Below are 113,941 nucleotides of genomic sequence, written 5' to 3' on the forward strand. Positions count from 1 at the left end.
CGACCCGCAGGCCGCCTTTAATCTGCTTTTCCGATGCCGGAAAATTACATTCCGGCGCCGCCGAGGACAGTGACGGCACGGCGGTTCTGCGACCAGCAGGAAATATCGTCGCATACGGCGACCGGCTTTTCCTTGCCGTAGGAGATCGTCCGGATCTTGCTGGCCGGAATGCCGCGCGATGCCAGATATTCGCGGGTTGCTGCCGCGCGGCGGGCGCCGAGAGCAAGGTTGTATTCCCGCGTGCCGCGTTCGTCGGCATGGCCTTCGACAGTGATGGCGTAATTCGAGTAACGCTGCAGCCACTGGGCCTGCTTGTCGAGCGTCGCCTGCGCATCGGCGCGGATCGAGGTCGAGTCCGTATCGAAGAAGATGCGGTCGCCGACATTGACGGTGAAGTCCTGCTGCGATCCGGGCGTCGCGGCGTTAAGGCCGAGTTCGCCGGCGCTGTTAGGCAGGTTTTTCTTCGATGCGCAACCGGCAACGGCAAGCGTCATGAAAAGGGCGACAATGACCGGATTACGGGCAATGGTCTGCATGCGGCCTTCGGCCTGGGCGTGAATGCGGCTCATGGGCCGGTCTCCTTGGATGTCTAAATTCGTGGTTGCCAGACTGTAACCGGAAGCAGTTAATCCACTTTCAACAGCTATGGTTAACAGACAGTCAAAATTTGCTTGAAGCCTGCTAGATCAGGGCTTTGCGGCAGGAAAGCGGCAGTCCCGCCACTTTCCTGCCGTACTGCCGCAATGCTATTCGAGCAGCGGCGACCAGGCCGGATCGGAGGCGAAGCCCTGGGTCTTCACAAGTTGCTCGTTATAACCCGTCAGGTCGATCGAATAGAGCTGCGGCCCACCGGCGCCTGCGTTCTGGCGGAAGAACATCAGCACGCGGCCGTTCGGCGCCCAGGTCGGGCCTTCATTGTGAAAGCCCGTGGTCAGGATGCGCTCGCCCGATCCGTCCGGCTTCATCACGCCGATCGAGAACTTGCCGCCTGACTGCTTGGTAAAGGCGATCAGATCGCCGCGCGGCGACCAGACCGGGGTCGAATAGGAGCCGTCCCCAAAGGAAATGCGATTCTGTCCGCCGCCGCCGGCGCTCATGACGTAAAGCTGCTGGCGTCCGCCGCGGTCGCTTTCGAAGACGATCTGGCTGCCGTCGGGCGAATAGGACGGCGAAGTGTCGATCGCAGCCGTCGATGTCAGCCGGGTCGTGGTGCGCGAGCGTAGATCCATGGTGTAGATGTTCGCATTGCCTTCCTGCTGCAGGCTCATGATCACCCGCTGGCCATCCGGCGAAAAGCGCGGCGCAAAGGTCATGCCGGGGAAATTGCCGACCACTTCGCGTTGCCCGGTCTCAAGCTGCAGAAGATAGACCCGCGGCTCGTTGCCTTCGAAGGACATATAGGTAATTTCCTGCTTGGTGGGCGAGAAACGCGGCGTCAGCACGATATCGTTGGAATTGGTGACGGCCCGGGCATTGGCGCCGTCCTGGTCCATGATCGCCAGTTGCCGCTTGCGTGCATTTTTCGGCCCGCTTTCTGCGACATAGACAATGCGGGTGTCGAAATAGCCCTTTTCGCCGGTGATCTGCTCATAGATCGCATCGGCAATGATATGCGCCACGCGACGCCAGTTTTCCGGCTGCGTGAAGAACTGCTGGCCGGTCATCTGCTGGCCGGCAAACGAGTCCCACAACCGAAACTCCGCCTTCAGGCGGCCGTCCCCTTCCTGCGTCACCCGTCCGGTCACCAGTGCCTGCGCGTTGATGACCTTCCAGTCCTCAAAGCGCGGGGCCGCGTCCGGATTGGTGATCTTTTCGATGAAGGCGCCCTTGTCGATCGGCGCAAACAGCCCCGAACGCTTCAGGTCCGCAGCCACGACATCGGAAATCTTCTGTCCCAGCTCTCCCTGAAGGAAGTCCGTGACGGCGATCGGCAGGGGCTCGACATTGCCCTTGTTGATGTTGATTTCCACCAGCGCATGCGCCGGCGAGGTCAACAGGGTGACCATCGCCGCGATCGCGACGATTAGACGGAAGGGGTTGCGTTTCAGCATGATAATAAAAGCCTCTCAGCCATTCATTCGTGTGAGTGTCAAAGCATGGCGCTCGGATCGAAATTCACGACCACTTCGCTCCAGGAATCGTATTTGTCGGCAGGCAGATTGTCGAAAGGCGCGGATTTCATGATGGCGCGCCGCACGCTGCCCTCGAAGGTGCGCCGCGCCGCGTCTGATCCGCCTGATGCCACGACCTCGGGCCGGCCAATGATCTCGCCGTTCTGGTCGAGTTGCATCGTGACCTTGATCGTCAGCCCTTCCGCCCCGGCAATACCCGCGACCACGGACCAGTTGTTTTCGATTTTGCCGCGCAGGGCATCCATTTCGCTTACCGAAAGGGTATTGCCGGTGGTTTTCTTGGTGCCAAGCGAGGCAGTTTCGGTCGAGCGTTTCTTTCCGCCGCCGGACGAATCCTGCTTGTTGAGAAGCGCCGAAACTTCGTCGGCATCGAAATCCGACTTCATCGCGGTCGATGTCTTCTTCTTTTCCTGCTTGTTCTCTTCGTTCTTGCGATCCGGCGTTTTCGCCGTCTGGGCCGGCTGCTCGACTTTCGGCTTTGCCATCGGCGTCGGGATCTTGTCCGGCAGAGCCTCTGCCTCGGGATTTTCGGCCGGCTGTTCCTCGACCGGCGTTTCCACAGGTTTCGGCTCCGGCTGAACCTCCTGCTTCGGCTCCGGTAGGGCCGCGACCTCGGTTGCAGGCTCCGCCGCAGGCTTCTCCTCGGTAACCTCAGGCGTCTCTTCCTTCACCGGTTCCGGTGTCGGAAGCGGCTTGTCTTCGGACTTGATCGCCCCGGTCGATTCCTTTTCGATAGGCTTGGACTCCGGCTTCGGCGGCGTCTTCAGATCGACGTCGTTTTCGCCGATATTTTCGCCGGCATTGTCCTCGGCCGGCTTCTTGGTCGGGACCGGCGACGGCTTCTCGGACTGGGGGGCCTTGTCGTCACCCTGCTGGGTTTGTGTGATGTCTTCCACCGAAACCATATCGACGGGGATGGCTTCCATATTGGAAACCTCGAAGGATTCCGGACTGCCGAGCGACACCAGCGCCCAGGTGAGGACCAGACCGTGCAGAACTGCGGATGTGATGAGACTGGTCTTCATCGTTCGCGCTCTACTGGTCCTTTTTCGGCTGCGTCACGAGGCCGATATTCTTGAAACCGGCCTCCTGGATTCGGGACATGACGTCGGCGATAACGCCATAGGGCGACGTCGCGTCGCCGCGCACGAAAATACGCTCGCTGTAGCCTGTGGTGGCGATGGCCTCCAGCTTGGCCGCCACTTCCTCGACGGGGATCGGCGTTTCCTGCAGGAAGACCTGGCCGTCGCTCTTGACGGAAATAGTGATCGGCTGCGTTTCCGAATTGAGCGCCTTGGCCTGCGTTTCCGGCAGGTCGATCGGAACGCCCACCGTCATCATCGGCGCGGCGACCATGAAGATGATCAGCAGCACCAGCATCACGTCCACGAAGGGCGTGACGTTGATTTCGCTCATCACGGCCTTGCCGCGACCGCCCCGGCCGCGCCTGCGACCGCCGGAAGCCTTCGATCCACCTGCTGACATACCCATGGAAACACTCCGTCTTGCGGTGCCGGTTACTGCGCGGCCTGGCGCGGCTGCAGCTTCTCGTCGATCTGGCGGGAGAGGATGGCCGAGAACTCATCGGCAAAGCCTTCCATACGGCCTGTGATCTTGGCTGCATCGGAAGAAAATTTGTTGTAGGCGATAACCGCCGGAATGGCGGCCAGAAGGCCGATCGCGGTCGCAAGCAGAGCCTCGGCAATACCGGGGGCGACGACGGCAAGATTGGTGGACTTCGAGCCTGCGATTGCCTGGAACGAGGTCATGATGCCGACAACGGTTCCGAAGAGACCGACAAAGGGGCCGGCCGAGCCGATGGTGGCGAGCGAACCGAGCCGCGCTTCCAGCGCCTCGGATTCCCGTGCGAGCGTGACATCCATTGCGCGGTCGATCCGCATCTGCAGGCCGATCGGCGACCGTGCGCCGCGCTCGAAGGATTTCTTCCATTCGCGCATGGCCGAGACGAAAATGGCGCCCATGCCGGAGGTCTGACGGTCGGAAAGCGTCCGGTAGAGTTCCTCGAGCGACTGGCCGGACCAGAACACCTGTTCGAAAGCATCGAGCTGGCGGCGGACCTTGCCATATTTCAGCGTCTTGTCGACGACGATCGCCCAGGTCCAGACCGAGGCGCCGATCAGCCCCAGCATCACCAGCTTGACGACGAACCCCGCCTCCATGAAAAGCGACCACAGCGTCACGTCCGTCGTCGCCGCAGCCAATCCAACCTGTTCCATAGCCTCAAATCCCCGAATCCGAACGCCCGGCAAGAGCAATCTCATGCTCACAGCCAGGGGGCTCAAACGTCATTGTTGCAAGATTGACCCGGCAGCCCCGCCGTACAACCGGCATCGTACCGGTCTCTAAGCGCCTGTCTGCCTTCTTGCGTTCAATCTTGGTGAAAGGATGACGTGCATCGCACAAAACCCTAATATGGCTATTAAGACATCATTATGGTTAAGAGTTCATTACTATGCTGCACTGCAGTCTCCGAGAAACTTTCTTGTCAAAGCTTCCGGAAGCCGGCGCGGCCGCCCTTGTGCGTTGATGATAGCGATGATGACCTTGGCGGCAATCAGCAGCGTGCCTTCGCGGCGGACCTCCTGGGAAAGCACCATTTTCGCGCCGCCGGCCTTTTCGGTCGTTGTGTTTACCGCCAGAATATCGTCCATTCGGGCAGGCGCCTTGAAGTCGATCTCCATGCGGTGAACCACGAAAACCAGCCCTTCCGTGTCGCCTTCGACCGCCATGGCCGCCTGCTCGACGCCGAGCAGGCGCAGATAATCCGTTCGCGCCCGCTCCATGAAATGGAGATAGCGGGCATGATAGACGACGCCGGAAAAATCCGTGTCCTCGTAATAGACCCTTTGTATCAGACGGTGCCCGGTGTCGGTAAGCTCGCCGGAAAGCGCGATCAGTGTCATTGAAACCCCCAATGTCTTCTTTGCTGTGGCGAAACAAAATCCGTTTGGCAAGCACTGTCGTTCTGTCACATTCGGCCCATATCACCGCAGGATGATTTTCCACACGAAGGAGATTGCGTGCATGAAAATTGCAGTCCTTGGCGGTGATGGCTTCGTCGGCTGGCCGACGGCCTTGCATTTGTCCGATGCCGGACATGAAATCCACATCCTCGACAATCTGTCGCGGCGCTGGATCGATACCGAACTTGGCGTTCAGTCGCTGACGCCGATGGACTCGATCCAGGAGCGAACCCGGATATGGCATGCTCAAACCGGTCGCCGCATCCATTTTCACCTGATCGACCTCTCCCGCGACTACGAGCTTCTGAAAAACTGGCTCGCCGAAAATCGCCCGGATGCTGTCGTCCATTTTGCCGAGCAACGCGCCGCGCCCTATTCCATGAAAAGCGACCGGCACAAGAACTACACGGTGAACAACAATATCAACGCCACCCACAATCTGCTGAACGCGCTGGTTGAGATCGGCCTCGACGCCCATCTCGTTCATCTTGGTACCATGGGGGTCTACGGCTATTCTACGGTGGGCGCAGCCATTCCGGAAGGATATCTGCCTGTCGGTATCGAAACCGAAGACGGTCGCACGGTAAGCCAGGAGATTCTCTACCCGGCCAATCCCGGCTCGATCTACCACATGACGAAGTGCCTCGATCAGTTGCTGTTCCAATTCTACGCCAAGAATGACGGCGTGCGGATCACCGATCTTCACCAGGGCATCGTCTGGGGCACGCATACCGAACAGACACGGCGGCATGAGCAGTTGATCAACCGCTTCGACTATGACGGCGACTATGGCACCGTGCTCAACCGCTTTCTGATACAGGCTGCAATCGGATATCCCCTGACAGTGCATGGTACCGGCGGCCAGACCCGCGCCTTCATTCACATCCAGGACTCCGTTCGCTGCATTGAGCTGGCCTTGACGAACCCGCCGCAACGGGGTGCCCGCGTCGAAATCTTCAACCAGATGACCGAGACGCACCGGATCAAGGATCTTGCCCAGATGATCGCCGGCCTCACCGGCTCCGAAATTGCCTGGCTGCCGAACCCGCGCAAGGAAGCGGCGGAAAACGACCTCGTCGTCCGCAATGAAAAATTTCAGACGCTCGGCCTCAACCCGACGAAACTGAAGGACGGATTGCTGTCGGAAATCGTTGATGTCGGCAGAAAATATGCCTATCGCGTCGATCGCAGCCGTGTGCCCGCAGTCTCGGCCTGGACGAAGGATATTGCCGGCAGGGTCAATCATGATCCGGAGGGTCTCCGGCTGAAATCCGTATCATGACGCGGTCGGTTCCCCGGGTGGAGGGATTGCAGGTATCAAGGGAGCCGGCATCACGCTGTGCGTTCGTCACCCTGGTGACCAATGCCGACTATGCCATGGGGGCGACGGCGCTTGCCCGCTCCCTTCGACTGACGGGCACCGCCGCGGATATCCTGGTTTTGCACACACGCGGCGTGGCTTTGGACCGGCTGGCGCCACTCGCAGCCCTCGACTGTCGCCTCGTACAGACCGACCTCTTACCCCTGTCGGACGCGTTCAACGACCGTCATGCACGTCGAAACGTTCATGAAGCCGCACCCTTCACCAAGGGACGAAAACCTGACTTCCATTCGCCGCTCGACAATTTCTGCAAGCTGCGACTTTGGCAGCTCATCGAGTATGAGCGCTGCATCTTCATCGATGCCGATGCGCTGGTCTTGAAAAATATCGACCGCTATTTCGACTATCCGGAATTTTCCGCGGCACCCAATGTCTACGAGAGCCTGTCAGACTTTCATCGGCTGAACTCAGGCGTTTTCGTCGCCCGCCCCTCGACCGGGACGTTCCAAGCCATGCTAAGCCGGCTGGATATGCCTGGAGCCTTCTGGCCACGCACGGACCAGACCTTTCTACAAAATTTCTTTCCGGATTGGCACGGACTGCCTGTCACGATGAACATGCTGCAATATGTTTGGTTCAACATGCCGGCGCTCTGGAACTGGCCATCGATCGGTGTATTGCATTACCAATATGAAAAGCCGTGGGAAAAGGATCACCCCAAGGCGGAAATGCTGCAGCCTCTGATCGATCTCTGGCATGCCTTCTTCACGGGAGACGGTATCCCGGACATAGGAACACTTGCCAACCCGGCTTGACATTAGGAAGCTCATGACACGCGTTCTTGTTTCCGGCGGCACTGGCTACGCGGGCCGCTTCATCGTCGAGCACCTGCTGACCAAAGGCTACAAGGTCACGGTCGGTGGACGCGCGCAGCCCGCAACGGGATACTTTTCCACGGAGGTACCGTTCATACCCTTGGTTCTCGACCCAGACCGTGACCAGATCGACGTCTTCGACAATATCTACTACTTCGTGCACGCCGCCTTCGACCATGTGCCCGGCCGGTATCGCGGCGGCGAGGGGAGCGACCCCGCAGGATTTCGGCGTGCTAATCTCGATGGAACGATGCGGCTGTTCGAAGCTGCCCGCGATGCCGGTGTGCGGCGCTGCATCTTTCTCTCGAGTCGCGCCGCCTACGGACCGCAACCGCCGGGGGTTCCGCTCGGGGAACACATGTACGGCAAGCCAAATACGCTTTATGGCGAAGTAAAATTGCAGGCGGAACGAGGTTTGCTCGCTCTTTGCGGCCACGGTTTCGTCACCGCAAGTCTGCGGCCGACCGGGATTTATGGTGAAGCCGGCCCTGGCCGGCACCACAAATGGACCTCGCTGTTCGAGACTTACCTTTCCGGAAAGGGTGTTTTGCCACGCGCGGGAACTGAGGTCCATGGCAACGATGTCGCGACCGCGGTGCGGTTTATGCTGGAAGCCGATGCTCTCAGGATCAATGGCGAAACCTTCAATGTGTCCGATGTTTTGACCGACACCCGCGAAATCCTGACAATCCTCCAGCGGGCGACCGACTGTCCCCATCCCCTCCCGGCGGAGGCGGACAAAGCCGCATATAATCCAATGTCCTGCTGCAAACTAGAGGCCTTGGGCTGGAGAGCCGGAGGCATCGGCTTGATGCACCGGACAATTGAGGCTCTTGCCGATACCACCCATTTCGAAATGCGTCCCAAATCCGAAAGCTTGGTCTAAGAGGCTTTTTTCAGCTCGGACTGGCTTTTCAGGACGTGTCCACCATCCTGCTGCTCTACGAGGTAGGCCGGTTCCTCAACCGAGGCGTTGCGCTTGATGTGCTGCCCCTTGATCGTTCGTTCGACCGTGTCGGTGAAAGTTTCGACGATTTTCCCCTCGCCTTTCCCTTTACCCCAGGACCACTCGACCCTGCTGCCCTTGCGAAACTGCGTCATGCCTTGCTCCCGTTTCAACAGAAATGCCGGACGCGCTGCGAGGTTCCCGGACAAATGACTGCGGTGGGCGTCTACCCAAGTTCGACGACGACGATTTCCGGCGGCGACCCGAAACGAACCGGCAGAACCGAGGTGCCGAGACCGCCGGAAACGATGAGATCGCGCCCTTCCTCGACGATATGACCATAGGCGTAGCGGTTGCGAAACCGGGAGGGCACGACCGGCGAATAACCGAACAGGCGAAGCTGGCCGCCATGGGTGTGCCCGGACAAGGTCACGGCAACGCGGGCAGGCACGGTCGGAAAGACATCCGGCTCATGCGCCATCAGGATCACCGGCGCATCGTCGGTGACCTGCGCCAATGTGGAAGACAGGTCGTCCAGTCCCGACCGCGGACCGATCTGGTCGGCGAGGCCCGCCAGCCAGAAGGCTTCCCCATCCTTCTCGAAGCGAATGGCCTGGTTTTCGTAAAGGGGCACATGGATCAACGACAGCGCCCCATGAACCAGCGTTGGTCCCTTCCCCGCGGCCATGGCAGCGGGATCGTCCAGCCAGTCGTGATTTCCCATCACCGCATGAATGCCGAGGGGCGCTTTGAGCCGGCCAAGTTCACGCGCCCAATCGGCCGGCGCGATATTGGCCGTCCTCAGCCGCATGCCGGATAGAAAGTCGCCCAGAAGCAGGATCATATCGCCGCCGAGGAGATTGGCCTGCTCGCAAATCGCACCGATCCGTGCCGCCGGCATCCAGGGCGTGCACGCGTGAATATCGGCGAGGATCACGAGCCTCAGTTTCAAGCCGGCGGGCCAGTTGCGCGGCACGAGGCTGTAGCGCGTCACCCGCGGCTGCCGCGCGGGCTCGATCCCGACGGCATAGGCGCCGGTCGCCACGCCGCTCAAAAGCATACTCGCAACCGTCGCAAGCAGACCGCGCCTGGTGACCACTCAATCATCCTCCTGGAACAGGCGAAACTGGCTCGCTTCCAGATCCCTCGGCATCTGCAGACCAAGATGCTTCCAGGCATTGGCCGTCAGCACCCGGCCGCGCGGCGTGCGCTGAATAAATCCCTGCTGGATCATGTAGGGCTCTATGATGTCTTCGATGGCGTCCCGTGGCTCCGAAAGGCCTGCGGCGATCGTCTCGATACCGACCGGCCCGCCGCCGAAGTTTAGTGCGATCATCGTGAGATACCGCTTGTCCAATTGGTCGAGGCCCATATTGTCGACCAGAAGCCTGGTGAGCGCCTCGTCCGCGATCGTCTTGGTCACAGCCTCGGCCTTCGCGACCTCGGCGAAATCGCGCACGCGCCGCAGAAGCCGCCCCGCGATGCGCGGCGTGCCGCGTGAACGGCGGGCGATCTCGCGCGCACCCTCATCCGTTATGCCAAGCCCCATCAGCCGCGCGCCGCGCCGAACGATCAGTTCCAGTTCTTCAACCGTATAGAAGCTGAGCCGCACCGGAATGCCGAAACGGTCGCGAAGCGGCGTCGTCAGCAGGCCGAGACGCGTGGTGGCCGCGACCAGCGTGAACTTCGACAGGTCGATTTTCACCGACCGTGCAGACGGCCCTTCCCCGATGATCAGGTCGAGCTGGAAATCCTCCATGGCCGGATAGAGGATTTCCTCGACTGCCGGGTTTAGGCGGTGGATCTCATCGATGAACAGCACATCGCGGTCTTCCAGATTGGTGAGCAGAGCCGCAAGATCGCCTGCCTTGGCGATGACCGGCCCGGAGGTGGAACGGAAATTGACGCCCAGCTCCTTTGCCATGATCTGCGCCAGCGTCGTCTTGCCCAAGCCCGGCGGCCCGACGAAAAGCACGTGATCAAGCGCCTCGCCGCGGTTCTTCGCCGCCTCGATGAACACCTTGAGGTTGGCACGCGCTTCCGCCTGGCCGGTAAACTCGTCCAGCGATTGCGGACGCAGCGTCGTATCGAGGTCCTCGCCACGCTTTTCCGGGGTGATCAGGCGCGCGGCATCGGTCATGCGAGGAGTTCCATTCCGGGGACTGCCTTGGCAGCACGGGCATCAAAGGTTGCGGTGTGGTCGCAACCGGCATTGATGTTCTTCAAAGCGAGAAAGACATCGGTGAATTCTTCGCCGCTTCTGATCATCTCATCCAGCGCAAGCTCGACCAGAGGCTCGTCTTCAAGAACGATATTGGTCGAGTCGAGGAACCCGGAAAGGACGGCAATCAATTCCTGTCGTGTCATTTTAATCCGTCGCCGTGCCGTCCAGATAAATTCAATCAGAACGATGGTATTGATATAGGCGGGCTTTTCAGCATCCACACTCTCAAAAAAACGCCGAGCGATGCGCGAATGCGCGACATCGTCGTGCAAAATAAAACGCAACAACACATTGGTATCGATACCGATCATTTTGGACCCATGGCGTGCTCGGCAATGGCGTCGCCCACGATCTCGTCCATTTCTGCCAATGTCATCGCCTGCATACCGGGCCTGTGCAAAATTCCGGCAAGATCGACGGCACGCTTGTTTTTGGCCTTGATGACGATTTCGCCGTTACGGACGACATAGCGTATTTTATCACCCGGCTTGAGTTGCAACATATCGCGGACTTCAGCAGGCACGGTCGTCTGCCCCTTCGACGTCATCGTTCCATAAAAGATGTTCATCCCGGATCTCCTTACGTTTCAACTCTAGTAAGGATCGACCTAAAAAACAAGGAATCACCGTGCGAGTTCTCTCAGGCCCAGGCGGATCAGCTTGGCGCTGTCGGCTCCTTCGCCTCCGTTCTTCAGGGCCGCTGCCACCGCATTGGCCGCCTGATCGCGCGAATAGCCGAGATTGCTAAGCGCCGACACGGCATCGGAGACCGGCGCGGCCGCGATGCCTTCGCCAAGCTCCTGCTTCAGGCCGATATTGGCGGCCATTTCCCCGGCAAAGGCGGGGGCCTTATTCTTGAGTTCCGTCATGATCCGTATCGCCACCTTTGGACCGACGCCGGGCGCACGCGACACCGCCGTCTTGTCCTGCAGGGCGATGGCATTTGCCAATTCGCCGGGCGTTAAGACGGAAAGAACGGCCAGTGCCACCTTGGAGCCGACACCCTGAACGCTCTGCAGCAACCGGAACCACTCCCGTTCGAGCGCGGTCATGAACCCGAACAGACGTAGCTGGTCTTCGCGAACATAGGTCTCAATGAACAGGATGACGGCGTCACCCGGCGTGCCGATCCTCGAAAGCGTCCGCGAGGAGCAATGGGCGACATAGCCGACCCCATGGACATCGACCACCACATGGTCGTCGCCGATCTCGTCGATCGTTCCCTTGAGCTTGCCGATCATTTCGAAAGATCTTTCATGGGTGGGTTTCCGGCGTGATCAGATCGACTAAGGGGAAATAGGCACGATAGCCCTTAGGGTCTCGCGTTAACAGCGTGTGCCCGCGAATGGCAGCGTGCGCGCCGATAAGAAAATCGGGCATAACCCGCTCGCGACCGCCGCCGGCCAGCCTATACTTGCGAAAAGCAGCACCAGCGGCAAACGCCGCAGTCCATGGCAGGTTCTCCCGACTGTATTCGGCTTCCGGCAATAGGCGATCAACATCCTCGATATGACTGTAGCGCACGGAAAATTCAGCATAAACGACAGGATTGATGACGAGCGCACCCAGTTTTGCGGCAGCAAGAAGGTGTGCCCTCGACCAATTCAACCAATTCGGATCACGAACGGCAACATCGACCAGAACATTCGTATCCACCAACGTCGCCATCGATCACCGGTCCCGCGTCATCTGCATCAGCCTGTCGGCATCGATCTCCTGATCACCTGTTCCCTCGAGCCGCTCCAGCGCCTCCAGAAACCGCTCGAGCCGGCCGCGATCTTCTTGCTCCGTCCGGCTGTCCTTGGGAACGATGGTCAGCTTGCCACCCTCCATCGAGAAAATGACCTCGCTGTTCGGCGTTATGCCTGCCAATTCCCGCAAGTCCCTTGGAATGGTAACCTGCCCCTTCGATGTCACACGCATAACTGTCTCCTTTAGGTAAGAAATATCCTTACCGTGAGAACAAGTCAAGAACAAACTCCGGAGAGTGCGGCCATGCGGAGCTGCGCGGCACCGCGGTTATGGGCGTGGCAGATCGCGATCGCCAGTGCGTCGGCAGCATCATTGCCTTTGAACTCCGCCTTTGGCATCAGGATTTTCAGCATCATGTGGATCTGCTGCTTTTCTCCGTGCCCGACGCCGATGACGGACTTCTTAACAGCGTTCGGAGCATATTCCGCTACCCTCAAACCGGCTCTCGCCGGCACCAGCATCGCGATGCCGCGGGCCTGGCCGAGCTTGAGGGTCGCAACCGCGTCCTTGTTGACGAAAGTTTGCTCTACGGCTGCCTCATCCGGCTTGTGCAGATGGATCACATCGACAAGTCCGTCATGCAACTGGCAAAGCCGCGAGGCGAGATCCATGTCGCCGTCCGAGGTCACAGTTCCAGAGGCCACGAAACGCAGCGAATTTCCAAGCGTATCGATGACGCCCCAGCCTGTTCGGCGCAGGCCCGGGTCGATCCCAATGATGCGAATCGTGTTTTGCATGGTTTGACCCTATTCGTCTTGCCGGAAAGCTGCCAGCAAAATGTGAACAAAACAAAAACATCGGCTGAAATCGGGGCAACAAGCCATGATATTGCCACGCCTCTCTTTGATTGACGAAATTCGATCTTACATGGATATCAATCAATTCTGCTGATCGGAGATTTTCATCATGGTTCCGTTTTCCATTCTCGATCTGTCACCGGTCACGCAAGGCTCGACCGTTTCGCAGGCCCTTCAGAATTCCCGGCGTCTGGCGCAGGAAGCGGAGGCCGCGGGATACAAGCGGTTCTGGCTGGCCGAACATCACGGCATGAAAGGCATAGCCAGCGCTGCGACCGCAATCGTGATCTCGCATGTCGCCGCCGGCACGAAAACGATCCGCGTTGGCTCGGGCGGCATTATGCTGCCAAACCACTCGCCGCTTGTTATAGCCGAACAGTTCGGAACGCTGGAGGCGCTGTATCCGGGCCGTATCGATCTTGGACTTGGCCGGGCGCCCGGCACGGATATGCGCACGGCAAGCGCGCTGCGCCGGAACATGGAGGCCAGCGCCAATAATTTTCCGAATGACGTGGTAGAACTGCAGGCATTGCTCGGACCGGTCAGGGATGGGCAGGATCTGATCGCCATACCCGGGGCGGACAGCAACGTACCCCTCTGGCTGCTGGGTTCCAGCCATTTCAGCGCTCATTTGGCGGGCATGCTGGGCCTTCCCTTCGCCTTCGCCTCGCATTTCGCGCCGGACATGCTGCTCTCGGCACTGGAGATCTACCGGGAACGTTTCGAGCCGTCGCAATATCTTGACAAGCCCTACGCCATGGTCGGCATCATGGGCGTCGCGGCGGAAACCGATGCGAAGGCTGATCATCTTTTCACGTCGATGCAGCAATCCTTCGTAGCGCTGCGCCGCAATGCCCGTGGACAGTTCCCACCGCCAGTCGACAGCATGGACGGGCATTGGAGCGAGACCGAAAAAATCTTTGTTGACCACGCCATGAGCTATGCCGTCGTCGGCGGACCTGAGACCATAAGCAGGAAACTCGATGGCTTCATCGCGCAGACGCAAGCCGACGAGGTGATCGTGTCCATGCCGATCTTCGATATGGAAGCGCGGCTGAGATCGGTCCGCCTGTTTGCGGAGGCCCGACAGGAACTTTCGCAAGCCGCGTGATTGAAATAATCCGGGGAAAACAAAAAACGGCCGCAGGCACACGCCAGCGGCCGTTTTCGTTTGGTCAAGGTGAGATCAGGCCGAGAGTTTCGCCATGATTTCGTCGGAGACTTCGAAATTCGTATAGACGTTCTGCACGTCGTCGTCGTCCTCCAGCGTGTCGATGAGCTTCATCAGCGACTGGGCGCGCTCTTCGTCGACCGGGACCGTGTTCTGCGGCTTCCAGATGGCCTTGACGGTCTCGGCTTCGCCAAGCGTTGCCTCAAGCGCCTTCGACACCTCGCCAATATCCTCGAAACCGCAGATGATGTAGTGGCCGTCCTCGTCCGTCGTCACATCCTCCGCACCGGCGTCGATGGCCGCCTCCATCACCTTGTCGGCGCTGCCGGCGGACAGCTTGTAGGAAATTTCCCCGACGCGGTCGAAGGAGAAGGACACAGATCCGGTTTCGCCAAGCGCGCCGCCGGCCTTGGTGAAGGTCGAGCGGACATTGGAGGCGGTGCGGTTGCGGTTGTCGGTCAGCGCTTCGACGATGACGGCGACACCACCTGGGCCATAGCCTTCATAGCGGACTTCCTCGTAGTTTTCGCCATCGGCACCCGAGCCTTTCTTGATGGCGCGCTCGATATTGTCCTTCGGCATCGACTGGGCCTTGGCGTTCTGGATCGCCAGACGCAGGCGGGCGTTCATGGTGGGATCGGGCAGACCACCCTTGACCGCAACGGTGATTTCGCGCGCAAGCTTGGAGAACATTTTCGACCGCACCGCGTCCTGCCGGCCCTTGCGGTGCATGATGTTTTTGAACTGTGAATGGCCGGCCATGGCGCCCTCTTCGCATATGTATAATGTTAGGATTGGGGCGCCTTATAGTTTCATTGGCGGCGTGCGTCCAGAAGGCGGGACGGTTTTTCAGTCGGCGCTGATCCGCTTGCGGCTGAGGAAGAAGGAGTGCCCGTCGGCACGGTTGCAGGAGAGCCCCGTTCGACCCGACAGACAGGAGAACGGTCCGGCCGTCCAGGTCTCGCCGTAGTCCAACACGGGGCCGGACGCACAGCAGCCCTGGTCGCCCACATCCTTCAGAAGCATGGCCGGCCCATGCGCGGCCAATGTCGCCCGGATATATCGCGGCTCCACCCGATCGCAGGACAATTCAGGGCCGCCATCGGCGGGCTGGTAATGCGCGACGCCACCCCGCGGCGTGTAGACACATCCGATATTGCCGGAGGGCAGAACAAACTCCCGCTGCCGACCGTAACTTTTTGTCGCGGTCTCCGGCACGGTGGTCACCTTCCCGCCGTCCGCTGTGGGTGTGCGCGGCGGAGGGGCGCCATCGGCCACAGCTGAGGATGCCGCGGAAAGGAACGCGATCAGGGCGGCCGCAAAAAACTTCATGACATCAATCCCGGGGTCAGACTCCCTGGAGAATATAAATGAGCGGCTTCTTTGGCAAGGAACGCAACGAGACCGTTACACTTGCCCCGGACGCGAAACTCCTGTCGAAGCGGTCATCGAACATTTGCAGGAAGTTCGTGACCGGCGGGCCGCGGCGATGCATGGGCAGAATCAGCGCCGACCGCAGCCGCGTCACGACGCGGCTCATGCTCTCGGCGCCCATGGTCAGGCCGCCATCGACAGGAACCATCACCACGTCAAGCCGTCCGATCTCGGCATAGTCAGTATCATCCAGTTCGTGATGCAGATGGCCGAGATGCCCGATGCACAACCCCGCCGCTTCGATGATGAAGATGGAATTGCCATCCGGCTCCATAGCCCCACCAAACGATCGGATATCGGTCGTGACATTGCGGATATAGGCATCCCCGACCGTCACATCATGGTCGGCCGGCTTGCCGTCGTCGCCCCATCCGTGCAGAACGTGCTTGATCCCCGGATCGGGCGTCAGCGTGTAGTGGCTGGAATGGGCCTTGTTCATGGTGACCACATCAGGCGTCTTCGGTGGCGCATACCATCCGCTGAAATCCGTCGCGATCGACACGCCGCCGGGTGTCTCGATCAGGAAGGTCGAATGGCCGACATAGCTGATCGTCACCTCGTCCTTTGCGCTTGCCTGCGTATTCACCGCGACATCAGGTTTGAAGCTTGCAAATGTGACATTGGGAAGCGACTGCGCGATCGCCTGGCATTGGCTGACAGCCGTTGCTTCCTGCGCGTGGGCCGGCAATGGCGCCAGAAAATACGAGAGCGCCATCAGGGCAAATGCGATCTGCAAGATCCGCGACATCATGCACCTCTGAGCCAAGGTTGGCATGGTGAGCGAGAATAGGCAGGATACCCGCAAGGTCCAGCGCAGATTGACGGGCGCCGCTCACAATCGCGTCATTGCAAAGAGGCACGCCCTCTTGCTCGCACCTATGCCCAGAAAGCCGGAATTGTTTCCGCCAGGCGTGGCCCGATCCGCAGCGGCGCAATGTTTTCGGCAAGACCCGTCCTGTCGGAAATATCGACGCCGACGCCACAGATCGTTGCCGGACCCGAGGCCGCCTCGAAGCGGCCCTTCGGCATTTTGGAAATGAACCGGTTGAGCGGCTCCTCCTTCTCCATGCCGAGCGAACTGTCATAGTCCCCGCACATTCCCGCATCCGACATATAGGCCGTGCCGCCATTGAGGATCTGGTGATCAGCCGTCGGCACATGGGTATGGGTGCCGACGACGAAACTGGCGCGGCCATCGACGAAATGCCCGAAACATTGCTTTTCGCTGGTCGCCTCCGCATGAAAATCGAACACGATCGCATCCGCCTGCTCTTTCAAGGGGCAGGCATCGAGAATGGCCTCCGCCGCCTTGAAGGGATCGTCCAGCTCCGGATGCATGAAGACGCGTCCCATGACGTTGGATACCAGAACACGCGCGCCGTTGCGGGCGAAATAGAGGTTGGATCCCCGCCCCGGCGTTCCCGCCGGGTAATTGGCCGGACGCAGGAACTGGTCATGCCGCTCGCAGAAGGTAACGGCCTCTTTCTGGTCCCAGACATGGTTGCCGGTCGTTACGACATCGGCACCGGCATTGATGGTTTCGAGAAAGATATCCTCGGTGATGCCGAAGCCGCCCGCGGCATTCTCCCCGTTGACGATCACGAAATCGAGCTTGAGGTCGCTGATCAGTCCGGGCAACCGGTTCCAGACCGCCGTTCGGCCGGTCTTGCCGACCATATCACCCAGAAACAGAAGTCTCATCTTTACCAATTCCCATTCAAGACCCGAAGCCCGCTTTCCGTCAGCACGGCGTCCAGCGCAACGTCATGCGGCTCGGCAGGCACTGATGCCACTTCCTGGCAGTCGAATGCAATGCCGATCAGTCGCGGCTGGCGGCCTTTTCGGTGCAAAAGGTCGATGGCGCGATCATAATAGCCGGCGCCGTAACCGATCCTGTGGCCGGTTCGGTCGAAGGCCGCCAGCGGCACGAGCATGATGTCGGGATCGACGACCGGAGCATCGTCCCCCGGGCCCGTCGTACCGAAGCCGGTATCGACAAGAGGAGCGCCGGGCACAAGTTCGCGAAACACGATCGTGGTTTTGTCAAGAATGGCAGGCACGCAGAGACGGGCACCACGCGCGCCAAGCTGTTCCATCAACGGACGGATATCGACCTCGGAGCGGATCGGCGAAAAACCGGAAACGATCTGCCCCGGCTCGATCTCTATCGCATTGCCGCCGAATTCTCGCATCTTCAGGCTCGCCGCAGCCCGTGCCTCGGACGCCATCGCATCACGCAGGACCAGCCGTTCTGTGCGGAGTCCCGCCTTAAGTGTTCTCGATGTCATGCGATTTCCTCTGCCTGTCATCCTCTTCCTATTCCAATAAGTCTGAAAAAGGAAAGTCGAGCACGATAAGGAAGACCCAGCCTGAGAAGCGATAGCTTGAGCAGGAAAGGAAGATTGATTTCATAACATCCAAAATCTGTCCCGATTGCGTTCGAAGCAATGGACCGGCTCAGATCGAGCATCAATCCCGATATCGTCAATAAGATGCACATTTTTGCGCAGACGCAGGTTCCTGAGATCGCGTGCAACGAGCCGCCGCAAGCGCCGCTCCTCAGCCCAAGACAGCATTCGCTTCAGATATAAAGCGGGAAACGTGGCGATCGATCTTTTGTGTTGCATGGTCGGATCCGACAGGAGGTCGCCGAGTGTCGGTCAAAGATTGACATCAATCCAACGAATTGAAACAATGGCTGTCATTCGAAAATCTGATGACAAAATGACCGCACCTCTCGATAGCGACCTTCTGCGAACGTTTATCGCCGTTGCCGACCATGGCAATTTCACCAGGGCCGGCGAAACCGTGGGGCGAACTCAATCGGCCGTCAGCATGCAGATCCGCAAACTAGAGGATCTTCTCGGCGAGCATTTGTTTGATCGGGGATCGCGCGGCGTCAGTATGACGCGCCACGGATTGCGCCTCATCGACAACGCCCGCCGGATTGTCGCCTTGCTGGACGACACGGCAGTCACTATCCGCCAGCCTGCGCTGGACGGTGCAATCAGAATCGGCATTTCGGAGGAATATATGGGTTCGGCCCTGCCAAAGGCGCTGGGAGCCTTCGTGACGGTTCATCCGGGCGTGGAAGTCAGCGTGCTGCAAGGCGTCTCCGTGTCCAATCTGGCAGCGCTGGAAGCTGGCGAGATCGACATCGCGGTTGTCTTCGAACCTGGAGGACCGACGACCAGTGAGGTGTTGACGGTGGACCCCACCGTCTGGGTCACGTCGGACCAACACCGGGTGCATGAGCGCTTCCCGGTTCCGATCGCCACCTACACCTATCTGAAGGGCGGCTGGTGCGATGCGCTGGCATTGAAGGTTCTGGAACGTCGCGGAATTCAAAGCCGGATTGCCTATAGCAGCCTGACCAGCAACGGGCTGAGCGCCGCAGTGAGTTCAGGTCTTGCGATTGCTCCGATGACGCGCAGCAACATTCCGGCGGGTTGCCGCGAACTGACGGCTGCGGATGGATATGATATTATCGATTTCTCGAATGTGGTTCTGAAAACAAGGCTGGGGCGCAGGAACGGGCGCATCGTCGAAGCAATGTCAAATGCGATCAGAGATGCATTTCGCACGCCGATCGCGCCATAGGTCCGAAGAATACGAAGGTGCGATCCACGCAACCGATGGATTTTTTACGATCCTGGGTGCCTACAAACGTAGGTGGGCGCCATATGTCCAGGCCCACGAGCCTGGCCAGGGACAGCTCCCGTTGGATCGAGTATGGCCCCAGGGATTGTGGTTCCTGTCGGGAAGCGCAGACCGCATGAACAATATAGAGTGCGTCGGCGACTTGCGCCAGTGGCTGCGTCAAACTTCTGACATTCAGTTGGCCGTAGGGGCCGGCTTGCCGCCGAGTTTGGTGGCGATGGCCTGTATCTGGTTGGTCACGTCGGAAATCACCGAGACGAGGGCTTCCTCATTTTTCTGCTGATCGGCTGCACTGGAATCCCGGCTCTGCCTGAGAGTGTCGGCTTCCGTCTGCAGGCTTGTCAGTTTGCGGTTCACCTCGCTCAGCTCGTCCATGACCATGATGCCGGCCATCACGGTGAGGCGCAGATCGCCGATTTCGCCGAACTGGGATTTCAGATGGCTGACATACTGGTCGAAGCGGCTGGCGAGATCCGTCAGATGACCCTGCTGCCCTTCCTCGCAGGCCATGCGATAGGCCTTGCCGTCGATGTTTACCGTTACCTGCGCCATAGCGTCACCTGCCCGCAAGCGAACCGTTTCAGCGGTCCAGCACTGCCCTTATCGTTTCCATCGCCGTGACCAGACGGCGCGAGACTTCCCGGTTGACCTCCTCCAGGCGGTTGGCCCGGAACTGCGACTGGTCGAGTTCCTGCGCCAGACGGGAGCGGTCGGTGTTGATCTTGCGAACCTCGCCCTCGATCTCGCTGCGGTCACGCTCCCGGTCGAACCGCCCGTCGATGGCATTATCAAGGCTGCCAACCGCGTTGCGCAGCTCTTCCAGTGCTTCCCTGACTGTCTTACCCGCCGCCATTCACGTCTTCCCGGTAGGCGCCAGGCAGGCGAATCGCAGCCCGGCCATTGCATTTCAAGCCTGTCACAGTCTTAGACCTATTCCCCACGGCTTCACAACGGCAGGCGGGGCCCCGCTTCGCAGAAGCTGTGGATCACTGGCATTTAAAACGATTCTCACAAGTTTTGGCTGAAGAACCGTCCCGCCTGAAGCGACAGGAAAAGCAACTGTCGGAAGGTCCGGAACAGCCGTTTTCATTGACTCCATGAAAGCAGGTGCTATGTGTCAGCCGCTTCCTATACGGTCTTTGGAGGATAGAGACCGTTCCCTGTCCACCGAACTCAAGCGGAACAGTCATGATCTCTCGCGAAAAACACGACCGGATGGCAAATGCAATCCGTTTCCTTTCCATGGATGCCGTCGAAAAGGCCAATTCGGGCCACCCGGGACTGCCCATGGGTGCCGCCGACGTGGCAACGGTGCTATTCTCCCGTTACCTGAAATTCAACCCGAAGGCGCCGCTCTGGGCGGACCGCGATCGTTTCGTGCTGTCGGCAGGCCATGGTTCGATGCTCATCTACTCTCTGCTCTACCTCACAGGCTACGAGGACATGAGCATCGAGGACATCAAGCAGTTCCGCCAGCTCGGTTCGAAGACCGCCGGCCATCCGGAATATGGTCACGCCACAGGCATCGAGACGACCACGGGTCCGCTCGGCCAGGGGATCGCCAATGCCGTCGGCATGGCGATTGCCGAGCGTAAGCTTGCCGAAGAGTTCGGTTCCGACTTGCAGGATCATCATACCTACGTTCTTTGCGGCGACGGCTGCCTGATGGAAGGCATCAGCCACGAAGCCATTGCGCTCGCCGGCCACCTGAAACTGAACAAGCTGGTTCTCTTCTGGGACGACAACAACATCACCATCGACGGCGCCGTCTCGCTGTCGGATTCGACCGATCAGATCGCCCGCTTCCAGGCCGTTCACTGGAATACCATCCGCGTCGATGGTCACAATCCGGATGAGATTGCCGCCGCCATCGAAGCCGCGCATAAGTCCGACCGCCCGACCTTCATCGCCTGCAAAACGACGATCGGTTTCGGCGCACCGAACAAGGCCGGCACCCACAAGGTGCACGGCTCGCCGCTGGGCGCCGAAGAAATCGCCGCGACCCGCAAGGCACTGAACTGGGAAGCCCCGGCCTTTGAAATCCCGGCCGACGTGCTCGACGCCTGGCGTGCCGCCGGCACCCGCTCGGTGGAGGAAAACAAGGCCTGGGATGCCCGACTGGCCGCCGCGGAAGCAACGAAGAAGTCCGAGTTCGTGCGTCGTTTCGCCGGCGAACTGCCGGAGGATCTCGATGGCGCCATCGACACCTACAAGAAGAAGCTGGCCGGCAGCCCGCCGGCGATCGCAACCCGCAAGGCATCGGAAGATGCGCTGGAAGTGATCAACGGCACCCTGCCCGAAACGCTGGGCGGATCGGCCGATCTGACGCCGTCCAACAACACCAAGACCAGCCAGATGAAATCGATCACCCCGACCGATTTCGCCGGCCGCTACGTGCACTGGGGCATCCGCGAACACGGCATGGCCGCTGCCATGAACGGGATCTCGCTGCACGGCGGCCTGATCCCCTATTCCGGCGGCTTCATGATCTTCTCGGACTATTGCCGTCCGTCGATCCGTCTTGCCGCCCTGATGGGCATCCGCGTCATCCATGTTCTGACCCATGATTCGATCGGCGTCGGCGAAGACGGCCCGACGCACGAACCGGTCGAGCACATGGCGGCGCTCCGCGCCATCCCGAACCTCTTGATGTTCCGCCCGGCCGATGCGGTCGAAACGGCGGAATGCTGGCAGCTGGCGCTGCACGAACAGCATCGCCCGTCCGGCCTGGCGCTGACCCGCCAGAACCTTGCGCCGTCGCGTCTCGACTATGCAGCCGAAAATCTCTGCGCCAAAGGTGCCTACGAATTGCGCTCCGCCGACAATGCCAAGGTCTCGCTCTTCGCCTCAGGTTCGGAAGTTGAACTTGCGGTCAAGGCAGCCGAAGAGCTGAACGGCAAGGGCATCGCAACCCGTGTCGTTTCGGTTCCTTGCTTCGAGCTTTTTGCCGAACAGCCGGACGATTATCGCAAGTCGGTCATCGGCGACGCCCCCGTCAAGATCGCCGCAGAAGCGGCCGTCCGCCAGGGCTGGGATTACTTCATCGGCAACGAAGGCGACTTTGTCGGCATGAGCTCCTTCGGCGCCTCGGGCCCGGCCAAGGATCTCTACAAGCATTTCGGCATCACCGTGGAGGCAATCGTTGCGGCTGCCGAAAAAAAGCTTGCCTGACTTATAAACGGGCGCGGCTTGACTGACGCGCCCCATTCACCATCAAGACCTTTTTGACAGGGAGAGACCTGAAATGACAGTGAAAGTCGCCATTAACGGCTTTGGCCGCATCGGCCGCAACGTCCTGCGCGCCATCGTTGAATCCGGCCGCACGGACATCGAGGTCGTCGCCATCAACGACCTCGGCCCGGTCGAGACCAATGCGCATCTGCTGCGCTACGATTCGATCCATGGCAAGTTCCCGGCCACGGTCCAGGTCGAAGGCGACACCATCATCGTTGCCGGCGGCAAGCCGATCAAGGTAACGGCCATCAAGGACCCGGCAACCCTGCCGCATGGCGAAATGGGCGTCGATATCGCGCTTGAATGCACCGGCATCTTCACCTCGCGCGACAAGGCTGCCCTGCACCTTCAGGCGGGCGCCAAGCGCGTCATCGTTTCGGCACCCGCCGATGGCGCTGACCTCACCGTCGTCTTCGGTGTCAACCACACCGAACTGACCAAGGAACACCTGGTCATCTCCAACGCATCCTGCACGACCAATTGCCTGGTGCCGGTCGTCAAGACCCTGGATGACGTCGTCGGCATCGATCATGGCTTCATGACGACGATCCATTCCTACACCGGCGACCAGCCGACGCTCGACACCATGCACAAGGACCTCTACCGCGCCCGCGCAGCCGCCCTGTCGATGATCCCGACCTCGACCGGCGCCGCCAAGGCCGTCGGCCTCGTGCTGCCGCACCTCAAGGGCAAGCTTGACGGCACCTCGATCCGCGTTCCCACCCCGAACGTTTCGGTCGTCGACTTCAAGTTCGTTGCCAAGCGCGACACGACAGTTGCCGAAATCAACGGCGCCATCAAGGCGGCCGCTGACGGCGCGCTCAAGGGCATCCTCGGCTACACCGACGAGCCGCTGGTTTCGCGCGACTTCAACCATGACAGTCATTCCTCGATCTTCGCCAACGACCAGACCAAGGTTCTCGAAGGCAATTTCGTGCGTATTCTCTCCTGGTACGACAATGAATGGGGCTTCTCCAACCGCATGGCCGACACGGCCGTTGCGATGGCAAAGCTGATCTAAGCCGATGTTCAGAGCCCTCCCCTTTAAGACGGTGCGCTGGCGTCCGCTCGAAGGGGTGGGGCTCGAGCATCTGACGCTCGGTCACATCGAAGGCGGCGGCATCTGCGCCTCCAGCGTTGTGATCGGCGAGCGCGGTGGCCGCCCCTATGGCATCCACTACCAGATCGATTGCGACGAGCACTGGACCGTGCTGTCTCTCGACATTCAGACCACGGACGGCCTGCGGCTGGGACTGACCTCCGATGGCAGGGGCCACTGGACCGATGAAGCCGGCCTGCCGCTCCCCGCCTTCGACGGCTGCATCGACATCGATTTGGCAGGCAGTCCTTTTACCAACACATTGCCTGTCCGCCGCCTTGGACTGACGCCAGAAGACGGCACCGTCAAGCTCTCCATGCTCTATGTGCCTTTCGATACGTTCGAGCCCTGTCTCGACCGCCAGCACTATACATGCCTGACGGAATCGAAACTGTACCGCTACGAGGCTGACGACCGGTCTTTTGCCGCTGAACTGCCGGTGGACGAGGACGGGCTGGTGATGGATTACCCCACCCTTTTCCAGAGACTGTGACCGGAGACCGTTCATGACATTCAAGACCCTCGACGACCTGACTGATATCGCCGGCAAGCGCGTGCTCGTGCGTGTCGATCTCAACGTTCCGGTCAAGGATGGCAAGGTGACCGACGCGACCCGCATCGAACGCGTCTTGCCGACAATCCGCGAGCTTTCGGAGAAGGGCGCAAAGGTCATTCTACTGGCGCATTTCGGGCGCCCCAAGGGTGAGCCGGTTGCCGACATGTCTCTGTCGCTGATCGCTCCCGCAGTCGAGGATATTCTTGACCAGCGGGTTCATTTCGCTTCCGACTGCATCGGCGAAAAGGCGGCCAGCGCCATTGCAGGCATGAACGATGGCGACGTGCTGCTTCTTGAAAACACCCGTTTTCACAAGGGTGAGGAAAAGAACGATCCGGAGTTTACCAAGGCGCTGGCTGCCAACGGCGACATTTATGTCAACGACGCCTTTTCCGCAGCCCATCGCGCCCATGCATCGACGGAGGGACTTGCGCGACTTCTCCCCGCCTATGCCGGCCGCACGATGCAGGCCGAACTGGAAGCCTTGGAAAAGGGGCTCGGCAACCCGAAACGCCCGGTCGTCGCCATCGTCGGCGGCGCCAAGGTTTCGACCAAGATCGATCTTTTGATGAATCTTGTCCAAAAGGTCGATGCCTTGGTCATCGGCGGCGGCATGGCCAATACCTTTATCGCCGCACGCGGCACCAATGTCGGCAAGTCGCTCTGCGAGCATGATCTTGCCGAGACCGCAAGACAGATCATGACCGAGGCCGCCTCAGCCGGTTGCGCCATCGTTCTCCCTGTCGACGGCGTCGTTGCCCGCGAGTTCAAGGCAGGGGCAGACAACGAGGTGGTCGATATCGAAGCGATCCCCGCCGATGCGATGGTGCTCGACGTCGGCCCGAAATCGATCGCTGCCGTGAACGACTGGGTCAGCAAGGCGCATACGCTGGTTTGGAACGGTCCGCTCGGCGCCTTTGAGATCGCCCCCTTCGACAAGGCGACGGTGGCAGTCGCCAAACATGCGGCGGCACGAACAAAGAGCGGCGCGTTGGTCTCTGTTGCCGGCGGCGGCGATACGGTTTCCGCCATGAACCACGCCGAGGTTGCCGATGACCTGAGCTATGTCTCAACGGCTGGAGGTGCATTTCTTGAATGGATGGAAGGCAAGCCGCTCCCCGGCGTCGATATCCTTCACCAGAAACTGTAGGTTTCCATTTTCCCGTCGCATTTCCGAAGGCTTCGACGACTGTCGGGGCCTTCTCCGATTTGGACTTCGCTGAAATAATCCCAACATTTCAAACGATTAAATTTATTTCAATCGTTTAAAGTAATTTAACCGCCATTTTCCTTCCACTGTTCTTCTGGTATCGGCGATCCACGGGATCAACAGAGGAGAACGCCGATGAGCGAAAGACTGGAAGATATTGCAGCAGGAATGATGGCCACCGGCAAGGGGTTGCTGGCAGCGGACGAATCGACTGCGACCATCGGCAAGCGCTTCGACACGATCGGCCTCGCTTCGACGGAAACGTCACGCCGCGACTATCGCGAAATGCTGTTTCGCGCCGACGACGCCATGAAATCCTGCATTTCCGGGGTCATCCTATACGAAGAAACCCTGTTTCAGAAGGCCGCCGACGGCACCCCATTGGTGGACATCATCCGCGCTGCCGGCGCCGTTTCCGGCATCAAGGTCGATGCCGGCGCCAAACCGATGGTCAATTTCCCGGGCGAAACCGTGACCGAAGGCCTGGACGGTCTGGCTGGCCGTCTGAAAACCTATTACGACGCTGGCGCGCGCTTTGCCAAGTGGCGGGGCGTCATCGCGGTGTCGGACGTTCTTCCGAGCTACGGCTCCGTCAAGGCCAATGCCCAGGCACTCGCCCGCTATGCGGCCCTCTGCCAGGACGCCGGCATCGTACCGATCGTCGAACCGGAAGTCCTGATGGACGGTACGCCTGGCGACCACTCGATCGAACGGTCGGAGACAGTGACTGCGGAAACGCTGCGCATCGTCTTCGATGAACTGAACGACGCCCGCGTCAGCCTGGAAGGTATCATCCTGAAGCCGAGCATGGTGATCGACGGCAAACATGCCCGCAAGGCAAGCATCGCCGAAGTCGCCGAGCGGACCGTCCGCGTCCTGAAGCGCACCGTTCCGTCAGCCGTTCCCGGCATCGCCTTCCTTTCCGGCGGTCAATCCACAGAAGAGGCCACCGCGCATCTTTCGGCAATGAAGGCCGGCTACGATCTTCCCTGGGGCATGACCTTCTCCTACGGCCGCGCGCTTCAGACCGAGGCACTCAATGCATGGGGCGGCAAGTCGGAAAATGTCGCTGCCGGCCAGCGCGCCTTCAGCCATCGCGCCAGAATGTGCAGCCTCGCCGCCACCGGCGGCTGGAAGAAGGAACTCGAGAAGGCCGCTTGATTTTACAGATTATTTTGGGGGAGGACGGCCCGGCTCGCGCAAGCGACCGGGCTTTCTTTTTGGGCACTCCAGCTTTCGAAACTAAGGCCGAACCAGAACCGTGACCATCATCACGGCGATCGCGAAAACCGCGATCTTCCAGAAATCACGTCTGTGCCGCAAGCCCGGAAGGTTGAGCGGCTTCAGAAGCTGGACGACCATCGCCAAAAGCAGCAGGATCGTTAACGCTTTCGACATGGATATTCCTGCTTCTGCAAAACAAACCGGCAAAAGCCCGGCCTGTCATAGACCTGCCACTTTCCCGCAGGATCAGGGCTAGGCTCTTGCCACAGATTTTGCAACGCCATCACCCTTTGAAATTTCCGGCTGGCAATTGCGAAGGCACCGTTCTACCTTTTCAACGCAGCCGGACACCGCGGAATTCCCATGACAAAAAATCTGCTTCCCGTTACCGCCCTTCTGCTTGGGACGTTGTTTCTCTTTTTGGGAAACGGGTTGCACAGCCTGCTTCTACCTGTGCGCGGCACGACTGAGGGTTATTCCACGACACTGCTCGGGTTACTGGGTACTTCCTGGGCGAGCGGCTTCGTGCTCGGCTGCCTGCTCGCACCGACCATCGTCAAGCGTGCCGGCCATGTCCGCGCCTTCAGCTGCTTTGCCTCGTTGCTGGCGATCATCGCGCTTTTGACCGGCATTCTGGTTGATCCGATCTGGTGGGTAGCGCTACGCGCCTTCACCGGTTTTTCGACGGCCGGCACGTCGATGATCATCGAAAGCTGGCTGAACGAACGCGCCACCAACGAAAGCCGCGGCGCGATTTTCTCGCTCTATATCGCCATCACGCTGATGGGTGTTGTTGGAGGCCAGTTGATGATTCCCTTCGGCGATACGGGAACCTCCCTGTTCTTCATGATCTGCGGCATCGTCTACTGCCTGGCCATGCTGCCAACCCTGCTGTCGACTGCCGCTCTGCCACAACCCCTCAAGCAGGTTCGCCTCGACCTGCCGGCACTCTACCGCACATCGCCGATTTCGTTCCTCGGCATTCTTCTTGTCGGCATCGCCAACGGTGCCTATGGCACGTTGGGAGCCGTCTTCGGCCGCCAGGTCGGTCTGACCGACAGCAACGTGGCGCTGATGATGAGCACGACGATCTTTGCCGGGGCGGTCATGCAGTTCCCGGCGGGCCGACTCTCCGACAGGATCGACCGGCGCTATGTCCTTGCCGCCCTGGCGGCCGTTGCAGCCATTGCCGGGTCGCTGGTTTTCCTGCTTGAGCCGACGGGTGTCGTACTTCTCATCGCCCTTGTCGGCATCTATGGCGCGACGGCGAACGCCCTTTACCCGATTGCCGTTTCGCATGCCAACGACTTTGCGGCGCCGGAAGACTTCGTCAAGATTTCCGGCGGCCTGCTGCTCCTCTACGGCATCGGCACGATCATCGGCCCCACGATCGGCGGCCCGATCATGACCGTGACCGGCCCTTACGGCCTGTTCATGATCACGGCCTGCGCCCACGTCATGATAACGATTTACGCGATCTTCCGAAGCCGGATGCGCGCCGCCGTGCCGGCTGCGGAACGCGAAACCTATTCCACCAATTATCCCGGCACCGTGACCCCGGAAAGCCTGCAGATGTCGCCCCGCGCCGCACCCTTCGAAGAAGAGCCAGATGCAAAGGACGAGAGCAAAACGGCGTGAAGGAGGCTCTGACCTGTCGTTCCCTTTGCAGATAAAGCTGTCGCTCCCGACGTCTCGAATCATCGGGACGTCGTCGGAAAGCAAGACAACTGCCGTGAGCTTCGTTTTTTACCGAAGTTTACTGCAGTGGCGGAGCACCGGGAAGATACAGTTCGTGCAGCCAAATCGCTTCCGGTTAACTGTTCATTAAGCATTACTTGTTATTGTCACGCCATCCGGATCGCTCTGGACTCGGACGTTCCCCTCTGGTGAACGGTCTGATTTTTCTCCCTGTTTTACCTTGAGAGCCGCTTTTGCGGCTCTTTTTTTATCTTTTTTTTCCGCGCTGCAAAGACTTGTGGAGATTAACCCTTTCTTAAGAATGCGCTTGCGTGAAATGGGCTATAGGATCATGTTCGAACTATAGAACGAACCGGCGCGAAACTTTCTGTTAACCAGTTCGTTACCTGTCCGAGTCGATGCGTTTAACCAGGGAAATCAGATCATGTCCGAACGCGGATTGAATACTGTGAGCTTCGCAGGCCACGCTGCGTCTTCAGCGCAGTTCAAGGCGCTCTACGCCGAAGGCATGGGTCTGGTCGAGGAAACCGCAAGCTATCTGGACGGCCCCGGTCGCGCAGCCTCGAAGGTTTTGCCACGGATGGCCTCGGTGCTTTACGCTGCCGAATCCATGCGTCTCACCACCCGCCTGATGCAGATGGCGTCATGGCTGCTTTTGCAGCGCGCGGTAAACAACGGCGAGATGAACCGCGAACAGGTCCTGTCCGAAAAGAACAAGGTGCGTCTCGACAGCTTCAATGTTGATCGCGCGGCGCCCGGATGGCAAGATCTGCCGGAAGGTTTCCGGGATCTGATCGAACGCTCGTTGCGCCTGCAAAACCGCGTTGCCCTGCTCGACCGCGAAATCTATCGTCCCCAGGAAGCCCAGAACTTCACTCCGGACAACCAGAACGGCGTCAAGGCCCAACTTAATCTGTTGCAGACGGCATTCGGAACGAACTGATCGCGAACGCGCAGCGTCTAATTATGGAACCCGGCAGGTAATTCTCGCCGGGTTTTTGCATGGTTTCATGCAATTGCGGCTGGCCGCCGACACTCGTTCAACTGCGGGGCTAGAAAAATCCGTCAATGCAGAACGCAAAAAAGCCCGGACAAACCGGGCTTTTCCAAACTCGTATGCAAGCGGCAGAAGCTTAGAGGCCGAGACCTTCGAAGCGCTTCTTGAACTTGGAAACGCGGCCGCCGCGGTCCAGCATCTGCTGGTTGCCGCCGGTCCAGGCCGGGTGCGACTTCGGATCGATTTCAAGGTTCATGGTCTGGCCTTCCGAACCCCAGGTCGAACGTGTCTGGTATTCGGTGCCATCGGTCATGACGACATTGATCATGTGGTAAGCGGGATGGATATCAGCCTTCATAACACTCTTCCTGCAAGTTCCAGGGTCCAATTGTCGCAAGCCGTTCGAGGGCCATTGCGGCATGGGGACCGAACACGTAAATGAAGCCGCAGACCACGGAAGGACCACGGCTTCCCAATTTGATGCCGTGCCTATACATGATGGTCACCGGGATAACAAGTACCGCCGGAGAAGACTTGTGCGGCTTTCGCCGCTTCTTCGGTATTGGAGGTAATGTGTCGAATGAGGTCGTTCAACCGTCGGGCCGCAAAAGCGTCCGGCCGCTGGTCAAGCTGCTGCCCTATGTAAGGCGCTATCGCACGCTCGTCATCGGAGCTGGTGTCTCGCTTGTCGCCGCCGCGGTGACGACCCTGACCTTGCCGATGGCGGTGCGCCGGATGATCGACCATGGATTTTCCGTGTCCGATTCCGGGTTTATCAACACCTACTTCTCCATGCTGATGGTTCTGGCCATCGTGCTCGCGCTGGCAAGCGCCGCACGCTATTACTTCGTTATCACGCTTGGCGAACGCATCGTCTCGGATCTCCGCCGCGATGTCTTCGATCACGTGACCCGCCTTTCGCCTTCCTTTTTCGACGTCAACCAGTCCGGCGAAATCGTCTCGCGGCTGACGGCCGATACGACGCAGATCAAGTCAGCTGTCGGAGCGACGGCCTCTGTCGCCCTTCGTAACATCATCCTGTGTCTGGGCGCGATCGGTATGATGGTTTACACAAGCCCCAGACTGTCGAGCCTGGTGCTCATCGCCATCCCCGTGATCGTCTTCCCGTTGGTGGGTTTCGGACGCTCGGTGCGCCGCCGTTCGCGTGAAGCGCAGGATACGCTGGCAACCGCATCCGCCTATGCCGGCGAGGCAATTTCGGCGATCCGCACCGTGCAGGCGTTCAACGGGGAAGGAGCGGCACAGGCGCGGTACGGCCATGCGGTGGAAAGCGCCTATGGAGCCGCCCGCGCGGCGATCAAGGCCCGCTCGATCCTCACTGCCTTCGCCATCACCATGATTTTCGGCAGCGTCGTGGCGGTGCTCTGGTTCGGCGCGCAGGGCGTCTTGTCTGGCACTCTGTCCGCCGGAACGCTGGGCCAGTTCCTGCTCTACTCCGTTTTTGCCGCAGGAAGCCTCGGCGCCCTTTCCGAAGTCTGGGGGGAGTTGTCGCAAGCTGCCGGCGCCGCCGAACGTTTGAGCGAACTGCTGGCCGAACGACCTGAGATCACCGCTCCGGCGCAGTCCAATCCCATGCCACAGCCGCCCTTGGGCGCCGTGCGCTTCGACGATGTCCATTTCGCCTATCCCTCCCGCCCCGGTTACAAAAGCGTCAGGGGCCTGACCTTTACCATCAAACCCGGCGAGACCGTCGCCATCGTCGGTCCGTCCGGCGCCGGCAAAAGTACGGTTTTCTCTCTGCTCCTGCGCTTCTACGATCCGGTGAAGGGGGCGATTCTCGTTGATGACATAGATATCAGCGCCATCGATCCAGCCGCCCTGCGCGACCGTCTGGCAATCGTACCTCAAGACGTCACGATCTTTGCCGCCTCCATCCATGACAATATCGCCTTCGGCATGCCGAGGGCGACCCGGGAGGCCATCCGCGCCGCAGCCATTGCCGCCCAGGCGGACGAATTCATCGCAAGGCTTGACGAAGGCTACGACACCCAAGTCGGAGAACGGGGTATCACACTGTCCGGCGGCCAGCGCCAGCGCATCGCCATCGCCCGCGCCATCCTGAAGGACGCGCCGATCCTGCTGCTCGACGAGGCGACGTCGGCGCTCGATGCAGAAAGCGAAACGCTGGTGCAGGCGGCGCTGGACGGCCTGATGCGCGCGCGCACGACACTGGTTATCGCCCACCGCCTCGCGACCGTCCTGAAGGCTGATCGTATTCTTGTCATGGACCAGGGCAAAATCATCGAAGAAGGCACCCATGCCGGGTTGGTACGGCAAGGCGGTCTCTATGCCAAGCTGGCCCGGCTACAATTCAACCATGAGAGCCCGGACACCGGCAATATCGTCAATCTCGGCTAAAGTCCGCCGTCACACGTCCGAAGGTTGCCCTTCTCCCGCGCCGCGCTATTCTTCATCAGGGGAATGGCAGGAGGCCATGACCGCAATCGGTACATCCTGGGAGGAGAAAAGAATGGCATTGTCCCTTTTGAAGCGACGGACAGCACTGGTCGCCGCTTTTGCCGCAGTGTCCGCACTGGCAATCGGCACGCAGGCGGGGGCGCAGACGTTCCCGGATCGGGCGGTGACCCTCGTCGTTCCGTTTGCAGCGGGCGGCTCGACGGATGTGGTTGCCCGCATCATCGGACAAAAGATGGCGGATGATCTCGGCCAGCAGGTGGTGGTGGAAAATGTCGCCGGCGCCGGCGGCAATCTCGGAGCCGACCGTGTGGCACGCGCCGAACCGGACGGATACACGATCCTGATGGGCACGGTCGCCACGCATGCGCTCAACCCGCTCATTCTCAAGACCAAACCCTACGATCCCGAGAAGGATTTCGCACCCGTTTCCTTGCTGGTGCTCGTGCCCAATGTGCTTATCGTCAACCCTGAGCTTCCGGCAAAGAATGTGGCGGACCTTGTTGCGCTCCTCAAGGCGGCACCCGAGCAATATTCCTATGCCTCATCAGGCAATGGCACGCCATTGCATCTGTCCGGCGAACTGTTCAAAAACCTTGCCGGTGTCAGCATGCAGCATGTGCCCTACAAGGGGGCGGGTCCGGCGCTCAACGATGTCATCGGCAACCAGGTTCCGATCATGTTCGACAACCTGCCCTCAGCGTCCGGCCATATGAAATCAGGCACATTGCGGGCACTCGCGGTAACCACCAAGGAGCGCGCAGCCTCGTTCCCGGACGTGCCGACCATCGCGGAAACCATTCCCGGCTACGAAACCTACACCTGGAATGCCTTGTTTGCCCCGGCAGGCACGCCGAAGGAAGCGATCGACCGGCTGAACGCCGCAGCAAAAAAAGCCCTGGCTGATCCTGAAGTCGCCGAAAAGATGAAAGGCTTCAGCGCCTCCATCGTCGCCTCGACACCGGAAGAACTGGCCGCCCATGTAAAGGCGGAACTGGCCAAATGGGGACCGGTGGTGAAGAACGCCAACGTGCAGATGGATTGACGCTGCAAGGCTCTCCGCCTTGGCGGGGAGCCCTCGCAGCTTCTATATTGCCAAGCGGCGGCATTCAGGACGTTATAGCCACAGGCTATTTTTCAGTCAGCTTGAGCTCGATCCGGCGGTTCTGTGATCGTGCCTCTGGGCTGTCGTCCTGGGCGATCGGTTGAAACTCGCCAAAGCCTGCGGCGACGAGCCTGTCGGCCGGTACGCCCTGCGAGATCAGGAACTTCACGACCGAGGTGGCGCGGGCAGAGGATAGCTCCCAGTTATCGACATAACGGCCCGTGCCGGACAAAGGCACATTGTCCGTATGCCCATCGACGCGCAGAACCCAGTTGATCTCGGAGGGGATTTCCTTGGCAAGGTCGAGGAGCGCCGCGGCAAGCTTGCCCATCTCCTCCTGCCCCTTCGGGTTCAGTTCGTTACCGCCGGAGGGAAAGAGAACTTCGGACTGGAAGACGAACCGGTCTCCAACAATCCGGATATTCTCGCGGTCGGAGAGAATCTCCCGCAGCCGACCAAAGAAATCCGAGCGATAGCGATTGAGCTCCTGCACGCGCTGCGCCAGGGCGACATTGAGGCGTCGACCGAGATCGGCGATCTTCGTCTGAGAGGACTCGTCCTTGGCTTCGGAAGCCTGAAGTGCGCTCTCGATGGCTGCAATCTGGCTTCGCAGAGCCGAGATTTGCTGGTTGAGCAGTTCGACCTGGTTCATCGCCCGGGCATTGACCTGCTTTTCGGTCTCTAGCTGCCCCGTCAGGTCGCCGATCTTGCGGTCGGCCGTGTCTGAACTCCCGGCTCCCTGATCCAGCAAGACCTGAAGACGCGATCGCTCCCCCTCGGAGGTTGCCAGGGAAGCCTGCAGATTGGCCAAAGAATCCTCGAGATCCTGCTTTCCGCCCTTTTCAAGCGCCAGAAGCTGCGTCAACTCGTTGATCTGGCTGTTGAGCCGGTTGAGGACATCATCCTTGCCGCTGATTTCCCGGCTCAGCAGGAATTGGGCCAGAACAAAAACGCACAGCAGAAACATGATCGACAGCAGCAAGGTCGAGAGGGCATCGACGAATCCGGGCCAGTAGTCGATCGTTCTCTGGCTGCGGCCCCTGCGTGCAAGCGCCATCGCCTATTCCCCCGCAGCGTCATCGACGCGCGCAAGTCTCGGTTGCTTGTCGGGGATAGCGCTTTCTCTGTCCATATGCCCGATCCGAGCGGCAAGCTTGTCCAGCGTCTTGCGCATGGATTTCGCCTCTTCCTGTTGAGCCTCGATCCAGTCGCGCAACATCTGCTGCTCGCCGCGCATATTCTTGACCAGGCCCTGGATTCCCTCGGCAAGGCTCGCCATCGCCGCTGTGGTGCGCTGATTCATGCCGCCGTCCTGATTGATGCGGGCAAGTTGCTCCGTCAGCAAACGCAACTCGTCGCCAGGTCCCGCGACGGACGATCCGGCCGTGACGGGGTTATCGGAGCCGACATCCGTGACGGAAGAAAGCCAGTTTTCCAGTTCGGTATAGAAGCGATTCTGCGCCCGCCCGGCCTGAAGGTCGAGAAAGCCCAGGATCAGCGATCCGGACAGACCGAAAAGCGATGTGGAAAATGCCGTTCCCATACCGGCCAGAGGTGCGGAAAGCCCCTGCTTCAGGGCGGCGAGCACATCCTGCGTGCTTCCCGTTCCGGCATCCAGCGACTGGATGACCGTGTTGATCGAACCGATCGTACCGAGCAGGCCCCAGAACGTGCCGAGCAGACCGAGAAAGACCAGAAGGCCGATCAGGTAGCGCGAGGTGTCGCGGGATTCGTCCAGACGCGTTGCAATCGAATCAAGGATCGACCGCAGGGCCGTCGTCGAGATCGCCATGGAATGACGCTGCCCGATCAGGGCGCGCATCGGCGCCAGCAGCACCGGGTCCCGGCCGACCTTCTCGGCGCTTCCAGCCGCACGGAACGAATTGAACCAGCGAACTTCCGGTCGCAATGCGAGCACATGATTGAAAACCAGCAACGCCCCGATCAGAAGCACACCGACAATGAGCCCGTTCAGGCCTGGATTGCTGAGAAACGCGGTCTGTGCCTGACGGAAGAGGATCGCACCCACAAATCCGACAATGATCAGAAAAATGACCATCGTCCAGAAAAACACCATCGGGCTGGTCAGCTTGTTGGGATTATAACCCTCTTCCAACGTTCCGCCGGTTTTCCATCCCGACAGTTCCAGTTTCGCCATAGGGTCAGTCTCCGGTTTTCAAGGCGCGTTGGTGCCCATAGTCACGGGCGTTTCAATGCCGCCGGAGACTAGAGGAAGTTTGTGCCAAATTGAAGGGGAAACAACGGGCAACATCAACAGCATGCACCGGCGCCCCGGCGCGACCTTCACTTACTTTCCGGGCAAGGGGCGGTGCAGCACGTCATGGAGCGCCTTGCGGATATATTCGTTGCCGGCAACGATCGAGCCGTCGTCCATCGGTTTGTTGCCACCATCGATATCGGCAACCCAGCCGCCGGCCTCGCGAATCAACAGGATGCCGGCAGCAAGATCCCACGGCATCAGGCCGCGCTCCCAGAAGCCGTCGAACCGGCCGGCCGCAACATAGGCGAGATCGAGCGACGCAGCGCCCATACGCCGAACGCCGGCGACCTCGCCCATCACATGGCGCAGTTCCACGAGGTAGGTGCCGTGATTGCCGACGCCCAGATGCGGTGTACCTGTGCCGATGACGGCGTCCGACAGGCTCTTGCGGGCTGCAACACGCAGGCGACGGTCGTTGAGGAAGGCGCCGCCGCCGCGCTCGGCCGTATACAATTCGTCCGTCGCCGGATTGAGCACGACGGCGGCAACCACCTCGCCCTGCCGTTCGAGCGCGACCGAGATCGCGAAATGCGGTATGCCATGCAGGAAATTCGTGGTCCCGTCGAGCGGATCGACGATCCAGCGATGGGCGCCGTCGGTGCCGATGATTTCATCGCCTTCCTCACCGAGGAAACCATAGGTCGGACGCGCCTTCAGCAGTTCCTCGCGCAGCAGCTTTTCAGCCTTGCGGTCTGCCTGCGAAACATAGTCACCCGGGCCCTTCAGCGACACCTGGAGGTTCTGCACTTCACCGAAATCCCGCGCCAGGGCTTTGCCAGCCTTGAATGCAGCCTGCACCATGACATTGAGAAGAGCTGAACGTGCCATCTTGGCTTTCCTTCGAACAGGCCCGGCCCGCAAAGACCGGAAAATTAATATGCCGCTGCGGATCAGTCCGCGCGGCGAAGATAGGTGATTTCATTGGTATCGACCAGAATGCGCTCGCCAACGGCCACAAAGGGCGGCACCAGAATCCGCACGCCATTTTCAAGAACCGCAGGCTTGTAGGAGGATGTCGCAGTCTGGCCTTTGACAACCGGGTCAGCCTCAGCAATGGTCAACACCACCTGATCGGGCAGATTAATACCGATCGGCCGCTCGTCATACAGTTTTACGGAAACCATCATGCCGTCCTTGAGAAAGGTCGCGCGGTCGCCGACAAAATCCTTCTGCAGTTCGAGTTGCTCGTAGCTTTCCACATCCATGAAGATCAGGGCATCGCCCTCCTCATAGAGAAATTGAAAATCCTTGAGTTCGAGCGTGACGAGTTCCACAGTTTCGGAAGAGCGGAAGCGCTCGTTGAGCTTTGTCCCGTCGATCAGATTCTTGAGTTCGACCTGGTTGAAAGCCCCGCCCTTTCCGGGCTTGACCGTTACGCTTTTCACAGCTGCCCACAGACCGCCATTGTGCTCGATAACGCTGCCGGGGCGAATTTCGCTGCCGCTGATTTTCATGGGAAGCATGTCCTAAACATATCCGGCCACCCAGATGGCCAGCCAAGCCGGCGCTTCAAGACCACAAAACCCCACAAAGTTCAAGTCTCGCGGTCAAACCCGCTCAGGTCCGCCGGTGCTTGTTGGCCGCGCCAACGGCAGCCTTTTGCTGCTCGTCGGTCAGACCAAGGTAGAAATCCTCGATAACCGGATCCTTCAATCCCGCCCGGCGCGACAAGACGTACCATTTCGCAGCTGCAACGGGATCGGGCCGGGTGCCGATGGCATTGACATACAGGTGAGCCAGCTTGTTCTGCGCAACGACATTGCCGCCCTCGGCAGCCCGCCGCATCCACTTGAATCCCTCCTCCAGGTTTCTGTCGCCGCCGATCCCATCCACAAGCCAGATGCCGAGATCGAGCTGGGCGGTGTCAAAACCGGACCGTGCGGCACGCAGCAGCCAGTTGCGGGCTTTCTCACGCTTGCTCTCATCGATACCGTCGACATTGAGGTAAATCTGCGAGAGCGCATACTGCGCGTCGGCTATCCCTTGTTCGGCCGATTTTTCATAATAGGGCAGCGCCGCCTTCAATCCTTTTTCGCCGGGCATATCGGCAACCAGCAACTGGCCATAGTTGAACTGTGCCGACGGGTTGCCCAGATCGGCGGCCTTCTTCATCATCTCTTCCGATTTCTTCCGATCGCGCTGAACATCGCGGCCTTCCATCAAAAGAAGAGAATATTTGAACATGGCATTGGGATCGCCGGCATTGGCCGCCTGACCGTACCAGAAGGCAGCATCCTTGTTGTTTCGGGCAACGCCCAGACCTTGCGAGAATAGCTCTGCGACAAGGGTCTGAGCTGCAGCATCGCCAAGTTGCGCACGCGGAAGAGCAAGCTCCAGTGCCGTCAGATAAAAACCACGCTGATACGCCCCAAACGCATCGTCAGGCTTGCCTTTGAAGGGCTTTTCCTCAGGCAATGCGGGCAGATCGGCTCCCATCCTGTCAAATATGCTGGCGCGGTTTGACGGCGCAAGCTTGCCTGAATCCAGCCTTTCAGCGTCCTCCGGCGTCTTCAGCGTCGGCACCTTGTCGTCCGGCAGGATCGCTCCGTTAAAGGGTGTGATGCGCCCGCGTTTTTCGGCAGGCAACCCGCCGTCGTCTCCAGCCGGTGCCTGCACGCTTACGCCCGGCAAGGCATCCTGAGCGGCAAGCCTGTCAGCAGCGCCGGGAGCAGCGGCACAGGCCAGCAAAAACGAAGTCAGTATCCGCGGCACGGAGGGGCGATTGAACATGGAGATGTCTTAATCTTCAAACCGTGGCGCTTTTTCGTCAAGCAAGGCATTGACCTGTGCGACAATCGCCGCCGCCTGAGACGGTTCGGAAAAGACGGCAAGACGAAGGGCTGCAAATTCAGCGCCGCTGTTGGCGATGTCGAGAACCGATTGAGGATCGGTTCCCCCCATGACGATGCAGGGAATTTCGATCATCGAAGCCCACCATTCCCCGAGAGCGATGTTTTTCGGATGCGCCTCCGGCTTGATATCGCCGTCGATCTTGCCGAAGAACACATAATCGGGACGAATCTCGCCCATTTCCAGCGCATGGTGCCTGTCCGTCGCGTTGCCGCCACCGACGATCAGCTTGGGCGAAAACTTTTCCATGGTTTCGGCTAGAACCTGCGCATTGCCGGTGACATGAATGCCGTCTGCCCTGGCCCGTCCGGCAACCCGTGTGTCTCCGGCAAGCAGTGCTGCAGCGCCGGCATGCTGGATGACCGGAACCAGAGCCTCGGCATGTTTCTGAAAGGCCTGATCGTCAAGTCCGTATTGCGGCAGGATGACGGAAGCCACATCACCGCCACGCAGCGCATCGCTGATCGCCTGTGTGCAGACTTCCACATCCGCGATATCAGGCGCGACAAGGACGAGACGGCAGCGATTGTCTGTATTGCTCATAATATTGACTGTTCCCGGTGACATGCGCAATGGCGCATCACCCCTACTCGATTTTCATCTGCAAAAGCGATAGACCCTGCACGCAAAAGGATCAACCGGTACCAGATGCTTCCCGATCTCGAGTTTTATCTCATCGCAATTCCGGCCGTCATGCTTGTCGGCCTCAGCAAGGGCGGCATGGGCGAAGCGTTTTCCATGATGAGCGTTCCCCTGCTGTCGCTGGTGGTTGCGCCCGTTCAGGCAGCAGCGCTGTTCTTGCCGATCCTGATCGCCATGGATCTGGTCTCTTTGTGGATTTGGCGCAAGCACGGCGACGGCAAGACGCTGATGATCCTGTTGCCCGGCGCCCTGATCGGCATCGGCATTGGCTGGGCAACCTGGGCCTATGTTCCGCGGGATGCCTTGCGGTTGATCATCGGTCTCATCACCGTTCTGTTCGTTTTGCGCTATGTTCATAACGTCTGGCGCGCGCGGCGCGGCATCGTGGTTCCCGCCAAACCTCACCGACCCGTTCAAGCCACATTCTTTGGCGCCTTTGCCGGCTATGGCAGCTTCGTCGCCCACGCAGGCGGGCCGCCTTTTCAAATCTACACGCTGCCGCTCAAGCTGCCGCCGCGCGAATATACCGGCACGATCGTCCGCTTCTTCGCCATTCTGAATGCAGTCAAGCTGGTTCCCTATTTTGCGCTCGGGCAGCTTGACCTTACCAATCTGACGACATCGCTGACGCTGTTTCCACCGGCTATGGCGGCGACGGCGGTCGGCGCCTGGATTGTCAGGCGTATGCAGCCACAGGTTTTCTATCCCTTCATGTATACGATGGCTTTTCTGGCCGGCCTAAAGCTGGTTTTCGATGGCTTCAAGGCCGTCTTCCTCGGCACTTAGGCTCTCTCGAAGTAAGCGAATACGCCGCTCGCCCGGCTTGCATGCGGCGCGGCAAGAATTATACTGCAACGCACAATATCGCTTGCCTGACGGAACGATTTCTCTTAGCTTTGCTGGCATGTCAAACGTCGATCCATTTGATGCAATCTCGGATCCGAACCGGCGCTACCTGCTGGAGGAATTACGGCGCGCACCGCGAACTGTGAATGAACTTGCGGAGGGTTTGCCGATCAGCCGCCCGGCCGTTTCGCAGCATCTCAAGGCGTTGCTGGATTCCAATCTCGTATCCGTTTCCGCAAGCGGAACGAAACGTATTTATGCCATCAACAAACCCGGCTTCGACCGCGTGAATTTGTGGCTGGATCAATTTTGGTCGTAACCGCCGTCAATCAGGCGTCGGTATCGGAAGGCTCACAGCAATCGGCAAATACGGCGGACGATCCGCTTAAATCTGCTTTCAACAACACAAGCATTTACCCAACTCTTGTACGTTGGGCATAGTCTTGTGCTGGAACGCGAGCCTCCCGATGATTTCGATGAATTCACCCTATCAGTGAATTGAGGAGCGGATCTTCTCGATCTCGTCCTTCAAGCGCAGCTTTCGACGCTTGATATCAGCAATCTGCTGGTCTTCGACGGATGGTTGCAGAAGTGCAGAGTGAAGTTCCTGTTCCAGAACACCATGTTTTTTCTCAAGCGTTGCAAGATGAGCCTCAATTGACATGCGGCAGTCCCTTCCTTTTGCTTGCACCCGATCAAATTGCCGGGTGTTCCACGTTCTAACCGGGCGAGTGTGCCACGCTATTTTTCATTTGTCGAAGGCGAAATCGTGGCGAAGGATAACTTCCCGTTACCGCCCCTTCTGTGCTAGAGCGACCGACACTATGATGCGGACAGCAGACTATGCTGCCGGCTGGACGGGGAACAGTGCATGCCAGATCAGGATCAGGCCGAACTCAGACTAAGCGTAGCCCGGCTTCGACAGGAACATGAGGATTACGATGTTGCGATCAACGCCATGATCAAGACAGGCTGTGACGCTCTCCGCATACAGCGCATGAAAAAGAAGAAGCTGATCATCAAGGACAAGATTACCAAGATCGAGGATCAGATCATTCCCGACATCATTGCCTGATGTCTGGCAGCAGCGAGACTGAGTTCGACTGCCTTCAAAACACGCAACCATCGGAACGAACGACGTGACGAAGACATCCTCCCCGCCTGTCGCCATCATCATGGGAAGCCAGTCCGACTGGGAGACGATGAAAAACGCGGCCGATACGCTTGACGCCCTCGACATACCCTATGAGGCACGGATCGTTTCGGCGCACCGCACCGTCGATCGGCTTGTGACGTTTGCAAAGGGCGCACGCGATGAGGGCTTCAAGGTCATCATCGCCGGCGCGGGCGGGGCTGCTCACCTGCCGGGCATGACCGCCGCCATGACACCTTTGCCGGTTTTCGGCGTTCCGGTGCAATCCAAGGCCCTGTCAGGCCAGGACAGTCTGCTTTCGATCGTCCAGATGCCGGCCGGAATTCCTGTCGGCACGCTCGCCATCGGCCGCGCTGGCGCCATCAATGCCGCCCTTCTCGCCGCGGCCGTCCTTGCCCTCAGCGATCCGGATCTCGCCGACCGCCTTGACGACTGGCGCGAGGGGCAGACCGCGGCTGTGGCCGAATACCCAGTGGATCAGCCATGAGAACGATCGGCATTATCGGCGGCGGCCAACTCGGCCGGATGCTTGCCATGGCGGCGGCCCGGCTCGGTTTTCGCACCATCATTCTCGAGCCCCAGGTCGATTGTCCGGCAGCGCAGGTTGCCAGCAGCCAGATCGTCGCCGCCTATGACGACGAGACTGCGCTGGCGCAACTTGCGGCCTCCTGCGACGTCGTCACCTATGAATTCGAAAATGTGCCCGTTGCTGCAGCCGAGCTGCTTGTCCGGTCACGCCCGGTTTATCCGCCACCAAAGGCGCTGGAAATATCCCAGGACCGGGTTACAGAAAAAAGCTTCCTCAACGATTGCGGCATCGAGACGGCACGCTTTCATGCCATCGACAGTCAAGAGCAACTCGAACAGGCGCTTAGCGCTTTTTCCGGTCAGGGCGTCCTAAAGACGCGGCGGCTCGGTTATGACGGCAAGGGCCAAAGGGTTTTCCGCAGTGCTTCCGACAACCCTGCCGGCGCCTATGCTGCCCTCGGCAGCGTGCCGCTGATTCTCGAGAGCCTGGTTTCCTTCGAGCGGGAAATCTCGATCATCGCGGCTCGCGCGACGGATGGTGCAATCGTCTGTTTCGATCCGGCAGAAAACATTCATCGCAACGGCATTCTCCATACCTCCACCGTACCTGCCTCCGTCGGTGAGGCTACGGTGGAGAAAGCGCGCGCCGCAGCCGGTCTTATTCTGGAAGCGCTCTCTTATGTCGGCGTCATCGGCGTGGAATTTTTCGTGCTTGCAGACGGAACGCCGATCGTCAACGAAATCGCTCCGCGTGTTCACAATTCCGGCCATTGGACGGAAGCGGCCTGTGTCGTTTCCCAGTTCGAACAGCATATTCGGGCCGTCACCGGCCTGCCGTTGGGCAACGCTGCGCGGCACTCAGATTGTGTGATGCAGAATCTCATCGGCGGCGACATCGAGCAGGTTCCGGCATGGCTTGAAAAGCCCGACGTGCTCGTGCATCTCTACGGCAAGTCGGAAGCACGGGCGGGCCGCAAGATGGGCCATGTGACCGAGCTTACCTGAGGCCTTAACCCACAGAAAAGCCGGAAGCAGGTGTTAAAACCGGCGCACTGTGGTTGACAGTTTTGCGACGCCGGGTTATTTGCCTGCCACCCTAAGAGCGCGCACGGCCCCAACGGACTGCAGGCGCGCTTTTGATTGTCATAGACTGGCGAACTCGGGTTTGCCAAAACGCGGATCAAAAAAATGAAGATCAAAAATTCGCTCAAGTCACTCAAGGCCCGTCACCGCGAGAACCGTCTGGTTCGCCGCAAGGGCCGCGTCTACATCATCAACAAGCTGAACCCGCGCTTCAAGGCCCGTCAGGGCTGATTGACTGCGCGGCGATCCGGGCCGATGACGACAACGATCCCGTCGCCATCCGAGAGCCTGAGATTGACGTTCATTGGTTTGATATCTCAAATTTGATTTGATCTTCAGCCATGGCGGGCTAGTTTGTCTGCCATGGCTAAAATTATTTCTGCTCCTCTGATTCTTTTGCTGGCATTTTTTGCTCAGGGACTCGTTGCTTCGCCCGTTCTGGCAGCGGAAACCGAACAGGTATCTGCAAGCACGGGGTCTGCGCAAAAGCGGAAGATCGATACACTTTTTTCCGAGCTTAAACGGGAGCGTGACCCGCAGAAAGCCCGGGCCATTTCCGATCAAATTCGGGTTGAGTGGCAAACCCCCGACAGTGCAACTGTCAAACTCCTGATGCAATGGGCGGCCAAAGCCGTTGAGACAGAGCGCAACGCCACGGCGCTCGATATGCTGGATCAGGTTGTGACGCTGTCGCCTCTCTATGCCGAAGGCTGGAATCAGCGTGCCACGCTGCATTTCCGCATGGGCAACTACCGCAAGTCCATGTCCGACATCAACCGCGTTCTGCAACTGGAGCCACGGCATTTCGGGGCGCTGGCCGGCATGGCAGCGATCCTGACTTCTTCCGGTAGCGACGAACTGGCCCTGAGAGCATGGGAACAGTTTCTCGCCGTTTATCCGGCCGACCGGCAGGCGCAGGAGCAACTGGGCGAACTTGAGGAAAAACTGGCGGGAAACCGCACATAATGCGTCATCGGTGAAACCGTTGGCCGTCCTTCACCGTTTCCGACTGTAGGCATATAAAGTTTGTATCCGCGCCCGGACCGGCATCTATGAGTTTTTCAATCAGGACAACCATGCTTTTTGTCGGTTCGGTGTTTCTCGCCTTGCTTGTCACGGGTTTTGGCTTCAGCGCCTACCAGGCTGCGGCCTTTGAAAGGGGATCTGAAAACAAAGGCGAGCTGATCGATGTCGGCGGTTACAGGATGAACAGCATCTATGTACCTCCATCGACGCAAGCCGATCTCCCACCTCTTGTCTTCATCCACGGAGCGAGCGCCAACCTGCGAGATCAGATGACTGCCTTTCGAGGCAAACTGGAAGGCCGCGCCGGGCTGCTCTTCGTCGATCGCCCGGGTTTTGGATTTTCCGACCGCGGCGGACCCGAGAATGCCTATCCGGATGGTCAGGCCGATGCCATAGCTGCCCTGATGGAAAAGCGCGGGATTGGCAAGGCGATCATCGTCAGCCATTCCTTCGGCGGCGCAATTGCCGCCAGTTTCGCCCTGAACCATAAGGACAAGGTGTCAGGGCTTCTGTTTCTCTCGCCAGCGACGCATCCCTGGCCGGGGGGTATAGAATGGTACTACAATGCCGCCAAGGTACCCGTCTTCGGATGGCTCTTCTCTACTCTGGTCGCGCCGCCGGCTGGTATCGCTCTGATCGACAAAGCCACACGGGCAGTCTTCGCTCCCAACCCGCGCCCCGACACCTACATTGAAGATACCGGCGCCTATCTGGCGCTGAGACCCCGCGCCTTCCGCAACAATGCAATCGATATCGCCAATCTTCTGGATTACGTGAAGAGAGTGTCGCCGCGCTATCGCGAGATCAAGGCGCCGACGGTGATCATCACGGGTGATGCGGACAAGATCGTCTTTCCGGAGATTCATTCTCGGCAACTGCATGAAGACATCGAAGGCTCGACGCTGCTGCGTATTCACAATCTCGGCCACAAACCGGACTATGTGGTCAATGATCTCGCTATTGCGGCGATCGAGACACTGGCCGGGAAAAAGCGCGATCTCCGCAGGCTTGCTGCCAAAGCAGAAGCGCGCATTGCAAACGACAACTCGAACTGAAGACGCCGCATGGTGCTGGAACATGCGGCGTCTGAAAGCAGCAGTGCCGTTCTGCTTAAACGCCGCTCAAGCCGTCCGAACCAATATAGGCGATACGCAGCATGTTGGTCGCGCCGGGCGTGCCGAGCGGCACGCCGGCCGAGATGATCACCCGGTCACCGGGCTTTCCAAAACCTTCGGCAGCGACGATACGGCAGGCACGATTGACCATGTCATCCAGATCGGAGGCATCGCTTGTCACTACACAGTGCAGACCCCAGACAACCGACAGCCGGCGCGCCGTCTGAATAACCGGCGACAGGGCGAGAACCGGAACCTGCGGCCGCTCGCGGGCGGTGCGCAGACCGGTATTGCCGGAGGACGTATAGCAGACGATGGCAGACAGTTTCAGCGTCTCGGCGATCTGATGAGCAGCGAGCGAAATGGCGTCGGCGCCGGTTGCCTCCGGCGGTGTGCGCTGGGCATAGATGATGCCCGAATAATGCGGATCGACTTCGATTTTGCTGGCAATCGAGGCCATGGTCGAAACCGCTTCGATCGGATAGTCGCCGGAAGCGGACTCGGCCGACAGCATGATGGCATCCGCGCCTTCGAACACGGCGGTCGCAACGTCGGACACTTCGGCACGTGTTGGAACAGGCGCCGAAATCATCGATTCCAGCATCTGGGTCGCTACGACCACCGGTTTCCCCGCCCGCCGGCAGGCGCGGATCAGCTGCTTCTGCAGGCCGGGCACCGCTTCCAGCGGCATCTCGACCCCGAGGTCGCCACGGGCAACCATCAGCGCGTCCGACAATTCAATGATCTCGTCGATACGCTCGATCGCCTGCGGCTTCTCGATCTTCGACATCAGGCCAACGCGGCCGCGCGACACCTTGCGGACTTCGGACAGATCTTCGGGACGCTGGATGAACGACAGCGCGACCCAGTCGACATCATCGGTTTCCAGAACCGCGTCCAGGTCGGCGCGGTCCTTCTCCGTCAGCGCGCCGACACCGAGCAGCGTATCGGGCAGGCTTACGCCCTTTCGGTCGGAAATTTTGGTTCCGGCAACGACAGTGCAGACGATGCTCGTCCCGTCGGTCTTTTCAGCCCGCAGATGCAGCTTGCCATCATCGATCAGCAGGCGGTGTCCCGGCTTCACCGCTTCGAGAATTTCCGGATGCGGGAGAAAGACGCGCTTGTTGTCTCCGGGCGCGTCTTTGTTGTCGAGGGTGAAAGTCTGGCCCGGCACAAGATCGACCTTGCCGTCCGCGAACTTGCCGACGCGCAGCTTCGGTCCCTGAAGATCGGCGAGAATGCCGATCGGCCGGCCACAGCGCGCCTCGACGTTGCGGATGCGCTTGACGAGTGTGCGCATCATGTCGTGGCTGGCATGGCTCATATTGATCCGAAAGAGATCGGCGCCAGCCTCATGCAGCTTCTGGATCATCTCTTCTTCGTTGGAGGCCGGTCCAAGCGTTGCGAGGATTTTGACTTTTCTGTTCCGCTTCATCAGTTCGGGCTTTCCTGGGTGCCGGGGGTATCGGACAACTGAACCATCCAGCTTCCCTGACGCCCCGTGTCATATTCCTTGAATCCCATCCGCTGAAAACCGCGCGCGAAACAATCCTGCACGCCGGTGATCTTGAACTCGTTTTCGGCAACGCACATGTTGACGTCTCCGGTCCAGCGCCCGCCGCGGGCAGCATCTTCAGCATAGAGATAATAGTATCGCGATTGAAGCTCGCCCTGGATCAGCGTGGCGCAGGTCGTTGCCGGCACCTGCCACCACCCCTCGGTGATCCAACCCTCCTTGGCGCGGTAGCCGATCGCCACACCCACCAGATTTTGCGTACCGTTGCAAACGCGAAAATCGGCCCGCGCGTCTCCCGCGGTTACAATCTGGACGGAAGCGGTCACGACGAAAAAAAGAACAATGCTGGGAAGCCAGCTTCGAATGTTCCGCCGGGCAAGGAGATATCTGGACACGGTTTCCAATGGGTCTCCATTGTGATTTGTCGTGGGACTTTCTTGCGACGCTAGCCCCGGAAAGTCAACGCTGAGTCTAATCGATTACATCTGGCTTTTTGGTGACGGCAATGTCACGAAATGCCCGCCGTCTTGCGATAGTCGTCACACCATGTCATCAAAAACGGCAATACGTGGATTGAGTTGAACCCATGTCGGAAACATCGTCTTTCGAGATAATCGCAGGCAATGAAGATGCCGGACTGATCCTCCTGGCGGACCATGCCATGAACCGCCTGCCTGAAGAGTATGGCAGCCTCGGGCTGCCGGAGACCGCGTTCCATCGGCACATTGCCTATGACATCGGTATAGAGCAGTTGACGCGCCGCCTTGCGGCGCGCCTCGGGGTGCCAGCCGTGATGAGCCGCTTTTCCCGGCTCCTGATCGATCCGAACCGCGGCGAAGACGACCCGACGCTCATCATGAAAATTTCCGATGGCGCGATCATTCCCGGCAATCATCCAATCACGGCCGGGGAGTGGGAACGCCGCCTGGATCGCTTTCACCGGCCCTATCACCGTGCCATATCCGAAACCATCGCCGGGGTCGCTGCGGCAAGCGGGCGCGCCCCCCTTATTATCTCGCTTCACTCCTATACGCCAACCTGGAAAGGCATCGCCCGCCCATGGCATGCCGCCGTACTCTGGGACAATGATCCGCGCGCCGTGCATCCCCTGATCGAGGCACTCGAGGCCGCAGGCGATGTCCTCATCGGAAACAATGAGCCCTATGACGGAGCGCTGCGCGGCGATACGATGTTTCGCCACTGCATGGAAACGGGCTTGGCCCACGCGCTGATCGAGGTAAGACAGGATCTGATCGGCGATGAGATCGGCGCGGCGGAATGGGATTCGCGGCTGGGACCAATTCTTGGCGAGTTGAACGGCCGCCCTGATTTGCACGAGGTCAGACGCTATCCCTCGCGCACCGGTCCCTACACGTGTGAAACCGACTGAGGAAAACGATGCCAGAGCCGACAGCCCAGCAACAATTGGAATTCGAAGCCGCCGCCTTTCGTCGTCTGACGGCCCATCTGCGTGACCGAAGCGATGTCCAAAATATCGATCTGATGAATCTTGCCGGCTTTTGCCGCAACTGCCTGTCCAACTGGTACAGGGATGCAGCCGCTGCCGGAGGCGTCACGATCGACAAGGATGCATCCCGCGAAATCGTCTACGGCATGCCCTATGAGGAATGGCGCGAACGATTCCAGCGGCAAGCCTCCGCCGATCAGACTGCGGCCTTCGAAAAGAACAAGCCCGCCGATTGACCGGTCGGATTCCGCCCCCAATTCGTGTGTTCCAAATCAAAGCACTTGACCTTGAGACCGCTTCGCGGCAGGTCACAGCATCACCATCACCCCACCCTTCATCTCATAAGGAGAAGACCATGTCGGATGCCCATGGCGTCGCCCGCGATCAGCTTCGCTCTTTCATCGAGCGGATCGAGCGGCTGGAAGAAGAAAAAAAGACCATCGCCGACGACATCAAGGATGTCTACGGCGAAGCTAAGGGAACCGGCTTCGATACGAAGATCCTGAAAAAAGTCATCGCAATCCGCAAGCAGGACAAGGACGAGCGCATGGAACAGGAAGCCATCCTCGACACCTATCTCGCCGCGCTTGGAATGATCGACGCGCCTGAAGCCGAGTAGAGACAAACCAAAGCTTGACAAAAAAACCCGCCAATCGGCGGGTTTTTTTCATGGATTGATTCGATCGAGTTTAGTTGGTGGTGAACTTCTTCACTTCCAGGAAATTGACCGCGCTGCCGCTGAAGCGGGCATTGTCGGCCGATACCGCCTCGTTTGAAAATCCTGCGGAATATACGGTCGTCGGGGATGCGCGGAGCGTCTTGCTGACGAAGCGCGGCGCCTTGACCGGTTTGGAGAGCGTCGCCATGCGGCTGTTCGAAAGCGCCCAGTTGGAAATGATCTGCTGGGTCAGTTTCGGCTCCGTGCGAACCGACGAGCGGGTCGCAGCTTCAGCTTCCTGTTTTTTCGGGCGCTTGCCCTTGGCGGGCACCTCTGCTTGCGCCTTCGCGTCGAAAGCGTCTTCGATCGCTATGCCGCGTCTCTGCGAACTCGTTTGCGGTGCAAAAGCGGCCAGTTCCACGGGCCGTTCCTGCGGCGTGGGTTGAGCAAGCGCAACGCGGGTTTTGGCCCGAGCCTCGGCTTCTACCGGCCTGCTTGCTTCGGCAATCGCCTGCGGCTGTTGCTCCTCCACAGGATCGGCAAGCACCGGTCGCTCGGCGAAAGCCGGAACCGCAACACTGGCATCGGCGACGGCCATCAGGGCAGCCTCATCGGCGGGACGCAAGGCGGGCACCGGTACGAAGCCCAGCGCTGCTACATCTTCGTCCAGGACCGCTGCATTCGGATCTGTCGAGGCCATCAGCGTGTCGGAGACGGCTTTCCCATTTATGGCCCGATTATCCAGCATCTGCGGCACCGGGATCTTGTAGCCGTTCAAATCAGCATATTCGGATTCCGTCTCACGCGTCTGTGGCAGTGCCGCAGCCCAGGGATCGCCCGATACGTTCTTGGTCGGAGCAACCAGTGCCGTTTGCACGCCGGTATCGTCAGCCGACTCCTTAAAGGCGGGGCGCGAGCCGGGAACCGGGGCCGCGATCTCCTTCTGCCGCTCCGTGGTTTCTTCGGTGGCATTGTCCACGCCCGGCAGCGAGGGTTGCGCTTCCGCGACCTGCGTCGCCTTGGCCTTGGCTCCGGACCTGGCTTTTACAGGAGCCTCGTCGGCGCCTTCGAGTTCGCCACTGGAGGCGATTGCATTGGGCTCTTCATCTTCGTCGCCGCCTCCGCCGAACAGCATGGCGAACAGGTTGCCCTTGCGCTTCGGGTCCTTGTCTCCCGCACCCTTGGCGCCGCCGCCGGCCACTTCGATGGCGCTGGCTCCGACACGGCGCTTGTAATCAGCGACCGCCATCTCGTAACCGGGCAGTGGCTTGCCGTCAGACGGCACATGCATCGTCTTGCCGTCAGGGAAAAGACGCGCCAGTTCGCCGCGGCTCATGCGCGGCCAGGCACGCACGCCACCGACATCCATATGCACGAAGGGCGAACCGGATGTCGGATAGTAACCAACGCCGCCAACCTGAAACTTCATCCCGATTTCGCGAAGAGATTTCAATTTGACGTCGGGGATATAAAAATCCATCGCCTTGCCCAGCATGTGCTGGCTTTTCTTCGCGACACCCTTCGAGCGCGACCGCAACATGCCGTTGGTTGCAGGCGAACGATAGGCGGATACCACATGGATATAGTCGCGCGAGCCACTCTTCTGATAGACCTCCCAGACGAGATCGAGAAGGCGCGGATCCATCTTCGTAGGCTCGTTTCGGCGCCAGTCGCGTAGCAGCCGGTTGACCTGCTGCAGCCCCTTCGCGTCATAGCGTCCATTACGCTTGAAGGTGATCGAGGCTTTTTCCTTCGTGTGAATGAAATAGATCTTGAGCGTGCGGGTCTGGCCGGCCGCTTCGACAGGCGGCACCACGCCCGGGGTCACCATGGAAGCGGCAATAAGAAGCGAAGCGAGCACACGCGGCACCCGACGGGCGACCGTGGCGCAAAAGCGGTTTATCACGGAGCCGCCTGGCTTCTTGAATCCGAACAAATTTTGCAAACCCGATCCCCGTGCGACGGACGATATGTCCCGTGGCTGTCAGATGACGACTAAAATGCGGTCACAGCATGGCAAATATGCCACAGTCATCGCTCATCCTTATAATATAGTGAATGGATCACTAACAAGGTCTAAACGACAACAGCCAAATACGACGGATCGAACACTTTCGTTATCCCTGGATTTACGCTGCCTCGCTGAAGGGATCGTCCGGATTAATGCCGTAATCCTTGAGTTTCCGATAGAGGGTTGAGCGGCCAATACCCAGCTTTCGAGCAACCTGGCTCATCTGGCCGCGATAGAATTTCAGCGCAAAGCGAATCAGCTCCTCCTCGACATCGGCAAGCTTGCGGACATTTCCGCCGTCATCGACGCTGGCGATGGCATTTTCGGACGCATGCGCTTCCGGCGCGTTGCGGGCATCGGCACGGGCGACCGCATCGAACGGCGGATGAACAGGCGAAAGCCTGTCCGTCTCGAGCGACCGCAGCTTGACCGGTCCTTTCTCTTCCCAGGTGAAACCGGTTTTTTCGGCAACGACATAACCCGGGATCTGCGTGGCGATCTGCGGAAAATCCTTGACCGTCAGTTCCGGCCCCTCGGAAAGGACGACAGCCCGAAAAATAGCGTTTTCCAACTGCCGGATATTGCCGGGCCAGTCATAGGCCGTCAGCAGCGCAAGCGCCCCGGCGGATACCGAGAGCGGAGTGGCAAGCCGCTGTTCCTGGGCAAATCTCTCGACGAAGGTCCGCACCAGAACCGGAATATCTTCCTTGCGGCGACGCAAGGCCGGGATGGTGATCGGGAAAACGTTGAGCCGGTAATAGAGATCTTCGCGGAAGCGGCCTTCGCGCACCTCGTTGATCAAATCCTTGTTGGTTGCCGAAATCAGCCGGACAGAGACCTTCTGCGGATGCTTGGCGCCGACAGTCTCGATTTCGCCCTGCTGCACGGCGCGCAGAAGTTTGACCTGTACGTCGAGTGGCAGGTCGCCGATTTCGTCCAGGAACAGGGTGCCGCCATCCGCATCGACAAACTTGCCGGCGTGTTTTTCCGTAGCGCCCGTGAAGGCACCTTTTTCATGGCCGAAAAGAATGCTTTCAACAAGATTATGCGGAATGGCGCCGCAGTTGACTGTGACGAAGGGTTTGTGCGCGCGATCGCTGGCATGCTGTACCGCACGGGCGACCATTTCCTTGCCGACGCCGGATTCACCTTCAAGGACGACGGGAATGTTGGATTGCGCCGCACGGCGCGCGAGATCGAGCACCCGGATCATGGCGGGACTTGCGGAAACGATGTCGTCAAAGCCGACGCCGCCGCTGCGCGAACGCTTCGCGGCCCGGCCACGGTTTTCGCGATGATCCATCTTCAGGGCATTGGCGATCGCGACACCAAGACGCTCCGGCGACACCGGCTTGACGACGAAGTCGAACGCTCCCGCCTGCATCGCAAGAACCACGGTTTCGATGCCGCCCTGTCCTGTCTGGACGATGACCGGCGTTGCAATGCCCCGTTCGGCGATAGCTTCGAGGAAGCCGTGGCCGTTCATCTCCGGCATCATCAGATCAAGCAGGATGACGCTGATCAGGCCCCGCTTGCGCTCCAGCAGTTCCAGCCCGCTCCGCCCATTGTCGGCGAGATGAGCAATATGGCCGAGACGTTCGATCATGTTTGTCAGCAGTCGGCGCTGGACCGGATCGTCGTCGATGACGAGGATTTGGGATGTCATAATGGCCTCCTACTCTCTGCGAGAACCAGATCGGCACGTCATGTGCCACATCGTGAGAACACATTCCTGTCAGAAAGGCCTGAAAATCCTCTTTTGAGAAACGCTTGCATTTTATCCATTGCCGACGTTAGGTCGTGCGCCATATCCGCCGTCTGCTTTGCCGCGTGAATCCGGGCAGGCACCCGCTAAAAAGAGTGAGCGCCCCATGCACCATATCCCCTTCGCCCTGACATTTCCGCCTGTCGTCCAAGCCGCAGTTTCCGGTGCGGCCGAGGCGGCTGAACTGGGCGTTCTTCCCTCCTGGAGACTGGACGATCTCTATCCGTCGGCGACATCACAAGAGTATCTCGGAGACCTCGCGAAGGCTGAAGACCAGGCCAAGGCGTTTGAAGCCAAGTGGAAGGGAAGACTGTCGCAAGCGGCAAAGCTGACGGGCAACCAGGGTATCGGCCAAGCCGTGCGCGAATATGAGATGCTCGAAGACCTGATGGGCAAGATCGGCTCTTTCGCCGGTCTCACCTATTTTTCCGACACGTCCAATCCCGTCAATGGCAAGCTTTACGGCGATGCGCAGTCGAAGCTGACCGACATGGCGAGCCACCTCCTGTTTTTCGCGCTGGAACTGAACAGGATAGATGACGGCATCATCGACGCCGCCTTGGAAAGCGACACGCTGGCCGCCCATTACAAGCCATGGATCGTCGATCTTCGCCTGGATAAACCCTACCAGCTGGACGACAGGCTGGAGCAGCTTTTCCTCGAAAAATCGATGACCGGCGCCAGCGCCTTCAACCGGCTTTTCGATGAAACCATGACGGCGCTGGTCTTCGAGATCGATGGCAAGTCGCTTTCGCTGGAGGTCGCCCTCAGCATGCTCCAGGAGGCGGATCCCGCCTTGCGTAGGATGGCGGCTCAAGCACTTTCCAAAACCTTCAAAGACAATATCCGCATTTTTACCCTGATCACCAACACGCTTGCCAAGGACAAGGAAATATCGGATCGCTGGCGCGGCTTTGGTGACATTGCCGACAGCCGCCATCTGGCAAACCGCGTCGAGCGTGACGTGGTGGATGCTCTGGCCGCCGCGGTCAAGCAAGCCTATCCCCGCCTCTCGCATCGCTATTACGCGATGAAGGCCAGGTGGCTCGGCATGGAACAGATGGAGTTCTGGGACCGCAACGCACCGCTGCCGGAGACGCCTACCTCGCTGATTTCCTGGGATGAAGCGAAGGAAACAGTGCTGTCGGCCTATGCCGGCTTCGAGCCGGAAATGGCCGCGATCGCCGGGCGTTTCTTCGATGGCGGCTGGATCGATGCGCCAGTGCGTCCGGGCAAGGCGCCAGGCGCATTCGCCCATCCGACGGTTCCGTCCGCCCATCCCTATGTCCTCGTCAACTACATGGGCAAGCCGCGCGATGTGATGACGCTTGCCCATGAACTGGGCCATGGGGTGCATCAGGTGCTTGCCGGCGACCAAGGCGCGCTGATGGCCTCGACGCCGCTGACGCTCGCCGAGACGGCTTCCGTCTTCGGTGAAATGCTGACCTTCCGGGCGCTTCTCGACCGCACGAAGGACAGACGCGAGCGCAAGGCGATGCTTGCCCAGAAGGTTGAGGACATGATCAATACGGTCGTGCGCCAGATCGCCTTCTACGAATTCGAGCGCAAGGTCCACACCGCCCGCAAGCAAGGCGAGTTGACGGCGGACGACATTGGCGAACTCTGGCTGTCGGTACAGGCCGAAAGCCTTGGTCCGGCGATCAGGATATCGGAAGGCTACGAGACCTATTGGGCCTATATCCCCCACTTCATCCATTCGCCTTTCTATGTCTATGCCTATGCTTTCGGCGATTGCCTGGTGAATTCGCTTTATGCGGTCTATCAAAAGGCCGAAAGCGGCTTCCAGCAGAAATATTTCGAGCTGCTAAAGGCCGGTGGTACAAAGCATCATTCCGAGCTGCTCGCCCCCTTCGGCCTCGATGCCACCGATCCGTCGTTCTGGGCACAGGGCCTGTCGATGCTGGAAGGGCTGATCGATGAGCTGGAAGCGCTTGACCGGCAGGCGTGATTGGGGTGTAAGGGCAAGGGTCGATGACAGCGAGAGTGTTGTTTCCGCGGATGGCTTCTCGGGTCAAGCCTGAGGATGGCGGCCTGTGGATGTGGCTGGACGGCTTATCGGTGCGGCTGGCTGACGTGTGGATAAGGCTGGCCGGCTTGTCGGTGTGGCTGGCTGGAAAGTCCCGTCTGCACCTCAACAGGCATCCCCACCCTCCGTCATCCTCGGGCTCGACCCGAGAATCGACGCACAAGCCCGCATTCAAATGAACACCACTCAAGCTTCCTTCGTCCTCTTCCGCGATGACAGTGCAAACCGCACAACGGTCTTTGCCGAACCGTCGCGTGTCATCTCGGCGCATACCGCAGCCGAATTCCGCTCCGGCCTGATCGAACTTGAAAAGGCCAAGGCCGAGGGAAAGTGGCTGGCGGGTTTTATGAGCTACGAGGCCGGTTATCTGTTCGAGGAGAAACTGGCGCCTTTTGCTAAGGGCAATCGCCGTACGCCCCTGATGTCCTTCGGCGTCTTTGACAGCCCCGCCGACGGACACGCACTCAGCGAGCCGCAACGGCGCACAGAAAACGAGCCTTTCATTACAAAAGCCCAGGCCGCCTGGGATTTCGAGACGTATAAGAACCGTTTCGACAGGCTGCTCAACCATCTAAAGATGGGCGATTGTTACCAGGCAAATCTCACCATGCAGGTCACCGCCCACTGGAAGGGCGACCCTGTTGCCGCCTTCTGGTCGCTGATCGAGCGCCAGCCGGTGAAATACGGCGCACTCGTTTCGCTCGACGGCCCTATCCTTTTGTCTCGTTCGCCCGAACTGTTCTTCCGCGTCGACACGGACGGCTGGATCGAGACGCATCCGATGAAGGGCACCGCGCCACGCGGCGCGACACCCGGCGAGGACGAGGCTCTGATCCGCGAAATGCGCGAGGACCCGAAGAGCCAGGCGGAAAACCGGATGATCGTCGATCTTCTGCGCAACGACATTTCGCGGATCACGCAAGTCGGTACGCTCGACGTGCCCCGGCTGTTCGATATCGAGACCTACCCGACCGTGCATCAGATGGTCAGCCATGTCCGGGCAAAACTGTTGCCGGATATCGGCATATCCGGGATTTTCGAAGCGCTCTTCCCCTGCGGCTCCGTCACCGGTGCACCGAAGATGCGGGCAATGGAAATCCTGCACGATCTGGAGGATGGCCCGCGCGATGCCTACTGCGGCGCCATCGGCTTCATCGCCCCGGATGGCACGATGCGCTTCAACGTTGCCATCCGCACCCTGTCGCTGTTTCCGGATGGCGAGGCCATCTTCAATGTCGGCGGCGGCATCGTCTTCGATTCCAAGGCGGAGTCGGAATATGACGAGTGTCTGCTCAAGGCCCGTTTCGCGGTCGGCGATGCGGGGATCACGCCATGAGTGATTTCCAGCTGATCGAGACCATGCGCTGGGAACCCGGCGCAGGCATCGTCCGCTTGGCGCTGCATATGGCACGCCTGAAACGCTCTGCAGGGCGTCTGGGGTTTTTGGGAGCGGAGAAGGCGGAGGACCATCTGGCTGAAGCGATTGCGGAGGCTTTACCCCCCTCTGTTCCTTCGGGACATCTTCCCCACAAGGGGGGAGACTATTCTTCGCTACAACAAGCCCAGGGGGCGACAAGCAATGAGATCGCGTCACCAGCGATCTCCCCCCTTGTGGGGGAGATGCCCGACAGGGCAGATGGGGGTAAAGCCCTCCACGCGACCGGAACCTCTTCCTTATTCCCCCTCCGCGTTCGCCTTACCCTCGACAGCGCCGGCGAAATCGACATCACCACGACACCCTTCACGCCCTTGCCGACCGACACCATCTGGACTGTCCGCCTCGCCAAAACACGCCTCTCTTCCGCCGATCCGCTCTTGCGCCACAAGACCAGCCGCCGCGCCGTCTACGAGGCTGCCCGGGCAGAATATTCAGGCAACGAAGCCCAGGAGGTTCTGCTGCTCAACGAACACGGCGCGCCCTGCGAAGGGACGATCACGTCGATCTTTCTGGATGACGGGTCGGGCATCTTGAAAACGCCACCGATCGCCTGCGGCCTGCTGGCCGGCGTCCTGCGCACCGAAATGATCTGCGCCCGTCGCGCCCGCGTCGAGCGTTTCTCCCTTGGCGATCTCAGGAAAGGCAAACTCTATATGGGCAATTCGCTGCGCGGGCTGATCGCCTGCGAAATCCTTTCAGCGTAGGCTGACAGCGATACGGTCCCGGCCTGAATGCTTGGCCTCGTAAAGAGCCGAGTCCGCACGGGAATAAAGCGCGCGTGCGGTATCGCCACGCTCCACCACCGCGATGCCGGCGGAACAGGTGTAGAAAAACTGTGGCGATGCTTCGAGAGGTCGCGCCGTTCGTATTTTCTCCAACAGACGATCGACAACCTTGCGCCCTTCCGGCAGGTTTGTATCCGGAAAGATGAGCATGAACTCCTCGCCGCCGATCCGGCCGAAACAATCGTGCCGCCTGACCAGCGGATGAACGCGGCGGGCGAAGTCCAGCAGGATATCGTCGCCCGTCTGGTGACCGAAACGATCGTTGATCCCCTTGAAATAGTCGATGTCGAGAATGCAGACGCACCCTGCCACAAGTTCCGAAGCTGACTGATTCTGCACCAGTTCCTCAAGCTTTGCCATGATGTAGCGCCGGTTGGAAACGCCGGTGAGTTCATCCGTATTCGACGCCTTCAGCGCAAAATCCCGATCCTGTCGGAGCGACCGTTCGTCGGTGCGCAAATCGGTGATGTCGTTTGCCACACAAAGCATCCAGCCATTGCGGTTGACTGTTTCCGTCATCCATAACCAGCACCCGCCGACCACATCCGTCTCGAAGGCCCGGAAGGGTATCTTGCCGCGCCGCGACTGGGCGGACACCAACCAGTCGTCGAAATCGGCGGCCCTGATGACGGTGCCCTGCCCAAGCGCATGGTTGCGACGCATCAGGTCGGGCCAAAGCGGTGTTTCGTGGTCTTCGAGGTGAAAGACATCCCGAAATACTGCGTTCGCATAGCGTAGACGATCGTCATTGTCGTAGAGCGCAACAAGAACACGGGTCGTGTCCCTCAAGGAGGCAAGATTGGTAAAGATGTCGTCCATATCGCCGATTCCATACTACCAGCCGCAATTTAAGATGATTGCCCGGCGCACCATACCGAAATATGAAGAATGGCGATATTTTAGCTAAGTTGCGGGGATTATCGTCAATAAACAGGGAAATGCGCTCCGGGACGGAACAACTGCGCGTCGCCGGATGTCTAGGCTTGTCTCCGCTCGTACCCCGATACCCTCGATTTCAGGGAATGGCCGGGCCATCGACTGCTCTTTATTATGACAGAAATCTATGCTCTAGGGCCATTCATGGAATGACAGGGCACAATCTGCCCGTTAAACAGTCAAACGAACACATCCCCAGGAGACAGCAAAAATGGCGGAAATCACCTATCCGGTGTATGGCGAAATCACCGGCCCGATCGTTATGATCGGCTTCGGCTCTATCGGTCGCGGCACCCTGCCGCTGATCGAGCGCCATTTCAAGTTCGATAAGAGCCGGATGGTTGTCATCGATCCGCGCGAAGATGCGGGCGACATGGAGATCCTCGAGAAGCACGGCATTCGCCATATCAAGGAATATGTGACCAAGGAAAACTACAAGTCGCTCCTGAAGCCGCTCTTGACGGAAGGCGAAGGCCAGGGCTTCTGCGTCAATCTTTCGGTCGATACGGGTTCGCTGGACCTGATGAAGCTTTGCCGCAAGCTCGATGTTCTCTACATCGACACCGTCGTTGAGCCTTGGCTTGGCTTCTATTTCGACAAGAGCATGAAGAATTCCGAGCGCACCAACTATGCGCTGCGCGAGACCGTGCGGCACGAACAGAAGAAAAACCCCGGCGGAACGACGGCGGTCTCCACCTGTGGCGCCAATCCGGGCATGGTTTCCTGGTTCGTCAAGCAGGCGCTGGTGAACCTTGCCGTCGATCTCGACGTGAAATTCGACGAGCCGGACCAGCATGACCGCGCAGGCTGGGCCAAGCTGATGAAGAAAGTCGGCGTCAAGGGGATCCATATCGCCGAGCGCGACACGCAGCTGACCAAGAATCCGAAGCCGCTCAACGTCTTCTGGAATACCTGGTCGGTCGAGGGTTTCATCTCCGAAGGTCTGCAGCCGGCCGAACTTGGCTGGGGCACCCACGAAAACTGGATGCCGAAGAATGCCAAGAAGCACAAGAAGGGCTGCAAGGCTGCGATCTACCTGGAACAGCCCGGCGCCAACACCCGCGTGCGCACCTGGTGCCCGACGCCCGGCCCGCAATACGGTTTCCTCGTGACACACAACGAATCGATCTCGATCGCCGACTACTTCACCGTCGAGAAAGATGGCGAAGTCGTCTACCGCCCCACCTGCCACTACGCCTATCATCCGGCCAACGATGCCGTTCTGTCCCTGCATGAAATGTTCGGCAATGGCGGCACGGCCCAGCCTGTCCTGCATGTTCTCGACGAAAACGAGCTGGTGGACGGTGTCGACGAGCTCGGCGTGCTGCTCTACGGCCACGACAAGAATGCCTATTGGTATGGTTCGCGCCTGTCGCTGGAAGAAACCCGCCGCATCGCCCCTTACCAGAACGCGACCGGCCTGCAGGTAACGTCTGCCGTTCTGGCCGGCATGGTCTGGGCGCTGGAAAACCCCAAGGCCGGCATCGTCGAAGCCGACGAGATCGACTACAAGCGCTGCCTCGAAGTGCAGACGCCCTATCTCGGCCCGGTCGAAGGCCACTACACCGACTGGACCCCGCTCGACGGCCGCCCGGGCCTGTTTCCGGAAGACCTCGACACCAAGGACCCGTGGCAGTTCAAGAACATTCTGGTTCGCTAAGCGTCACACCGATGACAATTTTACGCCCGGGGAACGATCCCCGGGCGCTTTTCGTTGACAGGTGAATAATCCGGTCATGCCGAAGCCCCGCACTTGCATTCAAGTTCTGATCACGGCATGGTTTTTTCACGTCAAAGCAGCTTTCCGCACCCTCGGGAGACCAACATGAAGCCTGTCGCCATCCTGACTGCCCTCTCCGCCACCATGGCGTTGGCCTCCTGCCAGGCTCCGCGCGAGGTTCGCCCTTTGCCGGTTCGGCAGATGGCACCGGCTGGCGTGGAGGGTGCGTGGGTGGACCCCAACGGCATCGTCTCCACCTTTGCGGGGGGCTCGTTTACAACGCGCACAACCGATACAAATCAGGTGCTGGCGTCTGGCAACTACATCAATATCTCTCCGAAGCTTGTCGAGATCAATATGACCTCGATGGTTCGCAAGACGCAGTCCAAGGTGAACTGTGCGATGGTGACCCCGACTCAGTTGAACTGCACCACGGACAGCGGTGCGCAGTTCTCGCTCGCGCGCAGAGGCTGACGTCTCTGTCTGATTGAATGTGCATATTTCGGCCATGGCCAATGCCCTTTGCATCAGAATTCGGCGCGTTTGGCGGTTTCAGGAACACGTAAGCTTCAGCATCTGCCGTCTCGGCGGAAACTAATTCCCCATCCATTCGTATCTGTTGCTGCGGACGATACCCGCGCGGTCAAAACAGAACTGCTGCATCCTCGCTTGGGAGGAGGCGGTATCCAAGGATGGGAAAACTATCATGGCTAAAAAATCCGGTGACAATTCCTACCGCTTCGATATTTTCAAGGATGGTCCCCTTGAACGGGACCTTGGAGCGGGGAACGATCTGGTTTCCATAGACGCACCCGACGCAGTCAAGCAAATCCGCCTGACATTCACCAGCAGCGAAGTTGGAAACGGCAGCGCTGACGACAGCAACACGCTTGCCAACCAGGACGGTGGCCTCGCGGTGAGAGTCCAGGCTGAGTATAATGTCGGAAAGCTTCGCGGGCCGGAAAGTCGCTTTGACGACGAGGGCATCGTCTTTAAATCAAACGGAAAGTTTACGTTCGACGTTCGCGATCTCGTCAGCGGGGTCCAGCGCGGTGACACGTTCGATGTCGTGAAACTGGGAACCAGCGGCGCCGACAATCTTTATGGGAGCGATAAGGGACAAGCCTATTATCTCAACGGCGGCATGGGCGCCGACAAGATTATCGGTGGTTTTGAAAACGACTTCCTTGTCGGCGGATCGGGCGACGATGTTCTGTCCGACCGCGCAGGCGATGATTCGTTTATCGGCGGCGGCGGCAACGACCTTATTTTTGCCGGATCTGGAAACGACACCGTCATCTTCGCAGTAGCGACTGACGGCCGCGACAAAGCGGATCTTGGTACTGGCAATGATACCGTCAATATCACGGCACCCGTCACGGCGGCCCAGGTTCGCCTTACCTTCACGAGCAGCGAAGTTGGAAACAACGATGCGCGCGACAGTGACACGATGGCAAACCAGGACGGCAGTCTGGCTGTCCGGTTACGAGCAGAGGATGGCAGTGGCGGCCTGACAGGATTTCAAAGCCGCTTTGACGACGAAGGAGTGAGCTTCGTCAGCACTGTCGCTGGCGTCACATTCGATGTGCGCGATCTTGTGAGCGGCGTCGCGCGCGGAGATCAGTTCAACATTGTGAGGCTCGGGACAAGCGGCAACGATACGTTCAGCGAGATCGGAAAAACGGCGTCATATTACATCAATGCCGGCATGGGCGACGATAGCGTGACCGGTGGGCAGGGCCGCGATTTCCTCGTTGGCGGTGCCGGCAATGACATGCTCAACGGCCTTGGTGGCAAAGACTCCTTCATCGGCGGGGGCGGCAGCGATGTGTTCGTCTTTGCGGAAAGTCCGGGTAGCGACACGATCAACGACTTTGTTTCGGGCACCGACAAGATTGATTTTCGGATGCTGGACATCGATTTTAATGACATTCAGACCTCAGTATCGGGTTCCGACACGCTCTTGAAAGTCGATACCAATGGCAATGGTACAACCAACTTCACCATTACGCTGTTGAACGTGGCCGCTCCTAGCCAAAGCGACTTTCTTTTTTCTTGAATTTCCAAACCCGCCGGTGGCCACACTGGCGGGTCTCCTCATCTGAGGCTCTGCAGGACTTCAACAGGTCCAACACCTGTGTGGCCTATGCCGATCCCATGCTGCAATCCCACCGAGGAATTGCGCCAGCGACACGATGGTCGCACCTTGAGCCATAACACGGCTTTGAGTTTTTGAGCTTGATGTCTTCCGCGTCAAATGAAACCATTGTCTCCAGATAGCTGTAAAGCGATCCCATGCGCGCGCTGACGGCTGGGCCGCATTCAACAACAGGAGATATCCATGATCAGACATTTGCGAACCGGGCTGATGACGGCCTCGATTCTCGCGCTTTCAACCAGCGCCGCCTTCGCCGATTATGAATTGAACATCCTGCACATCAACGATTTCCATTCCCGCATCGAGTCCATCAACAAATATGACTCCACCTGCTCGGGGGAGGAGGAAGGAAAGGACGAATGCTTCGGCGGCGTCGCCCGGCTGAAGGTCGCCATCGACCAGAAACGGCAGGAGCTGACCGGCAAGAATGTCCTCCTGCTGAATGCCGGGGACAATTTCCAGGGCTCCCTGTTCTTCACCACCTACCGGGGCGCAGCCGAAGCCGAGTTTCTCAACCTGCTGAAATTCGACGCCGTGACCATCGGCAACCATGAGTTCGATGAGGGCGAGGATGGTCTGGTCACCTTCCTGGACAAAGCGACGTTCCCGATCGTTTCATCCAATGTGCTCGCCGGCTACAAGTCGAAACTCATCGACAGGATCAAGCCATCGATCGTCGTCGATGCCGGTGGCGAGAAAATCGGCATTGTCGGCGCAGTCACCAACGACACCGCTGAAATCTCCTCGCCGGGAGATAATGTGCTGATCGGCATCGATGTCGATACAATCACCACGGCGGTCCAGGACCTGAAAAAGCAGGGCGTCGACAAGATTGTGGCGCTTACCCATGTGGGCTATCCGCGCGATCTCGCGGTCATCGCCAAAATTCCCGATGTCGATGTGGTCGTCGGTGGCCATTCCCACAGCCTTTTGTCCAACACGGACGCAAAGGCGGAAGGTCCCTATCCCACGATGGTCGACAACCCCGGCGGCTACAAGGTGCCGGTGGTTCAGGCCGGATCCTATAGCAAATATCTTGGCGATCTCGTCGTCACCTTTGACGACGCAGGCGTCGTGAAGGCCGCCGAGGGCGATCCGATCCTGATCGACTCGACATTCAAGCCGGACGAGACCGTGCTTGCCCGCGTCAAGGAGATGGGCAAGCCGATCGAAGAATTGAAAGCCAAGATCATCGGAAAGACGGATGCGCCGATCGACGGCAGCCGCGAGACCTGCCGCGCCAGGGAATGCGAAATGGGCGATCTGGTGACGGACGCCATGCTGGACCGCGTCAAAAATCAGGGCATCGACATCGCCATCACCAATGGTGGAGGCCTGCGCGCCTCGATCGATGCCGGTGATGTCTCGATGGGCGAAGCCATCACTGTCCTGCCCTTCCAGAACACGGTCGCGACCTTCCAGTTGAAGGGCGCCGAAATCGCGGCTGCGCTAGAGAACGGATTGTCCCAGATCGAGGAAGGCGGCGGGCGGTTCCCGCAGGTCTCAGGCCTGAAATTCTCGTTCGATAAATCGAAGCCCGCAGGAAGCCGTGTGGTCAAGGTCGAGGTCAAGCAGGGCGACGCCTACGCTCCCCTTGATCCGGCCAAGACCTATGGCGTCGTGTCCAACAACTTCATGCGCAATGGCGGCGATGGCTACAGCATTTTCAAAACAAAGGCCGAAAATGCCTATGACTACGGTCCGGGGCTCGAAACCGTGCTGGCCGACTATCTGACAGCGCACAATCCCTACAAGCCGATGACGGATGGCCGCATCACCGAGATTGCTGCCGCCACCGCAACCGAGCCTTCAGCGCAGGAAAGCACCGATACGGCTGCCAAAACTGTGACTCCGGACGCGAAGCCTTCGGAGCAACCGGCCACAGCGGCGCAAACGGCGACGCCGGAGGCCAAGCCTGCCGCGGACGCGGTAACCGGCGAAGCCAAGCCAACAGTGGAGCCGGCGACAACGACGGCCACAACACACACGGTGTCCCGCGGCGATACGCTGTGGGATTTGGCGAAATCGGTCTATGGAGACGGCGAATTGTGGACGAAGATCGCCGAAGCCAACGGCAATCCGGTTCCGGAAAAGCTCGAAATTGGCACCGAATTGCAGATCCCTGCAAAATAAGTCCTGGCTAGGACATTATGTCTCGATCGACGGGCCGGTCCGGGCTTTTCCGGGCCGGCTTTTGTTTTTAAAGAACAGGGTGAAACCTCATGGCGGCCCGTTCGTATATTGACCGCCCTTACAAACGCAGGATTTCCGCATGACCTCCATGATACCGGCCGTTCCGAACCACCCGCCCGTCCAATTCGGCAAAGTCGGTGTGCTGCTCGTCAATCTCGGGACGCCTGACGGGACGGACAAGGTTTCCATGCGCCGCTACCTGAAGGAATTCCTGATGGATCGCCGCGTCATCGAGTGGTCGCGATTCCTATGGTACCCGATCCTGTTCGGCATCGTCTTGAACACCCGACCCGCCAAGGTCGGCAAGGCCTATGAAACGATCTGGAACAAGGATCTCGACGAGAGTTATCTGCGGACCTACACCCGCAACCAGTCGGACCTGATGGCAAAGGCATTTGCCGATTTGCCGAATGTCCGCGTCGACTGGGCCATGCGCTATGGCCAGCCGTCGATCCGCTCGAAGATCGATGAGCTGCAGAAAGATGGCTGCGAAAAGATCCTGCTGTTTCCGCTCTATCCGCAATATGCGGCGGCGACCACCGCGACCGTCAACGACGAGGCCTTCAAGGCGCTGCTGAAGATGCGCTGGCAGCCGGCATTGCGCACGGTGCCGCGCTATCACGATGATCCCGTCTATATCGACGCGCTGGCGAACTCCATCACCAGCCACCTCGCCACCCTCGACTGGGAGCCCGAAGTGGTTCTCACCTCGTTTCACGGGATCCCGAAATCCTATTTCATGAAGGGCGATCCCTACCACTGCCAGTGTCACAAGACAGCCCGGCTGCTGCGCGAGAGACTGGGCTGGAGCAAGGAGAAACTGCAGGTAACCTTCCAATCGCGCTTCGGGCCTGAGGAATGGCTGCAGCCATACACCGACAAGACCGTCGAGAAACTCGCGCAGGAAGGCATCAAGCGGATCGCCGTGATCAATCCCGGCTTCGTCTCGGATTGTCTCGAAACGCTGGAAGAAATGGCCGTGGAAGCCAATGAGATCTTCCATCATGCCGGCGGCGAGAAATTCGCCCATATCCCCTGTCTCAACGACAGCGCCGACGGCATGCGAGTGCTGGAACATGTCGTCCGTCGCGAATTGCAAGGCTGGGTATAGACAGGCAGAATCAGATCAAGCCCGTCAGTCGATAGACATGGCAAGCCCGACGCCAGCAAGAGCGATGGGCAAGTATGGAAGGAAAACGAATGGCTGGAATGCACGTTTTGCAATCCAGCCGACTTGGTTATGCCTGCCCCACGCTTCGCGCCACGCCGTGTAAATCTGGAACGGAGGCACGGCCGGGGCTTCAGTCTGACGAAACCAGCTTTCGATCAAGGTGATCCGGGCAACATAGCAGTCCTGAAAACCTTTCCAGATGGCCTCCAGACACCAGAGGCTGAGCGCTGCGACAATGACGATCGATATGAGCGGTACCGACTGACGCTCCGCCCCCAATCCGATTGCCGTCGCAAGGAGCGGCGCTGACCATGATTTGATGGTGAGCGCCTTGCCATCAAAGCTCTCAAGATGGGCTTGCAAGAGCAGATATTCGGATTTTAATTCATCTCTGATGTTACTCATATATTCCCCCTTAAATTGTCAAATCCATAAACACAACTTAACTTATGCAGGTTTGCGGTCTCGCGCAATCTCCGTGATTTTTGGTAGGCATCTTGCAAATAACCCGGCTAGCTGGCACGTCTGGTCTTTGAAAAGGCCATAAGCGGCCTGCCTGAACAGGAGAAGCGCCGAATGCCATTGGCCGGTCTTGATATCGTCGTCATCGCCTTTGTGGTGCTCGTCATCCTGGTGCTATTCGCAGGCATCAAGACGGTGCCGCAAGGCTATCGCTACACGATCGAGCGCTTCGGCCGCTATACGCGCACGCTGGAACCGGGCCTGAACCTTATCATTCCCTTCATCGACAAGATCGGGGCAAAGATGAATGTCATGGAGCAGGTTCTCGACGTGCCGACGCAGGAGGTCATCACCAGGGACAATGCCAGTTGCTCGGCCGACGCCGTTGCCTTTTACCAGATCCTGAATGCAGCCGAGGCCGCCTATCAGGTCTCCGACCTGCAAAGCGCCATTCTCAATCTGACCATGACCAATATCCGCTCGGTCATGGGATCGATGGACCTCGACGAGCTTTTGTCGAACCGCGATACGATCAATGACAGGCTGCTGCGCGTCGTTGACGAAGCGGTCGGCCCCTGGGGCATCAAGGTTACCCGTGTGGAGATCAAGGATATCCAGCCTCCCAAGGATCTGGTCGACGCCATGGCCCGGCAGATGAAGGCCGAGCGGGAGAAGCGCGCACAGGTGCTGGAAGCAGAAGGCGCCCGCAATGCGCAAATCCTGCGCGCCGAGGGTGCGAAGCAGTCGGCGATCCTGCAGGCCGAAGGGCAGAGAGAGGCGGCTTTTCGGGACGCCGAGGCCCGCGAGCGTCTGGCCGAGGCTGAAGCCAAGGCGACGAAGATGGTCTCGGAGGCAATCGCCGCCGGCGATATACAGGCGATCAACTACTTCGTCGCCCAGAAATATACGGAAGCCATGGCCTCGATCGGCACGGCCCACAATTCCAAGATCGTGCTGATGCCCATGGAAGCCTCGTCGCTGATCGGCTCGCTTGCCGGTATCGGGGCCATCGCCAGGGACGTTTTCGGCGATGGCGGGAACGCATCCACGCCATCCCAGCCGGTGCGTCAGCCCACGGCGCGCACCGTTCCGGTCCAGGCGGCGCCGGTTCGCAATCCTTTCGACACAGGCCCGCGAGAAAGCTGAGCCATGATCGAACGCATCATTTTCGAGCTCGGCCCCTGGAGCTGGTGGGTCTTGGGCCTCGTGCTTCTGGCAGCGGAAGTGGTCGCACCCGGCGTGTTTCTTGTCTGGATCGGCATCGCAGCCATTGTGACCGGTGCTGTTTCGCTCCTGCTCTGGGACGCCGCCTTCTGGGTGTGGCAGGCACAGATCGTTGTCTTTGCCATCCTGTCCGTACTCGCCGTTCTTGCCGGGCGGCGGATTCTGGCGCAGGGCGGCGATACATCCGACGAGCCGCTTCTCAACCAGCGCGGTGCGCGCCTCATCGGACGCACGGCAGTGCTGGAGGAACCGATTGCGGAGGGCCGCGGCAGAATAAGGCTTGATGACACGACATGGAGTGTCAGCGGCCCGGACCTGCCGACAGGCAGCCGCGTCCGGGTGACGGGCAGCGCCAGCGGCCAACTGAGCGTCGAAAAAGCCTGAAAACCAGCGCCGAAGCCAATTCGGAAAGGAATGGTTAACCACATCCGTTTACGGTTGCTCAATACTGGTAAACGGATATCCGGGCATTCGGCAGATGGCGCCATTCTTGACAGGAACGAACGGAATCGCGCGATTGCACGCTTCGACGGCATTCGCCTGGCTCGTGGCCGGTTGCGTTTTTACCCTTACCGATGGCGCCTCCGCGCAAGCCCTGCTTCCGCCAACTGAGGACGCAGGGACAGCGATCACGGGCAGCGCTGTAAAGACGATGTCCGACGCGACCGTGGTTCAGCCGGCCGATCCGCTCTCCACCAACTCGATCAGCACCGATAGCGGCGAACCGCTGCTCAACGATCCGGCAATCGACGAGGATATGGCGCGCACCAATCTGCGCGAAAACTCCGTCGACGGGTTGCGGTCGCAGCTGGATCTCGATCGAAATGAGGCGCCCGGCATCCGGCTCGGAACCTTTACCCTCAAGCCGACGCTCGGGCAGACCTTCAATTACGAGCGCACCAAGACAGGCAGTTCGACAGAAAGCCGCAGCTATCTCGAAACCGGCTTGAAGGGCACGCTGACGTCGGATTGGGCACGGCACGAACTGACAATCACCGGCGAAGGCACGTGGCAGCGCAACCTTTCCGGCTCGGGCGAAACGGAGCCCACGGCCGATATCGAGGCAGCGCTCAGGCTCGACATCGGTCATGATACCGTCGGCACGCTGAAGGCCGGATACCATTTCGAGCGCGAGGATTCGACCGACCCCAACGCGGTGTCCGGCGCAAGCGTGCAATCCGGTATCGACCAATATACGCTTGGCGCCGGCATAACCCATGACTTCGGCATTCTGCGGGGTTCGGCAAAAGTGGATTTCGACCGCTATGTCTATGGCAGCGCGGAACTCAGCGACGGCTCCAGCCTGTCTCTCGAAGACCGCAATCGCAATGCCGGTGCGGCGACGGTCCGGGTCGGTTACGAGCTTTCGCCAGCCCTCATTCCGTTCATCGAGGCGTCGGCAGCGAAATCCATCTATGACCTGAGAACCGATAGCGCCGGCTATGAGCGATCCTATGACAGCTATGGCGGCCGGGCAGGCGTCGAGGTCGATCTGGGAGAAAAGTTTACCGGGGAAATCGCGCTGGGTTATTCCACCTATCGGTTCGATGACAGCCGCCTGCAAAACCTGAGCGGCGCGACGATCGACGGTCTTTTGAACTGGTCGCCGCAACGCGGCACCAATGTGAATTTCGGCCTGTCCACCGGCATCGAACCCTCGACCACCCCCGGCGAGAGCGGCGCGCTGGCCTATACACTAAGCAATACAGTGACCCATGAGCTGCGCAGCAATCTGGTTGCCCGCTTGTCCAACAGCCTCACCTTCCGGAACTATCCATCCGACAGCACGCTGGGCGACGAGCGGGTCTGGCTGACGGGCGCTGGGTTGACCTATGACATGAACCGCTATCTCGCCCTCACCGGCGATGTCAGTTACGAGCGCACGACGCGCGATAACAGCCCGGCAACCGATGTAGCCCGCATCGGCGTCGGCCTGACCCTGCGTCGATAAACGAAAACAGCGCCGGCGTTCTGCGCCAGCGCTGCTGTCACACATCTCAAAATACTTATTTCAGGGCTTCGATCATCGCCTTGAACTGCGCCTCGACCGAGGGGCGGATGTCGTCGCGCATCAGAGCAAAGGCGACGTTTGCAAGGATGAAGCCATCCTTGGCACCGCAGTCATAAGTATCGCCGCGGAAGACATATCCGGCGAAATCCTGCTTTTCGAGAAGCTTCAGCATGCCATCAGTCAGCTGAATCTCGTTGCCTGCGCCCCGCTCCTGGTGTTCCAGGATCGCAAAAATCTCCGGCTGCAGGATGTAACGGCCGTTGATGAAGAAATTCGAAGGCGCCGTACCCTTGGCAGGCTTTTCGACCATGCCTGTAATGCGGAACCCTTCTCCAACGGTTTCGCCAACGCCGACGATGCCATATTTATGGGCCTGATCCGGTGCGCACTCTTCGACGGCGATGATGTTGCCGCCGCTTTCGGCGTACAGATCGATCATTCCCTTCATGCAGCCGGTCTCTCCATGCATGATCATATCCGGAAGGAGAAGAGCGAAAGGTTCGTCACCGACGATTTCGCGGGCGCACCAGACTGCGTGCCCGAGACCCAAAGGTTCCTGCTGACGCGTAAAGCTCACCGTCCCGGCCTTTGGCAACTGCTGGGCAAGAATGGTCATCTCCGCCTTCTTGCTGCGCTCCCTCAAAGTCTGCTCGAGTTCGAAATGAATATCGAAATAGTCTTCGATGACGTGTTTGTTGCGCCCCGTGACAAACACGAAATGCTCGATCCCTGCCTCCAGAGCCTCATCGACGACATATTGAATGATCGGCTTATCGACGACCGTCAGCATTTCCTTCGGGACCGCCTTTGTTGCAGGCAGAAACCGCGTACCGAGGCCGGCGACGGGGAACACGGCTTTACGAACTTTACGTTTGTCAGTCATAGACATCTCCAGAATCACTATGCCGTGATCTAAATCCGGCAAGAATGCTATCAATAGGGCTTTAACGGCATTTTGCTAAATTTTTTACGATAGAGAACGCGATTGCCGTTTCATGGTAAAGAATTTGTTGACCAGAATTTCGTAGACTCTCCATCTGTCCCTCGCCGGTTATGGCGAACGGCCTGCAAAATGGAACCACATGCATGTCATGCTGCATGAAGCTGGCTCTAAGACTGTAAATTTACGCGCCTCTTTTGATCTGATAGGATCAGGATGCGCGTCGAGCAACGGAAACGACAGCTGATGACAAAGACCCGAAAAAATCGCCTTTGCCGCGCAGCCGCGGCCTTCATCACAGCGGCAGCCATATTTGCTTCTTCGCCGGTTCTGGCCGATGACGGTTTCGAGACATGGATCAACAGCTTCTATGCCACTGCGGCAAAGAGCGGCATCACCAAATCGACCTACCGGAAAGCTTTTGCAGGCGTGAAGACGCCGGATCCCGACGTGCTCGAAAAGGCTCGTTACCAGCCTGAATTCAAGCACAAGATCTGGGAATATATCGACAGTCGCGTTAATCCGTATACGCGCAAGATCGGTCAGGAAATGGCCGTGAAACATGGTCGCACGCTGTCAGCGCTGGAAAAGCATTTCGGCGTCGACAAGACGATCCTTCTCGCCATCTGGTCGATGGAGTCGAACTACGGCGCCGTTTTGGAAAAAGACGACCGGCTGCATTATGTTCCGCGCGCACTGGCAACACTCGCCTATGCTGATCCGAAACGCTCGAAATATGCAAGAACCCAGTTGATCGCTGCGTTGAAAATCCTCCAGGACGGCGATATCACCCCGCGCGAACTGACCGGCTCCTGGGCAGGCGCCATGGGTCACACGCAGTTCATCCCGACGAGCTATCAGCTGTACGCGATCGATGCCGACGGCAACGGCCACAAGGATATCTGGAACTCGGTGCCCGACGCGCTGGCAACGGCCGCCAATCTTCTCAAGAAGAATGGCTGGCAGGCGGGCCAGACCTGGGGCTACGAGGTGACGCCTCCGGGCAATGGCGGACAATATTCCGGCCAGACAAAAACGCTTGCACAGTGGGAGGCACTCGGCTTCACACGTCCTAACGGCAAGGGGTTTCGCAATGCCGGCCAGCGCGCCGAGTTGAAGATGCCCGGCGGCGCAGGCAGCCCGGGCTTCCTGATGACCAAGAACTTCTTCGTCCTCAAGCGCTACAACGCTTCTGATTCCTACGCACTCGGCGTCGGTCTTCTTGCAGACGAAATCGCCGGCTTTGGCGGAATGCAACAGGCGTGGAGCCGGCCGGATGGTTCGCTCGATATCAAACAGAAGTTCGAGCTTCAATCCCGTCTCAAGGAGCTAGGCTACTACGACGGCGAGGTCGACGGGAATTTCGGATCTGGCTCCAAGGCTGCAATCCAGGCCTTCCAGAACCGCAACGGCCTGACGCCGGACGGCGAGCCGACACAGCATGTGCTGAAGGCTCTGCGCAACTAACGACGATCTCGTGCGCTCGCAATTGCGTCGCAATTCGTAGCCATCCTCACTGCAACGCTCCCTGATGCAGGAGCGTTGTGCAGTTGCTCACGATTGCGGTATTGCGAAAAGACAGCGCGGGACGACCGAATGGGTGGCGGAAAAGGCAAGAGGATCTGGTTTCAGCGGCTGCTGGGCAGCCTACTGGTGATTGCGACCGGCACCGGCGTTTTTCTCATTGAGCCGCCTCGACAGGCCGGAGCGCAGGAGCGCCGCACGATCCTCGACATGGTTTTCGGTTTCGGCCGCCGCCGGCCGCCACCGGTCTATGAGGAAGTTCCAATCTACGAACCGCGGCTGAGAGAGCCTGTCCAGCGTCAAAAACCGCCAAAAGCCAAGCCTCGGGCCAAGCGTGCGCCTGTTGAAGCTGCGCCTGTGATTGTCGAAAAATTGCCCGACGCCAGAAAAGTCCTGGTTGTCGGAGACTTTGTGGCTGGAAGCATCGGCGACGGCCTGGATACGGCCTTCGAGGAAACGCCCGGTATCGTCATCGAGACGCGCGCCAATGGCTCTTCCGGCCTTGTTCGCGACGACTATTTCGATTGGCCGAAGGCGCTGCCCGGCTATATCTCCGAGGTCAAGCCATCCGTGATCATCGTTAGCCTCGGCGCCAACGAGCGGCAACAGATGAAAATCGGCAGCGCTCGGGAAAAATTCGGCACGGATGCATGGCTTGCAGAATATGCGCGTCGCGCTGGTGTACTCGCAGCATCGGCCCGTGAGGAAAACATCCCGCTTCTCTGGGTCGGTATGCCACCATTCCAGTCCACCGCCATGACCGCGGATATGGTCACGCTCAACGGCATATTTCGCACGGAGGCGGAAAAGGCGAGCGGGATCTTTATCGACATATGGGACGGTTTTGTCGATGAAAGCGGTAAATTCGTAATGACGGGGTCCGACATCAACGGTCAACAGGTTCGTCTGCGCGGCGCTGACGGCATTAACCTGACCAAGGCGGGCAAACGCAAGCTTGCCTTCTATGTTGAAAAGAATATCCGCAAGCTGCTCGGCGAAGCCGCCAGTCCGCCATTGGATATACCCGGGGCCGGTGGTTTGAAAGATCTCGTGATCGCAGCCCCGACTGCTAACGAGGATATTCTTCAGACCCAGCCGATCAGTCTGAACGACCCTGATCTCGACGGCGGCATGAGCTTGCTCGGCGGCGCGGTGCCGTTCTCGAGCAGCGGCAAGAGTCCCCGCGACCGTCTTGTGGAAAAAGGCGATGTCAGCGCAGCCCCGGTTGGTCGCGTGGATGATTTTCGGCTCGCCAAACCCGAAACGGTCATCAGCAACCCTGTTATCCGAAATTGAACCAACCGGGGAAAGCCGCCAGCCGGCAGCCTCCTGTTTCCGATCTTGTTTAGCGGGGCAGGACCGTCGAGCCCATCAGCGCCTCATCAATCGCCCGTGCCGCCTGGCGGCCTTCGCGGATGGCCCAGACGACGAGCGACTGACCGCGGCGCACATCGCCGGCAACCCAGAGCTTCTCTACCGAGGTCTTGTAGGCCTTGTCGTCGGCAACAACATTGGTTGAACCGCGGCGGTCGGTATTGATCGTCAGCTTGTCGCCGAGATCTTTCAGAACGCTGTCGGTGAAGGGGCCGCTAAAACCGATGGCGATGAAAGCCAGATCCGCTTTGATGACGAATTCCGTGCCTGCGATGGGCTTGCGGCGCTCATCGACCTGTGAGCACTTGACGCCTGTCAAAACCCCGTCTTCCCCGACGAACTCGAGCGTTGCCACCTGGAACTCCCGCACAGCCCCTTCGGCCTGCGAGGAAGAGGTGCGCATCTTCGTCGCCCAGAAGGGCCAGACGGCAAGCTTGTCTTCCTTTTCCGGCGGCATCGGGCGGATATCGAGTTGGGTTACCTTGACGGCTCCCTGACGAAAGGCGGTACCGACGCAATCGGATGCGGTATCTCCGCCGCCGACGACAACGATATGCTTGCCTCCGGCCAGGATCGGATCCGATGGCCAGCCGACGCTGTCGATATTTTCGCGGCCGACACGACGGTTCTGCTGCACGAGATAAGGCATTGCGTCGTGAACGCCGGCGAATTCGACGCCTGGAATACCAGCATTGCGCGGCGTTTCCGAGCCGCCGCAATAGAGGACGGCATCATGCTCTTCGATAAGGCTTTCGACGGTACGGTCAACACCGACATTGACGCCGCAATGGAAGGTTACGCCCTCGCCGCGCATTTGATCGACACGGCGGTCGATGAAGTTCTTTTCCATCTTGAAGTCCGGGATACCGTAGCGGAGAAGACCGCCCGGCTTGGATTCGCGCTCATAGACATGAACCTCATGCCCGGCACGGGCAAGCTGCTGCGCGCCCGCCATTCCCGCGGGGCCCGATCCTATAATCGCCACCTTCTTGCCTGTCTTGGTGACAGCGGGTTGCGGCACGATATAGCCCATCTCATAGGCCTTGTCGGCAATAGCCTGCTCGACGGTCTTGATCGTGACCGGCGCATCTTCAAGGTTCAAAGTACAGGCTTCCTCGCAGGGCGCGGGGCAGATGCGACCGGTGAATTCCGGAAAATTGTTGGTCGAATGCAGGTTGCGGATCGCCTCGTCCCAATTGCCGTTATAGACCAGATCGTTCCAGTCGGGGATCTGGTTGTGCACAGGACAACCGGTCGGGCCGTGACAGAAGGGAATGCCGCAGTCCATGCAGCGGGCGGCCTGTTTTTGCACTTCCGGTTCCGACATCGGGATCGTGAACTCGCGGAAATGCCGGATGCGATCAGACGCCGGCTGATACTTTGCCAGCTGCCGGTCGATTTCCATAAAGCCCGTAACTTTGCCCATATCCTATTGGTCCCCGTGTCTCATCGCCGCTCAGCGCAGCCAATTTTCAATCTTAAGTCCCGGCACGCGGGAAAATTCACTCTCGTTTGCAGTCACCAGAACCGTATCGAACGCAAGTGCGTGCGCCGCGATGAAAAGGTCGTTCTGCCCGATCAGTTCACCCTGTCTTTCGAGCAAGGCGCGAAGTTTCGCGTAGTGCTCGTCGCAAGGCGCATTCAACCCCTCCACGGGAAGCTCGGACAGGATGATGTTCAGGCGGTCGGCCAGTTTCCCGGATCCGCGTTTTTCAACACCAAAGCGAAGTTCGGAAACCACGACAATGCTGGTGAAAATGAACTCTTGGCCGACTTGACCAATCCGTGCCGTCACACGCCCCTGAGGATGATGCATCAAGTCCGATACGATATTCGCGTCGAGAAGATACCTCACTTTTCGTGAGATCCGCCAAGATCGACGGCTTCGGGCGGAAGGTCGTCAATCTCAGGCATCCAGTCTTCCTTAGCAAGCGGCTCCATTGCTGCGAGCAACTCCAACAGGGAGCCGCGTTTCAACGGGTGGACAATCAGATCGCCTTTCGTGTCCATTCTAATTTCGACCTGATCCGCTTCGAATTCGAATTCCTTCGGAATCCTGATCGCGCGACTGCGTCCGTTAAAAAAGACCTGTGCCACCTTGACGATACTCGCATGTTCGTTCATCGCCACCTCCATTTGTCATATGCCAGTGTCATATCACAAATACAGCCATCCCTCAATTACTCCGCTGCGATGCCCATCCGCATGCGCTCCATCTCCTCCAGGGCACGCCGGTACTCGACCGGCATGACCTTGCGGAATTTCGGGCGGAATTCGACCCAATGATCGAGGATTTCCCTGGCGCGCGGCGATCCTGTATAATGAAGATGGTTCGAGATCAGCTGATAAAGCCGCTCGTCGTCGTGGCGCGTCATGTCGCCGGCGACGTCCACCCTGCCCTTGTGCATCAGGTCGCCGCCGTGATGGTGCAGCTTCTCCAGCATGTCGTCCTCTTCCGGAACCGGTTCAAGTTCGACCATGGCCATGTTGCAGCGTTTCGGGAAGTCGTCGCTTTCGTCCAGCACATAGGCGACGCCGCCCGACATGCCGGCTGCGAAGTTACGGCCGGTTTCGCCAAGCACGACGACGACACCACCGGTCATGTATTCGCAGCCATGGTCACCCACGCCTTCGACGACAGCGATGGCGCCGGAGTTGCGCACGGCGAAGCGTTCGCCGGCAACGCCGTTGAAGTAGCATTCACCCGAGATTGCTCCGTAGAGAACCGTGTTGCCGACGATGATAGACTTGGCCGCCACGATCTTGGAATTCTCCGGAGGCCGCACAACGATCCGGCCGCCCGACAATCCCTTGCCGACATAGTCGTTGCCGTCGCCGATCAATTCGAAAGTGATGCCGCGTGCCAGGAAGGCGCCAAAAGACTGACCAGCCGTGCCGCGCAGCTTCACGGAAATCGTGTTGTCCTTGAGCCCCTTGTGGCGATACCGCTTGGCGACTTCGCCCGACAGCATGGCGCCGGCCGAACGATCGACGTTCTTGATATCGACTTCGATCGAGACCGGCGTCTTCGATTCAAGCGCAGGCTGTGCTGCCGCAATCAGCTTGCGGTCGAGAATGTCGTGGATCGGATGGTTCTGCCGCTCGGTCCAATAGGTCTTTTCCTTGGGCGCATCGACCTTGTGGAAGATGCGCGAGAAGTCGAGACCATTGGCCTTCCAGTGCGAGATCATGCCGTCCTTCTCGAGAAGTTCGGAAAGGCCGATGATATCGTCAAATCGGGCAAAGCCAAGCGACGCGAGAATTTCCCGCACTTCCTCGGCCACGAAGAAGAAATAGTTGACCACATGCTCCGGTGCGCCCTTGAAGCGCTTGCGCAGGACAGGGTCCTGCGTCGCCACACCCACCGGACAGGTGTTGAGATGGCACTTGCGCATCATGATGCAGCCGGCGGCAATCAGCGGCGCGGTGGAGAAGCCGAATTCGTCGGCACCGAGTAGCGCCCCGATGATGACGTCGCGTCCGGTCTTCAGACCACCGTCGACCTGCAGCGCGATACGCGACCGCAAGCCGTTCAGCACCAGCGTCTGATGGGTTTCCGCCAGGCCGATCTCCCAAGGGGAACCGGCATGCTTGAGCGAGGTCAACGGCGATGCGCCAGTGCCGCCGTCATAGCCGGACACAGTGATATGATCGGCGCGTGCCTTGGCAACACCGGCCGCAACCGTGCCGACCCCGACTTCGGAGACCAGCTTGACCGAAACGTCCGCTTCCGGGTTGACGTTCTTAAGGTCGTAGATCAGCTGTGCCAGATCCTCGATCGAATAGATGTCGTGGTGCGGCGGCGGCGAGATCAGGCCGACGCCGGGGGTCGAATGCCGGGTCTTGGCAACGGTCGCATCGACCTTGTGGCCGGGCAGCTGGCCGCCCTCGCCGGGCTTGGCACCCTGCGCCACCTTGATCTGCAGCATGTCCGCATTGACCAGATATTCGGTCGTCACGCCAAAACGGCCGGACGCCACCTGCTTGATCGCCGAGCGTTCAGGATTGCGCGAACCGTCACGGAGCGGCAGGTAGCGGTCGGATTCCTCGCCGCCCTCACCCGTGTTCGACTTACCGCCGATGCTGTTCATGGCAACCGCCAGCGTCGTATGCGCCTCGCGCGAAATCGAGCCGAACGACATGGCCCCGGTCGAGAAACGCTTCACGATATCGGCCGCAGCTTCCACCTCGTCGATCGGGATCGGTTTGCGCCCGATGGCGTCTGCGCCCTTGATGGAGAACAGGCCCCGAATGGTGTTCATCCGCAGTGCCGCGCCGTTCACCATCTCGGCAAATTCGCGGTAGCGGTCCTGCGCATTGCCACGCACGGCGTGCTGAAGCGAGGCAATCGCATCCGGCGACCAGGCATGACCCTCGCCACGCATCCGGTAGGCATATTCGCCGCCGATATCCAGCGTGTTGCTCAGGATCGGGTCGGACCCGAAGGCCGCCTGATGCCGGTTAAAGGTTTCCCTGGCAATCTCCTCCAGCCCGATGCCTTCGATCTGCGTTGCCGTGCCGAAGAAGTATCGCTCGATCAGTTCGGAGTTCAGGCCGACAGCGTCGAAGATCTGCCCGCCGCAATAGGACTGGTAGGTCGAAATGCCCATCTTGGACATGACCTTGAGGATACCCTTGCCGACCGCCTTGATGTAGCGATAGACGACTTCACTGCCATCGACTTCCTTTGGAAACTCGCCGCGCTTGTGCATGTCGGTCAGCGTGTCGAAGGCGAGATAGGGGTTGATCGCTTCGGCGCCATAGCCGGCGAGAAGGCAGAAATGATGCACTTCGCGCGGCTCGCCGGATTCGACGACGAGACCGACCGAGGTGCGAAGCCCCTTGCGGATCAGGTGATGGTGCACTGCAGCGGTTGCCAGCAGCGCCGGGATCGCCACGCGATCCGGGCCGATCTGGCGGTCCGAGAGCACGATGATGTTGTAGCCGCCCTTGACGGCCGCTTCCGCCCGCTCGCACAGCCGGTCGAGAATTTCCGGCATGCCTTCGGCGCCGCGCGCGACGTCATAGGTGAAGTCGAGCGTCTTGGTGTCGAAGCGGTCTTCCGTGTGGCCGATGGAACGGATCTTTTCCAGATCGCCATTGGTCAGGATCGGCTGTCGCACTTCAAGCCGCTTGGCATGCGATGCGCCGATATGGTCGAGCAGGTTCGGGCGCGGGCCGATGAAGGAGACGAGGCTCATCACCAATTCTTCGCGGATCGGGTCGATCGGCGGGTTGGTGACCTGCGCAAAGTTCTGCTTGAAATAGGTGTAGAGCAGCTTGGCCTTGTCCGACATGGCCGAGATCGGCGTATCGGTGCCCATCGAGCCGATGGCTTCCTGGCCGGTCGTGGCCATCGGCGACATCAGGATCTTGGTGTCTTCCTGCGTATAGCCGAATGCCTGCTGGCGATCGAGCAGCGACACGTCGCGACGCAGCGCCCTCGGCTCCACCGGCTTCAGTTCTTCCAGGATCAACTGGGTGTTATCCAGCCATGTGCGATAGGGATGCTGGGTCGCCAGCGACGACTTCACGTCCTCGTCGGAGATGATGCAGCCCTTCTCCATGTCGATGAGCAGCATCTTACCCGGCTGCAGACGCCACTTTTTCACGATGCATTCTTCCTTGACCGGAAGCGTGCCAGCCTCTGATGCAAGGATGATGCGGTCGTCGTCTGTGACGAGATAGCGCGCCGGACGCAGGCCGTTACGGTCGAGCGTCGCGCCGATCTGCTTGCCATCGGTAAAGCAGACGGCGGCGGGGCCGTCCCACGGCTCCATGAGAGCGGCGTGATATTCATAGAACGCCTTGCGCTCGGCGTTCATCAACTGGTTGCCGGCCCATGCTTCCGGGATCAGCATCATCACCGCATGCGCAAGCGAATATCCGCCCTGGACAAGAAACTCGAGCGCATTGTCGAAACAGGCTGTATCCGACTGGCCCTCGTAGGAGATCGGCCAGAGCTTGGAGATGTCGGCGCCAAACAGCGGCGAGGACACCGAGGCCTGTCGGGCGGCCATCCAGTTGACGTTGGAGCGCAGCGTGTTGATTTCGCCGTTATGGGCGACCATGCGGTAAGGGTGGGCCAGTTTCCAGGAAGGAAATGTGTTGGTCGAGAACCGCTGATGGACCAGCGCCACAGCCGATTCGAACCGCGGATCGGCAAGATCCTTGAAATAGGCGGACACCTGATAGGCGAGGAACATGCCCTTGTAGACGATGGTCTTCGTCGACAACGAAACGGGATAGAACCCGGTGTCTGCCCCCTGGAAGGCATCATAGATGCGGTTCGATATCACCTTTCGCAGGGTAAAGAGACGGCGTTCGAATTCGGAATTCGTCGCGGCGTCGCGGCCGGCACCGATGAAGACCTGAACGTGATAAGGCTCGGTGGCGGCGATATGCGGAGCCTTGGACAGAGAACTATTATCGACCGGCACCTCGCGGAAGCCGAGCAATGTCTGCCCCTCCTCGGCAATGACATCAGCGATCACCTGCTTGAAATGCGCGATCTGCACCTCATCCTGCGGCATGAAGAGATAACCGACGGCATAATCCCCAGCCTTCGGCAAAGTCACGCCTTGCAAAGCCATTTCCTCGCGGAAGAAGCGATCTGGAATTTGCACCAGAATGCCCGCGCCATCGCCCATCAAAGGATCGGCACCGACAGCACCCCGATGCGTCAGGTTTTCCAGGATGAACAGCCCATCCTTGACAATCTGGTGCGACTTCTGGCCCTTCATATGTGCGGCGAAGCCGACCCCACAGGCATCATGCTCATTTCTCGGATCGTAAAGACCTTGTTTCATCGGCAGGCCCGGGAATGCAGCCTTCGTCTCGACCGTCGCCGTCAGGCGCGCAGCGTCAAGTCCAGTTACGGTGGATGGCGTAAAATCCGTCATCGTCTTCCCTCCTTTTGTCCCGGATTGAGGCCGGGCACGTGCGCTCTGCAGGCAAGTCCCGTACGGATATGAACCGCAGAAGACCGGCATCGACATTATCTTGCATGATCCTGATCCCGTCGCAAATGAAGCATGCGCTGCATCGGGCACAGAGTGCTCGCGACCATCGTGATGGCACGGACTTTCGGACCCGGCATACCCGGCAAAGTCGGCATCATCCGCCGGATTTTCCCAAACAGGAGAGCATCCGGCTCGTTTCCGGTCTTGAGACCGAAATAGGACAGTCTTACTGTCCTATTTCATAGGTTCTATGCCAGAAAGTGCCCGCTCCCGCAAGGGCAGTCAGGCAAAATATTCAGACCGATTTTGCCGAAGATTGCCGTTTATTTCGGGAATTTGTAATTTTCTTGCGTGAACGGTGTTATTCTTTGGTTTTGGTTTCAAAATGGTCTGAGATTGTACCGGCAGACCAATATCCGGGTTGATTACAGACCTTGGCACATTATGGTCCGCTCGGCACGGTCCATGCCGATTTCCGAAGCATCACAGGAACTCCGATGATTTTTTCCTCCGATAACTGGGCTGGCGCCCATCCTCTGATTGCTGAGAGCCTTGTCAAGGCCGCAGGCGGCTTCGCTTCGGCCTACGGGACCAGCGATCTGGACAGAAAGGTCGAAAAAAAGCTGTCCGAGATATTCGAACGGGAGATCGCAGTCTTCTTCGTCGCAACGGGCACGGCTGCCAACTCGCTCGCACTTGCCAGCGCCAATCGCCCGGGGGGCCATGTTTTCTGCCACCGGGAAGCGCATATCAATGTTGACGAGTGTGGTGCGCCGGAGTTCTTTTCCCACGGCAGCCGGATGGCACCGGTGGATGGTCCGCTCGGCAAGATGGACCCGATCAAGCTCGAAACAGCGATCAGACGACTACCGCCGGGCTTCGTGCATGGCGGCCAGCCCATGGCGATCACGCTGACGCAGGCAACAGAAGCCGGAACAGCCTATGGCCTCGACGAAATCGACGCGATCGCCGGCATCGCGAAATCGTCTCATCTGCCGCTTCACATGGACGGTGCCCGCTTTGCTAATGCCCTGGTGACGCTGGACACTACACCAGCGGACATGACCTGGAAGCGCGGCGTCGATCTGCTTTCCTTCGGCGGCACGAAGAACGGATGCTGGTGCGCCGAAGCCCTGATCCTTTTCGACAACACCAAGGCCGAGGAAATGCACTACCTGCGCAAACGCTCCGCGCAGCTGTTCTCCAAGTCCCGCTTCATCGCGGCTCAATTCGATGCCTATCTGGAAAATGATCTTTGGCTGGATCTCGCACGCCACGCAAACACCATGACGCGAAGGCTCATCGAAGGCGTCGGAGCATCCGGCAATGCCAAACTGGCATGGCCGAGCGATTCAAACGAGCTTTTCATCATCTTGAAAAAGGATACGGCCAGAACGCTGAGGGAGAATGGCGCGGTCTTTTACGACTGGCCTGTGCCGCAGATGCTCGTCGGAACCTTGAGCGAAGATGAAGGCCTTCACCGCCTTGTCACCAGCTTTGCCACAACCAGTGAGGACATCGATCGGTTTGTGGCTGCCTGTTAGAATGGACTCGCCGCGTCACCGACGGGCATCGCCGAGGTCTGACATAGTTTGCACGAAAACGGCGCCCTCTCGGACGCCGTTGCTTATGCCTGTCGCGACTGCGCGCCTTAGTTGGCGCTGGCGTCGATCTGGGCTTGCTCGACCTGGGTCGCTTCGATCTGTCGTGCCTGGGAAGGCGCAGCAACGATCTCGATGCGGCGCGGCTTGGCCGCTTCCGGAATCTCGCGCTTCAGATCGATATGCAGCAGTCCGTGCTTCAGCGATGCCGAATGAATTTCGACATGGTCGGCAAGCTGGAAGCGTCGCTCGAAGGCGCGCTTGGCGATACCACGATACAGGAACTGGTTTTCTGCGGTCTTTTCTTCGCTCTTCTCGCCCTTGACGGTCAGCGTGTGTTCGCGCGCTTCGATGGACAACTCGGTCTCGTCGAAGCCGGCGACGGCCATGGTGATCCGATAGGTCGTCTCGCCCGTCCGCTCGATATTGTAGGGCGGATAGGTCTGCGCTTGGTCCGGCTGACCGAGACTGTCAAGCATGGTGAAGAGACGGTCGAAACCGACGGTGGAACGATAAAGGGGGGAAAAATCAACGTGACGCATGGTGTCCTCTCTTGAGCAACTTTGGTGCGATGTGACGCGGCCACCCCGAAAGCGGCGGTGGCAGAGCCGGTTGGCGAGCCCGTTTACGGCGCCCGCAGCAATGAGATGGGAATTGCCCCACAGGCCGTCAAGGCCCCGGCCGCAAAACCATCGGGCTGTTTATAAATGCAGGATGAACGGTGGGTTCCACCTCCGTTCAGCTTTGTCGCCGTAGACTTCGGACATCGGAATACAAGACGGCTGCACGGTGAACGTCCCTTCTCCCGATGCTTTCGGCTTGTCCCGAATGACTGCCTGGCCGGGAACGATATCGTCCCCCTTTGTTCCCGGCCTCTTTTCAAGCTTTTTCGAGGTGAGCGACGACGCGCGCGGTAACCTAGCTGCACCTTTCTTTAACCGCAATCGATCAAGAATGGTGGAGATTGCCGCCGGACGAAGATAAAAACCATGACGCCCGTTCTTCATGCCACTCCCGACAATCCGATCCCGGGCAACCACATCGTTGGTTACTTCGAGGGCGTCGACGGTCGAAAGATCCGCTACGCGATCTTCAAATGCGCGGATCCTTTTTCGAAGGGCACCGTGGTTCTGCTGCAGGGCCGAAATGAATCGATCGAGAAATATGCCGAGACGATCGGCGAGATGACCGACCGCGGGCTCTGGGTTGCCACATTCGACTGGCGCGGGCAGGCGGGATCGGAGCGAATTCTGAAGAACAAACCCCGCCGGGGCCATGTGCGTCGCTTCTCCGACTATGAACGCGACCTGTCGATCTTTCTTGAGCGCATCGTTCTGCCCGACACCCGCCTGCCGTTCTTCATGCTCGCGCATTCGATGGGCGCCTTGGTTGCGCTGTCACAGGCGCCACTGCTCACCACCCGTATCGACCGTCTTGTTGTGCTCGCCCCCTTTATCGCCCTTGGCGGGCAAAAATTCGGGCACGGGACGATCAGCCTTCTTGCCGCTGCCTTGAGCCTCTGCGGCCTTGGCTTTTTGCCCATGACCAGTGACAAAGGGCCGCTGCCTTTTTCGGCCAATCTGCTCACGTCGGATGCCACGCGCTTTGCTCGCAACAGGAATATCACCGATTCCCATCCGCACCTTTCGCTCGGTCCCCCGACAGCGCGCTGGTTGCACGAGGCCTTCAAGGCGATCCGGCGTGTATCCTCGCGCGAGCACCTGACGAAAATACGCGTCCCGACCGTGGTGCTGGCGCCGACCCGGGATCGGCTCGTGCCGCATCTCGAGGTGGAAAACCTCGCCAGCAATTTTCGTGCCGGACACATGATCCCGATCGACGGCGCCCGTCACGAATTGATGCAGGAAGCTGATTATTACCGGGCGCAGGCTCTTGCTGCGATCGAAGCCTTCATCCCCGGCAGCACGGCCAATGCACCGGCTATGGAGACAATCGAGGAAACGGTTGGCAACGGCATCGAAGTCTCAACCGCCTAGTATGGCCAAGGCCTGTTCGTAAACCTCGCGGCTGCCGGCGGCAAGTATCTCGCCACCCATTTCCGGCCGCCCGCCATTCCAATCCGTGACAATGCCCCCTGCCTGCTCGATCAGCGGGATCAATCCCCCGACATCATACGGCTTCAGACCACACTCGATGACCAGGTCGATATGCCCGGCGGCAAGTAGCGCGAAGGCGTAGCAGTCGCAGCCATAACGCGCGAGTTGCACCTTGCTCTGGACCGCTTCGAACCGGGTTTTCAGGTCGCCGGTGTAAAGGTGCGGCGAGGTGGTGAACAGGATCGCCTGCGAAAGATCGGCACAGGCGCGCGTTGAGATCTTCCCGGCCCCGTCACGGCCGCGATAGAATGCATTCGTGCCATCGGCAAAATAGCGTTCTTCGGTAAACGGCTGATCCATCAGCCCCATGACCGCCCGACCCTTATGATAAAGCCCGATCAGCGTGCCCCAGACCGGCAGACCGGAGATAAAGGCCCGTGTGCCGTCGATCGGGTCGATGACCCAGACATAGTCCCGGTCGAGCCCGGTGCTGCCGAACTCTTCTCCAAGGATGCCATGATCGGGAAAATGGCTTTCGATCAGCGCACGGATCGCCGCTTCCGCCGCCCTGTCTCCCTCGGTCACCGGATCGAAACCGGCTGCCTCCTTGTTGGAAACACTGATGCCCATTCGGAAACGCGGCAGAGTCTCGGCCTTGGCGGCATCCGCCAGGCGATCGAAAAATTCACGGTCCGGCAGCATGAAACCTCACGAAAAATCGAAGGATGGATGGCTCAGTCTGCTTAGGACAGTTTTTTTAAAAAAAGAAGTCCAGAGGCAAAAATTAGCAAAACAGAAAAAAACCGTGATCCAGAGAGAAAAAATCGAAGCCATCGAAGAAGAACATCGATCATAACACATGGAACAGAGGGAAATTTGCCGAATGTGGCACTTTTCAGCAAATCCGGACCCGGGGCAGCGCAACAAAACGGGATATATCCCGCTTGACAATGGTGCACTGCAATATTAGCTTTGTTCTACGGTCACTTGTGGCCGTAGATACCCTCCTTGGGTGTTTCCTCCCTAGACTTAGCCGCGCCCCCAAGCGCGGTTTTTTTTGGGGTCAATAAGGGGATCATGCTGACAGTGCGCCGGGCAAAGCTATTCGGCAGCCATTGATGTGATGCCGGAATATTTCTCGACATGCGCTGCGAGGCCGGCAAGAAATATGCCTATGGTCTTCGCAAGCAAGGGAAACTCCTTCTTCTTGCGAAGCGTCGCCTCGTCTACATAGAGACCGCGGTTGATTTCGATCTGCAGCGCATGAAGCCCACGGGCGGGGCGGCCGTAATGTTCGGTAATAAACCCGCCGGCATAGGGCTTGTTGCGGGAAACGGAAAAACCCAGATCCTCCAGCAGCGACACCGCCGCGCGAGAAAGATCGGCGCCGGCACTGGTGCCATAGCGATCGCCGACGATGAAATCCGGCCGCTGGCCCGTGCCTGCCAGCCGGATATTGCCGGGCATGGAATGGCAATCGATCAGCACTGCCAGCCCGAACCGCACATGGGTCCGTGCGATCAGCCTGCGCAAGCAGGCGTGATAGGGTTTGTAGATGGTTTCTATCCGCTCCAGCGCCTCCTTGACCGGAAAGCGGCCGCGATAGATCTCCATATTTTCAGCCACGAGCCGGGGCACGGTGCCGAGTCCGCCCGCCACCCGCAGCGAGCTTATATTCGCATGCGCAGGCAGCGGCCCGTCGAACATGCGGGGATCAAGTTCGTAAGGCTCACGGTTGACATCGAGAAAGGCGCGCGGGAAATGCGCCAGCAGCAGCGGCGCCCCAAGATCGATCGCAGACTGAAACAGCTCGTCGACGAAATGATCTTCCGATCGGCGGATCGAGACGTCGTCCAGTCGCGACTGCTGGAGAAAGGCGCGCGTATAGGAGCGTCCGCTATGGGGAGAGTTGAACACGAAGGGGATGCGATGCAATACCGGCTCGCGAACTTCGAACGGTGCAGTCTCGCTGACGTCCTGCGTCATCGCGGCCCTTTTTTACCATGTCACAATCTTGCTGCTTCGTGTATGTTGCCAGTTGGGAGCAATCGTGTCCATAGTCGTTTCCAGCCGGTAAGCGGGGCTTGACCTCTTATCTTCACCGGATATTTACGCAAAGGCGGTTTCATGATGCGACCGCCATTCCCGACATCGACAGTTAAGGTGCAACGGCTTTACCCATGAGTCTTAAAATTCTCCTCGCCGAAGACGATAACGACATGCGCCGCTTCCTGGTGAAAGCCCTGGAAAAAGCCGGCTACAAGGTGTTGTCCTACGACAATGGCGCAAGCGCCTATGACCGGCTGCGCGAAGAACCGTTCTCGCTTCTCCTGACCGATATCGTCATGCCTGAAATGGACGGCATCGAACTTGCCCGCCGCGCGACCGAGCTCGACCCGGACCTGAAGGTGATGTTCATCACCGGCTTTGCTGCGGTTGCCTTGAACCCCGATTCGAAAGCTCCGAAGGATGCAAAAGTCCTGTCCAAGCCCTTCCACCTGCGCGATCTTGTAGATGAAGTGAACAAGATGCTGGCCGCATAGGCCGGCTCTGCAAGGCGTCCGGACGGTCGCAAAACTTCCTGTCAAAAAGCCGATAAAAGCCTATTGACGCCATAAGAGGTTTTGTGGTCTATGCGCCGACATCGGATGGGCGTATAGCTCAGCGGGAGAGCACTACGTTGACATCGTAGGGGTCACAGGTTCAATCCCTGTTACGCCCACCATCCGATCCTTTGATATCGTTAGTAAAATGGCTCCTTCGGGAGCCTTTTACGTATTTGCCATTGGTTCACCGGCTAGGGTTGCCTGACATCGATTGGTCGAGCTTGATATCTGTCATTCGTCAAGGGGTATGTCCGTAGCCGACTGTGAAAGCCGCACAAGCTGGTCGCGCTTCGGCGACGCTCAGATACGGATGAATGTCGTGGGTGCATGAGGCGGAAGCCTTGGCGGCGAGTGGAGCCGTGAATGCGGCCGAGGATAATCGGGACCTGCATGACACGCTCCACCTAGCTGCTACAGCCGCGACCGGGCGGGCATTGGCTTGATCCAGCGCACGGGCACCGGCTTCCTCCTGTGCCTCTGCCAGGACAGCAACAGCCGGAGGCCTGCGAGCGGCAAGCCTCCGGACCTTGATACAGGGCGATATCAGACGATCAGGAAATCCGAAGCAGCCAAGCCCGGATGACCCTGCAGCGTTGCGAATTGCGTCGAACCGCCACTCGCCGCACCATTGGCATCATAGTAAAGACTGCCGGTCGTGGTGTTGTAGACGATAAAATCGTCCCCGTCCGTCGCAGTGCCGGTGGCATTGGCCACGAAATTGGCCGCTGACAAGGCACCTGTCGGAAGCAGTGAGAAGATCGTGTTTTTGAGCGCGATCGTATCGTCATTTCCCGCAAGACTGCCAAAACCGACGATGCTGTCGACATTTTTGAGATTGCTGAGAGTGGTATTGAAGTAATAGGTGTCGTTGCCCTCGCCGCCGGTCAGCGTGTCGTTGCCATTTCCGCCATTCAGCATGTTGGCCCCGTCATTGCCGATCAATTGCTGCCCGACATTGTTGCCCGTCAGGTTCAGCGCGGCATCGCCCGTCGATGTCGCAAAGCGCAGAATTTCAACGAACTGGTTAACATCCAGTGCGTAGCTAACCGTGGAGATCAGTGTGTCGGTGCCATTCCCGGCAGCTTCAAGAACATCGTCACCAGCCTCGGTCACGATGAACGTGTCATTGCCCCTGCCGCCGGCCAGGATATCGTTGCCGCCGCCGCCGGTCAGCACGTTATCGCCCGAATTGCCCGTTAGCTCGTTGGCAAACTCGTTGCCCGTCAGATCAAGTGCAGCAGTTCCGGTCGAGGCCGCAAGCCGCAGATTTTCGACCTCCTGACCGGCTCCCAGTTCGAAGCTGACGGTGGAGACGACCGTATCCACGCCACGGTCAATCGCTTCAAAGACGGTATCGCCACTTTCGGTCACGATATAGGTGTCGTCGCCACCGCTACCGCGCATAACATCATTCGCACCGCCACCGCGAAGTGTGTTCGCGCCCTGGTTCCCGATCAGTTCATTGGAAAACTCGTTCCCGGAAATGTTCAAAGCCGTGGTTCCGGTGATGGCTGCAAGCTGGAGGACCTCGATTTCCTCGCCCGCCGCCAAGGTGTAACCTGTCGTCGAAACGACTTTGTCGAAGCCGCCGCCGACGGATTCGAATATCTTGTCGCCGATATGATCCACCACATAGGTGTCATCGCCGCCACCGCCGCGCATTATGTCCTTGCCGCCCCCACCGTTCAGCAGATTGTCGCCGGCATTGCCGATGAGTTCATTTGCGAATTCATTGCCAGTGAGGTGCAAGGGAGCGGTGCCCGTGGAAATGGCAAGCCGCATCGTTTCGACTTCCTGACCCGCTGTCAGAGCGAAGTTCACGGTCGAAACGACAATGTCGTTGCCCTCGCCGACAGCCTCGAACACCTGGTCGCCAGTATCCGTCACCAGATAAGTGTCGTCGCCTGTTCCGCCATGCATGCTATCCGACCCTGCTTCGCCTCTCAGCGAGTCATTGCCGTCATCGCCGAAGAGCTGGTCGTTGCCGTCACCGCCTTTTATGGTGTCGTTTCCGCCGCGCCCATTGATGATGTCGTCTCCACCCCGACCCTCGATGACATCGCCGTCTGCCGTGCCCTCGATCAGATCCCCGATCTCATTGCCGGTGATGATGACGGTCGCCTCTGCGGCAAGATCGGGCAGACCGGGCGTTGCAAGAAGATGCAGATTGTCGATCGCGCCTTCAGGAATGCTTCCGAGCAACGCCGAAAGGAGCGGGTTGAGCAGGTCGTCCAGACCAAGGCCGAGCAGATCGATGCCGGTCTGGCTTCCAAAATCGACGGCGAGCGCCTCGTCCAGAGTGAGTATGGCATAGGGTTCGCCATTTTTTTCGATGACGATCTTGTCGTATGTGCCTTGGGCAGATGCGCTGGACGTCAAAATGCCGCCGTTTACCTCCAACTGCCATTCGCCGACATAATGGAAGGTGAAGTCGCCCTGTTCGAAAGTGTATTCGCTGTAGGTTGTCGTGACACTGCCGATGCCCAGGACAAGCGAGCCTGTCTGGGATGTCTGATTTGCAAACCGTTCCTCGGTGGATGCTGCACCACTGGCGACCCAGAAGTCGCTGTCATCGACAGTAACGCCTGGAGAGACATTGATTGTAGACATGAAAAATACCCTCCTTAGTTAATTTACGTCGATTAAACTCTGAAGCAGCAAAAACAGTTTCACCAAAAATCAATTCAAAGTTGCATGTGGTTAAAAATCGGATCACCTTTTAAAAAACTTATCCCAGTCTGAAACAGACTGGCATTTAACAAGACAAACATGTTGAAATACAGACAATTTCGATAAGATTGAGAGACAGCCTCGAATCATCAGATTCTGCAACCCTGTCGAGAACCTCGACCAAAAATGGGACGACGTCATAGTGGGATTTTAACTATTTGCTAATCTGTTCACAAGCGCGCATGGTGATCGTGCCGATAGCCAGGGATACGGGCGCTGTCGCTTTAGGGGTTTGACCCTTGCCCCAATTGAAAGGAGGACACCAATGTCTTCCGCGCTGCAATCTCTCAGTTCTGCAAAGATATACGGCCTCGTCCACGTTCGCCGCCACTTTGATTTTTTGATCCGATCGACACCCGCGATCAGCCTGGCCTTTTTGGCCTATGTCACGTTTAGCCATCATCTTTAGAAGCCAGGCCCAACGGCCCAGGCGGGCGGACGGGATGAACACGTCACACCACATCCAACGCTGTCAGACGAGCGTTATGCTTCCGCGCACAGAGTTGGCGGCGCCGACGAGAAAGAGACAGAGTATATGACCCGTCATAAATTCGCGATTGGTGAAATAGTCGGCTTGATCAGCAGGGCCGGCCTTTCTCCGGTCGCTGCGGAAACCTACAGGGTTGTCAGTCTGCTTCCGGTCATGGATTCGCTGCCGCAATACCGTCTGCGAAATGACGAGCTTGGACAGGAGCGCGTTTCCAAGGAAGACAATTTGGAAGCTGTCTCCTAACTTCCGTCAACCGAGCCGTTTACGTTCAAGGCCGCTTGCCCAGGGAGCAGGTTTAACTCCACTTTCGATTCACGTCATTCTTGCCCGCTGCAGCAAAGCTGCGCTATTTGTCTGCGATCAAGGAATGGCTGTCATGAAAGAACCGCGTTATGGTCTGCAACAGGAGAAAAACGGCAGTTGGACCGTGATTGATCTGATCACGCGTCTTCCAGCAGCGACGGATGGGCGGGATCTGGCCGGATTCGAGCAGGACGATGCCAGGGACATTGCCGATGCGCTGAACCGGGATCATCAGGCCGGCCGCAAAAGCACGCTGATTTAGGCATCATCTTCCCGATCCTGTGCCGATGACACGAGACGCACGAATACCAGCAAAAAACACCACATAGTGTGACGAAAATCGTGACGCGGGCGCAGTTTTGCGATAGGAACCGCTGAAATTGCAAGCCCTGCTCCCCATATCTGCCGTTGTCTGAGGCTTAACGTTCAAGGAAGACGTCCATGCCCGCCTATCGCTCACGCACCACCACCCACGGCCGCAATATGGCCGGCGCACGCGGCCTTTGGCGCGCGACGGGCATGAAGGACGGCGACTTCGGCAAGCCGATTATCGCTGTGGTGAACTCGTTCACACAGTTTGTTCCAGGCCATGTCCACCTCAAGGACCTCGGCCAGCTTGTCGCCCGCGAGATCGAGGCCAATGGAGGCGTCGCCAAGGAATTCAACACGATCGCAGTCGATGATGGCATCGCCATGGGTCACGACGGCATGCTCTACTCACTGCCCTCGCGCGAAATCATCGCCGACTCGGTGGAATATATGGTCAACGCCCATTGCGCCGACGCCATGGTCTGCATCTCCAACTGCGACAAGATCACCCCCGGCATGCTGATGGCCTCGCTGCGCCTGAACATCCCGACGATCTTCGTGTCCGGCGGGCCGATGGAAGCCGGCAAAGTGCTTTTGTCCGACGGCAAGATCCATGCGCTCGATCTGGTCGATGCCATGGTCGCCGCCGCCGACGATACGATGTCGGACGAAGACGTGAAAACCATCGAGCGATCGGCCTGCCCGACCTGCGGCTCCTGCTCCGGCATGTTCACGGCCAATTCGATGAACTGTCTGACGGAAGCGCTCGGTCTGTCGCTGCCCGGCAACGGCTCGACGCTCGCCACCCATTCGGATCGCGAAAAGCTGTTTCTTGAAGCCGGCCGCCGCATCGTCACGCTGGCCAAGCGCTACTACGAGCACGACGACGAATCCGCCCTGCCCCGCACCATTGCGTCCAAAGGCGCTTTCGAGAATGCCATGGCGCTCGACATCGCCATGGGCGGTTCCACCAACACCGTTCTGCATATTCTGGCGGCAGCGCACGAAGGCGAGATCGACTTTAACCTCGATGACATCGACCGTTTGTCGCGCCGGGTTCCGTGCCTGTCCAAGGTCGCGCCGGCGAAGGCCGATGTTCACATGGAAGATGTGCATCGCGCCGGCGGCATCATGGCGATCCTCGGCGAGTTGAACCGCGCAGGCCTCATCAACGCCGATCTGCCGACTGTGCATGCCAAGACGCTTGGTGATGCCCTGTCGCAATGGGATATTGCCGTTACCGACAATCCGGCAGCACTCGAACTGTTCAGCGCAGCGCCAGGCGGAGTGCCGACACAGGTCGCCTTCAGCCAGAGCGCCCGTTGGAAAGAACTGGATCTCGACCGCGAAAAGGGCGTCATTCGTGACGCGCAGCATCCTTTTTCCAAGGATGGCGGTCTGGCAGTCCTGAAAGGCAACATCGCTCTGAATGGCTGCATCGTGAAAACGGCCGGGGTGGACGAATCGATCCTGAAATTTTCAGGTCCCGCCCGCGTTTTTGAAAGCCAGGACTCCTCCGTCAAGGCGATCCTGTCCAACGAGGTCAAGGCCGGCGATGTCGTCGTCATCCGCTACGAAGGCCCCAAGGGCGGACCGGGCATGCAGGAAATGCTCTATCCCACAAGTTACCTGAAGTCGAAGGGGCTCGGCAAAGCCTGCGCGCTCATCACCGACGGCCGTTTCTCGGGCGGCACATCCGGCCTCTCAATCGGCCATGTCTCGCCGGAAGCAGCCAATGGCGGCCTGATCGGCATTGTCCGCGAAGGCGACATGATCGACATCGACATCCCCAACCGGACGATCTCGTTGCGTGTCGACGAGGCCGAGATCGCGGCCCGCCGCGCCGAGCAGGACGCCAAGGGCTGGAAGCCGGTAGAACTGCGTAAGCGAAAAGTTACGACAGCGCTGAAGGCCTATGCTGCTTTTGCGACGTCGGCGGATCGCGGCGCAGTGCGCGATTTGGGCGATCTGGGGTAAGTGTGGACTGGCTGGGCTTGAAAGCCGGCGACGTCAGCCCAGCCTTTCCACGAAACGCACCAGCTTTTTTCTCGTCTTCTCCTTGAAAATAAGGATAACATGACAATCTGTTGTCATGTTATCCTTATGATGGCTGGGGGCAAGCATGAAAAAGCCGGAACGAACCGATGCGGGGGATGCTTTTGCTGCATTCTCGATTTCCGTCCTGCGGGTTGCGGCACATCTGAACGCCGAAAGCGAGGCACTGGCAAAGCCGTCTGGACAGACCGGCGCCCGATGGCAGGTGCTCGCAGCCGCGCAACACGCAACCATGTCAGTCGCCGAGATCGGCCGCGTGCTCGGTCTTGCCCGTCAAGGCGTCCAGCGTATTGCGGATATCCTGGAAACGGATGGGCTGGTGCGTTATGAGGATAATCCCGCCCATCAGCGGGCCAAGCTGCTGGTGCTCACACCTGCCGGTACGCAGATTCTGGAGGATATGGAGACGCGGCAGGCAGGATGGGCCGATGCCCTTGGCGCAGAGATTGGCGCAACCAGTCTGAACACCGCGACCGAGATTCTTGCCCGAGTCATCGAAGAGCTGGAGCAACAGGAAGAACCCGCGCCTTGAAGCTCGATCATGCCGGAGGTTGCGCTTCCATATAGGCGAGTTCCCAGACATGACCGTCGGGATCCTGGAAGCTGCACCCGTACATGAAGCCGTAATCCATCACGGGTCGCCACGTCTTACCGCCGAGCGAGAGAGCCTTGGCAAGTGTCTCATCGACTTCCTGCCGGCTCCCGGCCGAAAGTGCCGTCAGCACTTCCGTCGCTTTGCTGGTATCGCTGATCTCATCGATAATGAATTCCTGGAAGCGCGTCTCCAGCATCAGCATGACGAAGATGTTCTTCTCCACGATCATGCACAGCGTGTCATCGCTGGAATAATCGGGATTGAAGCTGAAACCCAGCCCACTGAAAAAGTCCTTGCTTCGCTTGATGTCCTTGACCGCCAAGTTCACAAAAATCATCCGCATGCGTCGTCTCCCTTCTCAATATATGCACTGGATAGCTAAAGTGCTGTGAACGGTCAGGCGAGCGCCATGAGATCGTTCCGCAGACGCGACGGCCTGCCCTCTCCGAGCATGTCATCGACGGCTGCGTGGGTTTCCCTCCAGATCGGCACCGCCTTTGCGAGCAAGACATGCCCTGCCGGAGTCAGCCTCATGCGCCTCAGTCTCCTGTCGTCGCGATCCACCGCGATTTCCAATAACCCTCGCTTTTCCAACGGCTTCAGCGCCGCGGTCAGTGTCGTGCGATCCATGGCCAGCAGCAAGGCGACGGGACCCATGCCGGGGGGCTCCGGCCGATTAAGCGACATGAGCAGGGAAAACTGTCCATTGGTCAGGTCGAGAGGCCTCAGCGCCTCATCGAATTTGCGGGCCAGCATACGCGCCGCCCGCTGAACATGGAGGCAAAGGCAGGTGTCGCGGACAAGCAGGGTAGTTTCAAAAGGAATCACGACAGGCTTTGACATGACGATATAATGTTGATATCAACGTAATTAGTCAAGCGGAACGAAATGCGATTTCTTGAGGAGGAATGAACGATGTTGACCAATCCGGTTGTATCTCGGGAAGAGTGGCTGGCAGCGCGCAAATCACTGCTGGCGACCGAAAAGGAGGAGACGCGGTTGCGGGACAAGATACGCGCCGAACGGCAGAACCTGCCCTGGGTGAAGGTCGACAAGACCTATACCTTCGATACGACGGCGGGCAGAAAGACCTTGGACGACCTGTTCGATGGCCGCAGCCAGCTGATGATCTATCACTTCATGTTCGGCCCCGACTGGGAAGCCGGCTGCACCGGCTGCTCATTCCTGGCCGATCACATCGACGGTACACTTCCCCATCTCAACAATCACGATGTAACCTTCGTCGCCGTGGCCCGGGCACCGCTCGACAAGATTGCAGCCTATAAAAGCCGTATGGGCTGGAAATTCCCGTGGGTCTCGTCTTTCGGCAGCGATTTCAACTATGACTTTCACGTCTCCTTCACCAGGGAAGAGCTGGAAAGCGGCGAGGTTTTCTACAATTTCTCGAACATATCCGCCGACAAGGCTCATGACGAACTGCCGGGCATGAGCGCCTTCTACAAGGCCGAGGACGGCAGCATCTACCATACCTATTCCGACTATGCCCGTGGGGGAGAGGAAATCCTGACGACGATGATGATTCTCGACCGGGCGCCGAAGGGCCGCAACGAAAGCTCGACGATGAGCTTCCTCAAGCGACACGACGAATACGAGCAGGCGCCGAAGGCGCATTCCTGCTGCGCCTGACTGCCGAAGTCTTGAACGGGAGGATGACATGAAAATCGAACGCACAGCGGAACACCGCTGGCTGGAACAATTGACAGGCCGTTGGAGCGTGATCTTCGATTTCGATGAGCATTCGGTCTGGACGGAGGAGGCACGCTCTCTGGACGGCCTCTGGCACATCGCTGAAATGTCAGGTCCCATGCCGGACGGCAGCACGGCCACGATGATCATGACGCTCGGATACGATCCGGACAGGAAATGCTTTGTCGGATCGACCATCGGCACGATGATGAGAAATCTCTGGGTCTATGAAGGTGGGCTCGACGAGACCGGCAAGGTGCTGACGCTCGACTGCGACGGGCCGGATATGGACGGATCGGGCCGCATCGCGCGCTATCAGGACATCATCGAAATCGTGGATGTCGACACTCGCCGCTTCTCGTCACGCATGCAGGCAATCGATGGCAGTTGGAAGCCTGTCATGGCGTCGCAGTACAAACGTATGGCGGTCCCCTGAACGGCGCTCGCACCCGACAAAGTCAATACAGGAGGAAGAGCATGAGCAACCCATTCGGCACGTTTGTCTGGCACGAACTGATGACCACCGACACTGCGGCCGCCACGGAGTTCTACACGAACGTTGTCGGCTGGCGGGCCGCCGACAGCGGCATGGTCGGTTTCGACTACACGCTTTTCTACGCCGGCGAACAGCGCGCTGCCGGCCTGATGAACATGCCGGAAGACGCACCGCCCGGAATGCCGCCCTGCTGGGTGGGCTATATTGGCGTCGAGGATATCGACAAGACAGCAACGGACCTTGCCGCGAAGGGCGCAACCATCATAGAGCAACCGCGCGACATTCCCGGTGTCGGCCGTTTCGCAGTCATCGCCGATCCGCATGGGGCGGTCTTTTCCCTGTTCTCAACGGATGATGGCGACATGGGCCCGCAGCTTCCACCCGGCAGCAATGGTCAGGTCGGCTGGAACGAGCTGATGGCCGGCGATCTCGCCAGCGCCTGGGCCTTTTATTCCTCCGCTTTTGGCTGGACCAGGGACATGGCCGTCGATATGGGCGAGATGGGAGTCTACCAGACTTTTGGCGCGAATGGGTCCCCAAGCTTCGGCGGCATGATGACCAAACCAAAGGACATGCCGGCACCGCCCTACTGGGGCTACTATTTCAACGTCGATGCCATCGATGCCGCCGTCGAGCGCGTCAAGGCTGGCGGTGGACAGATCCTGATGGGTCCCATGGAAGTTCCCGGCGGCGCATGGATCATCAACGGCATCGACCCGCAGGGCGCCCATTTCAATCTGGTTTCGATGAAGCGATAGACTTCCAATGAAGAGCGTTCATGCCCCATTCAGGGCGTGGACGCCTCCGCAGGAGCGTTTGAAAACGACTATCTCACAGCCCAGCACTGCTGATTTTGGGTGCATTCGGAGCCAATGCCGATAATTGCAGCAAAGCCTCTGTCGACACAGCGCGGTTTTGGCTGATTCAGCCTTGCAATCTCCCTTCGCATTGCACAAAGTCATTTCCAATGATGGCAGAGACCTGTCATCAAAGGGATATAAAGCCGTATGTCGATCAAAGCCAGCATCTATCACCTGACGCATTATACCTATGACAAACCAGTCCGGCTCGGCCCCCAGATCATCCGCCTGAAGCCCGCCGCGCATTCCAAGACAAAGGTCATCAGCCACTCTCTGAAGGTAACGCCGGCCAATCACTTCGTGACGCTGCAGCAGGATCCCTACGGCAACTACCTCTCGCGCTACGTCTTCCCCGATCCTGTGACAGAACTCAAGATCGAGGTCGATCTCGTCGCCGACATGACGGTCTACAATCCGTTCGACTTCTTCATCGAGGAAGAGGCAGAGACATTCCCGTTCACCTATCCCGAAGATATCCGGGACGATCTGAAGATCTATATGCAGCCGGAGCCGATGAGCCCGGCGCTCGAAGCCTATATCAAGGGCATCGACCTGACGCCGGTGCGCACCATCGATTTTATTGTCGGGCTGAACGCCAAGCTGCAGCAGAAGGTCAACTACGTCATCCGCATGGAACCAGGCGTCCAGACGCCGGAAGAAACACTCTCGCTGGCGCTCGGTTCCTGCCGCGATTCGAGCTGGCTGCTCGTCGAAATCCTTCGCAATCTCGGGCTCGCTGCCCGCTTCGTCTCCGGCTACCTGATCCAGCTTGCACCGGATCTGAAGGCGCTCGACGGTCCGTCCGGTACGGAGGTCGACTTCACCGACTTGCATGCCTGGTGCGAGGTCTATCTGCCCGGCGCCGGTTGGGTTGGTCTGGATCCGACATCCGGTCTTCTGACAGGCGAAAGCCACATTCCGCTGGCCGCCACCCCGCATTACCGCAACGCCGCGCCAATCTCCGGTGGTCTTTACGGCGATGCCAACACCACCTTCGATTTCGCCATGACGGTCAACCGCGTGGCAGAGCACCCGCGCATCACCAAGCCCTTTTCCGAAGAGAGCTGGCAGGCGCTGAATGCGCTCGGCGAACACGTCGACAGGGTGCTGACGGGCAATGACGTCCGCCTGACCATGGGCGGCGAGCCAACCTTCGTCTCCATCGACGATTTCGAATCCGAGGAATGGAACACCGGCGCCGTCGGCCCGACCAAGCGCGACAAGGCGGACGAACTGATCCGGCGCCTGCGCGAACGCTTCGCGCCCGGCGGCTTCCTGCATTACGGCCAGGGCAAGTGGTATCCCGGCGAAAGCCTGCCGCGCTGGACCTTCTCGCTCTACTGGCGCAAGGACGGCAAGCCGATCTGGCACAATCCGGAGCTGATCGCCGCCGAGGGTCAGGATACCAAGGTCACCGACAAGGACGCAGCTGCGCTTCTGACCGGCATTGCCGCAGAGCTTGAGATCGAACCGGAAATGATCATCCCGGCCTTCGAGGATCCGGCCGAGTGGATCATCAAGGAAGGCAGCCTGCCCGAAAACGTCGATCCGGAAAACTCCAAGCTGGAAAGCCCGGAAGAACGCGCCCGCATCGCCAAGGTTTTCGAACGCGGCCTCACGACACCGACCGGTTACATCCTTCCGGTCCAGGCCTGGAATTCCAGGGCGGAGGGACAGAAATGGATCTCCGAGAAATGGCGCACCCGGCGCGGCAAGATCTTCCTGATGCCCGGCGACAGCCCCATCGGCTTCCGCATGCCGCTGGGCACGCTGCCTTACGTACCGCCCTCGCAATATCCCTATATCCACGAGGTCGATCCCTCCGTTGAGCGTGACGAGCTGCCTGATTACGGCACGCCGGCGCGAGCGTTGGCCGAGGCCTCCCGCAAGGCCGTTGCCGAAGAACGGCAGAAGCGCGTCGAACAGGTGCTGGAAGCGGCCAATGCCGATATCCGCGGCGCGGTGCGCACCGCCATGAGCGTCGAGCCGCGCGATGGACGCCTGTGCGTCTTCATGCCGCCGGTCGAGCGTGTCGAGGATTATCTGGAACTGATCGCCGCGGCTGAAAAGGCGGCTTCCGATCTCGGTCTGCCGATTCATATCGAAGGCTACTCGCCGCCGCAGGACGAACGCATCAACGTTATGCGCGTGGCGCCGGATCCCGGCGTCATCGAAGTCAATATCCACCCGGCCTCCAACTGGGCCGATTGCGTCGCCATCACCACCGCGATCTACGAGGAGGCCCGCCTTACCCGTCTCGGAGCCGACAAGTTCATGATCGATGGCCGCCACACGGGCACCGGCGGTGGCAACCATGTCGTCGTCGGCGGCAACAGCCCCAACAACAGTCCGTTCCTGCGCCGCCCGGATCTGCTGAAAAGCCTCGTCCTGCATTGGCAGCGCCATCCATCGCTGTCCTACCTCTTCTCCGGCATGTTCATCGGCCCGACCAGCCAGGCACCGCGCATCGACGAGGCCCGGCACGACAGCCTTTACGAGTTGGAAATCGCCATGGCACAGGTGCCGGTGCCCGGCATGGCGCAAGCGCCGCTGCCCTGGATGGTCGATCGCCTGTTCCGCAATCTCCTGACCGACGTTACCGGCAATACGCATCGTGCCGAAATCTGCATCGACAAGCTGTTTTCACCGGACGGACCCACAGGCCGCCTCGGCCTCGTCGAATTCCGCGGTTTCGAAATGCCGCCGAATGCGCGGATGTCGCTCGCCCAGCAGGTTCTGGTGCGCGCGCTCATCGCCCGGTTCTGGCAAAATCCGGCGGAAGGCAAACTCGTGCGCTGGGGAACGGCACTACACGACCGTTTCATGCTGCCGCATTATGTGTGGCAGGATTTCCTCGATGTGCTCAATGATCTCAGAGCCAATGGTTTCAATCTGCGACCCGAATGGTTCGAAGCGCAGCTTGAATTCCGTTTCCCGTTCTGCGGCGAAGTCGAGTATGAGGGTGCGAAGCTGGAGATACGTCAGGCGCTCGAGCCGTGGCATGTCATGGGTGAGGAAGGCGCGCCCGGCGGAACCGTGCGCTATGTTGACAGCTCCGTCGAGCGCCTGCAGGTCAAGCTCGATACTGCGAATCCGGAACGCTACACCGTCGCCTGCAACGGTCGGCAGGTTCCCCTTACCAAAACCGGCTTCAACGGTGTCGCTGTTGCCGGTGTCCGCTACAAGGCATGGCAGCCTGTGTCGGGTTTGCATCCCAATCTGCCGGTTAACACACCGCTTACGTTCGACATTTATGATACATGGTCGAAACGTTCGATCGGCGGCTGTATCTACCACGTTGCCCATCCGGGCGGACGCAGCTACGACACATTTCCGGTGAACGGCAACGAGGCGGAAGCCCGGCGTCTGGCGCGCTTCGAGCCCTGGGGTCATACCGCGGGCACGTTTGCGCTAATGCCCGAAATCCCGTCGGCAGAATTTCCCCTGACGCTTGATTTGCGGCGTCCGGCAGGAGTGTAAAGACGGGATGTCCCAAAAGCAGACGGCGGACGCAAAGCGCAACGAAAGCCGGATCGGCACCGATCCGGTTTTCGGCTATCGGGCCCTGCCCGGCATCGCCGATGAAATGCTCGATACCCGGGGAAATGTGAGACCGGTCTGGCAGCATTTCCTTTCCTCCATCGGCCGCATGGATGAAACCGAGCTTTCCAACCGGTTTGCCCGTGCCGATCGCTACCTGCGCGACGCCGGCGTTTTTTACAGGGCCTATGGCACCAAGGAGAATTCGGAACGCAACTGGCCGCTATCGCATGTACCGGTCCTGATCGACGATACCGAGTGGCAGGCTGTTTCCAGGGGCCTTGTCCAGCGCGCCGAACTTCTGGAGCGTATCGCAGCGGACATATACGGCAGCAATCGATTGGTTGCCGAAGGATTCCTGCCGCCATCGCTGGTCGCGGGCAATCCGGAATTCCTGCGCCCGATGGTCGGCGTGCTGCCTGCCGATGGCCATTTCCTGCATTTCTGTTCCTTCGAAATCGGCCGCGGGCCGGATGGCAACTGGTGGGTTCTTTCGGATCGCACCGAGGCGCCCTCCGGAGCCGGTTTCGCGCTGGAGAACCGCGTCGCGACCACCCGCGCCTTCTCCGATCTCTACGCCGAAACCCATGTCCACCGCCTTGCAGGCTTTTTCGGTGCCTTCCGGGACGAATTGCAATCGCGCAAGAAGCATCCCGATGACCGTATCGCCGTTCTCACCCCGGGCGTTGCCAATGAGACCTATTTCGAACACGCCTATATAGCCCGCTATCTCGGTTTCATGCTGCTTGAGGGCGAGGATCTGACCGTTATCGACGGCCGTGTGATGGTGAGGACCGTCGCCGGCCTCAAGCCCGTCGGCGTGCTCTGGCGCCGTCTGGATGCTTCTTTTGCCGACCCGCTTGAACTCAACCAGAGCTCGCATATCGGCACGCCCGGCATGGTCGAGGCGTTGCGGTCGGGCTCGGTGTCGATCGTCAATTCGCTTGGCTCCGGCATTCTCGAAACCCGCGCCTTTCTCGCCTTCATGCCGAAGATCTGTCGTCATCTTCTTGGGGAAGACCAGATTTTGCCGAGCATCGCGACCTGGTGGTGCGGCCAGCAGCCCGAGCGCGATCAAGTGGCGGGCAATATCGAGAAGATGGTGATCGGCCCGGCCTATTCCACCCGTCCCTTCTTCGACGACAATGGCCGCTCTGTTCTCGGCTCCTCGCTTCGCGCCAATGCCCGGATTTCCGTAACCGATTGGCTACAGAGCGATGGTCCGAAGCTCGTCGGCCAGGAAGTCGTCACGCTCTCCACCACGCCCGCCTGGGTCAATGGCAAGCTGACGCCGCGGCCGATGAGCCTGCGCGTCTATGTCGCCCGCACCCGCAGCGGCTGGCAGGTCATGCCAGGCGGTTTCGCCCGCATCGGCTCCGGTGCGGACGCTGCGGCAATTGCCATGCAGACCGGCGGGTCCGCCGCCGATGTCTGGATCGTCAGTCAGAAGCCCGTCGAGCAGATGACGCTCCTGCCGGCCGAAGAAAGCTTCATCCGCATCATGCCCGGCAGTCTGCCGAGCCGTGCGGCCGACAACCTCTTCTGGCTCGGGCGTTATATCGAAAGGGCGGAGGGTGCGCTGCGCATCCTGCGCGCCTGGCATGGGCGCTTTGCCGAAACGGCCGATACCGAAATGCCGCTCTTGAAGGATATCACGGACTATCTGGCCGGGCTCGACATCGACACCAAACAGCCGGTGCCTGACAGCCTGATGGCCAATATCGACAGCGCCCTGTTTTCCGCCAGCAACATTCGCGACCGGTTTTCCGCGGACGGATGGCTGGCGCTGAACGATCTCGCCAAGACCGCCCGCAAGTTCCAGTCCACCGTACAGGCCGGTGACGACGCCACCCATGCGATGACCATCCTTTTGCGCAAGCTGGCGGGTTTTGCGGGTCTCGTCCACGAAAACATGTACCGTTTCACCGGCTGGCGTTTCCTGTCCATCGGTCGTTATCTCGAGCGCGGGCTGCATATGACGCGGCTTCTCAGCCATATGTCCGGCGAGGACGCGCCCGATGGCGCTTACGACATGCTGCTTGAGATCGGCGACAGTGTGATGACCCACCGCCGCCGCTACAACGTCAATACGGCAGCCCTGACCGTCACCGACCTGCTGGCGCTCGATCCGCTCAACCCGCGTTCGATCCTTTATCAGTTGAACGAGATCAAGACGGAAGTCGAACAATTGCCGAACGCGTTCTCCAACGGCCAGATGTCGCCCTTCTACCGCGAAGCCATGAAACTTCACGCCGGTCTGGCGGTGATGACACCCGAAGCGATGACCCCCGATGTCTACAGTCATCTGGAACAGGAGCTCGGGCGTTTTTCCGACATCCTCGCACAAACCTATCTCGGATAGGATATGACGAATCGCCTGCGCCGAATATGAGAAGCCATGCTCTACGACATCAATCTGCGGATTACCTATAGCTACGAGGTTCCGGTTACCGGCGGCCGGCATGTTGTGCGCGTGCTGCCGATCTCGTTGCCGGATCGCCAGCGGTTGATCGCGGGAACGGTCACCTGCGTGCCGGCACCGGAAGAGCGCATCGACAGCCTGGATTTCTTTGCCAACCCCTCGACGTCGATCCTGTTCCGCAAGGCCCATGAGGAACTGGTCATCCGGATGCAGGCACGCATCCAGCTGGAACAACAAGCATTGACCGCCGATTTTTCGCCCGGACTTGCATCTTTTCCAACGGAAATTGCCAATGTCTGGTCGCTGGACGCCAATTCGCCGCATCACTTCCTAGGGCCCAGTCCGCGGCTTCCGGAGGATCCGGCGATATCGGCCTATGCGCACGACATCGTGGAGCAGGACATGACGATCCGCCAGATCGCGACAGCGGTCTGCGCCCGGATCCATAAGGATTTCACATATGACCCGAAGGCGACCACCGTCGATACGACACCGCGTGAGGCCTTCAAGCTGAAACGCGGCGTTTGCCAGGATTTTACGCATGTCATGATCTGCGCTTTGCGCAGCCTCGGCATTCCCGCAGGCTATGTCAGCGGGTTCCTGCGCACGCTTCCGCCACCCGGCAAGGAGCGCCTGGAGGGCGCGGACGCCATGCACGCCTGGGTACGGTTCTGGTGCGGCGCAGCCTCCGGCTGGCTGGAACTCGACCCCACGAACAATATTTTTGCAGGTCTCGACCACATCGTCGTCGGCCATGGACGGGACTATAGTGATGTGGCCCCCGTCATCGGCGTTCTGAAGGGATACGGCTCGCACAAGACGGAACAGGCTGTCGATGTCATTCCGCTGACATGACCTGACATCATTCTCGCGCGATAGCGCAGGCCGGACACGCGACCGTCGCTCACAGGCCGCGGCAAGATTGCCCGTTCGGATGGATTAAAAATGCGATTCGCGCGCAGTTCGCTGTCAATTTCCATCTTGTTGAAAACGCTATTGCAAGCGCTTCGTATCGGTGCATAAATCGTTTGTATACTCCGTTGGTGTCCGCCTCCGGTCTCCCAAACCGCAAGCAGAGGTTACCCCTTTATGATCAGCCGTCAGTCCAACGAGAAGATTCCGAATGCTGCCCCACGCGAGTCGAACGCCGAGGTTCTCGCCCAGGAGATCATCGAGCGCCTCACTTATCGTATTGGCAAGGATCCGAAGGTCGCCAAGCCGCATGACTGGCTGACTGCGGCAATCCTGGTGGTGCGCGACCGCATCACCGACAACTGGATGGAATCGACACGCAAGACCTATGCCACGGATGCCAAGCGGGTTTACTACCTGTCGCTCGAATTCCTGATCGGCCGCCTGATGCGCGATGCCGTCACAAATATCGGCCTGATGGATGAGTTGCGCGAGGCGCTTGCCTCCTTCGGCGTCGATATCGATGTCATCGCGGCTCTCGAGCCGGATGCCGCGCTTGGCAATGGCGGCCTTGGCCGGCTTGCTGCCTGTTTCATGGAATCGATGGCAACCGTCGACATTCCGGCCTATGGCTACGGCATCCGTTACGTGCACGGCCTCTTCCGCCAGCAGATGGCGGATGGCTGGCAGGTGGAACTGCCGGAGACATGGCTTGCTCACGGCAATCCCTGGGAATTCGAGCGCCGGGAAAGCTCCTACGAAATCGGCTTCGGCGGCTCGGTCGAAACGGTCAATGTCGACGAGGAAATCACGCGCTATGTCTGGAAGCCGGCCGAACGCGTCATCGCCACAGCCTGCGACACACCGGTCGTCGGCTGGCGCGCCAAGCGCGTCAACACGCTGCGCCTGTGGACCGCCCATCCGATCGATCCGATCCTGCTCGACGCTTTCAATGCCGGCGACCATATCGGCGCGCTGAGGGAGAGCAACAAGGCCGAGAGCCTGGCACGCGTGCTTTATCCCGCAGACGCCACGCCGGCTGGGCAGGAACTGCGCCTGCGGCAGGAGTTCTTCTTCTCCTCCGCTTCGCTTCAGGACATCCTGCGGCGCCACCTGCAGCAATATCCGGATTTCACGTCGCTGCCGGACAAGGTATCGATCCAGCTCAACGACACGCATCCCGCTATTTCGGTGGCCGAGCTCGTCCGTCTCCTGACGGACGTTCACGGAATAGACTTTGAGGCAGCCTGGGATATTGCCCGCCACACTTTTTCCTACACGAACCACACATTGCTGCCCGAGGCCCTGGAAACCTGGCCTGTGCCGCTGTTCGAGCGCCTTCTGCCAAGACACATGCAGATTGTCTATGCGATCAATGCAAAAATTCTGATCGAGGCCCGCAAGCAGTCGGTCCATACCGACCAGGAAGTTCGCAACATCTCGCTGATCGATGAAAGTGGCGACCGCCGGGTACGGATGGGCAACCTCGCCTTCGTCGGATCCCATTCGATCAACGGCGTCTCGGCTCTCCATACGGAATTGATGAAGGAAACGGTATTTGCCGACCTGCATCGTCTCTATCCTGCCCGCATCAACAACAAGACCAACGGCATCACGCCCCGCCGCTGGCTCATGCAGTGCAACCCGGATCTCTTTGGTCTTATCCGCGAAGCGATCGGCGACGACTTCATGGACGATGCGGAAGCGTTGCAGGCACTCGATCCATTCGCCGACAAGGCGGATTTCCAGAGCCGCTTCGCGCAAATCAAGCGGTCCAACAAGATAAAGCTTGCGCAACTCGTCCAGGGCCGGATGGGCATCAAGCTCGATCCATCTGCCATGTTCGACATCCAGATCAAGCGTATCCACGAGTACAAGCGCCAGCTTCTAAACATCGTTGAAGCGATCTCGCTGTACGACCAGATCCGCTCGCATCCGGAACTGGACTGGGTGCCGCGCGTCAAGCTTTTCGCCGGCAAGGCGGCGCCGAGCTATCACAATGCCAAGCTGATCATCAAGCTCGCCAACGACGTTGCCAGGGTGATCAACAATGATCCATCGGTGCGCGGTCTGCTGAAGGTCGTCTTCATTCCGAACTACAACGTGTCGCTGGCCGAAATCATGGTGCCTGCTGCCGACCTCTCGGAACAGATTTCGACTGCGGGGATGGAAGCCTCTGGAACCGGGAACATGAAATTCGCGTTGAACGGTGCGCTGACCATCGGAACACTGGACGGCGCCAATGTTGAGATGCGAGACTGGGTCGGCGAGGAAAACATCAAGATTTTTGGAATGACGGCGGACGAAGTCGCAAAGGTACGGGCCGAGGGCCACAATCCCCGGGCGATCATCGAACAATCGCGCGAGCTGTCGCAGGCCTTGCAGGCGATTGCGTCGGGCGTGTTTTCGCCGGATGACCGCAACCGCTTCACCGGTCTGGTAGATGGCATCTACAATCACGACTGGTTCATGGTTGCAGCCGACTTCGATGCCTATTCCAAAGCGCAGAGGGAGGTCGATGCTATCTGGACGGACACGTCGAGCTGGTACTCAAAGACGATCCGCAACACGGCGCGGATGGGTTGGTTTTCGTCCGACCGTACGATCCGGCAATATGCCGGCGAAATTTGGAGAGCCGGATGACTTCAGTGCCGAACGACGCCACGCCTGCCGTTCCGACAGCCAGTCTGCCGGCGGAAGAGATTGCGGCGGTCCTTGCTGGCACGCATAGCAATCCCTTCTCCATTCTCGGCCCTCATCAGGCAGGCAAGGCTTTCATCGCCCGTTGTTTCATTCCCGGCGCAGAAACCGTCAGAGCCGAAACCCTGTCCGGCAAGGATCTCGGGACCCTTGGCCGGATCGACGAGGCAGGCTTTTTCCAGGGCGCGATTGCGCTCAGGAAAACCCAGCCGCTTCGCTATCGCGCGAGCAATTCCGGCGGTGAATGGACTGTGACGGACCCCTACAGCTTCGGCCCGGTTCTCGGGCCGATGGACGACTACTATATTCGCGAGGGATCGCATCTGCGCCTGTTCGACAAGATGGGCGCCCATCCATTGAAACACGAGGGTGCTGATGGCTTTCATTTTGCCGTCTGGGCGCCCAATGCACGACGGGTCTCCGTCGTCGGCGACTTCAACAGCTGGGATGGCCGGCGCCATGTGATGCGGCTGCGGCAGGATACCGGGATCTGGGAAATATTCGTGCCCGAGATTTCCTCCGGCGCCATCTACAAATACGAAATCATCGGCAAACATGGCGAGGTTTTACCGCTGAAGGCCGATCCTTTCGCCCGTCGCTCGGAACTGCGCCCCAAGAATGCCTCGGTGACAACGGGCGAGATTGCGCAGGTATGGGAAGACGAGGCGCATCGCGCCCATTGGGCAACGGTGGACGCCCGCCGCCAGCCGATTTCCATTTACGAGGTCCATGCCGCGTCGTGGAGACGCCATGACAATGGTGACATGCTCAGCTGGGACGAGATGGCCGATCAGCTGATCCCTTATTGCGTCGATATGGGCTTCACCCATATCGAGTTTCTCCCCGTCACCGAGTATCCGTTCGATCCCTCCTGGGGATATCAGACCACCGGGCTCTATGCACCGACCGCGCGTTTCGGCGAACCTGAAGGTTTTGCGCGCTTCGTCAACGGCGCTCATAAGGTGGGTCTCGGGATCATTCTCGACTGGGTGCCGGCCCACTTCCCGACCGATGCGCACGGTCTTGGCAATTTTGACGGGACAGCACTCTACGAGCACGAGGATCCACGTCAGGGTTTCCACCCCGACTGGAACACGGCAATCTACAATTTCGGACGGGCCGAGGTCTTCTCCTATCTAGTCAACAATGCGCTCTACTGGGCCGAGAAATTTCATCTCGACGGGCTGCGGGTCGATGCCGTCGCCTCGATGCTCTATCTCGACTATTCGCGCAAGCATGGCGAATGGGTGCCGAACGAATATGGGGGCAACGAAAATCTCGATGCGGTGCGCTTCCTGCAAGCCATGAACAAGGAGGTCTACGGCAGCCATCCCGGCATCATCACGATTGCCGAGGAATCCACCTCCTGGCCGAAGGTTTCAGCTCCGGTGCATACAGGCGGACTCGGCTTCGGCTTCAAGTGGAACATGGGCTTCATGCACGACACGCTGCAATATTTCCAGCGCGAGCCGATCCACCGCAAGCACCATCACCACGACATGACCTTTGGACTTGTCTATGCTTTCAGCGAAAATTTCGTTTTGCCGTTGTCCCACGACGAGGTGGTGCACGGCAAGGGCTCGCTGATCGCCAAGATGGCCGGTGACGACTGGCAGAAGTTCGCCAATCTCCGCGCCTATTACAGCTTCATGTGGGGCTATCCCGGCAAGAAACTTCTGTTCATGGGGCAGGAATTCGCCCAATGGCAGGAATGGTCCGAGGGCCGCTCGCTCGATTGGAACCTTCTCGAATATCCGCTGCATGAGGGGATGCGGCGTCTGGTGCGCGATCTCAACGGGACCTATCTCAGAAAGGCTGCACTGCATGCCAGAGACTGCGAAGGCGAGGGTTTCGAGTGGTTGATTGCCGACGACAGCGAGAACTCCGTCTTTGCCTGGCTGCGCAAGGCGCCCGGTGAAAAAACGATCGCCGTCATCTGCAATTTCACGCCCGTCTACCGTGAAAACTACACGATCCCGCTGCCTTTCGAAGGCCGCTGGAAGGAAATTCTGAACAGCGATGCCGAAATCTATGGGGGAAGCGGCAAGGGTAACGGAGGGCTCGTGCAGGCAAAAAAGCAAAGTTCAGGCGCGGTGACGGCGACGATCACGCTGCCGCCCTTGGCAACGCTGATGCTGGAACAGGATTAGCACGTCGCATAACGGCTTTCCGCCATTTTAGACGGCGCGCAAGAAGAATAATTTGGAGAGGACACTGGTCCGCAGGACGCGTGAACCGCGCCGGGAACCATACTATCGGGAGGAAATTCAATGGAAAAACGCATACAGCCGCTTGCCCGCGACGCTATGGCCTATGTCCTTGCCGGGGGGCGCGGAAGCCGCCTGAAGGAACTGACCGACCGTCGCGCCAAACCCGCCGTCTATTTCGGCGGCAAGGCCCGCATTATCGACTTCGCATTGTCGAACGCGTTGAACTCCGGTATCCGCCGTATCGGCGTCGCCACGCAGTACAAGGCGCATTCACTCATTCGTCATCTCCAGAACGGCTGGAATTTCTTCCGCCCAGAGCGCAACGAGAGCTTCGACATCCTGCCGGCATCGCAGCGCGTTTCGGAAACGCAGTGGTACGAAGGCACGGCGGACGCCGTGTACCAGAACATCGACATCATCGAGGATCACGGCGTCGAATACATGGTCATCCTGGCGGGCGATCATATCTACAAGATGGACTATGAGTTGATGCTGCAGCAGCACGTCGATTCAGGCGCCGACGTCACCATCGGCTGCCTCGAAGTGCCGCGCATGGAGGCCACTGGCTTCGGCGTCATGCATGTCGATGACAAGGACCAGATCATCGCCTTCGTCGAAAAGCCCGCGGACCCGCCGAGCATTCCCGGCAACCCGGACATGGCGCTGGCGTCGATGGGCATCTATGTGTTCCACACCAAGTTCCTGATGGATATCCTGCGCCGCGACGCGGCAGATCCATCCTCCAGCCGCGATTTCGGCAAGGACATCATTCCCTATATCGTCAACCACGGCAAAGCCGTCGCCCATCGCTTCAACGAGTCCTGTGTCCGCTCGAACTTCGAGCGTGAGGCCTATTGGCGCGACGTCGGCACGATCGATGCCTATTGGCAGGCCAATATCGATCTCACCCATGTTACTCCGGAACTCGATATCTATGACGGCACGTGGCCGGTCTGGACCTTCGCCGAAATCAAGCCGCCGGCGAAATTCGTCCATGACGATGAGACCCGCCGCGGCTCGGCAACCTCTTCTCTCGTGTCCGGCGACTGCATCATTTCCGGCGCGTCGCTCAACCGGTCCATGCTGTTTACCGGGGTGCGGGTGAATTCCTTCTCCCGCCTTGATGGCGCCGTGATCCTTCCCAACGTCAAGATCGGTCGCCATGCCAACCTGAAGAACGTCGTTATCGACAGCCGCGTTGTTATCCCGGAAGGCCTTGTCGTCGGCGACGATCCCGAATTCGACGCCAAGCGCTTCCGCCGCTCGGAGAACGGCATCTGCCTGATTACCCAGGCGATGATCGACAAGCTGGATCTGTAGCGATGGAAGTGCTTTCAGTCGCATCCGAAGTCTTTCCGCTGGTCAAGACAGGGGGCCTTGCCGATGTGGCAGGCGCCCTTCCGGCGGCGATGAAGCCCCATGGCGTGCGCATGCGCACGCTGTTGCCCGGTTATCCGGAGGTGACGCGCAAACTGAAGAAGGCGGAACGGATCGGCGGGTTCGATAATCTCTTCGGGCATCCTGCATCCATTCTTGCTGCCAGCCATGACGGGCTTGATCTTCTGGTGCTGGATGCGCCCGCCCTGTTTGACCGCGACGGCGGTCCTTATGTCGACAAGGCAGGTCTGGATTACCCCGACAATTTCCGCCGTTTTGCTGCACTGTCGTTGGCGGCCGCGGAAATCGCCGGCGGAATTCTTTCGGAATGGACGCCGGATCTCGTGCATGTCCACGATTGGCAGGCCGCGCTGACGCCGGTTTACATGCGCTTCGGGCCGGCCCGCGCCACACCCGTGGTCATCACCATCCACAATATCGCTTTCCAGGGACGGTTCGGGCCGCAGGTCTTTCCTGAACTCGCCCTGCCGCCGGAGGCTTTCTCCGTCAATTATGTGGAATATTTTGGTGATATCGGCTTTCTGAAGGGCGGGCTGCAGGCGGCCGACGCCATCACCACGGTCAGCCCCTCCTATGCACAGGAAATCCTCACGCCGGAATTCGGCATGGGCTTCGAGGGCCTGCTTTCATCCCGTCTGACGAGGCTCACCGGCATCGTCAACGGTATCGACACTGATGTTTGGAACCCGCAGACCGACCCGCATATCGCAGCCAATTATGGCGCTTCCTCCATGAAGAAGCGCGCTGCCAATCGAAAGGCGCTCTCGGCTCATTTCGGGCTGGACGACACACCGGGACCGATCTTCTGCGTCATCAGCCGCCTCACCTGGCAGAAGGGTATGGACATACTTGCGGAAGTCGTCGGCGATATCGTCGGCAATGGCGGAAAGCTCGTCGTTCTCGGCTCCGGCGACCCTGCGCTTGAAGCCGCCTTTCAGACGGCTGCGGCGGTCCATCCCGGTCGTGTCGGGATGGTGACAGGCTATAACGAACCCCTGTCGCATCTGATGCAGGCCGGCGCCGATGCCATCCTCATACCCTCGCGCTTCGAGCCCTGCGGACTGACCCAGCTCTACGGGCTGCGCTACGGCTGCGTGCCTGTCGTGGCGCGTACCGGCGGGCTTGCCGATACCATCATCGATGCCAATGAGGCAGCGCTCGCCGCCAGGGTCGCGACCGGCTTTCTCTTCTCGCCGGTTTCCGATGGCGGCCTGCGCCAGGTGCTGCGCCGCGTCTTTTCGATCTACCGCCAACCAAAACTCTGGGCCCGTCTCCAGGCCCAGGGCATGAAAACGGACGTTTCCTGGAATATGAGTGCCCGGCACTATGCCGATCTCTATTCCAGTCTGCTTGCGAAAGGCTAAAAACCCATGATGAAGACCGTTGAGACCACGCCCTATATGGACCAGAAGCCTGGAACATCCGGCCTGCGAAAGAAAGTGCCTGTCTTCCAGCAGAAAAATTACGCCGAGAATTTCATCCAGTCGATCTTCGACAGCCTCGAAGGATTTCAAGGGGAAACCTTGGTGATCGGCGGCGATGGCCGCTTCTACAATCGCGAGGTGATCCAGATTGCCATCAAGATGGCGGCGGCCAATGGCTTCGGCCGGGTGCTCGTCGGGCGCGGCGGAATCCTGTCGACGCCGGCTGCCTCCAATGTCATCCGCAAATACAAGGCCTTCGGCGGCATCGTGCTCTCGGCGAGCCATAATCCCGGCGGCCCGACCGAAGATTTCGGCATCAAGTACAATATCGGCAATGGCGGCCCGGCACCGGAAAAAGTCACCGATGCCATCTTCGCCCGCACGAAGTCCATCGACAGCTACAAGATCGCCGACGTGCCGGATATCAATCTCGACGTCGAAGGCAGCCAGCATGTCGCCGGCATGGATGTGGCGGTGATCAACCCGGTCGCGGACTATGCGGAATTGATGGAACAGCTTTTCGACTTCCAGGCCATCCGCAACCTCCTGTCCGGCGGCTTCCGTATCGTTTTCGACGCCATGAGCGCCGTCACCGGTCCGTATGCCAAGGAAATCCTGGAAAACCGCCTCGGGGCCGCCAAAGGCTCGGTTCTCAACTTCATACCCCTGCCCGATTTCGGCGGTCATCACCCGGATCCGAACCTCGTTCATGCCCGCGCCCTCTACGAGGAAATGATGAGCGAAAACGCGCCGGATTTCGGCGCTGCCTCCGACGGAGACGGCGACCGAAACCTGATCATCGGCAAGGGCATCTTCATCACGCCGTCCGACAGCCTTGCCATGCTGGCTGCCAACGCGACGCTTGCGCCCGGCTATTCCAAGGGCCTCGCCGGCATCGCCCGCTCCATGCCGACAAGTGCTGCCGCCGATCGGGTTGCGGAAAAGCTGGGCATCGGCATTTATGAAACACCCACTGGCTGGAAATTCTTCGGAAACCTGATGGACGACGGCCGCGTCACCATCTGCGGCGAGGAAAGTGCCGGCACCGGTTCGGACCATGTTCGCGAAAAGGACGGTCTCTGGGCGGTCCTGCTCTGGCTCAACATCCTCGCCGTGCGCAAGGAAAGCGCCATCGATATCGTCCGCCAGCATTGGACGACCTATGGCCGCAACTATTATTCCCGCCACGATTATGAAGAGGTCGACAGCGAGGCGGCGAACGGCCTGGTGACCGCACTCCGCGACCAGCTCGCCACCCTGCCCGGAAAAAGCTTCGGCGCGCTGACGGTCGCTACGGCCGACGATTTTTCCTATAATGATCCGGTGGACAAATCCGTCAGCAACAATCAGGGCATCCGCATCCTTTTCGAAGGCGGCTCCCGTGTCGTCTTCCGGCTGTCCGGCACGGGGACATCCGGCGCCACCTTGCGGGTTTATATCGAACGTTACGAGCCCGACGCGGCCCGGCACGACATCGATACCCAGGACGCGCTGGCCGACCTTATCGCCGTCGCTGATGAAATCGCCGGGATCAAGACGCGGACAGGACGGACGGAACCGACTGTCATTACCTGAACGGATAATCTAAAAGAAGCTCACCGGCCTTCGCTCCAAAGGGGAGGCCGGTTTTCTGCGCCTTTAAAGACGACCCACGGAACGGTTTCATGGCCGTGCCCCCATGTCCGCAAGCGCTTATGCCTGCAGCCAGCCCGGAAGGAGCCGCGCCAATGACCGACGACGAACTCGTCGCCCTCTACAAAGCCGGAAAATTCAAGGAAGCGCTTGCCGCCGCCATAGGCGAAAATGCCAAATCCAAGTTTTCCCCCACCCGCCTCGTCATGGACAAGCAGGCTGGCAAGCTCAGATGCTACCGGGGCAACAAGCGCGTTGAAAAGGACGACAAGGGCGAGTGGCACTTGGCCAAGATGCTGAACGCACAGGAATAGATGGAGGCAATCCTATGCGCGACGACGGACCGGATATGGCAGCGTTATTCAAAGAGATCGCCGAAAGCCCGAAACGCGATAACGGCGTTTATCACCGGGCCATGGCCGAAGCACGGCAAGCGTTTGAGAATGCGCAATCTGCCTTGGGCGGATCTGTTCAGGTCAAGACAAAAACGAAGCTGAAGCGCAACGGCGACTATATCGTGAAATGGACATTCCGAAGCGCGCTTTGAAGCTTTGTGAGCATGGATTCCCGCTTGCAACCCGCAGCAAAGCCGGCACAAATCGATTTTTCATCCGACCTTCAAGGTGAATTCATGCTGCAGCCGTCCCCTTTTGGTGCCACGCTAACGTCTCAGGGAACCACCTTCGTCATCTGGTCAAGCTCCGCTTCCGGCATCGAGCTTTGCCTTTTTGATGAAACCGGTGACCAGGAGGTGCGCCGCCTGCCGATGCAGCGCGGCGAGGATGGCGTTCACAGCCTGATGATTGCCGACGTTCCCATAGGCACGCGCTATGGCTACCGGGCCTGGGGCGACTACGATCCGGATCGCGGCCTTTGGTTCGATCCGTCAAAACTGCTGGTCGATCCCTATGCCCGTGAACTGGACCGGCCCTTCCGCTACGATCCGCGCCTCTCGGCCTTCGGCGACGATACAGCCGATCTCGTTCCGAAGGCGATCGTCACGGACGAGGTCAAGGCAGGTTTGGCCGCGCCGCTCTACCGGACGGGTGGCCTGATCTACGAAATCGCCGTGCGGCCTTTCACCATGCTGCATCCGGATGTTCCGGACGCGCTGCGCGGCACCGTCGGCGCGCTGGCGCATCCGTCCGTTCTCGCGCATCTCAAGCGTATCGGCGTTGCGGCTGTCGAACTGATGCCGATCACCGCATGGATCGACGAACGCCATCTGCCACCGCTTGGCCTCACCAATGGCTGGGGCTACAATCCGGTCGCCTTCATGGCGCTTGATCAACGTCTCGTGCCCGGCGGCGTTACGGAACTCAAGGACACCGTGGCAACTCTGCATGACGCCGGCATCGCTGTCATCCTCGACCTCGTCTTCAATCATTCTGGCGAAAGCGACCGTCTCGGGGCGACGCTGTCCATGCGCGGCCTCGACAACCACACCTATTATCGCCACGTCCCCGGGCGGCCCGGCGACCTCGTCAACGATACCGGCTGCGGCAACACCATCGCCTGCGACGATCCTGTCGTGCGTCGCCTGATCCTCGACAGCCTGCGTCACTTCGTAAGCTCGGCCGGCATCGACGGCTTCCGCTTCGATCTCGGTTCGATCCTCGGCCGCGACGCGAGCGGCTTTCGCAGCGACGCGGTCTTGCTGCAGGAAATGCTCGCCGACCCAGTGCTTAGGGATCGCGTTCTGATCGCCGAACCCTGGGATATCGGTCCCGGCGGCTACCAGCTCGGCAACTTCCCCGCGCCCTTTCTCGAATGGAACGACCGCGCGCGCGACGACCTGCGCCGCGTCTGGCGCGGAGACCGCCACACCATCGGCGATCTCGCAACCGTGCTGGCAGGCTCCTCGCCCATTTTTGCCCGCGGCGGCGGCAAAGCAACCCGCAGCGTCACCTTCATTGCCGCCCATGACGGTTTCACGCTGATGGATCTCGTCTCCTACGCGGGCAAACACAATGAGGCGAATGGCGAGGACAATCGCGACGGCCACAACGAAAACCACTCCTGGAACAATGGCGCAGAGGGCGCGACGCGCGATCCAGAGATAGGCGGATCGCGCCGCCGCGATGTCATGGGGCTTCTGTCGACATTGTTTGCCAGCAAGGGCGCCATCATGCTGACCGCCGGCGATGAGGGCGGCCGCAGCCAGCGCGGCAATAACAATGCCTATTGCCAGGACAACGAGCTGACCTGGATAGACTGGGTAACGCTGGATGAAGAGCTTGTCGCACATACCGCAGCACTGGCTGCAATACGCACCCGTTTCAGCGTGTTTGGTGATGCCGCCTTCTTTTCCGGAAATGGCGACGTGGAATGGTTGCGGCTGGATGGACAGCCTATGCAGGTCGCAGATTGGGAAAATGCCGAGACAAGCGCACTGGTCATGATGGTAAAAACTGCCGACGCTGCCCAGAACAAGGCCACCCGTCTTGCAATCGTGGTCAACCGCGGCCATGCCCCACACCCTGTCCGGCTGCCGCAAAGCCCGGCCTCCCGGTGGCAAAGCCTGTTGCCATCCACCGATGCCGGACATCAGATGATTGCCGCTCGCAGCGTCGGTTTCTACGCTGAAATTCTTTGAACTATACTGGCCGCTTGATTTGCCGCTTGTCATGGACAATGCGTAAGATGCTCGCAGACCGTTTTGATCGGAATCCCTATGCCGCAAGAAATTTCGCTTTCTGACATCAAGGGTCTCGTTGGTACGGAGATCGGGGTCTCCGACTGGATCACCGTCTCGCAACAGACGATCGACACTTTTGCCGAGGCGACCGGCGACCATCAGTTCATTCATACGGACCCGGTGCGCGCCGCCGCCGAAACGCCCTTCGGCGGCACGATCGCCCATGGCTTTCTGTCGCTCTCGCTGCTGTCGGCGATGAATTACAACTGCCTGCCGCGCGTGCGCGAACAGACGATGGGCATCAACTACGGCTTCGACAAGGTCCGCTTCATGACCCCGGTGAAGAGCGGCGCCAAAGTGCGCGGCCGCTTCACTATGGCCGAGGCCCGCTTCCGGGGCGGCGGCATGCTGATGGTCACCTACGACGTGACAGTCGATATCGAGGGCGAGCGCAAACCCGCGCTGACCGCCAACTGGCTGACGATCATCCAGTTCGACCCGAAGGACCGGCCGGA

General features: G+C 59.3%; 108 protein-coding genes, 1 tRNA gene, 1 other RNA gene and 1 pseudogene (1 of these 111 running past the window's edge). 61 read left to right on the top strand and 50 right to left on the bottom strand.

Annotation, left to right across the window (positions count from 1 at the left end; translation table 11 throughout):
* Window positions 1-44 precede the first annotated feature (44 nt).
* The 6 genes from pal to ybgC form a co-directional block, all read right to left on the bottom strand.
* A complete protein-coding gene (gene pal, locus PY308_RS16960) occupies window positions 45-569 on the bottom strand; it encodes a peptidoglycan-associated lipoprotein Pal (RefSeq protein ID WP_275784868.1) in 525 nt (174 codons plus the stop codon).
* 177 nt (window positions 570-746) lie between these two features.
* Window positions 747-2,057, bottom strand: coding sequence for a Tol-Pal system beta propeller repeat protein TolB (gene tolB / locus PY308_RS16965; RefSeq protein ID WP_275791182.1), 1,311 nt, complete (start codon window positions 2,055-2,057; stop codon window positions 747-749).
* 32 nt (window positions 2,058-2,089) lie between these two features.
* Complete coding sequence (locus tag PY308_RS16970) at window positions 2,090-3,157, bottom strand: TonB C-terminal domain-containing protein (protein ID WP_275784871.1); 1,068 nt, start codon at window positions 3,155-3,157, stop codon at window positions 2,090-2,092.
* A 10-nt stretch (window positions 3,158-3,167) separates the two neighbouring features.
* On the bottom strand, window positions 3,168-3,623 hold the full coding sequence (gene tolR, locus PY308_RS16975; RefSeq protein ID WP_275784873.1) for a protein TolR: 456 nt from the start codon (window positions 3,621-3,623) through the stop codon (window positions 3,168-3,170).
* Between the two features lie 26 nt (window positions 3,624-3,649).
* On the bottom strand, window positions 3,650-4,369 hold the full coding sequence (gene tolQ / locus PY308_RS16980; protein ID WP_275784876.1) for a protein TolQ: 720 nt from the start codon (window positions 4,367-4,369) through the stop codon (window positions 3,650-3,652).
* A gap of 234 nt (window positions 4,370-4,603) precedes the next feature.
* Window positions 4,604-5,056: a tol-pal system-associated acyl-CoA thioesterase gene (gene ybgC, locus PY308_RS16985; protein ID WP_275784879.1), complete on the bottom strand. Its 453-nt coding sequence runs from the start codon at window positions 5,054-5,056 to the stop codon at window positions 4,604-4,606.
* 121 nt (window positions 5,057-5,177) lie between these two features.
* Here ybgC and PY308_RS16990 point away from each other — a divergent pair, with 121 nt between their 5' ends.
* From PY308_RS16990 to PY308_RS17000, 3 genes are read left to right on the top strand one after another with little or no spacing between them, the layout of a single operon-like run.
* Window positions 5,178-6,398, top strand: coding sequence for an NAD-dependent epimerase/dehydratase family protein (locus tag PY308_RS16990; RefSeq protein ID WP_275784881.1), 1,221 nt, complete (start codon window positions 5,178-5,180; stop codon window positions 6,396-6,398).
* Window positions 6,395-7,252, top strand: coding sequence for a glycosyltransferase (locus tag PY308_RS16995; protein WP_275784885.1), 858 nt, complete (start codon window positions 6,395-6,397; stop codon window positions 7,250-7,252). The genes PY308_RS16990 and PY308_RS16995 overlap by 4 nt, the downstream gene beginning before the upstream one ends.
* Before the next feature lie 13 nt (window positions 7,253-7,265).
* A complete protein-coding gene (locus tag PY308_RS17000; RefSeq protein ID WP_275784887.1) occupies window positions 7,266-8,198 on the top strand; it encodes an NAD-dependent epimerase/dehydratase family protein in 933 nt (310 codons plus the stop codon).
* On the opposite strand, the gene PY308_RS17005 is transcribed toward PY308_RS17000, so the two are convergent.
* The 9 genes from PY308_RS17005 to ruvC all read right to left on the bottom strand — a co-directional run bounded on the left by PY308_RS17005 (window position 8,195) and on the right by ruvC (window position 12,970).
* On the bottom strand, window positions 8,195-8,413 hold the full coding sequence (locus PY308_RS17005; protein ID WP_275784890.1) for a hypervirulence associated TUDOR domain-containing protein: 219 nt from the start codon (window positions 8,411-8,413) through the stop codon (window positions 8,195-8,197). The genes PY308_RS17000 and PY308_RS17005 overlap by 4 nt on opposite strands.
* 71 nt (window positions 8,414-8,484) lie before the next feature.
* The gene (locus tag PY308_RS17010) at window positions 8,485-9,357 is read right to left on the bottom strand and encodes a metallophosphoesterase (protein ID WP_275784893.1); all 873 of its coding nucleotides are present in this window, start codon (window positions 9,355-9,357) and stop codon (window positions 8,485-8,487) included.
* Entirely contained in the window at window positions 9,358-10,398 is a 1,041-nt protein-coding gene (ruvB, locus tag PY308_RS17015) for a Holliday junction branch migration DNA helicase RuvB (RefSeq protein WP_275784896.1), read from the bottom strand. It lies immediately after the preceding gene.
* Window positions 10,395-10,793 (bottom strand): type II toxin-antitoxin system VapC family toxin, encoded by a 399-nt coding sequence (locus PY308_RS17020; RefSeq protein ID WP_275784898.1) that lies wholly within the window; start codon window positions 10,791-10,793, stop codon window positions 10,395-10,397. Before PY308_RS17020 ends, ruvB begins: the two co-directional genes overlap by 4 nt.
* Window positions 10,790-11,050: an AbrB/MazE/SpoVT family DNA-binding domain-containing protein gene (locus PY308_RS17025; protein ID WP_275784901.1), complete on the bottom strand. Its 261-nt coding sequence runs from the start codon at window positions 11,048-11,050 to the stop codon at window positions 10,790-10,792. Before PY308_RS17025 ends, PY308_RS17020 begins: the two co-directional genes overlap by 4 nt.
* Window positions 11,051-11,104: 54 nt before the next feature.
* Window positions 11,105-11,722: a Holliday junction branch migration protein RuvA gene (ruvA, locus tag PY308_RS17030; protein ID WP_275784903.1), complete on the bottom strand. Its 618-nt coding sequence runs from the start codon at window positions 11,720-11,722 to the stop codon at window positions 11,105-11,107.
* A gap of 13 nt (window positions 11,723-11,735) precedes the next feature.
* On the bottom strand, window positions 11,736-12,149 hold the full coding sequence (locus PY308_RS17035; RefSeq protein WP_275784905.1) for a type II toxin-antitoxin system VapC family toxin: 414 nt from the start codon (window positions 12,147-12,149) through the stop codon (window positions 11,736-11,738).
* 3 nt (window positions 12,150-12,152) lie between these two features.
* Window positions 12,153-12,404: an AbrB/MazE/SpoVT family DNA-binding domain-containing protein gene (locus tag PY308_RS17040; RefSeq protein WP_275784906.1), complete on the bottom strand. Its 252-nt coding sequence runs from the start codon at window positions 12,402-12,404 to the stop codon at window positions 12,153-12,155.
* A 44-nt stretch (window positions 12,405-12,448) separates the two neighbouring features.
* Window positions 12,449-12,970 carry a crossover junction endodeoxyribonuclease RuvC gene (ruvC, locus tag PY308_RS17045; protein ID WP_275784909.1) on the bottom strand — a complete coding sequence of 174 codons (522 nt, stop codon included), beginning with the start codon at window positions 12,968-12,970 and terminating at the stop codon, window positions 12,449-12,451.
* A 169-nt stretch (window positions 12,971-13,139) separates the two neighbouring features.
* Here ruvC and PY308_RS17050 point away from each other — a divergent pair, with 169 nt between their 5' ends.
* Window positions 13,140-14,141 (top strand): LLM class flavin-dependent oxidoreductase, encoded by a 1,002-nt coding sequence (locus PY308_RS17050; protein ID WP_275784911.1) that lies wholly within the window; start codon window positions 13,140-13,142, stop codon window positions 14,139-14,141.
* Window positions 14,142-14,216: 75 nt separating this feature from the next.
* Here the strand turns inward: PY308_RS17050 and PY308_RS17055 are convergent, their stop codons facing one another.
* The 5 genes from PY308_RS17055 to PY308_RS17075 all read right to left on the bottom strand — a co-directional run bounded on the left by PY308_RS17055 (window position 14,217) and on the right by PY308_RS17075 (window position 17,923).
* Window positions 14,217-14,963, bottom strand: coding sequence for a YebC/PmpR family DNA-binding transcriptional regulator (locus PY308_RS17055; protein WP_275784912.1), 747 nt, complete (start codon window positions 14,961-14,963; stop codon window positions 14,217-14,219).
* A gap of 87 nt (window positions 14,964-15,050) precedes the next feature.
* Complete coding sequence (locus PY308_RS17060; RefSeq protein WP_275784914.1) at window positions 15,051-15,533, bottom strand: hypothetical protein; 483 nt, start codon at window positions 15,531-15,533, stop codon at window positions 15,051-15,053.
* Between the two features lie 16 nt (window positions 15,534-15,549).
* Window positions 15,550-16,386, bottom strand: coding sequence for an MBL fold metallo-hydrolase (locus PY308_RS17065; RefSeq protein ID WP_275784916.1), 837 nt, complete (start codon window positions 16,384-16,386; stop codon window positions 15,550-15,552).
* 125 nt (window positions 16,387-16,511) lie between these two features.
* The gene (locus tag PY308_RS17070; RefSeq protein ID WP_275784919.1) at window positions 16,512-17,336 is read right to left on the bottom strand and encodes a TIGR00282 family metallophosphoesterase; all 825 of its coding nucleotides are present in this window, start codon (window positions 17,334-17,336) and stop codon (window positions 16,512-16,514) included.
* Window positions 17,337-17,338: 2 nt separating this feature from the next.
* A complete protein-coding gene (locus PY308_RS17075; RefSeq protein WP_275784922.1) occupies window positions 17,339-17,923 on the bottom strand; it encodes a 5-formyltetrahydrofolate cyclo-ligase in 585 nt (194 codons plus the stop codon).
* A gap of 406 nt (window positions 17,924-18,329) precedes the next feature.
* Between PY308_RS17075 and PY308_RS17080 the strand changes: the two genes are divergently transcribed.
* A complete protein-coding gene (locus PY308_RS17080) occupies window positions 18,330-19,235 on the top strand; it encodes a LysR family transcriptional regulator (protein WP_275784925.1) in 906 nt (301 codons plus the stop codon).
* 17 nt (window positions 19,236-19,252) lie between these two features.
* Here PY308_RS17080 and ssrS read toward each other — a convergent pair.
* The 3 genes from ssrS to PY308_RS17095 all read right to left on the bottom strand — a co-directional run bounded on the left by ssrS (window position 19,253) and on the right by PY308_RS17095 (window position 20,148).
* A non-coding RNA gene (gene ssrS, locus PY308_RS17085) (6S RNA) lies at window positions 19,253-19,411 on the bottom strand.
* Between the two features lie 58 nt (window positions 19,412-19,469).
* Window positions 19,470-19,847, bottom strand: a complete 378-nt coding sequence (locus PY308_RS17090) for a cell division protein ZapA (RefSeq protein WP_275784927.1) — start codon at window positions 19,845-19,847, stop codon at window positions 19,470-19,472.
* 28 nt (window positions 19,848-19,875) lie between these two features.
* The gene (locus PY308_RS17095; RefSeq protein WP_275784928.1) at window positions 19,876-20,148 is read right to left on the bottom strand and encodes a DUF4164 domain-containing protein; all 273 of its coding nucleotides are present in this window, start codon (window positions 20,146-20,148) and stop codon (window positions 19,876-19,878) included.
* Between the two features lie 335 nt (window positions 20,149-20,483).
* Here PY308_RS17095 and tkt point away from each other — a divergent pair, with 335 nt between their 5' ends.
* The 5 genes from tkt to PY308_RS17120 all read left to right on the top strand — a co-directional run bounded on the left by tkt (window position 20,484) and on the right by PY308_RS17120 (window position 26,555).
* Window positions 20,484-22,466: a transketolase gene (gene tkt / locus PY308_RS17100; protein WP_275784929.1), complete on the top strand. Its 1,983-nt coding sequence runs from the start codon at window positions 20,484-20,486 to the stop codon at window positions 22,464-22,466.
* A gap of 73 nt (window positions 22,467-22,539) precedes the next feature.
* Complete coding sequence (gene gap / locus PY308_RS17105) at window positions 22,540-23,550, top strand: type I glyceraldehyde-3-phosphate dehydrogenase (protein ID WP_275784932.1); 1,011 nt, start codon at window positions 22,540-22,542, stop codon at window positions 23,548-23,550.
* A gap of 4 nt (window positions 23,551-23,554) precedes the next feature.
* Window positions 23,555-24,121 (top strand): putative glycolipid-binding domain-containing protein, encoded by a 567-nt coding sequence (locus PY308_RS17110; RefSeq protein ID WP_275784934.1) that lies wholly within the window; start codon window positions 23,555-23,557, stop codon window positions 24,119-24,121.
* A 13-nt stretch (window positions 24,122-24,134) separates the two neighbouring features.
* Window positions 24,135-25,334, top strand: a complete 1,200-nt coding sequence (locus tag PY308_RS17115) for a phosphoglycerate kinase (RefSeq protein ID WP_275784936.1) — start codon at window positions 24,135-24,137, stop codon at window positions 25,332-25,334.
* Window positions 25,335-25,529: 195 nt separating this feature from the next.
* Window positions 25,530-26,555: a class I fructose-bisphosphate aldolase gene (locus PY308_RS17120; RefSeq protein ID WP_275784938.1), complete on the top strand. Its 1,026-nt coding sequence runs from the start codon at window positions 25,530-25,532 to the stop codon at window positions 26,553-26,555.
* 81 nt (window positions 26,556-26,636) lie between these two features.
* On the opposite strand, the gene PY308_RS17125 is transcribed toward PY308_RS17120, so the two are convergent.
* Entirely contained in the window at window positions 26,637-26,792 is a 156-nt protein-coding gene (locus tag PY308_RS17125; protein WP_275784939.1) for a hypothetical protein, read from the bottom strand.
* A gap of 189 nt (window positions 26,793-26,981) precedes the next feature.
* Here PY308_RS17125 and PY308_RS17130 point away from each other — a divergent pair, with 189 nt between their 5' ends.
* Window positions 26,982-28,256, top strand: a complete 1,275-nt coding sequence (locus tag PY308_RS17130) for an MFS transporter (RefSeq protein WP_275784941.1) — start codon at window positions 26,982-26,984, stop codon at window positions 28,254-28,256.
* A 484-nt stretch (window positions 28,257-28,740) separates the two neighbouring features.
* On the top strand, window positions 28,741-29,259 hold the full coding sequence (gene rcdA, locus PY308_RS17135; RefSeq protein ID WP_275784974.1) for a protease adaptor protein RcdA: 519 nt from the start codon (window positions 28,741-28,743) through the stop codon (window positions 29,257-29,259).
* 190 nt (window positions 29,260-29,449) lie between these two features.
* Here the strand turns inward: rcdA and rpmE are convergent, their stop codons facing one another.
* Window positions 29,450-29,671, bottom strand: a complete 222-nt coding sequence (rpmE, locus tag PY308_RS17140; protein WP_275784977.1) for a 50S ribosomal protein L31 — start codon at window positions 29,669-29,671, stop codon at window positions 29,450-29,452.
* Between the two features lie 272 nt (window positions 29,672-29,943).
* Here rpmE and PY308_RS17145 point away from each other — a divergent pair, with 272 nt between their 5' ends.
* Together PY308_RS17145 and PY308_RS17150 are read left to right on the top strand one after the other, a co-directional pair.
* Window positions 29,944-31,692: an ABC transporter transmembrane domain-containing protein gene (locus tag PY308_RS17145; protein WP_434064265.1), complete on the top strand. Its 1,749-nt coding sequence runs from the start codon at window positions 29,944-29,946 to the stop codon at window positions 31,690-31,692.
* A gap of 112 nt (window positions 31,693-31,804) precedes the next feature.
* On the top strand, window positions 31,805-32,794 hold the full coding sequence (locus PY308_RS17150) for a Bug family tripartite tricarboxylate transporter substrate binding protein (protein WP_275784982.1): 990 nt from the start codon (window positions 31,805-31,807) through the stop codon (window positions 32,792-32,794).
* Between the two features lie 85 nt (window positions 32,795-32,879).
* Here PY308_RS17150 and PY308_RS17155 read toward each other — a convergent pair whose 3' ends face one another.
* The 6 genes from PY308_RS17155 to PY308_RS17180 all read right to left on the bottom strand — a co-directional run bounded on the left by PY308_RS17155 (window position 32,880) and on the right by PY308_RS17180 (window position 38,528).
* On the bottom strand, window positions 32,880-33,911 hold the full coding sequence (locus PY308_RS17155) for a peptidoglycan -binding protein (RefSeq protein WP_275784985.1): 1,032 nt from the start codon (window positions 33,909-33,911) through the stop codon (window positions 32,880-32,882).
* A gap of 3 nt (window positions 33,912-33,914) precedes the next feature.
* On the bottom strand, window positions 33,915-35,012 hold the full coding sequence (locus PY308_RS17160; protein ID WP_275784989.1) for a MotA/TolQ/ExbB proton channel family protein: 1,098 nt from the start codon (window positions 35,010-35,012) through the stop codon (window positions 33,915-33,917).
* A gap of 150 nt (window positions 35,013-35,162) precedes the next feature.
* Complete coding sequence (locus PY308_RS17165; RefSeq protein WP_275784990.1) at window positions 35,163-35,963, bottom strand: inositol monophosphatase family protein; 801 nt, start codon at window positions 35,961-35,963, stop codon at window positions 35,163-35,165.
* A 62-nt stretch (window positions 35,964-36,025) separates the two neighbouring features.
* Window positions 36,026-36,589 carry an elongation factor P gene (gene efp, locus PY308_RS17170; protein ID WP_275784991.1) on the bottom strand — a complete coding sequence of 188 codons (564 nt, stop codon included), beginning with the start codon at window positions 36,587-36,589 and terminating at the stop codon, window positions 36,026-36,028.
* A gap of 103 nt (window positions 36,590-36,692) precedes the next feature.
* The gene (locus PY308_RS17175; RefSeq protein ID WP_275784994.1) at window positions 36,693-37,865 is read right to left on the bottom strand and encodes a tetratricopeptide repeat protein; all 1,173 of its coding nucleotides are present in this window, start codon (window positions 37,863-37,865) and stop codon (window positions 36,693-36,695) included.
* Window positions 37,866-37,874: 9 nt separating this feature from the next.
* On the bottom strand, window positions 37,875-38,528 hold the full coding sequence (locus tag PY308_RS17180; RefSeq protein WP_275784995.1) for a thiamine phosphate synthase: 654 nt from the start codon (window positions 38,526-38,528) through the stop codon (window positions 37,875-37,877).
* Between the two features lie 105 nt (window positions 38,529-38,633).
* Between PY308_RS17180 and PY308_RS17185 the strand changes: the two genes are divergently transcribed.
* Both PY308_RS17185 and PY308_RS17190 read left to right on the top strand, forming a co-directional pair.
* Window positions 38,634-39,413 carry a sulfite exporter TauE/SafE family protein gene (locus PY308_RS17185; protein ID WP_275784998.1) on the top strand — a complete coding sequence of 260 codons (780 nt, stop codon included), beginning with the start codon at window positions 38,634-38,636 and terminating at the stop codon, window positions 39,411-39,413.
* Window positions 39,414-39,531: 118 nt separating this feature from the next.
* Entirely contained in the window at window positions 39,532-39,792 is a 261-nt protein-coding gene (locus PY308_RS17190) for an ArsR/SmtB family transcription factor (protein ID WP_275784999.1), read from the top strand.
* A 171-nt stretch (window positions 39,793-39,963) separates the two neighbouring features.
* On the opposite strand, the gene PY308_RS17195 is transcribed toward PY308_RS17190, so the two are convergent.
* The gene (locus tag PY308_RS17195; protein WP_275785001.1) at window positions 39,964-40,137 is read right to left on the bottom strand and encodes a YdcH family protein; all 174 of its coding nucleotides are present in this window, start codon (window positions 40,135-40,137) and stop codon (window positions 39,964-39,966) included.
* Window positions 40,138-40,344: 207 nt separating this feature from the next.
* Here PY308_RS17195 and PY308_RS17200 point away from each other — a divergent pair, with 207 nt between their 5' ends.
* The 6 genes from PY308_RS17200 (at window position 40,345) to PY308_RS17225 (ending at window position 44,318) form a co-directional block, all read left to right on the top strand.
* On the top strand, window positions 40,345-40,548 hold the full coding sequence (locus tag PY308_RS17200) for a YdcH family protein (protein ID WP_275785006.1): 204 nt from the start codon (window positions 40,345-40,347) through the stop codon (window positions 40,546-40,548).
* 100 nt (window positions 40,549-40,648) lie between these two features.
* A complete protein-coding gene (gene purE, locus PY308_RS17205; RefSeq protein ID WP_275791183.1) occupies window positions 40,649-41,113 on the top strand; it encodes a 5-(carboxyamino)imidazole ribonucleotide mutase in 465 nt (154 codons plus the stop codon).
* A complete protein-coding gene (locus PY308_RS17210) occupies window positions 41,110-42,159 on the top strand; it encodes a 5-(carboxyamino)imidazole ribonucleotide synthase (protein WP_275785008.1) in 1,050 nt (349 codons plus the stop codon). The genes purE and PY308_RS17210 overlap by 4 nt, the downstream gene beginning before the upstream one ends.
* 183 nt (window positions 42,160-42,342) lie before the next feature.
* Complete coding sequence (gene ykgO, locus PY308_RS17215) at window positions 42,343-42,468, top strand: type B 50S ribosomal protein L36 (protein WP_034855034.1); 126 nt, start codon at window positions 42,343-42,345, stop codon at window positions 42,466-42,468.
* Window positions 42,469-42,591: 123 nt separating this feature from the next.
* Window positions 42,592-43,203 carry a tetratricopeptide repeat protein gene (locus PY308_RS17220; RefSeq protein WP_434064163.1) on the top strand — a complete coding sequence of 204 codons (612 nt, stop codon included), beginning with the start codon at window positions 42,592-42,594 and terminating at the stop codon, window positions 43,201-43,203.
* A 110-nt stretch (window positions 43,204-43,313) separates the two neighbouring features.
* Window positions 43,314-44,318, top strand: coding sequence for an alpha/beta fold hydrolase (locus PY308_RS17225; RefSeq protein ID WP_275785017.1), 1,005 nt, complete (start codon window positions 43,314-43,316; stop codon window positions 44,316-44,318).
* Between the two features lie 55 nt (window positions 44,319-44,373).
* Here the strand turns inward: PY308_RS17225 and pyk are convergent, their stop codons facing one another.
* Window positions 44,374-45,813 carry a pyruvate kinase gene (pyk, locus tag PY308_RS17230; RefSeq protein WP_275785020.1) on the bottom strand — a complete coding sequence of 480 codons (1,440 nt, stop codon included), beginning with the start codon at window positions 45,811-45,813 and terminating at the stop codon, window positions 44,374-44,376.
* Window positions 45,813-46,193: pseudogene (locus PY308_RS17235) on the bottom strand (DUF1036 domain-containing protein); the annotation flags it as partial. The gene pyk and the pseudogene PY308_RS17235, both read right to left, overlap by 1 nt.
* Before the next feature lie 287 nt (window positions 46,194-46,480).
* Between PY308_RS17235 and PY308_RS17240 the strand changes: the two are divergent.
* The 3 genes from PY308_RS17240 to PY308_RS17250 all read left to right on the top strand — a co-directional run bounded on the left by PY308_RS17240 (window position 46,481) and on the right by PY308_RS17250 (window position 47,981).
* The gene (locus PY308_RS17240; protein ID WP_275785021.1) at window positions 46,481-47,284 is read left to right on the top strand and encodes an N-formylglutamate amidohydrolase; all 804 of its coding nucleotides are present in this window, start codon (window positions 46,481-46,483) and stop codon (window positions 47,282-47,284) included.
* A gap of 8 nt (window positions 47,285-47,292) precedes the next feature.
* A complete protein-coding gene (locus tag PY308_RS17245; RefSeq protein WP_275785022.1) occupies window positions 47,293-47,598 on the top strand; it encodes a DUF1244 domain-containing protein in 306 nt (101 codons plus the stop codon).
* A gap of 119 nt (window positions 47,599-47,717) precedes the next feature.
* Window positions 47,718-47,981 carry a DUF2312 domain-containing protein gene (locus PY308_RS17250; protein ID WP_018327905.1) on the top strand — a complete coding sequence of 88 codons (264 nt, stop codon included), beginning with the start codon at window positions 47,718-47,720 and terminating at the stop codon, window positions 47,979-47,981.
* A 70-nt stretch (window positions 47,982-48,051) separates the two neighbouring features.
* Here the strand turns inward: PY308_RS17250 and PY308_RS17255 are convergent, their stop codons facing one another.
* Entirely contained in the window at window positions 48,052-49,965 is a 1,914-nt protein-coding gene (locus PY308_RS17255) for a peptidoglycan L,D-endopeptidase MepK (RefSeq protein ID WP_275785023.1), read from the bottom strand.
* Between the two features lie 184 nt (window positions 49,966-50,149).
* Complete coding sequence (locus PY308_RS17260; protein ID WP_275785025.1) at window positions 50,150-51,697, bottom strand: sigma-54-dependent transcriptional regulator; 1,548 nt, start codon at window positions 51,695-51,697, stop codon at window positions 50,150-50,152.
* Between the two features lie 205 nt (window positions 51,698-51,902).
* Here PY308_RS17260 and PY308_RS17265 point away from each other — a divergent pair, with 205 nt between their 5' ends.
* From PY308_RS17265 to PY308_RS17275, 3 genes are all read left to right on the top strand, one after another.
* Window positions 51,903-53,765 (top strand): M3 family oligoendopeptidase, encoded by a 1,863-nt coding sequence (locus PY308_RS17265; RefSeq protein ID WP_275785027.1) that lies wholly within the window; start codon window positions 51,903-51,905, stop codon window positions 53,763-53,765.
* A 253-nt stretch (window positions 53,766-54,018) separates the two neighbouring features.
* Entirely contained in the window at window positions 54,019-55,179 is a 1,161-nt protein-coding gene (locus PY308_RS17270) for an aminodeoxychorismate synthase component I (protein ID WP_275785029.1), read from the top strand.
* The gene (locus PY308_RS17275; RefSeq protein ID WP_275785030.1) at window positions 55,176-55,985 is read left to right on the top strand and encodes an aminotransferase class IV family protein; all 810 of its coding nucleotides are present in this window, start codon (window positions 55,176-55,178) and stop codon (window positions 55,983-55,985) included. The genes PY308_RS17270 and PY308_RS17275 overlap by 4 nt, the downstream gene beginning before the upstream one ends.
* Here the strand turns inward: PY308_RS17275 and PY308_RS17280 are convergent.
* Entirely contained in the window at window positions 55,977-56,885 is a 909-nt protein-coding gene (locus tag PY308_RS17280; protein ID WP_275785032.1) for a GGDEF domain-containing protein, read from the bottom strand. The two genes, PY308_RS17275 and PY308_RS17280, sit on opposite strands and share 9 nt — an antisense overlap.
* Window positions 56,886-57,213: 328 nt before the next feature.
* Here PY308_RS17280 and PY308_RS17285 point away from each other — a divergent pair, with 328 nt between their 5' ends.
* The 5 genes from PY308_RS17285 to hemH all read left to right on the top strand — a co-directional run bounded on the left by PY308_RS17285 (window position 57,214) and on the right by hemH (window position 64,184).
* Complete coding sequence (locus PY308_RS17285) at window positions 57,214-58,662, top strand: homospermidine synthase (protein ID WP_275785033.1); 1,449 nt, start codon at window positions 57,214-57,216, stop codon at window positions 58,660-58,662.
* 165 nt (window positions 58,663-58,827) lie between these two features.
* Entirely contained in the window at window positions 58,828-59,196 is a 369-nt protein-coding gene (omp10, locus tag PY308_RS17290) for an outer membrane lipoprotein Omp10 (protein ID WP_275785034.1), read from the top strand.
* Between the two features lie 232 nt (window positions 59,197-59,428).
* Window positions 59,429-60,781: a calcium-binding protein gene (locus PY308_RS17295; protein WP_275785035.1), complete on the top strand. Its 1,353-nt coding sequence runs from the start codon at window positions 59,429-59,431 to the stop codon at window positions 60,779-60,781.
* A 282-nt stretch (window positions 60,782-61,063) separates the two neighbouring features.
* Complete coding sequence (locus PY308_RS17300) at window positions 61,064-63,013, top strand: 5'-nucleotidase C-terminal domain-containing protein (protein WP_275785038.1); 1,950 nt, start codon at window positions 61,064-61,066, stop codon at window positions 63,011-63,013.
* A gap of 139 nt (window positions 63,014-63,152) precedes the next feature.
* Window positions 63,153-64,184 (top strand): ferrochelatase, encoded by a 1,032-nt coding sequence (gene hemH / locus PY308_RS17305; RefSeq protein ID WP_275785039.1) that lies wholly within the window; start codon window positions 63,153-63,155, stop codon window positions 64,182-64,184.
* A gap of 24 nt (window positions 64,185-64,208) precedes the next feature.
* On the opposite strand, the gene PY308_RS17310 is transcribed toward hemH, so the two are convergent.
* The gene (locus PY308_RS17310; RefSeq protein ID WP_275785040.1) at window positions 64,209-64,649 is read right to left on the bottom strand and encodes a hypothetical protein; all 441 of its coding nucleotides are present in this window, start codon (window positions 64,647-64,649) and stop codon (window positions 64,209-64,211) included.
* A gap of 171 nt (window positions 64,650-64,820) precedes the next feature.
* On the opposite strand from PY308_RS17310, the gene PY308_RS17315 reads away from it, so the two are divergent.
* From PY308_RS17315 to PY308_RS17325, 3 genes are all read left to right on the top strand, one after another.
* Complete coding sequence (locus PY308_RS17315; RefSeq protein WP_275785043.1) at window positions 64,821-65,852, top strand: SPFH domain-containing protein; 1,032 nt, start codon at window positions 64,821-64,823, stop codon at window positions 65,850-65,852.
* Window positions 65,853-65,855: 3 nt separating this feature from the next.
* Window positions 65,856-66,314, top strand: coding sequence for an NfeD family protein (locus PY308_RS17320; protein ID WP_275785046.1), 459 nt, complete (start codon window positions 65,856-65,858; stop codon window positions 66,312-66,314).
* A 94-nt stretch (window positions 66,315-66,408) separates the two neighbouring features.
* The gene (locus PY308_RS17325; RefSeq protein ID WP_434064164.1) at window positions 66,409-67,881 is read left to right on the top strand and encodes an outer membrane beta-barrel protein; all 1,473 of its coding nucleotides are present in this window, start codon (window positions 66,409-66,411) and stop codon (window positions 67,879-67,881) included.
* A gap of 55 nt (window positions 67,882-67,936) precedes the next feature.
* Here the strand turns inward: PY308_RS17325 and galU are convergent, their stop codons facing one another.
* On the bottom strand, window positions 67,937-68,824 hold the full coding sequence (gene galU / locus PY308_RS17330) for a UTP--glucose-1-phosphate uridylyltransferase GalU (RefSeq protein WP_275785049.1): 888 nt from the start codon (window positions 68,822-68,824) through the stop codon (window positions 67,937-67,939).
* Window positions 68,825-69,127: 303 nt separating this feature from the next.
* Between galU and PY308_RS17335 the strand changes: the two genes are divergently transcribed.
* Window positions 69,128-70,348, top strand: coding sequence for a lytic murein transglycosylase (locus tag PY308_RS17335; protein WP_275785051.1), 1,221 nt, complete (start codon window positions 69,128-69,130; stop codon window positions 70,346-70,348).
* Window positions 70,349-70,477: 129 nt separating this feature from the next.
* Window positions 70,478-71,701: an SGNH/GDSL hydrolase family protein gene (locus PY308_RS17340; RefSeq protein ID WP_275785053.1), complete on the top strand. Its 1,224-nt coding sequence runs from the start codon at window positions 70,478-70,480 to the stop codon at window positions 71,699-71,701.
* Between the two features lie 49 nt (window positions 71,702-71,750).
* Here PY308_RS17340 and PY308_RS17345 read toward each other — a convergent pair whose 3' ends face one another.
* From PY308_RS17345 to gltB, 4 genes are read right to left on the bottom strand one after another with little or no spacing between them, the layout of a single operon-like run.
* Complete coding sequence (locus tag PY308_RS17345) at window positions 71,751-73,205, bottom strand: glutamate synthase subunit beta (RefSeq protein ID WP_275785055.1); 1,455 nt, start codon at window positions 73,203-73,205, stop codon at window positions 71,751-71,753.
* A 30-nt stretch (window positions 73,206-73,235) separates the two neighbouring features.
* Window positions 73,236-73,595, bottom strand: a complete 360-nt coding sequence (locus tag PY308_RS17350) for a type II toxin-antitoxin system VapC family toxin (RefSeq protein WP_275791185.1) — start codon at window positions 73,593-73,595, stop codon at window positions 73,236-73,238.
* A gap of 35 nt (window positions 73,596-73,630) precedes the next feature.
* Window positions 73,631-73,903: an antitoxin gene (locus tag PY308_RS17355; protein WP_275785057.1), complete on the bottom strand. Its 273-nt coding sequence runs from the start codon at window positions 73,901-73,903 to the stop codon at window positions 73,631-73,633.
* 56 nt (window positions 73,904-73,959) lie between these two features.
* Window positions 73,960-78,681, bottom strand: a complete 4,722-nt coding sequence (gene gltB / locus PY308_RS17360) for a glutamate synthase large subunit (protein WP_275785060.1) — start codon at window positions 78,679-78,681, stop codon at window positions 73,960-73,962.
* Window positions 78,682-79,238: 557 nt separating this feature from the next.
* Between gltB and PY308_RS17365 the strand changes: the two genes are divergently transcribed.
* The gene (locus PY308_RS17365) at window positions 79,239-80,285 is read left to right on the top strand and encodes a threonine aldolase family protein (protein WP_275785062.1); all 1,047 of its coding nucleotides are present in this window, start codon (window positions 79,239-79,241) and stop codon (window positions 80,283-80,285) included.
* Window positions 80,286-80,392: 107 nt separating this feature from the next.
* On the opposite strand, the gene PY308_RS17370 is transcribed toward PY308_RS17365, so the two are convergent.
* Both PY308_RS17370 and PY308_RS17375 read right to left on the bottom strand, forming a co-directional pair.
* Window positions 80,393-80,884, bottom strand: coding sequence for an Hsp20 family protein (locus PY308_RS17370; RefSeq protein WP_275785064.1), 492 nt, complete (start codon window positions 80,882-80,884; stop codon window positions 80,393-80,395).
* A gap of 159 nt (window positions 80,885-81,043) precedes the next feature.
* Window positions 81,044-81,349 (bottom strand): hypothetical protein, encoded by a 306-nt coding sequence (locus tag PY308_RS17375; RefSeq protein WP_275785066.1) that lies wholly within the window; start codon window positions 81,347-81,349, stop codon window positions 81,044-81,046.
* Here PY308_RS17375 and PY308_RS17380 point away from each other — a divergent pair.
* Window positions 81,332-82,339, top strand: coding sequence for an alpha/beta fold hydrolase (locus PY308_RS17380; RefSeq protein WP_275785067.1), 1,008 nt, complete (start codon window positions 81,332-81,334; stop codon window positions 82,337-82,339). The two genes, PY308_RS17375 and PY308_RS17380, sit on opposite strands and share 18 nt — an antisense overlap.
* Here PY308_RS17380 and hisN read toward each other — a convergent pair.
* Both hisN and PY308_RS17390 read right to left on the bottom strand, forming a co-directional pair.
* Complete coding sequence (hisN, locus tag PY308_RS17385) at window positions 82,328-83,101, bottom strand: histidinol-phosphatase (RefSeq protein WP_275785069.1); 774 nt, start codon at window positions 83,099-83,101, stop codon at window positions 82,328-82,330. The two genes, PY308_RS17380 and hisN, sit on opposite strands and share 12 nt — an antisense overlap.
* Before the next feature lie 399 nt (window positions 83,102-83,500).
* Complete coding sequence (locus PY308_RS17390) at window positions 83,501-84,385, bottom strand: N-formylglutamate amidohydrolase (protein ID WP_275785071.1); 885 nt, start codon at window positions 84,383-84,385, stop codon at window positions 83,501-83,503.
* A gap of 194 nt (window positions 84,386-84,579) precedes the next feature.
* Between PY308_RS17390 and cpdR1 the strand changes: the two genes are divergently transcribed.
* Window positions 84,580-84,942, top strand: a complete 363-nt coding sequence (gene cpdR1 / locus PY308_RS17395; protein ID WP_275785073.1) for a response regulator CpdR1 — start codon at window positions 84,580-84,582, stop codon at window positions 84,940-84,942.
* A 107-nt stretch (window positions 84,943-85,049) separates the two neighbouring features.
* Window positions 85,050-85,124 (top strand) — tRNA-Val (locus PY308_RS17400).
* A gap of 424 nt (window positions 85,125-85,548) precedes the next feature.
* Here the strand turns inward: PY308_RS17400 and PY308_RS17405 are convergent.
* A complete protein-coding gene (locus PY308_RS17405; RefSeq protein WP_275785076.1) occupies window positions 85,549-87,615 on the bottom strand; it encodes a calcium-binding protein in 2,067 nt (688 codons plus the stop codon).
* 655 nt (window positions 87,616-88,270) lie between these two features.
* On the opposite strand from PY308_RS17405, the gene PY308_RS17410 reads away from it, so the two are divergent.
* From PY308_RS17410 to PY308_RS17425, 4 genes are all read left to right on the top strand, one after another.
* Window positions 88,271-88,468: a hypothetical protein gene (locus PY308_RS17410; RefSeq protein WP_275785078.1), complete on the top strand. Its 198-nt coding sequence runs from the start codon at window positions 88,271-88,273 to the stop codon at window positions 88,466-88,468.
* A 133-nt stretch (window positions 88,469-88,601) separates the two neighbouring features.
* On the top strand, window positions 88,602-88,790 hold the full coding sequence (locus tag PY308_RS17415; protein ID WP_275785080.1) for a hypothetical protein: 189 nt from the start codon (window positions 88,602-88,604) through the stop codon (window positions 88,788-88,790).
* A gap of 179 nt (window positions 88,791-88,969) precedes the next feature.
* Window positions 88,970-90,814 (top strand): dihydroxy-acid dehydratase, encoded by a 1,845-nt coding sequence (gene ilvD, locus PY308_RS17420; RefSeq protein ID WP_275785082.1) that lies wholly within the window; start codon window positions 88,970-88,972, stop codon window positions 90,812-90,814.
* Between the two features lie 145 nt (window positions 90,815-90,959).
* Entirely contained in the window at window positions 90,960-91,424 is a 465-nt protein-coding gene (locus PY308_RS17425) for a MarR family winged helix-turn-helix transcriptional regulator (RefSeq protein ID WP_275785083.1), read from the top strand.
* 7 nt (window positions 91,425-91,431) lie between these two features.
* Here the strand turns inward: PY308_RS17425 and PY308_RS17430 are convergent, their stop codons facing one another.
* Together PY308_RS17430 and PY308_RS17435 are read right to left on the bottom strand one after the other, a co-directional pair.
* Entirely contained in the window at window positions 91,432-91,830 is a 399-nt protein-coding gene (locus tag PY308_RS17430) for a VOC family protein (RefSeq protein ID WP_275785084.1), read from the bottom strand.
* A 53-nt stretch (window positions 91,831-91,883) separates the two neighbouring features.
* Complete coding sequence (locus tag PY308_RS17435; RefSeq protein WP_275785087.1) at window positions 91,884-92,330, bottom strand: MarR family winged helix-turn-helix transcriptional regulator; 447 nt, start codon at window positions 92,328-92,330, stop codon at window positions 91,884-91,886.
* 75 nt (window positions 92,331-92,405) lie between these two features.
* On the opposite strand from PY308_RS17435, the gene PY308_RS17440 reads away from it, so the two are divergent.
* The 15 genes from PY308_RS17440 to PY308_RS17510 form a co-directional block, all read left to right on the top strand.
* Window positions 92,406-93,134, top strand: coding sequence for a DUF899 domain-containing protein (locus tag PY308_RS17440; protein WP_275791186.1), 729 nt, complete (start codon window positions 92,406-92,408; stop codon window positions 93,132-93,134).
* A 28-nt stretch (window positions 93,135-93,162) separates the two neighbouring features.
* Window positions 93,163-93,630 (top strand): DUF1579 domain-containing protein, encoded by a 468-nt coding sequence (locus PY308_RS17445; protein WP_275785090.1) that lies wholly within the window; start codon window positions 93,163-93,165, stop codon window positions 93,628-93,630.
* A gap of 41 nt (window positions 93,631-93,671) precedes the next feature.
* Window positions 93,672-94,448 (top strand): VOC family protein, encoded by a 777-nt coding sequence (locus tag PY308_RS17450; RefSeq protein ID WP_275785092.1) that lies wholly within the window; start codon window positions 93,672-93,674, stop codon window positions 94,446-94,448.
* Window positions 94,449-94,697: 249 nt separating this feature from the next.
* Window positions 94,698-98,030: a transglutaminase family protein gene (locus tag PY308_RS17455; RefSeq protein ID WP_275785094.1), complete on the top strand. Its 3,333-nt coding sequence runs from the start codon at window positions 94,698-94,700 to the stop codon at window positions 98,028-98,030.
* A gap of 7 nt (window positions 98,031-98,037) precedes the next feature.
* Window positions 98,038-100,452: a circularly permuted type 2 ATP-grasp protein gene (locus PY308_RS17460; protein ID WP_275785096.1), complete on the top strand. Its 2,415-nt coding sequence runs from the start codon at window positions 98,038-98,040 to the stop codon at window positions 100,450-100,452.
* Window positions 100,453-100,488: 36 nt separating this feature from the next.
* Window positions 100,489-101,367 carry a transglutaminase family protein gene (locus PY308_RS17465; RefSeq protein WP_275785098.1) on the top strand — a complete coding sequence of 293 codons (879 nt, stop codon included), beginning with the start codon at window positions 100,489-100,491 and terminating at the stop codon, window positions 101,365-101,367.
* Between the two features lie 234 nt (window positions 101,368-101,601).
* A complete protein-coding gene (locus PY308_RS17470; RefSeq protein ID WP_275785101.1) occupies window positions 101,602-104,067 on the top strand; it encodes a glycogen/starch/alpha-glucan phosphorylase in 2,466 nt (821 codons plus the stop codon).
* A complete protein-coding gene (gene glgB / locus PY308_RS17475; RefSeq protein WP_275785103.1) occupies window positions 104,064-106,274 on the top strand; it encodes a 1,4-alpha-glucan branching protein GlgB in 2,211 nt (736 codons plus the stop codon). Before PY308_RS17470 ends, glgB begins: the two co-directional genes overlap by 4 nt.
* 120 nt (window positions 106,275-106,394) lie before the next feature.
* Window positions 106,395-107,654: a glucose-1-phosphate adenylyltransferase gene (gene glgC, locus PY308_RS17480; protein ID WP_275785105.1), complete on the top strand. Its 1,260-nt coding sequence runs from the start codon at window positions 106,395-106,397 to the stop codon at window positions 107,652-107,654.
* A gap of 2 nt (window positions 107,655-107,656) precedes the next feature.
* Entirely contained in the window at window positions 107,657-109,096 is a 1,440-nt protein-coding gene (gene glgA / locus PY308_RS17485) for a glycogen synthase GlgA (RefSeq protein WP_275785107.1), read from the top strand.
* Between the two features lie 6 nt (window positions 109,097-109,102).
* Complete coding sequence (locus PY308_RS17490) at window positions 109,103-110,731, top strand: alpha-D-glucose phosphate-specific phosphoglucomutase (RefSeq protein WP_275785109.1); 1,629 nt, start codon at window positions 109,103-109,105, stop codon at window positions 110,729-110,731.
* Between the two features lie 152 nt (window positions 110,732-110,883).
* A complete protein-coding gene (locus PY308_RS17495; protein WP_275785111.1) occupies window positions 110,884-111,102 on the top strand; it encodes a hypothetical protein in 219 nt (72 codons plus the stop codon).
* Window positions 111,066-111,335 (top strand): hypothetical protein, encoded by a 270-nt coding sequence (locus PY308_RS17500; RefSeq protein ID WP_434064165.1) that lies wholly within the window; start codon window positions 111,066-111,068, stop codon window positions 111,333-111,335. Before PY308_RS17495 ends, PY308_RS17500 begins: the two co-directional genes overlap by 37 nt.
* 84 nt (window positions 111,336-111,419) lie before the next feature.
* Window positions 111,420-113,384: a glycogen debranching protein GlgX gene (glgX, locus tag PY308_RS17505; RefSeq protein WP_275785114.1), complete on the top strand. Its 1,965-nt coding sequence runs from the start codon at window positions 111,420-111,422 to the stop codon at window positions 113,382-113,384.
* Between the two features lie 78 nt (window positions 113,385-113,462).
* Window positions 113,463-113,941 carry the 5' portion of a MaoC family dehydratase gene (locus tag PY308_RS17510; RefSeq protein ID WP_275785117.1) on the top strand. It continues 10 nt past the right edge of the window, so 479 of the gene's 489 nt are visible here — the first part of the coding sequence; it begins with the start codon at window positions 113,463-113,465; its stop codon lies off the right edge, out of view.

It is taken from the genome of Pararhizobium gei (genome assembly GCF_029223885.1).
GTDB lineage: Bacteria > Pseudomonadota > Alphaproteobacteria > Rhizobiales > Rhizobiaceae > Pararhizobium > Pararhizobium gei.

Coding starts and splice junctions, on each gene's coding strand:
- PY308_RS17155 (WP_275784985.1), bottom strand. CDS start 33,911: ATGGCGCTTGCACGCAGGGGCCGCAGCCAGAGAACGATCGACTACTGG.
- PY308_RS17270 (WP_275785029.1), top strand. CDS start 54,019: ATGAACACCACTCAAGCTTCCTTCGTCCTCTTCCGCGATGACAGTGCA.
- hisN (WP_275785069.1), bottom strand. CDS start 83,101: ATGCTGCCGGACCGTGAATTTTTCGATCGCCTGGCGGATGCCGCCAAG.
- PY308_RS17315 (WP_275785043.1), top strand. CDS start 64,821: ATGCCATTGGCCGGTCTTGATATCGTCGTCATCGCCTTTGTGGTGCTC.
- PY308_RS17350 (WP_275791185.1), bottom strand. CDS start 73,595: ATGCATCATCCTCAGGGGCGTGTGACGGCACGGATTGGTCAAGTCGGC.
- glgB (WP_275785103.1), top strand. CDS start 104,064: ATGACTTCAGTGCCGAACGACGCCACGCCTGCCGTTCCGACAGCCAGT.
- ruvC (WP_275784909.1), bottom strand. CDS start 12,970: ATGCAAAACACGATTCGCATCATTGGGATCGACCCGGGCCTGCGCCGA.
- PY308_RS17490 (WP_275785109.1), top strand. CDS start 109,103: ATGATGAAGACCGTTGAGACCACGCCCTATATGGACCAGAAGCCTGGA.
- PY308_RS17175 (WP_275784994.1), bottom strand. CDS start 37,865: ATGTTCAATCGCCCCTCCGTGCCGCGGATACTGACTTCGTTTTTGCTG.
- PY308_RS17365 (WP_275785062.1), top strand. CDS start 79,239: ATGATTTTTTCCTCCGATAACTGGGCTGGCGCCCATCCTCTGATTGCT.
- PY308_RS17035 (WP_275784905.1), bottom strand. CDS start 12,149: ATGGCGACGTTGGTGGATACGAATGTTCTGGTCGATGTTGCCGTTCGT.
- PY308_RS17465 (WP_275785098.1), top strand. CDS start 100,489: ATGCTCTACGACATCAATCTGCGGATTACCTATAGCTACGAGGTTCCG.
- PY308_RS17055 (WP_275784912.1), bottom strand. CDS start 14,963: ATGGCCGGCCATTCACAGTTCAAAAACATCATGCACCGCAAGGGCCGG.
- PY308_RS17190 (WP_275784999.1), top strand. CDS start 39,532: ATGTCAAACGTCGATCCATTTGATGCAATCTCGGATCCGAACCGGCGC.
- pyk (WP_275785020.1), bottom strand. CDS start 45,813: ATGAAGCGGAACAGAAAAGTCAAAATCCTCGCAACGCTTGGACCGGCC.
- PY308_RS17275 (WP_275785030.1), top strand. CDS start 55,176: ATGAGTGATTTCCAGCTGATCGAGACCATGCGCTGGGAACCCGGCGCA.
- PY308_RS17375 (WP_275785066.1), bottom strand. CDS start 81,349: ATGAAGAACGGGCGTCATGGTTTTTATCTTCGTCCGGCGGCAATCTCC.
- PY308_RS17495 (WP_275785111.1), top strand. CDS start 110,884: ATGACCGACGACGAACTCGTCGCCCTCTACAAAGCCGGAAAATTCAAG.
- PY308_RS17130 (WP_275784941.1), top strand. CDS start 26,982: ATGACAAAAAATCTGCTTCCCGTTACCGCCCTTCTGCTTGGGACGTTG.
- PY308_RS17425 (WP_275785083.1), top strand. CDS start 90,960: ATGAAAAAGCCGGAACGAACCGATGCGGGGGATGCTTTTGCTGCATTC.
- PY308_RS17180 (WP_275784995.1), bottom strand. CDS start 38,528: ATGAGCAATACAGACAATCGCTGCCGTCTCGTCCTTGTCGCGCCTGAT.
- PY308_RS17300 (WP_275785038.1), top strand. CDS start 61,064: ATGATCAGACATTTGCGAACCGGGCTGATGACGGCCTCGATTCTCGCG.
- PY308_RS17000 (WP_275784887.1), top strand. CDS start 7,266: ATGACACGCGTTCTTGTTTCCGGCGGCACTGGCTACGCGGGCCGCTTC.
- PY308_RS17195 (WP_275785001.1), bottom strand. CDS start 40,137: ATGTCAATTGAGGCTCATCTTGCAACGCTTGAGAAAAAACATGGTGTT.
- PY308_RS17430 (WP_275785084.1), bottom strand. CDS start 91,830: ATGCGGATGATTTTTGTGAACTTGGCGGTCAAGGACATCAAGCGAAGC.
- PY308_RS17165 (WP_275784990.1), bottom strand. CDS start 35,963: ATGGCACGTTCAGCTCTTCTCAATGTCATGGTGCAGGCTGCATTCAAG.
- ruvA (WP_275784903.1), bottom strand. CDS start 11,722: ATGATCGGCAAGCTCAAGGGAACGATCGACGAGATCGGCGACGACCAT.
- PY308_RS17060 (WP_275784914.1), bottom strand. CDS start 15,533: ATGAAGTTTTTTGCGGCCGCCCTGATCGCGTTCCTTTCCGCGGCATCC.
- PY308_RS17370 (WP_275785064.1), bottom strand. CDS start 80,884: ATGCGTCACGTTGATTTTTCCCCCCTTTATCGTTCCACCGTCGGTTTC.
- PY308_RS17380 (WP_275785067.1), top strand. CDS start 81,332: ATGACGCCCGTTCTTCATGCCACTCCCGACAATCCGATCCCGGGCAAC.
- PY308_RS17020 (WP_275784898.1), bottom strand. CDS start 10,793: ATGATCGGTATCGATACCAATGTGTTGTTGCGTTTTATTTTGCACGAC.
- gltB (WP_275785060.1), bottom strand. CDS start 78,681: ATGACGGATTTTACGCCATCCACCGTAACTGGACTTGACGCTGCGCGC.
- cpdR1 (WP_275785073.1), top strand. CDS start 84,580: ATGAGTCTTAAAATTCTCCTCGCCGAAGACGATAACGACATGCGCCGC.
- rcdA (WP_275784974.1), top strand. CDS start 28,741: ATGTCCGAACGCGGATTGAATACTGTGAGCTTCGCAGGCCACGCTGCG.
- PY308_RS17285 (WP_275785033.1), top strand. CDS start 57,214: ATGGCGGAAATCACCTATCCGGTGTATGGCGAAATCACCGGCCCGATC.
- efp (WP_275784991.1), bottom strand. CDS start 36,589: ATGAAAATCAGCGGCAGCGAAATTCGCCCCGGCAGCGTTATCGAGCAC.
- PY308_RS17445 (WP_275785090.1), top strand. CDS start 93,163: ATGAAAATCGAACGCACAGCGGAACACCGCTGGCTGGAACAATTGACA.
- PY308_RS17340 (WP_275785053.1), top strand. CDS start 70,478: ATGGGTGGCGGAAAAGGCAAGAGGATCTGGTTTCAGCGGCTGCTGGGC.
- PY308_RS17265 (WP_275785027.1), top strand. CDS start 51,903: ATGCACCATATCCCCTTCGCCCTGACATTTCCGCCTGTCGTCCAAGCC.
- PY308_RS17065 (WP_275784916.1), bottom strand. CDS start 16,386: ATGATGTCGCGGATCTTGCAGATCGCATTTGCCCTGATGGCGCTCTCG.
- PY308_RS17050 (WP_275784911.1), top strand. CDS start 13,140: ATGGTTCCGTTTTCCATTCTCGATCTGTCACCGGTCACGCAAGGCTCG.
- PY308_RS17185 (WP_275784998.1), top strand. CDS start 38,634: ATGCTTCCCGATCTCGAGTTTTATCTCATCGCAATTCCGGCCGTCATG.
- gap (WP_275784932.1), top strand. CDS start 22,540: ATGACAGTGAAAGTCGCCATTAACGGCTTTGGCCGCATCGGCCGCAAC.
- glgA (WP_275785107.1), top strand. CDS start 107,657: ATGGAAGTGCTTTCAGTCGCATCCGAAGTCTTTCCGCTGGTCAAGACA.
- PY308_RS17470 (WP_275785101.1), top strand. CDS start 101,602: ATGATCAGCCGTCAGTCCAACGAGAAGATTCCGAATGCTGCCCCACGC.
- PY308_RS17120 (WP_275784938.1), top strand. CDS start 25,530: ATGAGCGAAAGACTGGAAGATATTGCAGCAGGAATGATGGCCACCGGC.
- PY308_RS16995 (WP_275784885.1), top strand. CDS start 6,395: ATGACGCGGTCGGTTCCCCGGGTGGAGGGATTGCAGGTATCAAGGGAG.
- PY308_RS17450 (WP_275785092.1), top strand. CDS start 93,672: ATGAGCAACCCATTCGGCACGTTTGTCTGGCACGAACTGATGACCACC.
- PY308_RS17415 (WP_275785080.1), top strand. CDS start 88,602: ATGAAAGAACCGCGTTATGGTCTGCAACAGGAGAAAAACGGCAGTTGG.
- PY308_RS17125 (WP_275784939.1), bottom strand. CDS start 26,792: ATGTCGAAAGCGTTAACGATCCTGCTGCTTTTGGCGATGGTCGTCCAG.
- glgC (WP_275785105.1), top strand. CDS start 106,395: ATGGAAAAACGCATACAGCCGCTTGCCCGCGACGCTATGGCCTATGTC.
- galU (WP_275785049.1), bottom strand. CDS start 68,824: ATGACTGACAAACGTAAAGTTCGTAAAGCCGTGTTCCCCGTCGCCGGC.
- rpmE (WP_275784977.1), bottom strand. CDS start 29,671: ATGAAGGCTGATATCCATCCCGCTTACCACATGATCAATGTCGTCATG.
- pal (WP_275784868.1), bottom strand. CDS start 569: ATGAGCCGCATTCACGCCCAGGCCGAAGGCCGCATGCAGACCATTGCC.
- PY308_RS17110 (WP_275784934.1), top strand. CDS start 23,555: ATGTTCAGAGCCCTCCCCTTTAAGACGGTGCGCTGGCGTCCGCTCGAA.
- PY308_RS17310 (WP_275785040.1), bottom strand. CDS start 64,649: ATGAGTAACATCAGAGATGAATTAAAATCCGAATATCTGCTCTTGCAA.
- PY308_RS17245 (WP_275785022.1), top strand. CDS start 47,293: ATGCCAGAGCCGACAGCCCAGCAACAATTGGAATTCGAAGCCGCCGCC.
- glgX (WP_275785114.1), top strand. CDS start 111,420: ATGCTGCAGCCGTCCCCTTTTGGTGCCACGCTAACGTCTCAGGGAACC.
- PY308_RS17455 (WP_275785094.1), top strand. CDS start 94,698: ATGTCGATCAAAGCCAGCATCTATCACCTGACGCATTATACCTATGAC.
- PY308_RS17040 (WP_275784906.1), bottom strand. CDS start 12,404: ATGCGTGTGACATCGAAGGGGCAGGTTACCATTCCAAGGGACTTGCGG.
- hemH (WP_275785039.1), top strand. CDS start 63,153: ATGACCTCCATGATACCGGCCGTTCCGAACCACCCGCCCGTCCAATTC.
- PY308_RS17095 (WP_275784928.1), bottom strand. CDS start 20,148: ATGGCGGCGGGTAAGACAGTCAGGGAAGCACTGGAAGAGCTGCGCAAC.
- PY308_RS17435 (WP_275785087.1), bottom strand. CDS start 92,330: ATGTCAAAGCCTGTCGTGATTCCTTTTGAAACTACCCTGCTTGTCCGC.
- PY308_RS17405 (WP_275785076.1), bottom strand. CDS start 87,615: ATGTCTACAATCAATGTCTCTCCAGGCGTTACTGTCGATGACAGCGAC.
- PY308_RS17460 (WP_275785096.1), top strand. CDS start 98,038: ATGTCCCAAAAGCAGACGGCGGACGCAAAGCGCAACGAAAGCCGGATC.
- omp10 (WP_275785034.1), top strand. CDS start 58,828: ATGAAGCCTGTCGCCATCCTGACTGCCCTCTCCGCCACCATGGCGTTG.
- PY308_RS17080 (WP_275784925.1), top strand. CDS start 18,330: ATGGCTGTCATTCGAAAATCTGATGACAAAATGACCGCACCTCTCGAT.
- ruvB (WP_275784896.1), bottom strand. CDS start 10,398: ATGACCGATGCCGCGCGCCTGATCACCCCGGAAAAGCGTGGCGAGGAC.
- PY308_RS17210 (WP_275785008.1), top strand. CDS start 41,110: ATGAGAACGATCGGCATTATCGGCGGCGGCCAACTCGGCCGGATGCTT.
- PY308_RS17335 (WP_275785051.1), top strand. CDS start 69,128: ATGACAAAGACCCGAAAAAATCGCCTTTGCCGCGCAGCCGCGGCCTTC.
- PY308_RS17070 (WP_275784919.1), bottom strand. CDS start 17,336: ATGAGACTTCTGTTTCTGGGTGATATGGTCGGCAAGACCGGCCGAACG.
- PY308_RS17150 (WP_275784982.1), top strand. CDS start 31,805: ATGGCATTGTCCCTTTTGAAGCGACGGACAGCACTGGTCGCCGCTTTT.
- PY308_RS17410 (WP_275785078.1), top strand. CDS start 88,271: ATGACCCGTCATAAATTCGCGATTGGTGAAATAGTCGGCTTGATCAGC.
- PY308_RS17320 (WP_275785046.1), top strand. CDS start 65,856: ATGATCGAACGCATCATTTTCGAGCTCGGCCCCTGGAGCTGGTGGGTC.
- PY308_RS17075 (WP_275784922.1), bottom strand. CDS start 17,923: ATGACATCGAGAACACTTAAGGCGGGACTCCGCACAGAACGGCTGGTC.
- ykgO (WP_034855034.1), top strand. CDS start 42,343: ATGAAGATCAAAAATTCGCTCAAGTCACTCAAGGCCCGTCACCGCGAG.
- PY308_RS17090 (WP_275784927.1), bottom strand. CDS start 19,847: ATGGCGCAGGTAACGGTAAACATCGACGGCAAGGCCTATCGCATGGCC.
- tkt (WP_275784929.1), top strand. CDS start 20,484: ATGATCTCTCGCGAAAAACACGACCGGATGGCAAATGCAATCCGTTTC.
- PY308_RS17025 (WP_275784901.1), bottom strand. CDS start 11,050: ATGAACATCTTTTATGGAACGATGACGTCGAAGGGGCAGACGACCGTG.
- tolQ (WP_275784876.1), bottom strand. CDS start 4,369: ATGGAACAGGTTGGATTGGCTGCGGCGACGACGGACGTGACGCTGTGG.
- PY308_RS17250 (WP_018327905.1), top strand. CDS start 47,718: ATGTCGGATGCCCATGGCGTCGCCCGCGATCAGCTTCGCTCTTTCATC.
- PY308_RS16970 (WP_275784871.1), bottom strand. CDS start 3,157: ATGAAGACCAGTCTCATCACATCCGCAGTTCTGCACGGTCTGGTCCTC.
- PY308_RS17005 (WP_275784890.1), bottom strand. CDS start 8,413: ATGACGCAGTTTCGCAAGGGCAGCAGGGTCGAGTGGTCCTGGGGTAAA.
- ilvD (WP_275785082.1), top strand. CDS start 88,970: ATGCCCGCCTATCGCTCACGCACCACCACCCACGGCCGCAATATGGCC.
- tolR (WP_275784873.1), bottom strand. CDS start 3,623: ATGGGTATGTCAGCAGGTGGATCGAAGGCTTCCGGCGGTCGCAGGCGC.
- PY308_RS17240 (WP_275785021.1), top strand. CDS start 46,481: ATGTCGGAAACATCGTCTTTCGAGATAATCGCAGGCAATGAAGATGCC.
- PY308_RS17345 (WP_275785055.1), bottom strand. CDS start 73,205: ATGGGCAAAGTTACGGGCTTTATGGAAATCGACCGGCAGCTGGCAAAG.
- PY308_RS17355 (WP_275785057.1), bottom strand. CDS start 73,903: ATGAACGAACATGCGAGTATCGTCAAGGTGGCACAGGTCTTTTTTAAC.
- PY308_RS17160 (WP_275784989.1), bottom strand. CDS start 35,012: ATGGCGAAACTGGAACTGTCGGGATGGAAAACCGGCGGAACGTTGGAA.
- PY308_RS16990 (WP_275784881.1), top strand. CDS start 5,178: ATGAAAATTGCAGTCCTTGGCGGTGATGGCTTCGTCGGCTGGCCGACG.
- PY308_RS17225 (WP_275785017.1), top strand. CDS start 43,314: ATGCTTTTTGTCGGTTCGGTGTTTCTCGCCTTGCTTGTCACGGGTTTT.
- PY308_RS17295 (WP_275785035.1), top strand. CDS start 59,429: ATGGCTAAAAAATCCGGTGACAATTCCTACCGCTTCGATATTTTCAAG.
- PY308_RS17115 (WP_275784936.1), top strand. CDS start 24,135: ATGACATTCAAGACCCTCGACGACCTGACTGATATCGCCGGCAAGCGC.
- PY308_RS17200 (WP_275785006.1), top strand. CDS start 40,345: ATGCCAGATCAGGATCAGGCCGAACTCAGACTAAGCGTAGCCCGGCTT.
- PY308_RS17325 (WP_434064164.1), top strand. CDS start 66,409: ATGGCGCCATTCTTGACAGGAACGAACGGAATCGCGCGATTGCACGCT.
- purE (WP_275791183.1), top strand. CDS start 40,649: ATGGGAAGCCAGTCCGACTGGGAGACGATGAAAAACGCGGCCGATACG.
- PY308_RS17260 (WP_275785025.1), bottom strand. CDS start 51,697: ATGACATCCCAAATCCTCGTCATCGACGACGATCCGGTCCAGCGCCGA.
- ybgC (WP_275784879.1), bottom strand. CDS start 5,056: ATGACACTGATCGCGCTTTCCGGCGAGCTTACCGACACCGGGCACCGT.
- PY308_RS17390 (WP_275785071.1), bottom strand. CDS start 84,385: ATGACGCAGGACGTCAGCGAGACTGCACCGTTCGAAGTTCGCGAGCCG.
- PY308_RS17280 (WP_275785032.1), bottom strand. CDS start 56,885: ATGGACGACATCTTTACCAATCTTGCCTCCTTGAGGGACACGACCCGT.